Below are 115,343 nucleotides of genomic sequence, written 5' to 3' on the forward strand. Positions count from 1 at the left end.
CGATCGGTTTGACGCGCACCCCGTCGGCCTCGACCCGGTGGCAATTTTCGCATTCCAGCTTTTGCCCGAAATCATAACGCCCGCGGAAACTCGCCGCCATCCGCGCGACCCCGCCGGTTGCCTGAATGTGCTCATCGTGCGGGAATTTCAGCCCATTATAATCGACCGCCCCCTTGCCGGGCGCGGCGCGCGCTAGCTTGGCACCCGGCGCCGCGCGGACGAGCGGGCGGAATTCGGGATGGCCAGTGCCGAAATCGGCGGCGTCGGCCAGCATCGTCGGATGCCCTGCGGTCTTCAGCCTGCCCTGCATTCCATCGTGGCAATCGGCGCAGAATTTTTGCGGTGTCGCGGGCATCGGCCCCGCGCCCTCATGCTCGGTATGGCAATCGACGCAGCGCCCCTGCGGCTTGTTGAACGCCTCGCCGACATTCGCCAGAAATTTGTCGAACCCGCCCCCCGGCGCGCGCGCGGCCAGCAGCATCGCGGTCGGGGCATTGGCATGGGCGGCGCTCATCGTCTTGTGCTCGCCGGTGTGGCAGCTGACGCAGGCCTTGTCGGTCACCGCGACAAACGGTTCGACATGGCACGACTGGCAGTCGTCCTTCAGGCTGGCGTGCGCGCTCGACAGCGGCCCCGACAGCCAACTGCTGTCGGCGTGAAAACCGTCGGGTCGCTCATTGACCTTCTTGTAGCTGTGCCACGCCCAGATCGGCCCGACGAGGAAGGCGAGCAGCATCAGCACGCCGAACGACCACGCCCCCATCCGCTTGCCCAGCAATACGCCCTGCAGCGAGAAGGCCTTGGCCTCATCGACATCCTTCGACGACTGCGACAGCTCATCGATCCGTTCGACGAGCAGGATAATATTCTCCCCCTCGCGCGCGATCGTCAGCCGGTGCCCGCCGAAACGCAGCTCGCCGCCCGCGCCGCTGTCGATGTCGGCGAGGGTCTCGCTGCGACCGTTGAGGTCGAACCCCAGCCCTTCATTCGCCGCGACGCGGACATGGCGGCCGTCAGTGCTGCTGATCGTTGCGTGATGCGGGTTCACCGCGAGGTCGGCGACGTGAATGATATTGCCGCTATCGCGGCCGAGCGTGATCGTATCACCCGGCAGCGGTTGGTCGCGGACGATCTGCTTGCCCGTCTTGGTCGTTGAGATCCGGCGCAGGATGAAGCTCATCGTCCCCACCTCACCAGTAAAAGAAGACACTGATGATGTGCGCCGACAGCGCAGCGATCAGCGCAAAGGTCAGCGGCACATGCACGTAGAGCCAGATTTCGAGCAGCGCGCGAATCCGCAGATGTGCGCGCAATCGTGCCAGCGCTGCGCCCTTCTGCTTGAGCAGCCCGACGACTTTCTCACGCGCCGCCGCATCGCTGCTATGGGACGCCGCCAGCACCCGCAGCGCCGCCGCGGTCGCGCAGTTCGGATAGCGCCCGCTCAGCCGCGCGCCGATGCCGCCCGCGAACGGGTCTTCGTCGAGTGCCGCCAGCACCGGCGCGGTATCCGCAGGGGTCAGCGGCTGCGCGGCGCTATGCAGCTGGCGGTCGAAGGCACGGATCGCCTCCAGCATCTGCATCTGCGTCATCTCGTCGCGATTGTTCGACAGCGCCGCGGGCAAGGTCGCATAGACGATCACGCCATAAAGCCCCGACAGAATCACCAGCATCATCAACGCCCAAGAAAGCGTGTGGACGTTCCAGCCCAGCTGGAACCCGGTGTGCCAGGTGCCAATGACGATCAGGCTGAGCCCCAGATAGACATGCGCCGATGTCCACGCTTTGAGCGACCAGTAATCATTCGTCATCTTGCGCTTGCGATAGCCGAGCGCGGTCAACCACAGGATCAACCCTGCCCCAATCGTGCCGAGCGTATAGCCGTACCAGCTGCCGCCGTTATGCCGCGGCGTCACGTCGACCAAGGCGTAGGACATGATGATCAGCAGGCAAAGCCCGCCCGAAATCTTGGCCCAGCGGAACCCCGCATAGCGCAGGAACCCTTCATGCTTGCGCTCGCGGACGCGCTCGGTCTGCGTCGCCTTGTTGCGACGCCGTTGAAAGAGCGAGGCCATCAGTCGGTCCCCTCTTCCAGCCGCGCGATCGACAGAAACTCTTCCGGCGATACGCGAATCGCGGCGCCAGTGGGACAAGCGCGCACGCACGCCGGGCCGCCCGCTATGCCTTTGCACATATCGCATTTGACCGCGATCTTCTTGGGCTTCTCGTCACCCAATTGCTTCTTGGTCCATTTGGGCGACGGTTCGCCCGGCCCCGGCCCAAAGCCTGTGAGCAACCAGCGTAGCAGGCTGGGCTTTTCGGGCGGCGCCGCTTCCATGCGGATCACCCCGTAAGGGCAGTTACGCATGCAATTGCCGCAGCCGATGCATCCCGGCTCCATAAACACTTCGCCGTCGGGGCCGCGGTGGATGACGTTCGGCGGGCAGTCGGCCATGCAATGCGGATGCTCGCAGTGGCGGCAGCTTGTCGGCACGTGCAGATGGGCAAAGGTCTTGCCTGCCTCGCGGTCGAGCCGCGACAGGCCTTCGTGGCTGTCGGCGCACGCCTTTTCGCAATTGTCGCAGCCGACACACAGATTTTCGTCGATCAACAGCGCATCGGTCGCCTCGCCCAGCCCCTCCTTCATGATGAAGCTCGCGGTGTCCGAATAAAGGTCGACAGCGCTCGAATAGCTGGCTTTGCGCGATTCGATGAAGTCGTTCATCGCTGCGCGCTCGGCGACCGCAGCCTCGGTCGCGGCGCGCACTTGCGGGCGCGAGGCGAGCATCTTACGGAAGCTTTCGCCTGTCAGTTTGATCAATTCGGCGCCGACCGCCGCCTTGACTGTAGCGTTGCGCGGCTGCCCGCTCAGCACCCCCATTTCGCCGAAGAAACTTCCGGCAGGCAAATAGCGCAGGAAGATCGGTTTGCCGCCAATGTCCTTCTCGACCACCATCGATCCCGACCGGATCACATAGACATCATCGCCCTGCTCGCCCTCGGTCAGCACCACCTTGCCCGCAGGAACGCGCTCGACCTCGGCGGTATCAACCACCGGCCCCAGATCCTCGACCGTCAACCCGCCTTTGAAAATCTGGAGCAATTGCCGTTCGAGCGAGATGCGGTTGATCACGCGCTTGGCGCCCGGCACCGCCGCCATCAGTTTCAGTGCCGCAGTGCGCGAAACTTCAACAAAGATGCTGTCCTCGCCCGCGCGGATCGTTGCGCCGCGCTTCCGCCCTGAAATCAGCCCGACCTCGCCAAAGATCGACCCCTGCTCGATCGGCACGGCGAAATCGGGGCCGACCTCGACCACCGCACGACCGTCGGCAATTGCAAACAACGACGACCCCGGCTCGCCCTTTTCGAAAACGACGTCGCCCTTGCGATAGAAAGCAACCTTCGAATCCAGCATGAACTCGCGCATCTGGAGCGGCGAAACATCGGCAAAGATGCTGACCCGCGACCGCAGATATTCCAGCCATTCGCTGACCGACTTCTGTTGCGGCACGTCGGCAAAGATCGCCGCCAGATCTTTTTCATCGGCGGGGGTCAGCGCCGTATTGCCGTTCAGGAACTCGACGACGTCATATCCCTGGTTCATGCAATGCTTGATCAGCGGATAGCCCGCAAGCGCCCCAATGACATAGATACCGGGGACCGTCGTCTCGAACGTCGGCGACAGTTTCGGAAACGCTTCGCGGTCGGGACCGGTGAACTCGATCCCCATTGATTCGACAAAGCCGCGCGGCGCGACCGATCCCAGCCGCGCGACGATCACGTCGCACTCGATTTTCTCGTCGCCGTTCGGGGTTTCGAGCGTCAGCCAGCCGGGTTCGACCAGCTTTGGCTGCGTCTCGGTGCGAATCGACATAAAGCCGTTCTCGCCCGCCTCCATCATGTCAGAGACATTCTTGGCCTTGGCGCGCGCAAAATCCTTTGATCGGTTCAGGATCGTGACGGTATTCTCGAGCGCCTCTTCGGCGACCCCCAGCGCATTTTCGATCCCCGCGTCGCCAGACCCGACGACGGTGATATGCTTGTCCTTGAAATCCTCCGGATCGTCGACCTGATAGATGATGTGCGGCAGGTCGGCGCCCCCGCAGCGCATTCGGTTCGGATTACCCTGCGTCCCGATCGCCAGTACGATATTTTCGGCGTGGTAGACTTCGCCCTTGGCGGTCTTGATCGCGAACGCGCCCTTTGCGCCGGCCACCTCGGCAACCTCGGCGTTATAGGCGACATTCACCTTGTTGTTCGCGGCATCCTCGTCCCAATTGCCCAGGATATATTCGCGCGCGCCCTCGGCGAAACGGCAGTCGGAGCGCAGATCGAGCCGCTCGGGCGTAGCGAGGACGCGCTTGCCCTTTTGGTATTTGAAGATCGTGTCCGACAGATGGTCGGTCTTTTCGAGCAGGACATGGCTGAGCCCCAGCTGCGCCGCGCGCGATGCGGCGCTCAGCCCCGCCGGCCCCGACCCGATGATCGCAACCTTGACCGCCTCGCTCATGCGCGGGCGACCAAGCCGCGCCCAAAACCGCAGTCGCAATCGATGGTCGTGATGCTAACAAACGCGCGCACGGGCATCCTACCCCCCTCTCGCCAGCCCCCCGGCGAATACATAACGGATGCGACCCGGACTAATGTCCTGGACGCAAAGCTATGCCCTTGAAAGCGGGGAAAGGTCAACCGGTGGAGGCAAGAAACTGGCGGTTACGCGCCCGACGGGTCAGGCGAGTTCGAACATCGTCGCAAGTCCGCTCTGCGCAGCGGGTTCGAACCGCGACCAGCCGTCGGGGCCGAGACGCTCGATCGGGCGGAAGCGCGCCTTATACGCCATCCGCGCCGACCCTTCGATCCAGTAGCCCAGGTACACATAGGCCAGCCCGGCGCGCGCGGCGCGCTGGACATGGTCGGCGATGATATAGGTGCCGAGACCCTCGCGCAGGGGATGCGCGGCGTCGAAGAAGCTGTAGATCATCGACAGCCCGTCGCCCTGCCGGTCGGTCAGGCAGCAGCCGATCAGGCGGCCCTTGCTGCCGTCGGTGGTCGGCTCGCGATATTCGATCATGTAGCTGTCGACCGGGGTCTGCTCGACCATGTCAGCGAAATCCTGCTCGTCCATATCGGCCATACCACCATTGGGATGGCGCGCGCCGAGATAGGAGCGCAGCAGGCTATATTGTTCTTCGGTCGCCCACGGCTTGCACGCGGTGGCGACCAGGTCGCTGTTGCGGCGGATGGTGCGTTTCTGCGAACTGCTCGGGACAAATTCGCTCGCGCAGACGCGCACCGAAACACAGGCCGAACAATCGGCGCAACTCGGGCGATAGGCGACCGACTGGCTGCGCCGAAACCCGATGCGGCCCAGCGCGTCGTTCAGCTCGTTCGCTGTATTCCCGCTGAGTTCGGTGAACACCTTGCGCTCGGTCTTGCCTGCCAGATAGGGGCAAGGCGCCGGGCTGGTGACGAAAAAGCGCGGAAAACGGAACGGTGCGGACACGCGGTTTGGACCTCCAGATCGGCGATGCGGAATCCCCCCAACGCGGGTCCGACGCTCACCACCCACCAACTATGCCGCGCGGCGTCAATGGTGCAAAGTCTGTTTACCATTTTTAGTCGTGCCGTTCTGACTCAGGTCGAAAATTATCTGAATCGCGCGGTAAGGATTGTGCCGTTTTGAATCGACTATGGTCTCAATGATCCTCCCTGTGGCGAAGCCATGGGGAGGTGGCATCGGCGAAGCCGCTGACGGAGGGGCGATAGCGCAACTGGTGCGGCCCCTCCACCACTTGCTTCGCAAGCGGTACTCCTCCCCATCGCTGCGCGACAGCGAGGAATCTCCAGTCAGCTATACCCGCGCAGCTCGTCGCCGGTCAGCGTCGCGACGTGCAGGACGTTAGTCGAACCCGGGGTGCCGAACGGCACCCCCGCCATCATCACCAGCTTGGCGCCCGCCTTGCCAATGCCGTGGCGCAGCGCCATGCGCTTGCCCTTGGCGATCATCTCTTCAAAACTGCCGATGTCCTTCGTCGGCACCGCATGCGCGCCCCACAATAGCCCAAGCCGCCGCGCGGCTTCCTTTTTCGGCGTCAGCACCAGCAAAGGTGCGTTAGGCCGCTCACGCGCGACACGACGCGCGGTCGATCCCGATGCGGTGAAACAGATGATCGCGTCGGCGGCGATCGTCGCGATAATGCTGCCCGCCGCTTCGGCCAGCGCGTCGGCGGTGGTCGCGTCGGGCAGCGTTTCGGTAAAGTGCAGGCGGCGGAAATAATCGGGGTCGCTTTCGACCGAGCGCGCGATGCTGTCCATCATCGTCACTGCCTCAATCGGCCAGGCGCCCGCGGCAGTCTCGGCCGACAGCATGATCGCATCGGCGCCGTCGTAGATCGCGGTGGCGACATCGCTCACTTCTGCGCGCGTCGGCGAGGGCGAGACGATCATCGATTCGAGCATCTGGGTCGCGACGACCACCGGCTTGCCCATCCGCCGCGCGGTGGCGACGATGCGTTTCTGCAGCGGCGGCACCGCCTCGGGCGGCAATTCAACTCCCAGGTCGCCGCGCGCGACCATCGCGGCGTCGGCGAGCTCGAGAATTTCCTCGATCCGCTGCACCCCCGATGGCTTTTCGAATTTGACCAGCAGCGCCGCCTTGCCGCCGATCAGCGTGCGCGCCTCGGCGACGTCCTCGGGCCGCTGGACGAACGACAGCGCAATCCAGTCGACATGCTGTTCGAGCGCGAAGGTCAGGTCCTTGCGGTCCTTTTCGGTGAGCGCCGCGAGCGGCACGACGACATCGGGAACATTGACCCCCTTGCGATCCGAAATCTTGCCGCCGACCTCGACCACCGTGTCGATCCGCGTTGGCGACACTGCCTGGACGCGCAGCACCAGCTTGCCGTCGTCGATCAGCAGGCGGGTGCCTGCTTCAAGCGCCGCGAACAATTCAGGGTGCGGCAGGTGAACCCGCGTCGCGTCGCCTGGTGCCGTGTCGGCATCGAGCGCAAAGGTCGCGCCCTTGATCAGCTCGACTGGCCCATCGGCAAACGTCCCGACGCGCAGCTTCGGCCCCTGCAAGTCGACCAGGATCGTCGTCGGGCGCCCAGTTTCCTTCTCCAGCGCGCGGATCGCGGCGATCACCTTGGCGTGCCCGGCGTGATCGCCATGGCTCATATTAACGCGAAAGGCGTCGGCGCCGGCGCGGTGGAGTGCCGCGATCATCTCGGGATTGGCGCTCGCAGGACCAAGCGTCGCCAGGATGCGCACCTTGCGCTGGCGGGGGGTAAAACTCTGGACCACAAATGCTCCGAACCGATAAAAAGCTGGGGCCGCTTGCGTAGGCGCGTTGCCCCCGGCAAGGCAAGCTGCGTATAGCTATTCATGCCATCACCAGAGGAAATCCGCCATGTCCTGCAGCGACGATCAGGCCACTCCGAACGACGCACTCGATGCCCTTGACGACGCGGCCGCCGCCGCCGCCTTTCGCCGCCTCGTCCGGCTGCTCCAGCATCGCAGCGACGCCGCGAATATCGACCTGATGGGGCTTGCCGGTTTCTGCCGCAACTGCCTGGGCGACTGGATCGCGGAAGCGGGCGGCATGGACAAGGAAACCGGCCGGACGATCGTCCACGGCATGCCCACCGCAGACTGGAAAGCCCTGCATCACACCGCCGCGACTCCCGAACAGCTCGCGCGGATGGAAGCGAGCATGGCGAAGAACCCGCATCACTGATCTTGCTCAGACCGCGCTTTGCGGACATGAGGTTGTGAACCGCCGCTGAGGTACGGAAAAATGGGGAGGATTGGGCGATGCGCATGACATTGACGGGAGCGATGCTGGGCGTCTCACTCGTGGCCAGCAGCCCGCTCGCCGCACAACCATCCGCCACCACCTATATCCATGCCGGGCGTGTGCTCGACCAGCCGGGCCGCGAACCGCGAGGGCAATCGACGATCATCGTCCGCGACGGCAAGATTGCCGAAGTGCGCGACGGCTTCGCCACGCCCGAAGACGGCGCAATGGTCGTCGACTTGAAAAACGCCTTTGTCCTACCCGGCCTGATCGACATGCACGTCCATATCTCCAGCGACGACAATCTGCTGCGCAGCCGCCTCGAAAGCTCGGGGCGCGACGTCGAAGATGTGTTCGTCATTGCCCAAGGGAACGCGCGCCGCACCCTCGAAGCGGGCTTTACGACCGTGCGCGACCTGGGCGGCGATGGCCGGACCACGACGACGCTGCGCGATGCGATCAACAATGGTGTGATCGTCGGCCCCACCGTCATCCCCGCGGGAACGATGATTTCGGTGACCGGCGGCCATGGCGGAGTCAACGGCCTCAACCGCACCCTGACCCATGCGGTCGCGGCCGAGCGCACCAACATCTGCGACGGGCCGGATGGCTGCGCCAGCGCGGTCCGCGCACAGATCTCCCTGGGTGCAGAGGTCATCAAGTTTGCCGCGACTGGCGGGGTGCGCTCCAATGTCGCGGGCGGGCTGGGCAAGCAGATGTCCGATGCCGAGATGAAATCGGTCGTCGACACCGCGCACAGCTTCGGCCGCAAGGTCACCGCCCATGCACATGGCAAGGAGGGCATCGACGCCGCGCTGCGCGCCGGGGTCGATTCGATCGAACATGGCAGCTTCATCGATGATGAGACCGTCAAGCTGTTCAAGGCGTCGAACGCGGCGCTGGTGCCAACCGCGGTCGCACCGATCGCCGCGCTCGCGCAGGCGCGCCGCGGCGAAGCGCCGGGTCCGCAGCTGGCCAAGGCCGAGGAAGCGGCGGCATCGCACGCCGCAAGCGTGGCGCGGGCGATCAAGGGCAATGTTCGCATCCTGTTCGGCACCGACTCCGGCGTTGCGCCGCACGGCGACAACGCCAAGGAATTTGCGCTGATGGTCAAGGCCGGGATGACTCCGGAGCAAGCGATCAAGGCTGCGACCAGCGACAATGCGGCCGAACTCGACAGGCCAATCGGGGCGATCCTGCCGGGGCGCGAGGCCGACATCATTGCCGTTGGCGGCGACCCGCTGGCCGACGTCACCGCGCTCGAAAAGGTCGACTTTGTCATGCGGCGCGGCGTCGTCCACAAACTGGACGGCAAGCGCCAGGCCTTTCCGCCCGAGTGACGCGCCGCCACCAAGAAAGCATGGCCAAAATTCCTCCGGGGCTTTAGGGACGCGCCAACCGCGATTCTCGCGCCGCATCATCCCAATCACCGGAGCATAAAATGAGCGAAGCCACCGTATCCGACGAACAACTGCGCCTTTTCATCGAGCGCATCGAACGGATGGAAGAAGAGAAAAAGGGCGTCGCCGACGACATTCGCGACACCTATAACGAAGCAAAATCGCAGGGTTACGACCCGAAAATCATGCGCCAGATCGTTCGCCTGCGCAAATTGCCGGTCAACGACCGCAAGGAAATGGAAGCGATCCTCGACGTCTATAAATCAGCGCTCGGTATCGACTGAGTCCCTACAACGATCAGCACAGGAGAGTGACGATGTTCAGCACCACGACCAATATTGTCGAAGGCCGTCCGGTTCGGGAATATCTGGGCATCGTCACCGGCGAAGTGATCGTCGGCGCGAACCTGTTCCGCGACCTGTTCGCGTCGATCACCGATATCGTCGGCGGCCGCTCGGGCAAATATGAGGATGTCCTCGCCCGCGCCCGCAAGGAAGCAATCAGCGAAATGGAAGCCGAAGCGGCGCGCCTTGGCGGCAACGCCGTGGTCGGCGTCGATCTCGACTATGAAGTGCTCGGCCAGAACGGATCGATGCTGATGGTCAGCGCGTCGGGAACCGCCGTCGTCATCTGACGCGGTTGTCTCTTGGAGGCGCCCGCGGTAGGGCGGCGCCAGCTTATACATTGACCGATGGAGGGTGGCTTGGCCGGCCATAGTAAATTCAAGAACATCATGCACCGCAAGGGTGCGCAGGACAAAAAGCGCAGCACGTTGTTTTCCAAGCTCGCGCGCGAAGTCACCGTGGCGGCGAAAATGGGCCTGCCCGATCCCGACGCGAACGCGCGCCTGCGCGCCGCGGTCAACGCCGCCAAGGCGCAGTCGATGCCCAAGGACAATATCCAGCGCGCAATCGACAAGGCGAGCGGCGGGGACGGCGATAATTACGAAGAAATCCGCTACGAAGGCTATGGCCCCGGCGGCGTGTCGCTGATCGTCGAGGCGCTGACCGACAACCGCAACCGCACCGCCACCAACGTCCGCACCGCCTTTGCCAAGAACGGCGGCAACCTCGGCACATCGGGCAGCGTCGCGCATGGCTTCGATCGCCTGGGACTGATCAGCTATCCCGCCAAGGCGGGCGACGCCGACACGGTGTTCGAAGCGGCGCTCGACGCGGGCGCGAGCGACGTCGAATCGTCCGAGGACGGCCACGACATCTGGACCGAAATCGACGGCCTGCACGAGGTCGCCAAAGCATTGGAAGCCAAGCTGGGCGAAGCCGAAGGTGTGAAGCTGGCATGGCGCCCGACGCTGAAAAGCGAAATCACCGACGAAGCGACTGCGCAGACGCTGTTCAAGCTGATCGATACGCTCGACGACGACGACGATGTGCAGACCGTGTGGGGCAATTACGAAATCCCCGACGCGGTGATGGAAAAGCTTGGCTAGGCGTAAAAGCCCGTTCGCATTGAGCGAAGTCGAGATGCCCATGGGTCGTGCTTGCCTTCGGGGTATCTCGACTACGCCCGACACGAACGGGAACTCATGATCATCCTCGGCCTCGACCCCTCGCTCAGTTGCACCGGCTGGGGCATCGTCCGCGTCGAAGGGAGCCGGATCAGCCACATCGCCAACGGCCAGATCAAGACCGACGCCAAAGCCGCCCTGCCCGACCGCCTCGCGCATCTCGACACCGTGCTGGCGGCGGTGATCGCTGATCATGCGCCGCAATGCGCCGCGGTCGAAGAAGTGTTCCTCAACGACAATCCCCAATCGACGCTGAAGCTCGCGCACGCGCGCGGCGTCGTCCTCCTCGGCTGCGCCCGCGCAGGACTGCCAGTGGGCGAATATGCCCCGCGGCTGGTCAAAAAGGCGATCGTCGGCACCGGCACCGCAGCGAAGGAACAGGTGCAGGCCATGCTGCGCGTGCTGCTGCCCGGCGCGAAGGTTGTTGGGCCGGATGCGGCGGATGCCCTAGCGGTAGCGATCTGCCACGCGAACCACCGCCCGCGCTGAGACAGACCCAGAAAAAGGAGGGGCGCGACCTCCCAATTTTGCAGTCACCCCGGCGCAGCCGGGGGTGACGGTCACGGAGCGACCGCGACCGGCGGCAGGTCGGCTGCGTCGCCGGGGATTGGGTGCGCCTCGATGTCGGCGATCAGCCGCTTCATCTCGTCGATCTCGCGCACCTGTGTCTTGATGATCTGGTCGGCCAGTTCGCGCACGCGCACGTCGCGGATGTGCGCGCGGCTGCTGGTCAGGATAGCGATCGAATGGTGCGGAATCATCGCCTCCATATAGGCGACGTCGCCGACGGTCGCCTGGCTGCGCACCAGCCCGAGCGAACCCGCCCCAACGATCAGCGCCCCCGCGACAATCGCGATCTTTACGCGGCGGCCGTCGTACATGCTCCACATGAACCCGAGCATGATCACTGCCATCGTCGCCCCCATGAGCAGCGCCATCCAGGTCCGCGTCTGGCTGTAGATTTGATGATCGAGCGCATAGCTGTTGAGGTACATGAGGATGAACATCGCTAGCGTCGAAGTCGCAATCATCGCGGCAAAGCGTCGATAACTCATGGGATTTCCTTTCCGTCTGCGTCCGTTCAAACCCGTAAGACGGGCGAAAGGTTCGCCGAAAGGTCGCGCGTCCTTCAAGCTGGCCAAATCTGTTCCCTTTTCATTCCCGCCACGCTACGCACAGGGCCATGATCGCGAAACTCACCGGACGGCTGGACTCCAGCGGCGCAGGCCATGCCGTGATCGACGTCGGCGGCGTTGGTTATCTGGTCGAGGCATCGGCGCGCACCCTCGACGCGCTCGGCGCTACCGGCGGCGAGGTCACCATCCACACCGAAATGCTGGTCGGCGAGGATTTCCTTCGACTGCTCGGCTTTGCCAAGGCCGAGGAACGCGACTGGTTCCGCCTGCTTACCAGCGTTCAGGGCGTCGGTGCCAAGGTCGCGCTCGCGATCCTCTCGGCGCTCGAAATCACCGACTTGCAGCGCGCGCTCGCGAGCGGCGACAGCGCCATGATCGCGCGCGCCAACGGCGTCGGGCCGAAACTGGCACAGCGGATCACGCACGAACTGAAGGACAAGGCCGGCGCGCTGGGAGGAATATCGGGCAGCGGCGCGTCCCACATATCCGCCACTCCCGGCCCCCTCGCCGACGCGGTCACCGCGCTCACCGGCCTCGGCTTCAAACCCGGCGAAGCGAGCGCCGCGGTTGCGGCGGCGAGCGAGGAATTGGGTGTGGATGTCGGTCTTGATGCGCTGGTCCGCGTGGCGCTCAAGAAGGCGGCAAAGTGACCGACCGCGTCCGCAACGCCTTCTGCCGTTGCGGCCAGATCCGCATCGCCTGTACCGGCGAACCCATTCGCGTGTCGGTCTGCCATTGCCGCGAGTGCAAGGCGCGGAGCGGCAGTGCCTTTGCCGCGCAGGTCCGCTTTCCCGCCGGGCAGGTCCGGATCGAGGGCGAGGCCAATGCGCGGGTGTGGCAATATACCGGCGACAGCGGCAACACCGCCGACTTCTTCTTTTGCGGCACCTGCGGTTCGGGCGTCTGGTACCGGGCGCGCCCCTATCATGACGCCTATGCGATACCCCTCGGAAATTTCGAACCTGGCCACGGCGTCGTCCCCGACTATTCGGTGTACGAGGACCGCATGGAGCCTTGGGTTTCGATCACCGGCGATGCAATAGAGCATCATGACTGAACCCACCGCCGCCCGCCCCCCCAAGGCCCTCGCCTTTGACGTGTTCGGCACCGTCGTCGACTGGCGCTCCAGCATCGCCCGTGAATCCGCGACGTTTCTCGCAAAGATCGACCGCAGCGACATCGAACCGCATGACTTCGCCGACCAGTGGCGCCGCCGCTATCTGCCCGCCATGGCAGGCGTCAGCGGCGGCCAGCGCGGCTTCGTCAAGCTCGACATCCTGCACCGCGAGATGCTGGACGCGTTGCTGCACGATCTGGACATCGACCCCGCGGCGCTCGAACCGGCCTTGCTCGCCAACTGGGCCGACGCCTGGCACCGGCTCGCCCCCTGGCCCGATAGCGTCGCGGGCATCGCGCGGCTGCGCACCGCCTTTCCCGTCGTCACGCTGTCAAACGGCAATGTGTCGCTGATGGTCGATATGGCGCGCCGCGCCGGCATCATATGGGACGCCATCCTCGGCGCCGAATATGCCCGCGCGTACAAGCCGCAACCCGCCGCCTATCTCGCGACCGCCGATGCGCTGGGGCTCGCCCCGCAGGAGCTTTGCCTTGTCGCTTCGCACCACAGCGACCTTGCCGCCGCGCGCGGTTGCGGGCTGATGACCGCCCATATCGACCGCCCCATGGAATATGGCGGCGCCCGCGCGCCCGATGCCGACGCGGCGCAGGATTGGGAGTATAGCGCCGACAGCCTGACCGCATTGGCGGCGCAAATGGGATGCTGATTTGACCGACCTCACCACCCCCATCCGCACCCCCGAGGACGCCGACGCCGCCTTGCGCCCCAAGACGCTTGCCGAATTTGTCGGGCAGGCGGCGGCACGCGAGAATCTCCGCATCTTTATCGAGGCCGCCAAATCGCGCTGCGACGCGCTCGACCATGTGCTCTTCTATGGCCCACCCGGCCTCGGGAAGACGACGCTGGCACAGATCGTTGCGCGCGAACTCGGCGTCGGGTTCCGTTCGACCAGCGGCCCGGTGATCGCCAAGGCGGGTGACCTCGCCGCGCTGCTCACCAACCTCGAGGACGGCGACGTGCTGTTCATCGACGAGATCCATCGCCTGTCGCCCGCGGTCGAGGAAATCCTCTATCCCGCGATGGAGGACCGCGCGCTGGACATCATGATCGGCGAAGGGCCGTCGGCGCGCAGCGTCCGCATCGACCTGCCCAAATTCACGCTGGTCGGCGCAACGACGCGGCAGGGGTTGCTGACGACGCCGCTACGCGACCGCTTCGGCATTCCGGTGCGGCTCAATTTCTATACGCATGGTGAGCTGGAACAGGTCATCACCCGCGCCGCGCGGCTGCTTGCGCTGCCGATCGCATCCGATGGCGCGCTGGAGATCGCAAAACGCTCGCGTGGTACCCCGCGCATCGCCGGGCGGCTGCTGCGCCGCGTGCGCGATTTCGCGACCGTCGCGGGCCATGCCATCGTCGATGCCAAAGCCGCCGACGCGGCGCTCAACCGGCTCGAGGTCGACGCGCTGGGGCTCGATGCGATGGACCGGCGTTACCTGACCATGATCGCCGATATTTACCGCGGCGGCCCGGTCGGGGTCGAGACGATGGCGGCGGGACTGTCCGAACCGCGCGACACGATCGAGGATGTGATCGAGCCCTATCTGCTCCAAGTCGGTCTGATCGCGCGCACCGCGCGCGGGCGGATGCTCAATGCGAGCGCGTGGAAGCATCTGGGTCTCAATCCACCGGCGGGATCGCAGGACGGTTTGTTCGACAACGGCAAATAGCCGTGTCCCTGCGAAGGCAGGGGCACGAAACTCTCGGGAATGTAGCGCGTTTCCGCGCTCAACTCGCACCAAACGGCCCCCATCTGCGACGAATCGTTGGTTAGGGGTTTGCGACGAGTCGAAGGCCCGCTATCGATCAACCCCATGGCAAACGCTCCGCCCCCCTTCATCCCCGGCGCCTTCGTCGGGGCGGCGCATCACTACCGGGCCCGAGTCTATTTCGAGGACACCGACCTGTCGGGCATCGTCTATCACGCCAATTACCTTCGCTATATGGAGCGCGCGCGATCGGACATGCTGCGCATCGCAGGCATCGACCAGCGCGCCGCGATGGACGCGGGCGACGGTAGCTGGGCGGTCACCGACCTGACGATCAAATACCGCCGCCCGGCGAAGCTCGACGATGACCTGCTGGTGGTCAGTACGGTAGAAGCGGTGCGCGGCGCCAGCGTGATCATTGCACAGCGCATCCTTCGCGGGACTGACACGTTAAGCGGCGAGACATTGACCGACGGGCAAGTCACCGCCGCCTTCCTGTCGCCCGAGGGTCGACCGCGCCGCCAGCCCGCGGGCTGGGCCGACCGCTTTACCGCCATCATGAATGGAGAGAAAATCCCTTGCTAGACAATATCTCGCTGGCCGCCGACGCGGCGACTTTGTCCCCCGTCGCGCTGTTCCTCCAGGCCGACATCATCGTGAAAGCGGTAATGATTGGGCTGCTGCTGGCATCGATCTATGTCTGGGCGGTAATCTTCACCCATGGGCGGAGCGTCAGCAAATTGATGCGCGCGTCAGAAAATTTCGAACGCGATTTCTGGCGCGCCGACAATATCGACAAATTTTTCGACAAGAACAGTGGGGAGGAATTGCCGAGCGCGAAGGTGCTGGCCGCGGGGATCAGCGAGTGGCGCCGTTCGACCAAGACCAAGAATGTCGATCGTGACGGTACGCGCGAGCGTCTCGGCATCGCGATGAACAGTGCGGTCGCAGGCGAAGTCGACCGGCTCGCCGAAAAGATCGGTACGCTGGCGACCATCGGATCGGTCGCCCCCTTCGTCGGGCTGTTCGGGACCGTCTGGGGCATCATGCGCAGCTTTACCGCGATCGCGGCGAGCAACAACAGCAGCCTGGCGGTCGTCGCACCGGGGATCGCCGAGGCGTTATTCGCGACCGCGATCGGCCTGTTCGCCGCTATTCCCGCGGTCATTGCCTACAATGCCTTTTCCCAACGCCTGAACCGGCTCGAATCGCGCCTCGGGCGCTTCGCCGACGGACTGCACGCGACCTTTAGCCGCGAGCTTGAGGTGGACGCCTGATGGCGATGACCGGTCCTTCCGGCGGTATCGGCGGACGGCGCGGCCGCGGCCATCGCCGCGCGCCGATCGCCGACATCAACGTCACCCCGCTGGTTGATGTCATGCTGGTGCTGCTGATCATCTTCATGATTACCGCGCCGCTGCTCGCCTCCGCCGTGCCGATCGACCTGCCCGAAAGCCGCGCCAAGCCCGTTGAGACCGAAGAGCAGGAACCGGTGCAATTGTCGATCAACGCGGACGACACGCTGTATATCGGCGAAGAGGTGGTGCCGGAGGCTGAGCTGCCGGCGCGGCTCGACGCCATCGCGCGTGAACGACAAGGCGACGACAAACCGCGCCAGATCATGCTGCGAGCCGACAAGGGGCTCGACTATGGCCGGGTCATGCGCGTGATGGGCGAACTCAACCGCGCGGGCCTGACCCGCATTTCGCTGGTGACCACGGGCGCAAGCGGCGACACCCCCGCCGCTGCCGCGGTCACCGACCGTTCAGATACGGGGCAATAGGCTGCACCCATGGCCACCACAATGGCAGCGAGGGGTAAGGAAGGACGCGGCTTTGTTATCGCGGCGGCCGCGCACGTCGTCATCATCGGCCTGCTTTCCGTCCAGTGGACCGCAGGCGAACGCCGTTTCGACAACCCACCCATGGAGGTCGACCTGATCGCCGAAACCGCGGTGCAGTCAACCGCCCCGGTGATCAGCGAAAACCCGCCCGCGGCGCGGCTGGGCGAAGAGGATATGACCGACATCGCCGCGCCCGAACCGACGCCAGCACCGCCGCTGCCTGAACCGATCGTCCGCCCGACGCCAGCGCCGACACCGAAGCAGGGGGCGCGGCCGAAGGCACAGCCCAAACAGACCCCGCCCGCAGCGGCCAAGGCGCAGCCCAAGGCCGCGCCCAAGGCGCCCCCAGCCAAAAACCGCCCAGCGCGCCCGACCGGGCGCCTCGACGGCATCGCCGAGGGGCTATCGAAGTCACAGCCGAAGACTCCCGCGAGCAAGGGCGCCCCCGCCGCCGCGACCGCGGCCGAGGTCAAACGCTCTATCGACGTCAGTATCAAATCGGCGGTCCGCCCGCGCTGGGACAGATGCCAGGTCAGCGGCTTTGATGCCGATAAACTGGAGACCGAAGTCAAGTTTCGCCTTACTACCTCGGGAGCATTGGGCGGATTTACCAGCGTCACAACAACGGGACAGAATGACAGCAACAAGAATCTGGTTCAACGCCATCAGGAATGCGCCAAACGCGCCGTCGAACTCGCCGCACCCTTCGATCTGCCCGAGGACAATTACAGCTTCTGGCAGAATTACACGCTCGATTTCATCAAGAGGTAAGCCAATGTTCCTCCGTCCCATCAGCCTCTCGCTCGCCCTGCTGCTCACTGCCGCACCGGTTGCCGCGCAAACGACGACCGCACCGACGCCGCCTGCGGTCGCGCCGACCGAACCGCGTGAGACGATCGAAGGCACGCTGTCGAACGAGCGCACAGTTATCGCCATCCCCTCGCTCGCAACCTCGTCGGTGCAGACCGTAGCGGGCCTGCGCACCGACAGCCTTGGCCGTCAGATCGCCGAAGTCATTGCCGCCGACCTGGAACGCAGCGGTCTGTACGAACCCGTCGGTCCCGGCGGCGTCCGCGCGATCACCCGCGCCGAAGTGCAGGCTCCGCGCTTTGCCGACTGGCAGGCGCGCAATGCTGAAAATGTCGTGCACGGCTTCGTCGATGCCAGCGGTACCGGTGGGCTGGTCGTCGGTTGTTATCTCTATGACACCGCGCTGGGGAGCGAACTGGTCCGCAAGGGGTTCGAAATCCAGCCGTCGGACTGGCGCCGCGCCGCGCACAAATGCGCCGACGCCATCTATTCGCGCCTGTCGGGCGAGGCGCCCTTCTTTGACAGCCGCGTCGCCTATATCGCCGAGAGCGGCCCCAAGGGGAACCGCATCAAGCGGCTCGCGATCATGGACAGCGACGGCGGCAATCACCGCTTCATCACGAACGGTCAGGCGCTCGCTATTTCGCCGCGATTTTCGCCCGATTACAAAAAGATCGTGTACGTCAGCTATCTGAACAACCGCGTCCGCGTGTTCATCTATGACATCGCGTCGGGGTCGCAGAAGCTGGTGACCGAAAGCGGCAATGCGACCTTCGCGCCGCGCTGGTCACCCGATGGCACCCAGATCCTCTATTCGATGGCGGTCGGCGGCAACACCGACATCTATCGCATTGCAGCGAACGGCGGCACCCCGGTTCGGCTGACCAGCACCCCGGGCATCGACGTCGGCGGCAGCTTCTCGCCCGACGGCCGCAAGATCGTGTTCGAAAGCGACCGCTCGGGCAGCCAGCAAATCTATACGATGAACATCGACGGGTCGAACCAGCAGCGAATCAGCTTTGGCGGCGGCCGCGCCGCGACCCCCGAATGGTCGCCGCGCGGTGACCTGATCGCCTTCACCCGCATGGGCGGCGGCGAATTCCGTATCGGGGTGATGACCCCGTCGGGCGGCGGCACGCGGTTGCTGACCAACAGCTGGCAGGATGAAGCACCGACCTGGTCGCCGAACGGGCGCGTCATCCAGTTTTTCCGGACTACGCCGGGGCGCGAGGGCAAATCGAGCCTGTGGCAAGTCGACCTGACCGGCGTCAATTTGCGCCGCCTGCCGACCCCGCAGGATGGATCGGACCCCAGTTGGGGTCCGGTGCTGCCGTGACGAACAGGAACCAAAATGCCCTACTGGGGTTCCATCATCGGGTTCTGAATGGGCCGTTTCTGGCCGTTGAACGGAAAAATTCAACAACAACAAGAGGACAGACGACATGACGATACGCAAGAGCACCGCGATGATCGCGGCCATCACCATGCTTGCCGTTGGCGCCTGCGCAAAAAAAGCGCCCGAAACGCTGCCCCCTGTCCCGGAAGGGACCGGCACCGACACCGGGACCGATACCGGCACCGGCGTGATCCCGGGATCGCAGGAAGATTTCATCGCCAGCGTTGGCGCCATGGGCGACCGCATTTTCTTTGGCTTCGATCAGTATAATGTCGATTCCGAGGACATGGCGACGCTGCAAACCCAGTCGCAGTGGCTGCAGCGCAACCCCGCGGTCCGCGTCACCCTCGAAGGCCATGCCGACGAGCGCGGCACCCGCGATTACAACATCGCGCTCGGCGAACGCCGCGCCAATGCCGCGAAAAATTACCTCGCCTCGCTGGGCGTTGATCCGTCGCGGATCAGCGTCATCAGCTATGGCAAGGAACGTCCGGCCGAAATCGGTTCGACCGAAGAAGCTTATGCGCGCAATCGCCGCGCGGTAACGGTCATCATCGGCCGCTAAGGAACGGCCAGAGCGGCACCGTCGCGAATGCGGCGGCGCAGGCAAAGACACCAAAGGGGACCGGCCGCTGAGCAAGCGGCTGGTCCCCTTTTTGTTGGACCACGAGCGCCCAGACGATGCCACCGAGGCTGGCGAGCAGCAGCATCAGCGGCAGCGCCTGCCAGCCAATCCAGCACCCGATCGCGGCAACCAGCTTGGGATCGCCGCCCCCCATGCCCTCCCCACCGCGCGCACGCCGATAGGCCCAGGCGATCAGCGCGAGCGCCGCCCCGCCGGAAAGCGCGCCGATCCAGCGATCAAGCAGCGGTGCTCCAAGCAGCGGCCCGGCAAGCAGCAGCCCCATCACCGCAAGCAATGCGCTCAGCCGATCAGGAAGCCAGAAATGCCTCGCGTCGAGGAGCGCGAGCGGCAGCAGCAGCCAGCCGAACAGCGCCCACAGCCATCCCGTCGGTCCGGGCACGAGCGCCAGCGCCGTGCCGCCGATCAGCGCGGCCCCGACTTCGACATGGGTATGAAAGCGGTCAATCGATACACCACAGCGGCGACAGCGCCCGCGCAGCCAAAGGGCCGACATCAGCGGGACGAGGTCCAGTGGCCCCAATGGCCGCTGGCAGCCGTCGCATTGCGACCGCCCGAACACCGAACGCCCCGCGGGCCAGCGCAGCACCAGCGTTGCGATAAAGCTGCCGAGGACCGGTCCGATCAACGCGGCGAACCCGACGCCCATGCCAAAGGGCAAGGCATCGAGGAAGGTCACGTCAGAAGCGGCCCGTGGTCGCCAGCACGAATCCACCCGAACCGGCCTTGAACCCCAGCATGGCCAGCGCCGCCGCCATTGCCGGATCGCGATCGACATTGATCGCGAACTGCGCCCGATACGCGCCGTTGCCGTCGAACGACAAGGTCAACCGCTCCATCCCCGACTGGCTGGCAAGCGCCGCTTGCGCGCGTCCATTTGCGCATTTCAGCGGTCCCGACAACCCGCGCGACAGGTCGAGTCCGGCGATCGGCGCGGTGACGGCGAGCTGGATCCGCCCGCTCGCGCTGGTGCATTTACCGGCGCCATCGAACCGCAGCGTTGCGCCTTCGAAGCGGATCGTATCGACAGGTATCATCCCCAGCCCGCCGGACATCGACGTCGTGCCATTGACGTCGGATACCCCACGCGGGTTGCTGCCATGCAGCCGCCCCGCCAGCGCGCCCAGCCGTTCGTCGGTGCGCGAAAAAGCGAGTTCGGTGTCGCCGCCGAGCAGCGCCAGCGGCGACAGGCTGGCGCGCACCGTGCCGAGCGGCAGGGCGCCCAGCCGCGCCTCGACCAGCTCGCCCGCCCACACCGATCCGCGCACCTCGCGCGCCGACACCCCGGCATCGGTCGCGCCCGACCACGCCAGCGCCAGCCGCATCGGGAACGTCGCGATGATCAGGATCATCGCCAGCAGCAGTGCCGCGATGCCCCAGCGTTGCCGCGTGCTCATTGGCCGCCCTTGCGAAGTTCGGCGGTCAGACCGACGGTGCCGTCGGCGGCAGGGGTGATCGTCAGCTGGTCGATGACAAAGCCCTGCCCCTCTAGCGACGCCAGCCAGTCGGTGAGCACAGGCGCGCGCGCGGTGGCGATCGCGATCGTCGCCTGCCCCGCGCCGCGCGCCTCGTTGCGGTCGAGCGTCAGCCCGATTTCGCTCGCCGACTGCGCCAGATATTGATCGATAGCCACCGCATCGACCGCGGTCGCAAACGATTTCGCGGGCCGCGCCGCCAGCAACTGCACCTTGGCCGCGACCCGACCTTCGCGCTCAATCGCCGCGCGATGCTGGTTTTCGAGATCGACAAACGCTGCATAAGCCGGGCGGCCGAGTCCCCACAGGATGACGCCCAGCGCCAGTGAGCCTGCGATGCCAACCAGCCAGCGTTCGCGCTGCGACAGGCCCAGCCACCAGTTTTTCAATCGCTCAGTCATGGCACCGCCCGGATCGTGATATTCGCCATCTGCTGGCCGTCGCTGCCCGCCATCGGCTGCGCCGTGACGCGGTAACCGCGGGCCTGGAGCGCGAGCAGCACTGCGTTGATGTCCTCAACCCGCGGCGCCGCGAGCGTGGTTGTCAGCGTGCCGTCGGTGCGGTGCGACAGGGTCTTGAGAGCGACGCCCGGTGTGTCGCCCATGGCATCGTAAAGCGCCGATGCAGGAACCGAAAATGCCAGCGGGCCGCCACCCGCCGCCGCGAGCCGGCGATCGAGCTCGGCCTCGGCCGCGGTGGCATCGGGCGCGGTCACCCCAGCCTTTTTGGCCGTTGCGACCACCGCATCGTCGGCTCGGGCGCTGTCGGACGACAGCCGCACGGCATGGATGATCGGGATCAGGAGGCTGACGATAAGCAGCGCGATCGCCAGCCGCTTGGCCAGCCGCAGCAGCGCTGGGTCGAGCGACCAGCTGCGCTTCGGCTTCCAGCCGCCACTGAGCAGGTCGAGCGGCGGCGCAGCCAGCGTCATCAGCAATGCCTCGCGCATCCGGTCGGCATCGAGCGGCGCAATTGTGTGACCGCGCGCGATCAGCGGATCGAGTTCGGGATCGGACACATAGGCATGATCGGCCGCCCGCACGATCTGTTCGCCGCCAACGTCGGCGGACCACAGGCTATCGGGTTCGGGCGGCGGCACCGCAGCAGCAGCCGGGATGATCGCGACCGGCGCCAGGTCGCGCGCCTTCAGCCAGTCAGCCCACGCAGTCATCGCCGCGTGCGTCGTCACCGCCACTGGTACCGCCTGCCCGGCTTCAATCGGCTGACCCGCCACGATATGCAGCAAGGCGCCATCGCCCAGACTGTCCTTCAACGTATCGACCCGCGCCGCCGATGCCGCCTGCGCGGGCGCCGCATCGGGATAATGCCGCCAACGCAAAGGCACGTCGACGGCAGGCGCCAATGCGATCAAGCGGTCGCCGGGGCTATCATCCTGCCGTTTTTCCCATGCATCGACCCAACCGTCGTCCTGCCCCGAATCGACAATGACGCCATCGTCGACGCGCAGCCACGCAGGCAGGGGGGCCTTCTCCTCGCCAAGTGCCGCTACCGGGGGCAACCAAAGAACCAACGTGCGGGACATATCAGTCGCTCTCGCCCCAATCGCGGCGGACAATGACCGGCGCAGCCTGTCCGGCGGATGGCGCGCCTCCGTTGGCGTCGATGAGCGAAACTGCCGTCAAAAACCCGTCCCCCATCGTCACATTCGTCGTCAGCGCCAGCCAGCGGCTGGTAACCCCCGCCTGTTCGGCCACCTCGGTCGGCGGGTCGAACTGCGCGAGCGGACCCGACTGCCAGAATCGCACGCTGCTGCCATAGCCGCCCGCGGGCCGCGCCGCCAGCGCTGCGCGGGCGTCGGCGAGCGTCAATTCGCCCGGCAGCAGCATCGCGACCAGCGGTGCCTGCTCGGGCGCCAGCGTGTTGACGTTCAGCCGCACCGAATCGGTCACCGGCAGCACGCAGATCCAGGGTTTGAGCCGTGCATAGATTTTGGGCGTCATCCCCCGCACCGCGCGCAATTCGCTGATGTCGGCCATCTTTCGGTTGGCGGCCAGATAGGCGCCGGGCAGCGACCGATAGACATTGTCCTCGGCGCCGAGCGGGCCGTCGTTGCTGTCACTGTCGATCCAGTCGGCGGTGGCGCCAGCTATCGCCTGCGCCTGCGCGGCATCGACGCCGAGCAACACCATCAACGCGCCGAACTGGCGCATCGACCCCGATCGCTGGCTGAACCGTCCCGGTACCGTCTCGGCAACCAGGCTGTTGAGGTTGAAGCAATTGTTCGCGTCCGTCAGCCGCGCGCTGCCGGTGCCACCCGGCAGCGGCAGGATAAATTCGCGGCCGAGCCAGTTGCCTGCCAGCGTCAGCTTCGCCGGATCTCGCCCGACCAGGTCGGCAACGCGGCGCAGCGCAATCTGTTCGGCGGCAAAGCTGTAGGCGCGCCCCTGATCGACAGTCGCCGCGCTGCCCGCGATCCGCGTCGCCAACGTCAACCGGTCGAGCGCGGTCGCCGCGATCACCGCCATCACGGCAACGAGCAGCAACACAGTGAGGAGCGCGGCGCCGCGCTCATTGGACAGGCGGCGGCTCATGGCGAGGGATTTTCGGCCGCAGGCGGCGGTGGCGGCAGCGTCGGTGCGGTCAGGAACAACATCGTCAACGCCTCGCGCCCGCTGCGCGACACGCGCACCTCGACCACGCGCGGCAGGCGGTCGCCGGGTTCGGAGCTCCAGCTTTCGCCCCAATTGCCGGTATCGTCGCGGTAGCGCACCGCGACCGCGACGACGTCTCCGAGCAACCGGTCGCCCGCATTCAGCGCGGTGCCGTCGAGCATGGGCTGCGTCGCGCGCCGCCACTCGCTGCCGACGAGCGCATAGGCGACCCGTTCGACGGCAGGACGCGGCGAACCGTCGAGAGCGGCCGCGCCGCCATGGACGAAAGCAAAGCCGGTCGATGACCCGACGAAAGCAGGCACCGCCTCGCCCGCCGGCCCTCGCGTCGATCGCTGGACCGCCTGCGCCAGATCATTCGCCATCACCGCGCGCAGGCGGTTGACTCCGCCCATCGCCTTCAACCGCGTCTGCACCGCATCCTGCGTATCGACGCTGCTGCGCAGCAGGGCGACGCCGATCGCCGCAATCGCCGCGAACAGCGACAGTGCGACGAGCATTTCGATGAGGGTGAAACCGCTTTGCCCCGCCCCGGTCCCCGTTTGTGCTGAGCTTGTCGAAGCACAGTTCTTTTTCTCCGGCGCCGCGAAGGAAGAACGGCCCTTCGACAGGCTCAGGGCGAACGGGTTTAGTAGGTGAGTACCAAATTTCATCGGCTCGGCCGGATAATCGTCAGCGCCGCCTGGCCGCGCCCGCTTTCGGGGCGCACGATCAGGTCGATACGCAGCAGGCTGTCGTCGGCGGTCCGCGCCACCCGCTGTTCGATGCGCCAGTTGCGCCCGGCGTTCGCAATCCCGATCGCGCTATTGCCGATCGTCGGCGGCGCCGGGTCGGTCCACAGTTCAACGGCGCGATTCTGCGCAACGATGCCCGCGATCGTGCTTTCGTCGAGGTCGCCCGCGGTGCGCACCGCAAAAGCATCAAGGCGGACGAGCGTCAGCGCTGCGATGCTGATGACGCTAAGTGCGACTAGCATTTCGAGCAGGGTGAAACCGCGTTCACGCTCATTCGCCACGGCTGACCTCCCCAGTCGCCGACACACGAACAATCTCACGCGCTTCGCCGCCGCTCAGCACGACGACCTGCGGGGTCGGGCTGGTGCCGACACGGTCGAACAATATGCGAGCAGCGCCCTGCCCGCCGTCCGCCGCAAAACGAACGTCGCTGGGCCAATTGCGCTGGGTGAAGGCGCGGCCGGGCAGCGGCTGCCATTCGCCCGCGATCCGGCGTTCAAAGCCATAGCCCGAGGGGGCAAAGTTGACCGCGACGCTGCGCCCCTCGATCACCGCGATATCACGCGCACCGGCCAGCCGCGCCGCGAGCCGGTCGGCCTCACTGCGCACGCTGCGTTCTTCGCCGGGAATGGTCAGTACGACGGCGGTGGCAGCGAGCGCCATGATCGCGAGCACGACCATCAGCTCGACCAGCGTGAAGCCGCTGGTCCCCATCTTGCGATGGCGACGCGCTGATGCCTTAGCTGTCTCCGCCACGAATATCTGCATTGTCGTCGGTCCCGCCCGGCGCACCATCGGCGCCCAGCGACCAGACGTCAAATGCTGCGCCGTTCGGGCCAGGTGCCTGGTAATTATAAGGACGCCCCCACGGATCGGCAGGCAGTTTCTTGATATAGCCGTCGCGACGGTACCGCTCCGGCTGCGCGAGCGACGGCGGCGGTGACGATAGCGCGTTCAACCCGTCGCTCGTCGCCGGATAGGTCAGATTGTCGAGACGATATTGTTCGAGTGCGGTTTCCAGCGTCGCGATGTCGGCCTTGGCCTTGGTCACCATCGCTCGGTCCTGGCTGGGTAGGACGTTGATCATCACGACGGTCGCGAGCAGCCCGATGATGAAGATGACGACCATCAGTTCGGTCAGGGTAAAGCCGCGCTCGTCCTTCTTGCGGCGGCGGGCGGGCGTCGGGCGCGACGGATCGAGCATCAGGCGAATGAAAAGCTGCATCAGCGACATCTATTATATTCCAGCAAGATTCTGCAACTGAAGGATCGGCAGCAGAATGGCGAGGATGATCAGGGCAACACATGACCCCATAAGGACTATTATGACAGGTTCGAGTAACGCCATCGATGCCGCCGTGAAGCGGTCGAATTCGCGCTCCAGATAATCGGCGGCGCGTTCGAGCATGACTTCAAGCCGCCCGGCACTTTCGCCGCTGGCGGTCATGTAAACGAGCAGCGGCGGAAACACCCCGGCGTCGCGGAGAGCCGCCGACAGGCTGCCCCCGGCGCGGACTTGATCGACGATGGCGGCCGTCGCACTTGCGAGCGCGGCGTTGCGGATCGTCGGCAACGTCAGCCGCAGGCCATCGACCAGCGGCAGGCGGCTCGACACCATCGTCGCCAGGGTGCGCGCAAAACGCGCCGCATAGAGGTCGCGAAGCAGGCGCCCGAACAGCGGCAGCCGCAGCAGCCGCGCATCGACTCGCGCCTTGAACACCGGACGGCGCATCGCGGCGACCCATCCAAAACTCGCCGCGGCCATCAGCAATGCGATCAACCACCACCAGTTAGCGGCAAAGCTGGAGATCGCGATCACCGCGCGGGTCAGGAACGGCAGCTGCTGGCCAACATCGGTAAATTGTTCGACGACGCGCGGGACGACAAAGATCATCAGCGCGGCCACGACGCCGATCGCCACGACCGCGAGCACGATCGGATACGCGAGCGCTGCGATCAGTTTACCGCGCACCTCGGCCTGACGTTCGAGCAGATCGGCGAGGCGCGCGAGGATGGTGGTCAGGCTGCCCGTCGTTTCGCCCGCCGCGACCATCGCGCGATAGAGCGGCGGAAAGCTGGCGGGTTGGCGCGCCATCGCATCGGCGAGGCGGCGGCCTTCGAGCAGCCCGGCATGGACTTCACCAATGATCGTGCGGGCGCTTTCGGCCTCGCTCTGGCGGGTCAGCGTGCGCAGCGCCTCTTCAAGTGGCGCGACCTCGGCCAGCGTTGCCAGCTGGCGCGTGAAAAGCGCGAGTTCTTTGCTGCTCAGCCGCGCGCGGCGGAACGCGATGAGCGAGCGGCTGGCGGGTTTGGCTCCCGCGGCCTCGACCGCGACGATATGGAATTTGCGCCGCACGAGATCGGCGCGCGCGGCGTCGTCGTTGGCGGCGGTCAGCCGTCCCTTGCGCTCGCGGCCCTGCGGATCGATCGCCACATAGCGATAATCAGGCATCGATTTCCTCGCGCCGCGCGATGCGGATCGCTTCTTCGGCGGTCGTCAGCCCCTTGGCGACCATCGCGCGCGCCGCCGAGGCGAGCGTCGGCGATTTCAGGAACGCGTGGCGCGTGATCATCGCCTCGTCGCCGCCGTTGTAGATGTAACGACGCACGGTTTCGTCGACCTTGATCGCCTCGAACACGCCGATTCGGCCCTTGTAGCCGGTGCCGCTGCACTGCTCGCAACCCTTGGGACGCCAGATGACGGTGCCGATGTCGAGCCCGAGCATGGCGGCGACGCTGTTGTCGGCCTGCACTGGTTCGCGGCAATGATCGCAAAGTTTGCGCACAAGGCGCTGCGCGATCACTGCGCGCAAGGTCGACGCTAAAAGAAAAGGCTCTACTTTCAGATCTTTAAGCCGGGTGATTGCGCCGACTGCATCATTGGTGTGAACGGTCGAAAGCACAAGGTGGCCAGTCAGCGATGCCTGCACTGCAATATCGGCGGTTTCGCGGTCGCGGATTTCGCCAACCATCACGACATCGGGATCCTGGCGCAGGATGGCGCGCAGCCCGGCGGCGAAGTCGAGCCCGACCTTGCTGTTGACCTGCGTCTGACCGACACCGTCGACGGCATATTCGACCGGATCCTCGACGGTCAGGATATTGCGCTGACCATCGTTCAATTGCTTGAGCGCGGCATAGAGCGTCGTCGTCTTGCCCGAACCGGTCGGGCCGGTGACCAGGATAATGCCATTGGGTTCGGCGAGTGCCTCGCGCAAAATCTGGTCGGAGGTGCCCGACAGGCCGAGCACATCGAAGTCGATCCCCGCGGCATCCTTGTCGAGAATACGCATCACGACGCGCTCGCCGGCGCGGCTGGGCAAGGTCGATACGCGCACGTCGACCGCCTTGCCCGCGAGCGTCAGCCCGATGCGGCCGTCCTGCGGCACGCGGCGTTCGGCGATGTCGAGCCGCGCCATCACCTTGATGCGGCTGACCACCACCGGCGCGACGTGCGGGGGCATCCGCAGATGTTCGCGCAGCACCCCGTCGGTCCGCATCCGGACCACCAGCCCGCTTTCATAGGGTTCGATATGGATGTCGCTGACCCCCTGCCGCACCGCTTCGGCGATGATTGCGTTGATCAGCCGGATCGCGGGGGCATCGTCGGCGCTGTCGAGCAAGTCTTCGGCGCTGGGCAGGCTGAAATCGATGTCATTGTTGCCGACCGATCCCGCCATCGCCGCCGCCGAGCTGTCGACGGCATAATGGTCAGACAGCAGGCGATCGAAATCGGCAACGCTCGCGGTCGCGACGCGCAGCGGCTGCGCGAGATAACGCTTCACCTCGATCAGCACCGCGGGATCGGCATCCTCGCGCAAGGTCGCGAGCCATGCCCCGCCCTCGCCCGGCGCGATGACGACACCGTGCTGGCGCGCAAAGCCATAGGGAATATCGACCGGCGCCGCGGCAGCGACGATCGGTTTGGGATCGCTCACGGAAATTCTCCGGTCGGCGGCGCAGGCGCATTCGAAATCGACGGGGGGACGTCGGTCGAAATCACCCGGCCATCGGGACCGCGCAGTTCGGGCAGGTTGACCGGACCAACGGTGATGTCGGCGGCCGTCGCCTCGGTCGGCACCGGCGGTACCGCGCCCAGATAATCACGCACCAACGTGTCGATCGCGGGCTCCTCATCGGGATTCCGGCGGAGCTGGAAGTCGCGAATATAGCCGTAACGCCGCGCGGTCAGCGCGGCATTGTCTTCGCGGCTACGCAAGATTGTCGGGCGGATGAAGACCATCAGGTTCGTCTTCGACCGTGTCCGGCTGCGCGATTTGAACAATTCGCCGAGCAGCGGAATATCGCTAAGCAGCGGCACCCGCTCGATCGTCCGCCGTTCATCGTCATTGAGCAAGCCGCCGATCGCCAGGATTTCGCCGTCATCGACAGTCAGCACGGTTTCGAACGAACGCTTGTTGATGATCAGGTCGCTGTTGCGCGACGACACCGGCCCCGCGACGCTCGACACTTCCTGACGCAAGAACATCTTGACCTCGCCCGCGGCATTGACCTGCGGCGTCACCTCCAATTTGATGCCGACTTCCTCGCGCTGAACGGTGCGAAAGGCATTTTCGAAATTGTCGCCAAGTTTTTCGCCGGTCGTGATCGGGACATCCTGCCCGACCAGGAACTTTGCCTGTTGGTTGTCGAGCGTCACGATATGCGGCGTTGCGAGCAGGTTCGACGTCGTGTCCGATTTGATCGCGTTGATGATTGCGCCGAAAATCGTATTCTTGCCAATATCGCCCGCAAAACCGGCAAAGCCGCCCGTCGCCGCGAGCAGCGACGCCGCCGCGGCTTCCTGTAAACTGTTGCCCAGCGAGCTGTTCGTTTGCGTTACCGTTGTCGTGCCGTTGACCGTCGTGGTTTCCTGCGACAGCTGATTGGCGGCATAAGCACCGCCCAGCGTCAGGATATTGGGCGATGCATTGCTGTAGCTGGTCGCGACAAACGGAATATTCTTGCCGCCGAGCAGGAACTGGACGCCAAGGCGTTTGGCCGCATCGTCGCCGATTTCGACCACAATCGCCTCGACCAGCACCTGTTCGCGGCGACTGTCGAGCTGGCGGATCAGCTCGCCGAGCATCCGCTGCACCTCGGGATTAGCAGCGACGATAATCGCATTGGCACCTTCATAGCGGGTGACAATCGCGGGGCCGCGCGTCGCGATGCTGCCGCCCCCGCCGCCCGTCGAAACCGGCGTCGCGGCGGGTGCGGGAGACGCAGTCGCGCCGTCGCTGCCCATCGTCGATGCCGAAGGCAGCGCCGCCTTCTGCGCCGGGTCGCTGCCGCCGCCGACCAGTTGCTGTAACGTCGGGAGCAACGTTTCGGCATTGGCGTGCGCGAGCCAATAGACGCGCAGCTCGGTGCCCGATCCGGCACGTTGATCGAGCTCGTTCGCCATCTGGACAAAGCGCGCGACCAGCGCCTGGTCGCCGCGCAGCGCAATCGCGTTGCTGCTGTCGATCGGCACGATCGCGACTGGCGCCGCGGCCCCCTCACCCGCCGACGGAACCAGCGCCTGCAAGGCGGCGGCGATTTCACGCGCGCCGGCATTTTTCAGCGTGACGATCTGGCTGGTCGAACTATCGCGGTCGATGCTCGACGCGAGCGCGCGGATGCGGCGGATGTTGTCGGCGAAGTCGGCGACGACCAGGCTGTTGGCATTGCGGTTGGCGGTCAGTGATCCCTGCGCGCTGACCAGCGGGCGTAGCGTTTCAACTGCGGCAACGGCGTCGATATGGCGCAGGCGGATGATTTCGGTGACGAACTGGTTCTGCGCCGCGCCGCGGCTGCCGATGCGCCCGGGCTGCGCGGCGGCACCGTCGATCGGCTGGACGCGGTAGCTGCCGTTGGGGCCGGGCACGGCAACAAGGCCGTTCGAGCGTAGAGTCGACAGGAAGATCTCGAAATATTCGCTGCGCGACAATGGCCGGTCGGTCACCACCGACACCTTGCCGTTGACGCGCCCGTCGATGACGAAGGTCCGCCCGGTAATCCGCGCCGCATCTTGAATGAAGGCACGGATGTCGGCGTCGCGGACGTTGAGCGTATATTGAGCACCCGCCGGTGCCGGCGTGGCGGAAACCAGTGCGGCGGCAAGCATCAGGGACAGTTTTATACGCATATAACCTATTGCTTCGAGAGGAAAATGGCGACGGGAACGACGCTGGCGCCCCGTTCGACTTCGAGCGATATTCGCGCGCCGGGTGCGATCTGGTTGGCGAGCGCGGCAGCATCGCTCGCCGAGCCGATCGGGCGGCCGTTCACCGAGCGGATGACATCGCCGGGGCGCAGGCCCGCGGCCCGGAATATCGCGCCATCGCCCTGTGGCTGGACGACCAGTCCGGTGACGCGGCTACTTTCGGTCCGCGGCGCAAAGCCGACCCCGGCCTTCAGGCTTTCAGGCGACATTTCGCCGCTCGCATTGGTACCACTGGCCGCGGCCAATCCGACTTCGGAGGTCGGCGCGGGAAGCGGGGTGGAAGCGTTGGCGATTGCAGCCTCGCCGCTCTGGTCGAGGAACAGGCTTTCGCGCGCGCCACCGCGGTCGAGCAGGACATGGTCGAAAGCGACTCCGACCAACCGCACCCCCGGCGCGATTTCGTCGCCGACGGCGTAGCTGGACTGCACCCCGTCCTCACCCGCAATGATCGCCGAGCCGCCGCCGGTCGCTTCGTTGATGTTGATCCCGAACAAGGTCAGGCCGACCGCGGTGACGGTGGCCGAGACCGGACCCTGCGGCGCGCTGCGAAAGAAGGGATCAAAACTGGCAAACAGCGCGCGGCGTTCGGCGGGCGAGGAAATGACCGCGGCCTGCGGCTGCCAGGCGCCGAGCGGCGAGAGCGGGGTGATGATGGTCCAGAGCAGGCGGACGAGCTGCCAGATCAGCAAGGCGCCGAGCACCGCGGCGAGCAGCAACGGCCCAATCTCGCGCGGCGAGCGGCGACCCGCGCGCAGCCACACGGGCAAGCCGCGCGGCAACCTAACGGCCGATCCGGACATCAGCGTCGCCATAACTCTATTCTATCCCCCCGAGGCTGAAGTTGCCGTCGCGAATCGCCTACGGGCGATTGGTGACAATCAGTTGACGGGAAGATTACAGTTTTTTGACGTGCGGGCGAGTCTAGTGGTGGTGCCGGCCGTCATAAAGCCCCTCCCCTGAAGGGGAGGGGTGGAGGACCATCAGAACTTCAGCGAAGCGCTCAGCGAGAAGGTGCGGCCGAGCTTGTAGCGGTTGAGGAAGATGCGATTGTCGCCGCTTTCCTGCACTTCCTGATATTTTCGACCGGTCAAATTGCGCGCCTCGAACTTCAGTTCGATTTCCTTGTTCAGCAGGTTAATCCCCTGCCGCGCGACGAAATCGACCGAAATGCCCGGCTTTTCGCGAATGTCGGGCTGGCCCGATGGACCGCGACTGGTAACGCGCGGACTGGCATAGGTCACGAGGATCGTCTGCTGCGACAATTTGTCCTGATCCTCGAGCCCGATCTGGAAATTGACTAGGTGGTCCGACTGGCCGGTCAGCGGCGAACCGTCGAAGAAGAAGTTACGCGCGTCCTGCACCACGCCGTTGATCACGGTCGTGTCACCGGCGCCGACCTGGATTTCGGACTGGGTGAAGGTGTAGTTACCGATCAGCACCAGTCGGCGGCTGGCCCAGAAGGCACCGTCCGACATCCCGTCGAGCGCGAAATATTTCTGCACCTCGACCTCGCCGCCGTACAGCAGCGCCTTTGGCGCGTTGGCGAAGCTGGTGTTGACCGACGAGTCCGCAATCGAGGTATAAGCCTCGATCGGGCTGTCGATCTTCTTGAAGAAACCCGCCGCGGTCAGGCGCTGATCCTTGGCAAAATACCATTCGTAACGCAGCTCGGCGTTCCACAACTCGCTGTCGATTAGCGACGGGTTGCCGCGGAACAGACGGTTCGATTCGGGATCCTGATAGATTTGCGCGATCAGCTCGCGGAACTGCGGGCGGGCGATCGTGTTCGATGCGTTCATGCGCACCTGCATATCGGGTGCGACTTCCCAGGTCAGCGTGACCGCGGGCAGCCAATAGTCATTCTTGATGTTGGTCTGAACAATCGCGCTGCCGCCCGTGCCGAACAGGTCAATCGGCACCACGGTCTGCTTGCCGTCCTCGTAACGCACGCCGACGTTGACGTTCATACCCGATGCAATCTCGGCCTGCAGCTGGGCGTAGCCAGCGTGAGTGGTGAGCCCTGCATCGAATGCCGCAGTGCCGTCTTGCGCCGATGTTTCGACCAGCGCGATGTTGTAAAGCTGGATGCTGGCGTCGGAAAGCAGATAGTCGGGACGCAGTTGTTGCACCGCAATTGGCAGATTCTGTGCGCGAAACTGGAATGCGCGGCGGACCGCGATGCGACTGGTGTCGGTATAGGCGTAGCCGACCGTGGCGGTGATTTGTGGCGCGAGCTCGTAGGACAGATCGACACCGCCCGACCACAGTTCCTCGTTCAGGTCCGAAAAGGCGATCGTCGCATCGCCGCGGTTGCCGCCCAGATCGTTGACAAATTTGTCGCCGGTCGGATCCTGTTCGGCCGGAAGGTTCGTCCGCACATAAGTGAAGCCGCGCTCATATGGCGCCTCACGTTGCGTTTTGGCATAGGCGCCGCGCAGGTCGATCTGGAACCGATCAAAGTCGAGTTCGGCGACCAGTTGGGTGTTGATCAACTGACGTTCGAACCAGGCGGTATCCTGTTTCAGAATGTCGCGTTCAGACTGGTTGCGGTCGGTGCCGAGCCCCAGCCGCGACTGTTTCAACGAGTCGCGAATATACAGGTTGGTCCAGCGGAACTTGTGATCACCAAGCTCCAGACCGAAACCGAGCAGCCCGTTCACCACGACACGGTTGTCGGTGATGACCCTGTTATAGCTCGTCTGCGGATCACCCGACAGATCCTGGTTAAGCGAGACCTGCTGCAACGTATCGCGCGTCCGCCACTTGTTGCTGATCCCCGCGGTCGCGATTATCCCCAGTTCGCCGTTGGCCAGCGGGATGTTGAGGCCGCCGGTCAGCCCAGCCGACCAGTTGACCGGAATATGATCATTCTGCTGGAGCAAGGATGTTTCGGCGTTGACCAGTTCCATCTGGATCGCTTCCAGATCATCCTGGGTGAAATCGGCGCCCTCCAGGATCGGTTTGCCGCTCGCAAGGGCGGCCTTGAGCAATGGCGGAATGTCGCGGGTGCCGTCGTCAAAGCCAGTCCAGTCGGTGTCGCTGCCATAATAGGTATAGCCGAGCTGGTTGGTCGTCTCGCTATCCCAACCAATGCCGCCCGACACGGTGAGGAAGCTTTCGCGCGGGATAGCTTTGGTCGTCAGGTTGATCACACCGCCGCCGAATTCGCCGGGGAAGTTCGCCGAATAGCTCTTCTGCACCAGCGTCGAATCGATGACGTTCGAGGGGAAGATGTCGAGCGGGACAACGCGCTTTAACGGTTCCGGGCTGGGCAGTGGCGAGCCGTTAAGCAGTGCGAGCGAATAACGGTCGCCAAGGCCGCGAACATAGACGAAGCCGCCGCCGACCACTGAAAGGCCGGTCACGCGTTGCAGCGAGCCCGCGATGTCGCCTTCACCAGTGCGCGCGATGTCGGCCGAGGACAGCACAGACACGACTTCGGGCGTCGCACGGACGATATTGGGAGTGAAACGGCCAGTGACGACGATCTCGGCGTCTGCACCGCCGGGGATCGACACATCGGCTTCGCCTTCTGCGGTGCCGTCATCGGGTTCGGACGCATCGCTGGCCACCGGCGGCGTTTCGGCGGCAGGCTCGCCGCTCGCATCCTGGGCGAGCGCTGCGGGCGCGACGAGCGCCGAACTGAGAAGGAGCAGGCTGGCAAAGATCGGCCGCTTGGTCATGTGGAATGTCCCCAGGAATATGTAGGAAGGGAGCGGGCCAGCCCGTCAGGCGTGCCCGCTCCCCAATTGGATCGCGAGCGATCAGGTCGTCGGAATGGCGGTGCAGCTGCCGCTGCTGGTGCCGAAGTCCGCGGTTGCCGAGTTACAGGTCCAGCTCTGATACCAGGTGTCGTTGGCGTCGCGGACGGCGCCGACATAGGCCGTGGTATCGAAGAAGGCATTGAGCGTCTTCGCATCGAACGGCGTGAAGCCCGTTTCGGTCGCCCCGTTGACGAACAGGTTCGTCAGGCTGGGGAGGTAGTTCGAACGGTTGTTCGTGCCGCCTTCGAAGATCGCCTGGACCTGTGCCGCGGTCACGCCGTTCGAGCCGCGGAACGGCGTCGCGTTGCATTGGAGCGACATCGAGAAGAACTTCGGCGGACCCTGTTCATCGGGGCCGGTCGTCTGCGTCGTCGTAGCGCTGTCGATGCGCAGGCAGCTAATCCCCGGCGCAACGATCAGACCGTTGGCAAAGGTATAGTCGGCGCCGCCACGGATACGGATCGCTGCACCGTTACCCGCCGCATTGTTGCGCTGGATGTACGTGAAGTTCGATAAGTTCACGCGCTGGCGCGGGGTCGTGTCTTCATTGCCGTCCGAGTCGATTTCCATCATCGAGTCGCCAACCGCCCCGCCGGCGCGCTGCACGCCGATGACATACTGGACGTTACCCTGATAACCGACATCGGTGTCGAGACCGTCATCCTCGGCGCCAGTGATCACCAGGTGCTTCATGTTCACCCGGCCACCGAATACTTCGATACCATCGTCCGAGCTGTTATGGATCTGGATATGGTCGAGCTGGGTACCTGAACCCGTGCCCGACGGGGTCAAGCCCTGCAGCTCCTTGTCGGAGCTGAGAATGAAGCCCGAATAGCGGATCTGGACATAGGACATGCGGCCCGAATTGTCAGCCGGCTGTGCGCCGCCATAAAGCGCGTTCGACGTGCCTTCGGTGTCGCGTTCGCACGCCGCGGTGCCGGGGGTCGCGGCGGGAGCAAGGCAGTCAGTGATCGGCGCGCGGCCGAGCAGGACGACGCCGCCCCACAGCTGTGAGGTCTGGTCGGTCGCCGAACCAACGACATTGCCGCGGCCGGTAAAAACGATCGGCTGGGTCGGGGTACCGACGGCATCGATTCGGTTGCCGCGATTGACGACCAGGAAGGACACCCCAGTCGCACCAAAGATGGTGACGCCTGGATCGATCGTCAGCGTCGCAACAGTATTGGTGGTCGTAGCCCCCTGATCGGTGCCGACATCGACGCGGCCCGGAAGCGAATAGATTACGCCGGTGACCTTCGGGATGGCGGTCGATGCGGTGAAGCGCGTCGGGAAGCCGCAGTTGCGCCATTCGCCCCCGGGACCGGTGATCGTACCCAGGTTCGCCAACTGGTCGGGGCCGGCGATGGTCGGGCAGTTCGCGGCGGGGGTCACGCCGGTCGGCGTCGGAGTGGGAGTCGGCGTCGGCGTCGGGGCGGGGGTCGGCGCGGGAATAACGATGACGCCTTCACCCGGCGAAGCAACGCCATCGGCACCGCAAGCGGCCAGAATAGAACAAGCCACGCCGCTGAGCATGACCATACGAACGCGTGCGAAAGCCGCCATGAAAATCTCCGTTCCCGGTGTGCGCCCCCAAGTCGGTCGAGCGGCGCCCCTGATGAAAAATCACCGGTGAACGATGTTTCGCCCCCGGTGACGACGCCACTAGGGTGATTCGATGACGGTCTGACGCCAGAGCCGTGACAGATGCGTGACTCTTTTGAGTCCGGTTGATGACAAGACGGCGCAAAGGCGGTCGCGAGTGGCATTGCGCCTTCGCACTCGCAAAAATAAATGCAGCGAAGCTCGCTTGCATCGCCCCAAAAGCTTTGCTAGGCGCCCGCTCCTACCCGGAGCCGGACCCGTTCGGCCCCATCATGATGTGCGGTCGTGGCGGAACTGGTAGACGCGCAACGTTGAGGTCGTTGTGGCCGAAAGGCCGTGGAAGTTCGAGTCTTCTCGACCGCACCAGTCATCCAGATCGCCGGGTACCGAGCAAGCGCCGCAAGGCCCGGCTCGCTCAGTTGCTCCAGTAGATATAGTCCTGCCCGCTCCGCCACGGCGCATTGAGCGGCACGTCGATCCGCACCGGCCCTTCGATCAGCCCCGGCCAGATCGGTTTCGCCATATCCTTGTTCTGTGCCTCAATCATCGCGCGCAGTGCCGCGACGCGCTGCGGGTCGCTGGCGCCGAGATCCTTTTGTTCGGTCGGGTCGGTCGCGAGATTATAGAGGCGCGCCTTTTCGGGCCGCTTGGTCACCTGCAATTTCCAATCGCCCGCGCGCACGGCGCGATAATCGCCAGAGCGCCAGAACATAGCCGGTCGGCTCGCCGGCCCGGCGAGGATATTCTCGCTGTCGATCGTCCGGTCCGCAGGCACCGCTGCGCCCGCGGCCGCAGCAATCGTCGAGAAGATGTCGAGATGGCCCGTGATGTCGGCGCGCTGTGTCCCGGGTGCGATGCCGCCCGGCCAGCGCATGAACAAGGGCGTGCGGATGCCACCTTCGAAAAAGGTCGCTTTCCAGCCGCGGAACGGCGCGTTCAGTCGCTCGATCCCGTTGTACCACGCCCCGCCATTGTCGCTGGTGAAGATAACGAGCGTATTGTCGTCGATCCCCTGCTCTTTCAACTTGGCCATCAGATCGCCGATGCGGCGGTCCATCTGCGCGATCATCGCGCCATAGACGCGTGTCTTGTGATCCTTGATCTGCGGCAGCACGTCATAATCAGCCTTGGTTGCCTGCAACGGCGTGTGCGGCGCATTGAACGCCAGATACATGAAGAAGGGGCGGTTGCGATTGGCCTCGATCGCCTTGATTGCTTCTTCGGCAAAATAGTCGGTCATATGGCCGCGCGGATAAAAGCGCTGGCTGCCGTTAAAGGTCACCGCATGGCGCAAATTGGCCCACAAGAAGCGGTCGATCGGATCCCATGGCAGCTTCGCATTGACGACGTCCGGATCGTCTTCGCGCATGAACATCGCGCCGCCGGCGAGGATAGCGAGGCTTTCGTCGAAACCCTGCGCATGGGGCTGCAACTCCGGCGCTTCGCCCAGATGCCATTTACCGATGTGCAGCGAGTGGTAGCCCGCCGCCTTGACCGCCTCGGCGATCGTCACCTCGCCGGCGGGGACGCCCATGTCGGGATAGTCGGGGATGTCGGGGGTGATCCGATCCTTGTGGAAGATTGCGCGCAGCGGACCGACGCCCTCGCCATGCGCCATATTTTCGGCGAACTGGACCGGAACCGCAGTAAATTCGAAACCAAAGCGCGTCGGGTAACGCCCGGTCATCATCGCGGCGCGCGAGGGCGAGCAGGTGGCGTTTGCGGCATAGGCGGTGGTGAAATTCACCCCCTCGCGCGCGAGCGCGTCGATGTTCGGCGTTTTGACGATCCCGCCCCCGACGCCGCCACCGTTCAGGCTGATGTCGTTATAGCCAAGGTCGTCAGCGACGATCAGGATGATGTTGGGCGGGCGTTTGCCCTCGGCGGGTGTTGCCGGACCCTGCTGCCAAGCGATGGCCTGGTTGGGCTGCACCGGATCGCGCCAGTCCTGAAGGATGCCCGGCAGGCGGTATTTATTGGCCTGAAACGCCCAATACCCCCCGGCGCCCAGCGCCGCAACGGCTCCCAATGCAATCCATCTTTTCTTCATTACGACCCCCACCCTATCCGAATGTCAGCACGGCGATATGCGTCAGCGCTGCTAGCAACCCCAGCAGCAGGCCGACGGTGACCCGCGGGCTGGCGTAAAAGGCAATCTGCTGCTGGGTCGGGAACGAAAAGGTCGTCGCAATCCCCAGGAGCTTCGCCGGATGTGCCGCGCGAAACGCCGGGTCACTCGCCACGCGGATCAGGTCGCGGCGGCTGCGGTAGCGCATCGTGCCGACCAGTGACCAGCCTGGATCTTCCGGGGTGTTCCAGGCATCGATATAGCCGCCCACCTTGCGCCCGACGAACAGCGGATGCCCACCGCGCGCGATCAGCCCGCGCACAAAAGAGTCGGAATAGCGCCGCAGCCATTCGCCGCCATCGCGCGTCGCGCCGCTCGCGGGATCGGAGACCGGACCCGCGCGGGTGCCGACCAGATTGACCATCACGAACTCGCGGCCGTCATCGGCTTCCAGAAAGGCGCGTAGCCGCGCCGCATCATTGCCCGTTTCGGCCATGCGGGGCCCCAGCGTGGCGAAAAAGGCATCAATCTCATCACGGCGGAGCGGGCGGCGAAACCCGTCGTAAAATAGCAGGAAAGCCAGCCACAACAGCAGCGCGCCCGTCCATACAGCGGCCACCATTGCGCCCTGTTCGGTCATCGCCCCCGCCTCTGCCATTGCTTCGAATATGGCACTATATGTGTCATTTTATTGGTTGCGGCGCAAGGTCGATCGCGACCACACCATTGACCCCGGCGCCAAGCTGGGCCAGCGGAGAAGCCATGACCAAGGCAGCGAGCAAATCGATGGCGACGCAGGCCGATCCCGCGCGGGTCGACGGCCGCCGCGAACGCGGCCGGTCGAGCCACAAGCGGATCGTCGAGGCGATGATGGAGCTGATCGTCGGCGGCGACCTGGCGCCGAGTGCGGCGCGCGTCGCCGAAGAGGCCGGGATCGGGCTGCGCACCGTGTTTCGCCATTTCGACGACATGGACGCGCTGTATGCAGAAATTACCGCGACGATCACCGAGCGGGTCATGCCGATCGTCGCGGCACCCTATCCCGATCAGGATTGGCGCGCCAATGTCCGCGATCTGGTGCGGCGGCGCGTCCGCGTGTTCGAAACAACCCTGCCCTTCCGCCTCGCCGCCAATATCAAGCGTTACCAGTCGCCGTTCCTGATGGGGCAATATGGCAAGGTGGTGATGCTGGAGCGTGAACTGCTGCTGCGTCTGCTCCCCGGCAGAGTGTTGACCGACCGGATCAATGTCGAGGCGCTGTGCGCGTCATTGTCGTTTCAGAACTGGCGCGCACTGCGCCACGATCAAGGGCTGTCGGCGGAAGAAGCCGGGACGGTTACGATGCATATGGCCGAAACGCTGATGGCGACGATCGGGGACACGGCTTGAAACGCCGCGCGGCGGCGGTGCTGTCGATCGTGGCGCTGGGCGCGCTGGCGGCGTGCGGTACCGCGACGGACGAACCGCCGACCAAGACCGCCGCCCGCGAATGCCCGGCCATGTCGACCAAGGATTATGCATGGATCCCCGGCGCGACCTTTACCATGGGTGCCGATGCGCGGCTGCCCGAAGAGGGGCCGCCACGCCAAGTGACAGTCGCGGGCTTTTGGATGGCGACGCACGAGGTGACCAACGCCGAATTCGCAGCCTTCGTCAAGGCGACCGGATACAAAACCGTCGCCGAGCGCGACCCGCCGCCGTTGCCGGGGGCGCCGCCCGACATGCTGGTTCCGGGCGGTGCGGTTTTCACCGCGCCGACCGACGGCAATCCGAACTGGTGGCGCTGGGTCGTCGGGGCGCAGTGGCGTAATCCCGCTGGCCTCGCGTCAAATATCAAGGGCCGCGACCGCGAGCCGGTCGTCCAAATCGGCTATGACGACGCGCTGGCCTATGCCCGCTGGGCCGGCAAGGCACTGCCGAGCGAGGAGCAATGGGAGCTGGCGGCGGCGAGCGGCGGCGCCGACCGCCATGTCCCGATCGATGCTGCGGGAAAGCCGCAGGCCAATTATTATCAGGGCGCCTTCCCCGCGCGCGACCTTGGCACCGACGGCTTCACTGGCCGCGCCCCCGTTGCCTGCTTTCCCGCCGACGAGCACGGGGTCCACGACTTGATCGGCAATGTGTGGGAATGGACGACGAGCAAGGCGGGCGGCGAAAGCAATGTCATCAAGGGCGGCAGCTTCCTGTGTGCCGCCAATTATTGCGCGCGCTACCGCCCCGCGGCGCGCCAGTTTCAGGAGCGCAGCCTAGGCACCGACCATATCGGTTTTCGCCTGATCGATCCTGCGCGCCCGGCGCCGACGGCGCCAGTGCCAGACAAGGGCTGACAGCAGCAGCACGATTCCTCCGACCCCCAGACCCAGCTGGATCAGCCGTTTGCGGCCCTGTTGTTCGAATGCGTAGCGGTTGATCTGTTCGTTGGCGGTGTAGCCCGCGGGCATGTCGAGCACACCGTTCGCTTTGGCATAGGCGCGGTAGTCGGCCAGCATTGCTGCAAAACGATCGGGCATTGCGTTGGCCAGATCGCGCGTTTCGCCGGGATCGGCCTTGATGTCGTAAAGCCGCCATTTGCCATCGCCGGTAGGCGCCAGGTTGCGAACCAACTTGTAATCGCCCCGAAACAGCGCCGCATTGCCCGATAGTTCATAGCCGAGCGGCGCCTCACCATGCACGCTCGCCGACTGGCCCGTCAAAATCGGCACCAGACTACGCCCTGTCACCGGCTCAACCGCTTTGCCTTGCCATGCGCCGCCATGGCCGGGGACGCCTGCCAGTTCGGTCAGCGTCGGCACGATGTCGGTCACATGCGCTAGGCCGTCACTGATACCGCCTGCTCGCAGCGCCTTGTTTCCCGGCCAGGCAATGATCAGCGGCACGCGCAGCCCGCCCTCGGTTGCGCTGAATTTATAGCCCGACAACGGCGACGCCGCCGCGCTCGCCCAGCCGGGGCCGATCGCGCTGAAACTGCCGCGGCGGCCAATATTGGCGGTCGACAGGTCGTACTGCATCCCCAGGAATAGACGGTTGCGCAGGCTGTGAAACGGGTTGGTCGGCTCGGCGCCATTGTCCGACAGGAACACAAAGATCGTATTGCCATAGTCACCGGTCGATTTCAGATGCGCGACCAGCCGGCCGACCTCGCGGTCCATTGCGGTCGCCATCCCGGCATAGGCCTGCATCACGCGGACCGCGGCTGCGCGTTCGTTGGCGTCGAGCTTGGTCCAGTCGGGGGTGGTCGGCATCGCGACAATCGGTACCCCCGCGGGTACGATCCCCAGCGCCGCAGCGCGCTTGGCCCGCGCGGCGCGCAGCGCGGTCCAGCCGTCCTTGTACAATGCGGCATAGCGCGCGATGTCGCTGTCGGGCGCCTGCACCGGGATATGATTGGCGAGGAAGTTGATCGAAGCGAGGAAGGGTTTGCCGTTCGCGCGGCCCTCCTCGATATAATCGATCATCCGCTGCACAACGAAGGTCGATGAATAATAATCCTTCGGCAGCGTCGCAGGCTTGCCATTTTCGGTCCACGCGGCGGTGTCGTACATCCCTTCGATCGGGCGTTGCTCGAAATTGTCGGCGCCCGCATCGGCCAGGCTGAACGCCCGGTCATAGCCGCGCGCTTCAGGAAGCCGTGTCGGATCGCTGCCCAGATGCCATTTTCCGGTCAGGTAGGTGCGATAGCCAGCCGCCTTCAGCAACTGGGCGATCGTCACCACGCGGTGGTTCATCACCGTGTCGTACCCCGGCTTTCCGCGATGTTCGTCGGGGATCGTTTCGGGCATGTTACCGAGACCATTGCGGTGGTTCATCACCCCGGTCTGGAGCATCGCCCGCGTCGGCGAACACGACCCCGCGACATGAAAATTGGAAAAGCGCGTCCCCGCAAAAGCCAGTGCATCGATGTTCGGGGTCGCAAACTCGGCGCCGAACGACCCGACGTCGCTGAACCCCCAATCGTCGGCGAGCAGAATGACGATATGGGGCTGGCGCGGCGCCGCCGGTTTTGGCTGCCCCTGCGCGGGCGCCGCTGCGAGCAGAGCGGCGCAGGCGATGATGGCAGTACGCCGGAACCGGCCCTTGCGACCCGGCACCTTGGTGGTCCTCACGCGCACTGCCATCGCCCCCTCTCCCACGGGATAGTGACACTCACTATGCCGATATATCGGTGAGTCAATATCCGTAGCGAGCGATCTACCGTTCGCGATATTCGGGCGCGCGTTTTTCGAGGAATGCGGTGAGCGCCTCGCGGTGGTCTTCGGTGGCGGACAGAATGACCTGTTGGCGATCCTCGATCGCCATCGCCGCGTCGAGGCTCTGTGCATCGATATTTAGATTCAGCGCCTGCTTCGACAACCGCAGCCCGTGCGGGCTCGTGACCAGCATCTCGTCGGCGAGCGCCAGCCCACGCTCCAGTAACGTCTCTTCATCGACGATCTCGCTAACCAGCCCGGCGCGCAGCGCCCGTTCGGCGTCGATGAACCGCCCGGTCAGGATCATCTCGGCGGCGAGACTGGCACCGACTAGCCGCGGCAAGAAATAGCTCGACGCCATGTCGCAACCGCCGAGGCCGATGCGGATATAGGCGGCATTGGCGCGGAAATCGGGCGTAGCGTAGCGCACGTCCGACGCGAGCAGCAGCGAAAGCCCGCCCCCGCACGCCGCGCCATGGCCTAGCGCGATGATCGGTTGCGGACAGACGCGCATCTTGCGATAGATATTGCCGATGCGCGTCTGGGTGCGCAGCGTCCGCAGCACCGGCGTCTCGTCGCTCGACCGGTCTTCCTGGATGTCGAGCCCGGCGCAGAAACCGCGCCCGGCGCCGCGCAGGATCACGACGCGCACCTCTGGGCGGTCGGCGAGCCCGCCGAAATAGGCATTGAGGTCGTCGACCAGTCCCTCGTTCAGCGCATTGAGCCGCTCGGGGCGGTTGAGCGTCGCGATTTCGACCTGCTCGCGCGCCTCGATCAGCAGTTCGCTCACAGCGTCTGTCCGTCGTCGATGGTAAAGACGCTGCCGGTGATGCCAACCGCCGCGTCGGAGCAAAGCAACAGCAAAGGCGCGTGCAGGTCGGTTGCGGGACGCATGCGCTGGCGCGGAAAACTCTTCACCATCGCGGCGCCGGTGTCGCTGCCGAACAGTTCGGCGGTCATTTCGGATTCGAAATAGCCGGGCTGGATCACATTGACGCAAATCCCGCGCCGCGCCCATTCGCGCGCCAGCGCCTTGCCCAGATGCCGCACCGCCGCCTTGGTCGCGCCATAGACTGAAGTGGCCGGAAAGACCTTCTCGGCCGTGATCGACCCGATCAGCACCATGCGGCCGTGCTGCTTCTCGCGAACCCCCGCCTTGTCGAGCCGCTTGGCGCCCTCGCTCGCGGTCAGGAATACGCCGCGGACATTCGCGGCGAGCAGGAAATCGACGTCGTCCACCGATAGGCTCATCGCCATCTTCTCGGTCGCCACCCCCGCGTTGGCGACAATCGTATCGACCGTGCCGAACGCGGCTTCGGCCGCGTCATAGGCGGCGATGGTCGATGCTTCGTCGGTGACGTCCATGCTGACTGCAATCGCCTGTCCGCCCGCGGCTTCGATCGCGGCAACCTGCTCGGCGAGTTTGTCGGCGCGGCGTGCTGCAAGCACCACCTTCGCACCCGCACCCGCCAGCGCTTTGGCGAAACCGGCGCCCAGCCCCGACGACGCGCCCGTCACCAGCGCGATCCGCCCGGAAAGATCGAAACTCGGTGCTGCCGCCATCACACTCCCTTTCATTGCTCCCCCTGCCTTGGAGCTGATTGACGTTTACGTCAACCGACCGGCCCTGACAGAAAAGAGAGGAAATCGAGTTGACAGATAGAATCTGTTCTCTTATTGTTCTTTCTGTCGACGCCAAACCTCATCCCCCGTCGCGGCCGCCAAGCGCGGCGGACGGGGGATAAAGGTTTCTCCGTTTGCTCAGTCGGTTTTTGGCGACACTTTGCTATCGCGCGCGCAGCGGCATCCTGGAACATAAAGCCAATGTGCCGATCAGCCAGCTCGACCGCACGGGCGTGCCGCTCGTGCCAGGCGGGGCCCAGCGTGTTCGGTCAGCTTCGCTACCGGCGGAAGCTACACCACGACCAGGGACACGACCCGATCGGAGACTTTTGCCAACATCTTTTCGGGTTCCTTTATCAGGACCGTCCCGACTTGCGCACTTTGCGCGCGGCGTACCGCGCATCTCGCGCTGATTTCAGTTCAGCTTCATCAAGGACGCGCGGCGATGCGGCAAGTGCGGCTTCAGCGGCCAGACGAGCCGCTTCACGCTGAGCCATTTGCTCATCTTCTTTCGCCGCCTGAGCGGTTTTCCTCGCCTCTTGAGCAGCGGCGCGTTTGATCTGCTGCGCTTCATCCTTGGCAGCTTGGCTCGCGATACGGCGAGCTCGTTCGGCGGGGTCAATTGCAGTCCTGCTGTTCAATTGTGTGAGCGCTTTGTTTTTCGCGCTTTGCGCGACCGCCATGCGGTCCTGGAAACTCGGTTCTTTGTAACCTTGCATAAAATTACCTTTTCGTTTGTTATCGCACTCAGTCGACCATTGCGGCGACGAGACGGCGAAGGACTTCCGTAGCCAACTGGCCTTCGCCAATATGTTGAGCAGAGGCGCAACGGCCCGAGCTATCGTTGGGGAGAATTTGGGTCATGGGGAAGATGTGGCCGCCCCCGTCTGAGTTATGCATATCGTCCCCGATAGGCGGCCTTGGCCACGATATAATTGCACCTGGAATTGTTGCGCCGTTTTACCGACCTGGCCTCCCGGGCACGCGCTCACGAAAGACATTCCGACCCTTGGTGAGATCGTAGGCGTCATTTCGGGGTGCACTCGGTCACCCACGACCGAGCGAATGGGAAATTTGCGCACCTTGCCCACCGTTTATGTGATATTTTGCGCCCGACATCGAGCCGGATGGCGAATTACCCGCGTATGGCGGACTTCCGGCCATAACACGCCGACGTAACGGCGGACATTGCTGACGCACATTAAAATGGCGGCGGGTGCTAAAGCAACCCGCCGCCAGTCGATCATGCAGCCTGGAGATTCACTGCAGAGGTTTTGCCTCGCTGATCGGTCTCCAGCTCATAAGATACGCTCTGATCTTTTTGGAGGGTATGCATGCCGGCACGTTCGACGGCCGAGATGTGCACGAATGCATCGGTGCCGCCGTCGTTCGGCGCGATAAAGCCATAGCCCTTATCGGCGTTAAAAAATTTCACAGTTCCGGTAGTCATATGGGTATCCTTTATCCCAAGTATGACGGGCATGCGCCAACAGCGACGCATCCCGGCTTCAATAGTGCTAGAAAGGGATAAAGGGATGGCATAAAGCTGCCGATTATCCGTCGCATGCGACGTAAGCAGAACCCTAATACCTACTTACTCAGAAATTGAAAGCCAATTCCGGTTGTCCACCGAACGGCCATCCGCGTTGTTATGCGAGAGGCGGTCGATACCCCTGGGTGACAGGATTGGCCCGACATGGTAGATCATTTTAGCCCATCGCGCTAAACACATCCATTATTTCTCGGATGCGAACTGGCAAGATCATGTCGTATTTTGAAGAGGCTTTGAGGCGTGGCCACAGATGGCAATTGCCGCGAATGCGGTTGACCGCCGTGAGAAAGGATTGCGCCATAACTTGTGCAGTAAAGGCATTTACGCCCAAGCTATGGTGCGATCCGGAATACGATCATTTGCGCAATCGCGGCTATCAGCGCGACCCAGCTGGCTGGCGCCTTGCCCCCGCTTATGAACTCAACCCGATGCCGGTCGACGTCAAGCCGCGCCACCATGCACTGACGCTCAATGAGACCGACGATGCAAGTTCGATGGACACAGCGAGCTCCAACCGCCTAGGTGTCGACGGCGTTAAAAATCGACCCGCGCGCCGACGGTGACATATGTGCCGACGACATCGTACAAGGTGCTGTTGACGGTGATGAGTGGCGGCTTGCGGTCGAAAACATTGTTGACGTTGCCGAACAGCATGAAGCGATCGTCGACCTTGAACCGTGCCCCGATATCCACATAAGTCCGCGAAGCAATCTTGTTGTTGATCAGGGTCGCGCGCGTCCGGTCAAAATTGCCGCCGTCTATATAGCGGGCACGGATGTCGAAGCCGAAGTTGGCATCCTCATAGGTTGCGCTGAGCGTTCCGCGCCATTTGGGTGTGGCGCGCAGGACCGAGTCCCCGACGTCGCCCGCCGTTTCGACGCGACTGAGCCCCGTATCGAACACCAGTTTGTTAACGTAGGTCGCCAGAGCACGAATGCGGATGCTGCCCGGCAGGCCCGCGCCAACATTCGACAGACTGGTGACATATGATGCCTCCATGTCGAGCCCGCTGGTCTCGAAGCTCGCAATATTCTGCTGGTTGGCGGCGACCTGCACGACCGTTCCCGTCGCATCGCGTGTGATCCGATCACACGCTGCGGTACTGCCACGAGCACAAGCGAGCGTCAGGTTCGATCCGTTCAGCGCCGTGATCGCACCGTCGATCTTGATCTTGTAATAATCGACCGAGGCACTGAAGCCGCGCAGATAAGACGGCGAATAGGTCGCGCCGATTGACGTCGTATAGCTCACTTCGGGCACCAGATCGGGGTTGCCGCCGGTGAAGGTCGTGACGGTGGACGGCGTCGGATTATAGGCCGGGTTAGCTGCGGCACGACCATCCCTGTCCTGATCGTTGAGCGGTCCGATATTGATCGAGCGGACGGCGAATAGTTCGCCGACGCTTGGCGAACGGATGTCCCGCGAACGCGTTGCGCGCAGCAACAGATCGTTGAACAGGCGGGCGGTGCCGCCAGCTTTCCATGTCCAGATGCCGCCGCTGGTGCTGTAGTCCGAATAGCGCGCCGCGCCGCTGAGGTCGATTTCGACCGCATTTTCAAGTTTGAGCAGCGGTAGCAGGAGTTCGCCGAACGCTTCCTTGACGTTGAACCCGCCTGAAGTCGGCGTCGAAAAGACGAGAATGCCGAAGTTGCTGGCGTTTGCCACCGTGAAGTCGTCGCGCGACGAGATCTGTTCTTCCCAGCGCGCCTCTGCACCAAGCGCCAAGGTCACCGGGCCAGCCCACAAGGAAAAGAGATCACCCTGAATTTCGGCCCCGGCAGAATCGAGCTTGGTCGTCCCGAAGGCCTGCTGCGTTCCGGTGAAATAGGCGCGCGCTTCGGGCGACGCGTTCAATGCCCCAAAGGGATTGAGCGGCCGACACGCGGTATCGTCGTTCGCCGGGTTGGCGTCGGCATTGATGCCGCAGACAATTTGCCCGCCGCTCGACACCGCATTGACCGAATTATTGAATTGCCGGACCAGGCGCGAGTTGCCCATGGCCTGTTCGCTGTCGACCTCGCCATGGCTGTACCAGGCTTTGTAACGGAAGCCGCTGCCGAACGTCCCGTCGACGCCAATTGCGGCTTCCTTGCTCACGCGCAGGCCGCGGAACTGCAATTGTAGAATGTCGTTGAAATAGCGTCCGAAGGTGAAGCTGGTCTCGCCCGCGGCGGCGAGCTGATCGCGGATCGCGGTGGACAAATAGGGGTTGTTCGCCTGGATCGTCAAATAGGGCAGACCGAGCGCGCCACCGACCGTATAGTCACCGAAGAACGGGGCGTTCGACAGCGCGCGGGCATAGCTGCCATCGACCCAGAAGGTCGCATCGCCCACTTCATAGCTTAGCCGGGCATAGGTGCTCAGCCGTTCGAAAGGCGACGAGGCGGGGATAGTGTCGTATAGATTGATGCCGTCCTCGCCGCCCACCATCCGCAGCGGGAAGGCGCCTGCACCGACACTCGTGCCGCGACGGAAGGCGCGCAGCGTCCCGTCGGAATTGAAGGTCTGTCCGGCCAGAACGCCGCTAGTGATCAGACCGCCCAGCGTGACGTTCCCGAAGTTCACGTCGTTCACCAGTTCCGAACCCGTGCCCGACGGAATGAAATCGGGGCTGTTGAGGTTGGGACGGGTGCTCCGGTCGATCACGCCGGCGTCTTTGACAAATTCCCCGCCGACGATGAATTGACCGCGTCCGTCGGCGAAGCTGGTGCCGAATTTTGCGTCAAAGCCATAGCGGAACCCGTCGCCACGCGACGATATGCCGACATTTCCGCCGATCGACAGACCGTCATAATCCTTGTCGAGAATGATGTTGACGACGCCCGCGACCGCGCCCGAACCCCAGGCCGCCGAAGCGCCCCCCGTCACGACTTCGACGCGCTCGACCAGGTTCGTCGGAATGAAATTCAGATTTCCCTCGCCCACGAAGCGCCGGCCATCGAGTAGCACCAGCGTCCGGTTGGACCCTAGGCCACGCATGTCGACAGGCGCGGTGCCGGTCGACGTATTGCCATTCGATACGCTCGGCGTGGTCGTCGGACGGATTTGGGGAAGGTCGTTCAGAACCTGCTGGATGTTCGGACGCGCGCCCAGGCGTAACTCATCCTCGCCGACCACGGTGGTTGGCGTCGGCTGATCGAACCCGGCGCGTGCGATGCGCGATCCCGTGACAAGGATCTCTTCGTCTGCCGAAGCCGCCGTCTCGGACGGCGTCTGCGCCGCTGCCGGCATTGCGAGCATCAAACCGATGGCGAGCGCCGCGCTGCTGCTACCCCGAGCGAACCGGAATCCGGCCTTGTCACTATCTTTACGCATCTCATCCGCCCCTTGTGCTTGGCCGCTCGTTGGCGGCCGGCCTTATGCCTGTTTCAAGAAACTGCCATAATGTCCTGTTCAGGACAACATATTTCTCTAGTGAGAAATTCAGCCCATAATTGACAAGGTGCGGGCGTTGCGGTCTTTAAAGCCTTCGGTGTCGAATCGGACCCGAAAACCGGGATGACGGAGTTGCTGATGTCGCGCTTGGGCTCGCCGCTGATTTTGTGTGTCGCCGCTGCCGTGGCGCAGCCAGCGTCCGCGCAGGATCTGTCGAAATATACCCCGCAGGCCTTGGAGAGCGAGCTCACCGCAACCGCCGATTCGCGGATCGCGGTAATGGTGCCGATGCGCGACGGGGTTCGGCTATCGACCAACATCTACACACCCAAGAACGCTTCCGGTCGCCTGCCCGTGATCCTGTGGAAGACGCCTTACAACGAGCACAAGCTGCGCGGATCGACGCAGCGCTATGCGATTGAGGCGGTGCGGCGGGGCTATATCTTCATCGTCCAAAACGAACGCGGGCGGTATTTTTCCGAAGGCAAATACGAGATTCTCGGCAAGCCCCAGACTGACGGTTACGATACGCTGAGCTGGATCGCGGCACAGGACTGGTCAAACGGCAAGATCGGCACACTCGGCTGCTCGTCCTCGGCCGAATGGCAACTCGCGCTCGCCGCGCAGAACCATCCCGCGCATGCGGCGATGGTGCCGATGGCGGCGGGCGCCGGGATCGGCAAGGTCGGGCGGTTTCAGGAGCAGGGCAATTGGTACACCGGCGGCGTACCGCGCAGCCTGTTCTTCGTCTGGCTCTATGGCGTCGACAATCCGGTCCGCGCCCAGCTGCCCGCCGACATCGACGAGCCAACACGCGCACGGGCGACGCTCAACAATGACCTCGCCGCGACCAAGCCCTCGGTCGATTGGGCCAGGCACATCAAATCGCTGCCCGTCGCGAACCTGCTTTCCAGCCTGGGTGAACCGCCGCAGACGTTCGACACGCTGATCGCCCGCACACCCGCTGATCCCGCATGGCGCGAAGGCGGACTTTATCATGATGACATGGGCTGGGGCGTCCCCGCGCTGTGGTTCAACAGCTGGTATGACGTGTCGATCGGGCCTAATCTCGAGCTGTTCACTCACGCACGCGCAAGCACCGAGGATGCGGAGGCGGCCGCCAATCAATATGCGGTCATCGCGCCCGTTACCCACTGCGGCTATGCGCGGTTGGGGAAGGATACAGTCGTCGGCGAGCGTTCGATGGGCGACACCAGCTTCGACGTCGACGGCGCGGTCTTCGGTTGGTTCGATCGCTGGCTGAAGGGTATTAAAAGGGCCTTCCCCGACGCGACACCGCATGTCCGCTATTTCGCGATGGGCGCAAACCAGTGGAAAAACAGCGAGAGCTGGCCACCGAAAAATGTCCGCCCGCTTCGCTTCTACCTCAGCAGTAACGGCGATGCGAACAGCCTCTATGGCGGGGGCAAATTGGTTGCGGAAGCGCCGACCACCGGGACCGCCGATCGTTTCCGATACGATCCGATGAACCCCGTGCCCACGGTCGGCGGCGGCGATTGCTGCAACGGCGGTATCGTGATTCCCGGCGCGTTCGATCAGCGCGGCGTCGAGGCGCGCAACGATGTGCTCGTCTATTCGAGCGAACCGCTGGAAAATGCAGTGGAGGTCAGCGGTTTTGTCGATGCGGTGCTCCAGGTGTCCTCCAGTGCCCCCGACACGGATTTTGCGGTAAAGCTGGTCGATGTCGCACCCGATGGTACCGCCTGGATCATCGGCGATACGATCTTTCGGGTGCGCTACCGGAACGGTTTTGACAAACCGGCGATGATGCAGCCGGGCCAGGTTTACACGATCAAACCGTCGCCGATCGCGACCAGCATCCGCTTCGGCAAGGGACATCGCATCCGCATCGAAGTGACATCGTCGAACTTTCCCAAGTTCGTGCGCAACCTCAATACCGGCGGCACCAACGAGACCGAGAGCAAGGGGCAGATCGCCGACAACATCGTCCACCACGGGCCGGGACGCCTGTCCTATGTCGAGTTACCGGTGGTGCGGTGAATCAATCTGCTTGATGTTTCTGATTAGGATTATATGATCCTAATTTGAAAACACCACAGGGGGGAGCTTCCATGCAATTGTCTCGTCGTCAGGCGCTGTGCGCCGTCGCTGGTGCGGCGCTCGCCGCCCCCCATATTGCGCGGGCCGCATTTCAGGTCAGCCCCTTCAGCGGCAAAACCTATTCAAAACGCGCGGTCGAACTCGTCAAAAGCTCGGTGATCGTCGACATGCTCGCGCCGATCAAAATCGATTTCGATCCGTCCTTTTACGCCAAGCCGATGAGCGAGCAGATGGCCGCCGATTTTCGCGCCAGCGGCCTTAGTGCGATTCACCATGCCGTCGGCATCGGAGGCCCGACGGCGAAGGAGCAGGCGCTGAGCTTTTTCGCCATCTGGGGCAATTATGTCGCGCGCAACAGCGACGTACTGACCGGTGTCGATACGTTCGCCGACATCCTCGACGCCAAAAAGGATGGCAAGGTCGCGGTGATCATGGGACTGCAGAATGCCGATCATTTCCTGCGCCCCGCCGATGTCAAAAGTTTCTATGAGTTGGGGCAACGCTGTGCGCAGCTCACCTATAATTCGCAGAACCGCATCGGGTCGGGATCAACCGACCGCGTCGATGGCGGGGTCAGCGACTTTGGGGTGTCGATCATTGAGGCGATGAATGCGGTCGGCATGCTGGTCGATGTCTCGCACAGCGGCGACCGCACGACGCTCGATGCCATCGAAATTTCGAAAAAACCCATTTCGATCACGCACAGCAACTGCCGTGCCCTGATCGATCACCCCCGCGTCAAAACCGACGCGGCGATCAAGGCGATGGCGGCGAAGGGCGGGGTGATGGGAATCACCGGGGTTCGCAATTTCGTGAGCAAGACTGATCCGACGACGATCGTGAATTACGCCGACCATATCGAACATGTCATCAAGCTGGTCGGTATCGACCATGTCGGTATCGGGACCGATGCCGACCTCTATGGCTATGACGACACGTCGCCCGAGATGAACAAGATGCTGCGCGGCGCCTATAAGGACAGCTACGCGTTTCGCGAAAAAATCGACATCGACGGCTTCGATCATCCTCTCAAGATGTTCGATCTGACCGAAGAACTGATCCGCCGCGGCTATTCCGACGCCAATATCCGCGCTGTCCTCGGCGGCAATTTCCAGCGGCTGCTGACCGCGACATGGGGCGGCTGATGAACGCGCCAGCGGAACGTATGATGGGCACTTTATTGCTACCGCAGCCCTATGTCCTCTTTCTGGGCGACGTGACGGTCGCGGGCTATGCCAAGACCGCGTTCGGGCTACGCGACTGGGCAGCCGAAAAATGTGTCGGCGAAATCCGGCTCGATGGCGCCACGGTCACCACTGGTCTGGACGAAATGACCGCGGCGGAAGCGCAAGCGCGCGGCGCGCGCGCCCTGCTGATCGGCGTCGCCAATCCGGGCGGCGTTATTCCGGCAAGCTGGCGCGCTTCGCTGGTCGAAGCGCTGGAGGCTGGCCTCGATCTGATCGCCGGCATGCATATGCGCCTTTCCGACATCCCGGAACTGGCCACTGCCGCGCAGCGACTCGGCCGCCAGCTCATCGACGTGCGGGTGCCGCCCGCACAAATCCCGATCGCCAATGGGCGCAAGCGCAGCGGGAAGCGACTGCTCACGGTCGGTACCGATTGCGCGCTCGGAAAAAAATACACGGCACTGGCGCTCGCCGGTGCCTTCGCGCGGCGCGGCCTCGATGTCGATTTCCGCGCGACGGGGCAAACCGGCATCATGATCGCGGGCGGCGGCATCCCCATGGACGCGGTCATCTCCGACTTCGAGGCCGGCGCGGCAGAGATCTTGTCACCCGATGCGGCGACCGGCCATTGGGACGTGGTCGAGGGGCAAGGCGCGATCACCCACCCCGCTTACGCCGGCGTGTCGGTGGGCCTCCTACACGGTAGCCAGCCCGACGTCTTCGTCGTCTGTCATGAGCCCGGCCGAACCGAGATGATTGGCACCGCCGGCTATGAGCTGACGAGCATTGAAGAGATTGTCGAACTCACCCTGGTGCTCGGTCGGCGGACCAATGCCGCGATCCGTTGCGGCGGCTTTTCGTTTAACACGTCGGCGATGGGGGCGGCCGAGGCAGCCGCGCTGATGGCTGCCGAAACCCTTCGGCTCGGGATGCCCGTAGCGGACCCGATGCGGGGTGGTGCCGCCTTCGACGCGCTTGTCGAAAGCTGCCTCGCATGACCCGCGCGCCATTCAACGATTTTACGGAGACTTGCATGACCCGTTTTCCGGCCCTGCGCCGTACCGCCCTTGCCGCCGCGCTGCTTGGCTCGATCGCCCTGACTTCCGCCGCCATGGCGCAGGCCGCAGCGGAACCCTCCTACAGTATTCCGCAGGACCGGATCGGAGGGCTTGCCGATTTCGTCGATGGCGTGATGGCGCAACAGATCGCGACGCGCGAAGTCGCCGGCGCCGTCGTCACTGTCGTTTACCGCGATAAGGTTCTTTTCTCGCGCGGTTACGGATTTGCCGATGTCGACAAGGGGATTGCAGTGGACGGAGAGCAGACGCTGTTCCGGCCGGGATCGGTCTCCAAAATGTTCACCTGGACAGCCTTGCTGCAACAGGTCGAGGCAGGTCGCGTCGATCTCGACGCCGATGTGAACCGCTATCTGGATTTCAAGATCCCCGCGTTTGAAGGCAAGCCGATCCGCGTGCGCGACCTGTTGTCGCACACCCCCGGGATGAGCGACGTCGGCGGGCTGACGGCCCCGACACCCGACAAGATCACGCCCTATGTCGAATGGATGAAGACGCATATACCGACGCGCCATTGGCCGGCGGGGACCGAGACGTCCTACTCGAATTACGGCTCGGTGCTTGCTGGCTATATCGTCGAGCGCGTGTCGGGCGAGGCCTTTCCCGACTATGTCGAAAAGCATATCTTCGCGCCGCTTGGCATGAATTCCACGACGTTTCGCGAACCGCTGCCCGCCGCGCTCGCGCCTCGGATGGCAACCGGTTATCAGTTCAAGGACGGCCGGCTGGTTGCCGATCCGTTCGAGCTGTTCAGCCCTGTGATGCCAGCGGGATCGGGAACGAGCAGCGGGTCCGACATGGCGCGCTTCATGATCGCAATGATGAACGGCGGCGCGCTGGGCAAGGCGCGCATCCTGAAGCCCGCATCGGTCAAATTGCTGATGACCGATTCGGTCGCCAACGCCCCCGGCTTCCCGGGCATGGCGCACGGTTTTTTCGTCGTTCGCGAAAAAGGCCCGCGCATGGTCGGTCATGGCGGCAACACCGGCGATTTCCATTCGAATATGATCCTGGCGCCAGAAGCCGGACTGGGCTTTTTCATTTCTGAAACCGGTGGTCAGGGCAGCTATGGCGGGCGCACCGAGCTGACCGAAGCGCTGATCGGCCGGTTGTTCCCGGTCACGCCCTCACCACGCATTGCCGCCTCCGCCGACGAAACATTGCCGCTCGGCGCCTATCGCGGCAACCGGCGCGACTATACGCGCCCGGCCAACCCCGAACGTGACCTGAAGATCGCCGCGGCAGGCGCGAATGCGGTCACGATCACAAACGACGGCAAGACGACCTATTGGGAACGCGTCGGGCCGATGCGGTTCGAGCAGGTGACCGGCGCGCGGGCGGGCGGTCCATATGAGCAATTGCTGTTCCACGGTGCCAAAGGGCGTTGGCGCCTGTCTTTCACATCGCAGCCGCATGTCCTTTACCATTTCGTCCAGCCTTGAGGAGAACCCACTATGAAGCTCTTGATCGCCCTTGCGCTTTCCTGCGCCCCCGTCGCGGCTCTCGCGCAAACGGTGGCCTCCGATACCCCCGGCCAGTTCGCCAGCGGCGTGCAATATGTCCAGCCCAAGGACTGGACGGCGTCGAGGCAGGGCTCCGCGCTCATCTTCACCTCGCCCGAGGGTGATCTTCGCATCATGGTCGCCGAAATCGGCGCCGCCACCGACGCCACGGACGCAGCAGCAAAGGCCTGGGCCGTCATCCGCCCTGGCGCGGCACCGACGCTGCGCACCAGCACCGCCGCGCCCCCAGCAGACGGCTGGGACGAACGAGTCGGTCTTGCTTACGACACCTTGCCGACCGAGCGCGCCGCGCGCTCGGCGACGGCGCTGCGCAAGGGCTCTGCCTGGACGGTGCTGGTTATCGATGGTTCGGCGGGTACCGCTGCCAAACGCTCGGCCGCCATGTCAGTGGTCGCTCAGGGCCTGCGTCCGGCGGGCTTCCAGAAGGAAAGCTTTGCCGGCAAGACCGCGCACGAACTCACTCCCGAGCGCATCAAGCTGCTCACTGACTTCATCGAGCAGAGCCGTCAGGAACTCGAAGTCCCCGGCGTCGGCTTCGCGCTGATCGATGACGGCAAGGTGCTATGGCAAGGCGGCTTCGGCGTCCGCGCACTCGGCTCGCCCGAAAAGGTCGACGAGCACACCAAGTTCATGATCGCATCGAACACCAAGGGGATGACCACCCTCCTCCTCTCGACACTCGCCGACGAGGGCAAGCTGCGCTGGGACGAGAAGGTCGTCGACCTTTATCCCGACTTCCGGCTCGGCAATGACGAGGTAACCAATTCGGTACTGGTCAAGCATCTGATCTGCGCCTGCACCGGGCTGCCGCGCAAGGACTTCGGCTTCATCCTCGCCGACAAGGGCCAGCCCGCCGCGGACACCTTTACCCAGCTTGCCGCGACGATGCCGACCAGCAAGTTCGGCGACCTGTTCCAGTATAACAACCAACTCGCCTCGGCGGCCGGTTATGTCGGCGGGCATATCCTCTATCCGACGATGGAATTCGGCGCCGCCTATGACCGCGCGATGGAAGAAAAGGTCTTCGGGCCGCTCGGCATGAAGGACAGCACCTTTGACTATGCCGAGGGCATGGCCGGCAACTGGGCGGCACCGCACGGCCTCGACATCGACGGCAAGGTGACGCTGATGTCGAACGACTTCAACTGGTCGCCTTACCCCTATCGGCCCGCGGGCGCGGCCTTCTCGACCACTGCCGACATGGTCCGGTACGTCCAGCTCGAACTCGGCAAGGGCATGCTTGACGGCAAGCGCGTGGTAAGCGAGGCCAATTTGCTCGCGCGTCGCGAAAAGGGTGTCCAGGTCGGACCCGACAGCTGGTACGGCATGGGGCTGTTCCAGCGCGACGCCTCGGGCGTGCAGGTCGTCACCCACGGCGGCACGCTGGTAGGCTATCACAGCAACTGGTTTGCACTTCCCGAGTCTGGCGTCGGCCTCGTGATCCTGGTCAACAGCGATCCGGGCGCGTCGATGCTGGCGCCGACGCTCCGCCGCCTGCTCGAAATACTCTACGACGGCCAGCCCGAGGCCGCGCGCGACGTCACCGCGGCTGCGACGCGGATCGCCGCGCAGGCCAAGGCGAAGCGCGAGCGGCTGACCTTTCCGGGCGACGCTGCCGTACTGGCGGGCCTGGCTGGTCATTACAGCGATCCGACGGTGGGCCAGATCACGATCACGGAGAAGAACGGCCAGAAATGGATCAAGGCCGGCTTCGTCGAGGGGCCGCTTGCTACCCGCAAGAATGCCGACGGCAGCGTCTCGATCGTCTCGGTCGGTCCCGGCAGCATCGGCGTCGATGCACTGGTCGGCACGAAGGACGGCAAGCGCACGCTCGCAATCAACGACGGCCAGCAGACCCAATATTTGTACGTCGAGAACTGAAGATTAGGGAGATTTCCACATGACCCGGCCGTTCGCACTTGCCTTTGCCGCATTGCTGCTGGGGGGCGCGGCGGCGCCGCCGCCAGCAGCGTATGACATCGTCATTCGCGGCGGGCGCGTGCTCGACGGTGCGGGCAATCCCTGGATCAACGCCGATGTCGCGATCAAGGACGGACGCATCGCGCAGGTCGGCGTGATCGCTGGCGAAGGCAAGCAGGAGATTGATGCGCGTGGGCGCTATGTCTCGCCGGGCTTCATCGACATGCTCGACCAGTCGGGGCGAACCTTGCTGCGCGACGGATCAGCGGTGAACAAGCTCAACATGGGAGTGACTACGCTGATCGCGGGCGAAGGCGGCACGGCTGTGCCTGCGGGCGAGCTGGCGGGATATTTCGCGACGCTTGAGAAACAGGGAATCGCGGTCAATTTCGGTACCTATTATGGCGCAGTCCAGGCGCGGGTGAAGGTCATGGGTGACAGCGCGGGTGCGCCGAGCGAAGCGCAGCTCAGCGCGATGGAGGAAGAAGTGCGTGCCGCGATGCAAGCGGGCGCTTTCGGCATTTCGTCGGCGCTCATTTATTCGCCCGCGAGTTTTCAGGCGACGGGCGATCTGGTGCGGCTGGCGGCGATCCCCGCCAAGTGCGGCGGCTTCTATGCGACCCATATGCGCGACGAGAGCGACAAGCTGCTCACCGCGATCGACGAGGCCGTCGAGATCGGCGAGCGCAGCGGCGCCAAGGTCGAGATCTTTCACATCAAGGCGGCTTACGCGCCGCTCTGGGGCAAGCTGATGCCGCAGGCGATCGCCCGGATCGAGGCGGCGCGGACGCGCGGCCTCGACATCGGCGCCAACATCTACCCCTATCGCGCCGGGGGCACCGGGCTCGACGTGACCATACCGACGCATATCTTCGCCAAGGGCCGCGAAGCCGCGCACGCGGCGCTTCGCGACCCCGCGGTGCGCGAACAGCTCAAACAGGAGCTCGCGGCTGGACCGCAAGCCGACTGGTCGAACCTCGTCCACGCCTCGGGGGGATGGAAGAATGTCGTGCTCGGGAACGCGCATAGCGATCAATATAAGCGCTTCCACGGCCAGAATTTTGCCGACATTGGCAAGACGCTGGGCAAGGATCCCGCCGACGCCGCCTGGGACATCTGGCTCGCCGCGCTTCCCGCGCGCGCCTCGGCGCTCTATTTCATGATGGACGACAAGGACATCGACCTTGCGATGAAACAGCCCTGGGTCAGCGTCGGCACCGACGCCGCCGCCGCCGACAGCACGGCAGATCCGCAAACTGCCGGGCGGCCGCACCCGCGCTCCTACGGCACCTTTCCGCGCATCATCGCCGAATATGTCAAAGCGCGCCCGGTGCTGACGCTGCCCGACGCTATCCGCAAGATGACCGGCTGGCCCGCGCAGCGGCTGGGCCTTCCCGATCGTGGATTGCTGCGCGCCGGCATGCGGGCCGATGTCGTTGTCTTCGATCTGGCGTCCATCAAGGATCATGCGACGTTTGATGCCCCGACCGCGGCGCCCGACGGCATCGGCGATGTGATCGTCAACGGCGTCGTCGCGCTCGCCAAGGGACAGCCGACCGGATCGCGGAGCGGCACCATATTGCGCCACGCATGCCCCAACGTCTGACGCGCATACAGGGCGAAAACTTTATGGTAGATACCGCACCGGCTTAGCCGACAAGCCCGCATGATATATTCGCAATCGTACAAGCGGAGCAAGATCGCCGTGCCGGTCCAAATCGATCCCTTCCACGCCATCTCCATCAGTCGCCTCGCGCATCGGCTTCGGGCCGAGGGCGGGTCGGTGATCCATATGGAGTTCGGTCAACCCTCGACCGGCGCCCCTGCAGCAGCGATCGACGCCGCACACCGCATCCTTGATGCCGATGGCATGGGCTATTGGGAGAGTCCGGGGCTCAAAGCACGGATCGCAGCGCACTATGACGAAGCCTATGGGGTGGCGGTTGATCCCGAACGAGTCATCCTCACGTGCGGCGCGTCACCCGCATTCGTCCTCGCGCTCTCGTGTCTGTTCGCGCCCGGGGCCCGGGTCGCCCTCGCGCGTCCAGGCTATGTTGCCTATCGCAACACGCTCAAGGCGCTTCATCTCGTCCCGCTCGAGTTCGCTTGCGGCGAAGCTGAACGGTTCCAGATCACGAGTGCCGCGGTCGAACGCCTTGACCCGGCACCGGACGGGCTGATTATTGCCAGCCCCGCCAACCCGACGGGCACGATCATTCCGCCAGAGGAACTCCGGGCGCTGGCGGAGGTCTGCAAGCGCCGCGGCATCGCGCTCGTTTCTGACGAGATATATCACGGGCTGAGCTATACGCGTCCCGCAGAAACCATGCTCCAGCACGCGCCCGGCGCGTTGGTCGTCAACAGTTTCTCCAAATATTTCAGCATGGCGGGTTGGCGCCTTGGCTGGCTCATCGTCCCCGAAACGCTGATCGACGCGGCGCGCGCGCGCATGGGCAATCTGTTTCTGACGCCGCCCTCCCTCGCCCAACATGCCGGGCTGATAGCGTTCGACTGCCGCGAAGAGCTGGAAGGCCATTTGAAAACCTATGCGCGCAACCGCGAACTGCTGCTCAAGGCACTTCCCCAAATGGGCTTGCGGCGGATCGCGCCACCGGATGGGGCATTCTATATCTACGCGGACGTCGGGCATCTCACAAACGACAGCCTCGCCTTCTGCGAGGCGCTGTTGCGCGACACGGGTGTGGCTGTGGCTCCCGGGCTGGATTTCGATCCGGTCGACGGCAACGGCTTCATCCGCTTCAGCTTCGCCGTCTCTACCGGCTTGGTTGAAGAGGCGATCCGGCGCATGGAGCCATGGTTTGCGGCCAGAACGTTGGTTGCGGCGGGCGCGCCTGTCCGCGGACAGAGGACATCTACCATCTCAAGTCGTCCGTCAGTCGAATAGGAAAGCGAAATTTCCCGCGGCCTGTGAATGGGAAGCCTGGCCGATGACAGACAGTCAGCTCTGGTGATGCCGCTAAACAAAGGCCGGCGGCCGCATCACATGCTGGATCACGCCAAAGTCACATAGTCGGCAACCGTACAGCGCTGCCCTAGGGGTAACGCGAGCCCTGCAGCAAGATAAGGATCGTCGTGCAACGCGACGATGGTCTCGAGGAGAGCGGCATCCCAGGATGGCCAATGCGAAAGCTCTGCCGGCACGCGAAGCCTTTTCTTCAGCCGAGCGGGCATTTTGAACGCTTTGGCCAGCATGGGCCTTCGCAACGGAACATTTGTTGCGCAGGTCCGTAGTCTCAAACGGCGGGAAGTTCGCGCTCGCCGTGGGAGAAAGACAATGAAAAGGCTTCTGACAATTTTCGTACTGGGCAGCTCGATGCTGGCACTGTCTGCTTGCAACACAGTTGATGGCGCCGCGAAAGATGTCGAATCCGTTGGCGACTGTGCCGATGGAGTTCAGGGCAACTGCTAGGACGGGGCGGACTCATGAGCGTCAACTGACATTCGGTTCAACCGAACGTCGCTGAACCGAAGCTGTCTGGTTTCAGGCCGGTAGGGGAGAAGCGAACGAGCGAGCGAAAGCCGCCGCCAGGAAATCCCGGCCGAGGCGAAGTCCGACAGGATCCACGGTGTGCACCACGCCGTAAGAGACGTGCGTCGTGACCTCAACGCCGAGGCGTTTGAGTTCACTCTCCGACATGTGTAGCGCAGCGATCGGGACGACCGGATCGGCCGTGCCGTGCACCAAGAGCACGGGCGGCTTCGGGAAGTCTCCGTGATTCAGCCCCAGCGTCCCTGCCAACATGCCGGAATAGCCAACGACGGCAGCCACCGCCTGCGGTCGCCGTAGCGCGACATGCAGTGCCATCATCGTCCCCTGACTGAAGCCGACGATGGCCAGGTCAGCCTCGCTCAGACCATATTGCTCGAGCTTGCGGTCGATGAAGGCGTCGATCGCTGGCGCAGCCGAGGCGGCGCCAGCGGCGAGCGCGGACGGCGCAAAGCCGGAAAGTCCCCACCATTGATAACCCCTCTCCATCATGCCGCAGCGCTGCGGCGCGTGCGGGGCCAGAAACAGCGTGTCCGGAAGCGCCTCCTGCCACGCTGGTGCGAGCGCGATCATGTCTGTTCCGCTCGACCCGAAGCCGTGCAGTAGCAGGACGATTTTCTTGGGCGGCTCTCCGGAGCGCGGCTTGAGGCTGGCTCCGTTTACGATCTTGGACAGGGTCATGCACCCCATATGGGTATCGCTGGCCATTTGTCAGCCGGGCGTCTGCGCCCCCACTTCGATTGGCGGCAGCCGTCCAAAGCGGATGCCGGATCATCGCGCGCCCAAAAAAGAAACAATTACACCCAAATTGAGACAGTCAGCTTCTAAGTTGTAGGTTGCGGCGATCGAAAGCGGTCGTTCCCGGATAGTGGCTTGGTCACGCCCCGCTCACATTTCCGACATTCAATGCTTTGCTTTGCTGTGTCAAAGCCTGCGCGTAACCGTTTCTTCATTAAGGAAGATGCCGACGACGTCGGTGCTCCGCTTGATCTCGCCATTGAGGCGCTCGATCGGATTATTTGATGCAGCTTGGTGCGATGCTGCGCTGGGAAGGCCATGTAACGGCGGAAGCTACCCCACGACCAGGGATCCGAACCGCCGGTGCGCGAAGTCTATTCTGGAGATTGGTGTTTTAGAGCGCGCGCGATTAGGCGCGTGAAAAGGTGATGAGATGGTCGTAATCGCCAGCATCGGCGGATTTGAGCGCAGCAATATACTCCTTTCGCGTCTCAGATGGATCGACCAGGTTGACCCGGCCCCATGTGAAGCGTGACTGGCCGAGCTGAACAGCGAGCAAATCAGCTATCAGGCGCGAGAAACGCCCGTTGCCGTTCGGATAGGGATGAATAGCCACAACGCGGTGGCTGAACCGCACCGCGATTTCGTCGGGCGGGAACGTGGCGTGCTCGACCCAATATTTGGCGTCGTCGATCACCTGATGCAGTTCGACCGAGATGCGATAGGCATCGATCCCGATGTTCCGCGGCGTCGTCCGGTACCTGCCGGCCCATTTCCAGACTTCGCCAAACATGCGCTTGTGCAGCGTGTTCAGAAAGTCTCGATCGAGAATGTCCCGTTTGCGCGAGCCTAGCCAACGAATCGCGTCGGCAATGTTCGCAAGTTCGGCTTCATTCAGTTCGGCGCGGGTCGTGATATAGGACGGAATGAGCTGTTCGCGTTCTTCCGCTTCGAGCGGTGTGTTCGCGCCGTCATCTCCTTCGAAAGGAGGATCGCTCATTCCGAGTCCCACAAGCGACGATTGAGCGTCGTCAGATACACGCCGATCAGCCGTCGCTCTTCATCGTTGAGATCGTCTGGCGTCACCGCCTGATTTTCGAGGCGCATCGTATGATTGAGATGCACCAGCTCGTTGCGAACCTTGCGGGCCGCCTGATCGTGGAGAAGCTCGTCGAGCGGCTTGGTCGGAACGAAGGCATAGACCAGCTCGCAGTCGAGGGCGGCTGCGGTATCCCGAAGGGTCTTCATCGTGATGGCGCCGGTGGTTTCAGCTTTCTCGATCGCGCTCACACGGCTGGGAGCCACATTCATCCGCGCGGCGAGCTGGCGCGTGGTCATGCCGAGTGATTCCCGAATCGCTTTCGTCCAGCCGCGTGGCGGCGTGACGATCCGCTCATCGCGGAGCGGGTTTAGTTTTTTATCGAGGCTTTTCCGGGCGAGTTTGGCTTGACTGTCGCTCATATATATGTCCATTTCGGAAGAAATTTAACATATATATATGAGCATATCAATAATGAACCGACACTCAAGTATGAGCAAATATTTGGATCTTGCTTATACATGAGTGAGCGAATTTTGGTGGCAGCGCGCGGGGTGCCTCAAAAAGCGGCTTGAGGGACCGACTTGAAAAGGGGCGCAACCGAAGCGCCCCTCGCCTTTCCCTCCGCATAATATTTCGCTGCCGGCGCTTATCAGATCGCCTTGGAGCATCGGTGCAGCGAAGGCCGTCGTAACACCTCGCTCGGGGGCGCCTTTTTTGGAGGGAAAGGCATATTTCAAGCCGTGCATAATGAATTCGAGCATATTACGCCGGTTCGGCTTGATCCGCCCGTGGCTGCGGATCGCCAGTCCGGCGTCAACGCTTCGATCGAGAGATTCGCTGATTTCCGTTTTGCTGATGTAGAGTGCCAGGCCCAGTTCGCGCACCGAAAAAGGATCGAACGAGACGGCAACGCTCGGTCGGGCTCTGTCGAGCGCGCCCAGCTCCTGCGACTCCAAGCTCACCCATTTGAGCAACACGAGAATATCCTGGCTCTCCATCTTCTATCTCCAGGCGTCCGCTGTCCGCGGACAGAGGACATCTGCTGTTTTTCCTTTGTGTGTCAATTATCCGATCATTCGCCACGCAGCCGCTGATCTGGCTCACGAACCTCATCTGAGAGCGCTGTCGCATCCAAGCTGACGGTACTGTGCTGGCACCTGCTCACCAAAGACGCCGACTATCGCTGAGCGAGACCTGCGCACATCGCGAATAAGCGCAGGACCATGGAATTCAAGGCTGGCAGACCGCAGGCAAAGGGGAACAAGCCTGGCCCGGCTACGCCTATAACATCAAGGCTCTGCGCTATCAGGAAATGGAAATCGCCCGTCGCGCCGAGCAGGCCTATGAACAGTTCGTCGCCCGGTGGGAGACCCGTCCAAAAGAAAAGGTGCGCGGACGCTCCAAACCGGCAGGGCTGTGAAAAGGCGGCCTGACGGACCTTGCAGCCGGAGTTCCGTTCTTAGCCACGGAGTCGCCCGCGCACAAGGGCTATAGCACAATTTTGCACGGAAAGCTCTTGTCCATTTCATCCGTGGGTGCAACTTGGTGCGATGCTGTGCGGGGAAGGTCATGTAGGCTAGGACGTCTTCTTCGGCGCTGTCCATAAGGACCACCAGCTTGGGCACTGTCGGCCTGAGCTGATCGGCAACGCTGCGCCACTGCGCCTTGGCCGCCATGGCAGCATGATCAACCCGGCTTGGCCGGAGATCGCTAAGGCTGCGCCGGCGAACCTACACCATCAAATGGGACACGATCAGCGCAACGGCGAACATACTCGACGGCGGCTTTTGGGATCGCATTTCAAGCGACCGAACGAATACCATGAGGCGCGTTGAAGTTGGAGTGCTTATCGGCTCGATTTGGCCGATACCGTTGAAAAAGTCGGGCTCTGTAATTTTCTGTCGTCGCGATGAATCATTGGGCCAAATCTATCGGCGGTGATGAATCGATGCTGCTCGGCAGCGTCTAACTGCGCACCATTGGTTCAAGCCGTTTCCGAAGGCCGTCTTTTTCAACAACATCCGCCAATCTCGGTCAATCCGCCGTTACGTGAGAAGTTCAGGATGCAGTCGCGACCACCTTGTAGGGAACGGCGCATAAGCCAGAATATATGGCCAAAAAAACGAGGCCGGTGCGACTAAAGTCGCCCCGGCCTCTGCTGCAAGAATCGCTTCTGATTGGGTCGCGTATCAGAAGGCGATGCGGGCAGTCACGCGTGCGCCATGGGTGTTGCGATCCGATGCCAGGGTGCCGCTATAGGCAGCGCCAAGACGAACCGAGCCCGTGGTAAATTCGAAACCGGCTTCGACTTCGGCAGAGTTTTTCGGCAGCGCCGTACCCAACAGCCCATACCCGGTGGTTCCGGAGACGAAGCGCGAAGCGATCACCGCGCTGCGGTCATCGAAGGCGCGGTTCCAAGCCGCCGAGGCGTAAGGCTGGAAGCCGGGTTTGCCGAGATTGAACTGCACCCGTCCGCCCAGGCTGAGGAAGGTCGCCTTCTGATCGGCCTTGCTGACTGCCAGCGCCGCGGTGCCGCCCGTTTCGGTAAAGGCATCGCTGCCGGTGTCGACATGCGCCAATCGGGCAAAGGGTGTAACCGCGGCGTTGCCGGTGACAATCGCATAGCCAAGCTCACCGAAGATTTGCAGCGTATCGGCGTCGCGGTTCGACGTCAGCGTCTGCGCCAGCGGCGCTATGGTGATGGCACGCGAAGTGTCGATATCGTGCCAGGCGTAGCTGACCCCCACGGTACCGCGCAGACCGGTTTCGGCTCCGTAGGTCGCGTGCGCCGCAAGATATTTGCTGTCGACTTCGGCGCGGTCGCTGCGGCCGTCCAATTGGAATTCGGAACTGCCGATACCCGCCGACAGAGCAGCGGCGAAACCATTGCCGCCGATGCCGACGCCGGCGACCAGGCCCTTGTGATCGGTGTTCATCGCCGCGCTGCCGCGGTTGGCGTCAAAATCGCCCCATCCGCCAAAGGCCGAGCCCCAGACAAAGGCGCCGCTGTCCTGCGGTGCAGTCATGCCCATCAACGCATTACGCAGATGGCGGCTGTCGTCGGTCAGGCCGCTGATCGAGCTGGCGAGGATTTCGCCCGAAAGATCGGTGAAGCTTGTCTGCGCCGTAGCGGCATTCTGCACCAGTACTGCTTCGAACAGCGGATTGTTGATGCCCAGCGCCTGAACCGCGCCGGCGACACCGACCTGATTGACGCCAATCGCGACATCGGCAAAATCAATGTCGTTGCGGTACAGCGACAGCGTGACGGCATTGGGGCTGTAGCGAAGCAGCGGATTGAGGAAGGCAAGATCGCTGGTCACCGACCCGAAGGTGCCGCTGACGCCCGTTGCACCGGTCAGGATCACATAGTCGGTGCGCGGGTTGTAATTGCCATTCTCGGCCAGCACCGCGACGCGAGCGGTGTTGGCGATGGTCACCGTGCCGGTGGCATCGATCCGGTCGGCAGCGCCAGCCGCATTGACTTCGACTTCATAGATCGCGCCCGCCCCGAAGGCGAGATCGCCGTTCACCGTGAGCTGTCCGATCGAGTTGCCAGGAGCGATCACCCCGCCGCCGTCAACAGTCGTCGGACCGACGCTGCCGTTTCCGCCGAGCGTACCACCTTCATTGACAGTGACCGGCGAGACGATCGAGCCGTTGACCGCCAGCGTGCCGCCATTGACCGACGTCGGGCCGGTGTAGCTGCTGTCGCCGGTCAGGTTAAGCGTGCCGTCGCCTTCTTTGACCAGGCTGCCGTCGCCCGTGATGTCGCCGCCGAACGCGCTGTCGCCTGCCTGATTGACGGTCAGTTCGCTGTCGCCGATGACAACCGTCGATCCTTCGTCGCCTTCAAGCCCCGCGATCGTCTGGTCCTTGCCCGTGATATCGAGCGTGCCGCCTTCGCCGAGGTCGAACTCGGTTTCGGGGTCAATGGCACCGCCGATACGGACCGCGCCGCCGAGGATGTTGGTCACCCCCTGAAACGCATAGTCGCCCATAAAGGTCAGCGTGCCGTCGCCGAGCTTGTCGAGAATGCCGCTGCCCGAGAAGCCGCCGAGGAAATCATAATTGTCCGAGCGGTTGAAGACAAAGCGGCCGTCGTTAACAATATTGCCCGAAAAACTGCCCTCGGTGCCGCCGGCACCGAGCTCGAAGAAGCCATCGCCTTCGGTCCGCACGTCGCCTTGGAGCAAGCCGGTGAGTTTCAGGCCACCATTCGAGATGATCGTCCCGCCGCTATGCGCGATATTCGCGGTGTCGACAGTGAATACGGCGTCGCCAATCAGTTGCAGACGACCGGTCCCTTCGATCGTCAGTTCATCGAGGTCCGACACAACTTCATTCGTTCCGAAGTTCAGAACGAGCAGGCCGTTGGTCCGCACCACCGGCGTTTCGATCGGTGAGGTGCCGCCTGCTTCGCCCAGGTCGACCTCATTGACTTGCAGCGTGCTGTCTTCGGCGATCGTGACGCTGTCGAAAGCGCCTATGACACCCGACGTCGACCAATAGCCCGCGGCCACGTCGAGGGTTTCGAAACCATTTGCCGCGGTGAGCTGCTGCGCTTCGGTAAGTTCGAGCACGTCGCCATCGAGCGTCAGGCCGTCATCGCCGTCGCCCGCATCGACCGATCCCGTGATTGCGCTGCCCGTCCGCAACGTCACGCTGTCGTCAAAGCTGCTGAGCGTCACCGCAACGCCCGCCCCGCCGATGAGCACGCCAGCATTGTCGAGGCTGGTCTGGGTGAGCGAGGTGAAGGCTGCGCCGGTCGTGCCGATGATGCTGCCAGTGTTGACCAGCGTTACGGCGCCGCCTGCTTCGCTCGCCACGCCGGTCTGGCCGCTGATGCTGCCGCTGTTGGTCAGCGTCATCGCACCATCTGTGCCATGCGCGACGCCAGCGGTGGCACCGCTGATCGTACCGCTGTTGTCGATATCAACCGTTTCGAGTCCGGCGTTGAACTGCGCCCCGACCCCATTGGCGCTGGTTATGGTCCCGCTGTTGACCAGCGTGCCCGTCAGCCCGGCATCTTCGCCGTTGAACTGGCTCTGGATAACGACGCCGCCCATATCGCCCGAGATCGACCCGGCGTTTTCGAGTCCGCCGCCGCCCGACAGGATGACACCGAACCGGTCGCCGGCAATCGTGCCACCGCCTGCGTTCGTTACGGCCGCGGCATAGTCCTCCGCCGGCTGCCCATCGGCACGAAATATCGATATACCATCGGCGCCCAGCGCGCCGCTGCCCGAAATCGCGCCGCTGTTGCTGACGCTGCCGCCGCCGATCAGCCGGACGCCGTCATTGCTTTCACCCGCGATCGTCCCGCTGTTGGTGACCGCGGTGCCGTCAGCGAGAAAAACGAGCTGATTCGTCGCATTGTCGAATAGATAGACCGTGGTGATGCCCGCGCCGGCGCCACTGATCGTGCCGCTGTTGGTTACGCTCGAATTGGCGGTGCCAATCGTAATGCCGGCATCGGGCACCGCGTCAAAACCGTCATAGGTGCCTTCGCCGCGGATCGTCCCGGCATTGTTGACGACCAAGGTGCCGCCGGCGGAGCCGTAGACGCCCGAGGTGCCGCCGGTAATGACACCTCCTTCGCGGTTCGTGATCGTCAGGTCGGCCAAAGACCCATGGAGGACGCCAACCGACTGCTCGCTGGCGATCGTGCCGCTGTTGTCCAGCGTGGCGGAAGACATATCGCTGCCAAAGCCGAGTCCATAGCCATTGCCGTTCTGGCCGAGCGACTGTTGCGGGCCAGTGCCGGTGATCGTCCCAGTGTTGACGACGCTGGCGGTCAGCCCGCTGCGATCCTCGTCGGGATCGGTGTTGATCGCGGTCCCCTGAATGAACACGCCGCCGACAACGCCCGTGATCTCGCCCGCGTTGGCGAGGTCGCCGCCGCCGGAGAGAATGACACCAAAGCGCGTACCGCTGATTTCGCCGCCATCAGCATTTGTGACCGACGCACCATAATCTTCGTTGGCTTGCGCAGTATAGGCGAACATTGAAATGCCGTCGGTGAAGTCGCCCGCCAGGCCGCGGATTTCGCCGCTATTCTCAATGCTGCCGCCGCCGATCAGGCGCACTCCGTCGTCATTCTCACCGATGATCGTGCCGCTGTTGACCACCTGGGTATCGATCGCCCTCCCTTCGACCTGACCGGTCGCGGCGTTGAAATGACTCGCCGTGGTGATGCCCAGACGATTGCCCGAAATGGTCCCGCTGTTCGTGACCGAGCTGCCGCCATCGGTAATTGTGACGCCTGCATCGGGGGCCGCGTTGATGCCCTGGTTGGTGCCATTGCCGCGGATCGTCCCGGCGTTGGTCAGGGTGAGCGAACCGAGCACCGTTTCGATCCCCGACCGCGCGCCGGTGATCGTGCCGCCTTCGGCATTGTCAATCGTGATCGCCGTGTCGCTGGTGGCGTTGACATGCACGCCGTCGCTGGCGCCGCCGCTGATTGCTCCGCTGTTTGTGACCGAGAAGCTATCGAACTGCCCAAAACCGACCACGCCGTCGCCAAACACCCCGCCGCCGCCATTGCCGCCCATGATCGAACCGCTGTTCGTGACAGCGCCGCTGACCGGCGTACCGCCAAGCCCGTTCTGAATGATGATGCCCGCGCCGCCGCCCGCAATTTCACCGGCATTTTCAACCGTGCCGCCCGAAGACAATGTGACCCCTGAGCGCACCCCGGCAATCGTTCCCTCGGCGCTATTGGTCACCAGCGCGGAAAATGTTGCCAGATCCTGCGTCGCCAACGCAAACATCGATACGCCGTCGGCCTGCGCGTTCAATTGCCCGCTGATCGTGCCGCTGTTGATGACACTGCCGCCGCCCTGCAGCCGGACACCGTCGTTGTTGAGCCCAATGATCGAGCCGCTGTTGGTGACCGTGGTGTCGACCGACCGGTCCTCGAACACACCCGGGCTGACCTGGAACGGGTTGGTGGTGATCCCGAAAGTGCCGCCTTGGATAGTGCCGCTGTTGGCGATCACCGCGCCGGAGGTCGTGATATTGATCGCAGCTTGGGTGTTGCTGCGAATCAGACCGCTGTTGTCGACCGTCAGTGTCCCGGCGTTCGACGTGATCGCGGGTCCGTTACCCGTAATCTGGCCGCCGACCGCATTGTTGATAATCAGCTCGCCGCTGTTGAGCCCGATGAGACCGCTCTGTTGTCCGGAGATCACACCGCTGTTGTTGATGATCGCGGTCGCAAGCTGCTGGTTGGCGAGTAAGCCAAGGAATCCTGTGACCGTCCCGCTGTTGTTGAGTGTCGCGATCCGGTCGGGCTGGCTGGCATTGGCGGTCAAAATGATGCCGAAGGGCGAAACGTTGGGCGTCGCCGGATTAAACGTCCCGGTACTGCGGATCGTACCTGAATTGTCGATGGTACCACCACCGGACAAGAGCACGCCGAACAGCTCCCCTTCGATCAGCCCGGTCTGGCTGTTGGTGAGCGATCCGATCCCGGAAACGCCTTCCGCGACCGCCTCGGGGTACTCAGCGAGGACCACGCCGATGCCCTGCGCGCCGTTGCCGATATTGCCGTTCAATCCTTGAATGATGCCGCTGTTGACGAGGTCGCCGCCACCGATCAACGCGACGCCGCTCCCCGCCTCGCCGCGGATCAGGCCCGAATTGGTAACCGTCGTGTTCGTAGTCAGCGCTTCGGGGGACAAGTTGTTGCCCTCTTCGTCTTCGCTGAAGAAATAGGATGTGCTTACACCATTGGCGGCACCGGTGATCTGGCCGCTGTTGGTGACTGTCGAGCCCGGCTGGGCAATCACGACCCCGCCGCTGGGCCGGTCGTCAATGCTGCCATAGCTCTGGCCGTTGCCGCGAATGGTTCCGGCGTTGTCGATGACGACTGGGCCATTGTCGGCATAAACGCCAATATCGTCACCTTCGACCGTCTCGCCCTCTGCGACATCAACCTCCAGCAGTTCGGGTGTATCATTGTGAATGCCAAATACTTGCTGCGCATTTGCGGGCGATGCCAGATTGGCGATCGACAGGCCGACAATGGCACTGGTGGCCAACAAACGAGATTTCGACATACGCGACATAATAAATGCACTCCCCAAGGCGTTGCGGGTACGGCGAGACCGTTCGCTGAAGGGCACCAAAGCCCCGCAGCGTTCTCGCTTGCTCCAAATTTTGCGACCCCCTGCCGAACGGCCAATCAACACCTTCGGCTTCGTGCCCGCTGCCTAGGTGCTGGCGCCCGCAAGCGTCTACCCAATGTTTTTTAGGGTAAATTTGCGACGAAGCGTTTTCACAACGCTTGCGCGCGGACGCGCCGCGCCGTTACGGCAAGCCGATCGCCGGGGGGCGGATTGCCGGCGACGGAGGGTGAATGGGCAGGACCCCGTCAGCCGAACGCCAGCCTATGCGACGTCCCTCATCAGATAACGAGGGCCGCTGATGAGATTGTTGCTAGTGCTACTGACTCTCGCGCTGATGACAGCGTTCGGGCGACAGGACGCCGTTGCTGCCGAACTTCCCGTCCTGGACCTGCGCGCCGGCGAAGATGCGGCAGCGCTGGCGCCCTTCGTCCGGTTCACAAAACAATCAGTTGGGACCGAAGCGCCTGTGCTGGCGTCGATTCTTCGTCGGCCGTTGGAGCAGATTCAAGGGTCGACCATCCATTTCGGTCCGCCGGGAACCAAGACCGTTGTGCTTTTAAAACTGCGCAATAGCAGTCCAGCGCAGGGTAGCTGGATCCTCACGACAGGCCGCGGCTCGCTCAAGCATTTTCGGCTGTTCGAGGCGGAACGTGACCGCCTCAAATTGCTAATCGATGGCACCAACTCGCGAGATGCCCAGCAGAACCTTGGAACTTATCAGGCATTCAGCGCCGAGCTGGTGCTCGATCCCGCGCAGGAAAAGCTGATCCTGATCGAGTTTCTGTCCGAAAATTCGACGTATATGCCGCTCAGGATCGAAACCTACGGCACCTTCTTTAAGGACCGGCGCGCGAATATCTCGATGGTATCGGCGGTCGTGGTCGGCGCGCTGACACTGCTGCTCTTGAACTTTCTGTTCTTCTCGATCACCGGCTTCAAGGAGTTTCTGTGGCTGGCCGTTGCAGAGTTGTTCTTCGCACTGAACACGGTGCATTCAGAAGGCTATATCACGATCTTCTTGCTTTACGACAAGCCGCTTACCGGCGTTGCGGTCGAGGATTTCATCAAATGCGGGTTTGCCGCCGCGATGGCGCAGTTTGGCCGCAGTTTCGTCAATACATCGTCGCTTTTTCCACGGCGTGACGCCGCCTTGAGAGCACTGATCGTATCGGCGGTGATTATCATGGCGCTGCAACCGGGGCTCTCCTTATATTCGCCCGAATTTCGCTTCTTCCTGCATCTGGCGAGCTGGATCGTCGCGGTGGCGGTCGCGTTGTTCCTGCCCTTCGTCGGTTATGCGGCGATGAAGCAGCTCGGCTTTCAGCTTTGGCCGCTATTCGTCGGCTGGGCCAGTCTGGCGCTGTTCATTGTCTACGCCGCTGTCGCCTCAATGGGCATATTCAGCTGGCTGCCGATCAACTGGCATCTGGCCGGACCGGTCGGTTTATTCGAATCGGTGATGGTAACCCTCGCGCTCGGACTGAACCTCAAGAAGATCCAGTACGACAAGCTGGCGGCCGACGCCAACTATGCACGCTCGCTTGCCGAGCAGTTGGCCACCAGCGAACGCGCCAAGCGCCTGGCCGAGGAGAAAGCCTTCGCGCTGGAAACGGTCAACAGTCAGAATGCGCTGCTCCACGCCTCGGGCCATGACAGCCGGCAAGTCATCCTGGCGCTGAACAGTGCCGTCGCAGTCTTGAAACGCGACGATCGGCAGGATGCTGATGAGGCCTTGGTCGACATGCTGCAAAGCTCCGCCGATTATCTAAGCGAGATCATCTCCACGACGATCTCGGGCGCAAATATCGCGGCAAGCGCCTCCGATTTCGTCGCACTCAGCAGTTTTCGAGCCCAAACACTCCTCGAGCCGCTGTCAATGATGTTCAAAACGCTGTTCGCGAACAAAAAGCTGTCGCTCGATGTCCACATCGAGGGCCCGGTGACGCTGATCTCCGACAAACCGCTCCTCATGCGCGCGCTTGCCAATTTGTTGAGCAACAGTTGCAAATATACTGATGTCGGCGGTGTCACGATAAGCGTCGCGTTGGAAGGGGCGCGCGCCGTCATAACGGTTCGCGATAGCGGCAGAGGCATACCTCCCGACGTCGCCGCTGCCCTCAACAAAGGCAGCGCGACGCGGATTCGCGGGGACGACATGGGTTCAGGAACCGGGTCGGGGTTCGGCTCGGCCAAGCGCATCATCGAAGCGCTGTGCGGCTCGCTCGAAATCATCTGCTCAAATCCGGAAGGCACCGAAATCCGCATCATCCTCCCCGTTGCGACCCGAACGATTGTTCCCCTATCCCCCCAGGAACTCACGGTAGCGCTGGACGGATGGCACATCCTCGATTTTGATCAGCGCGAGGCGTTCGAAAACGGACTGCGTGCCCCGGACGCAGCAAAGGATCGGGTGATCGCACTCACCTATGATGACACGACCGTGACGCGCGGCCGTCTCAGCAGCATTGTCGCAATGGTGGTGATCAAGCCGGCATGCCGCGAACTGCTTCGCCACCCCCTGCTCTCACCGCCGTCAAAGCAAATTTAGCTCGTTCGCTCGTTCGACAATCTTGCGATTGTGCGTGACGTCGAGTTTTCGTCGAAGTTCGGCGATATGGAAGGACACGGTCGGCGGCGCGATCGCCAGACGGTACGCGATTTCTTTGTTGGTTTCACCCTGCGCCAGATAGTGCAAGATAGCCATTTGGCGCGACGTAAGTGCAACCGGCGGCTGCTGAAACTTTCCAAGTGCCTCGCTGATATGCGGAGAAAGATAGACGTCCCCCGCCAAGGCGGCATCGCAAGCAGCGACGATATGATCGAGCGGGTCCGCCTTTGCCACGATAGCGCGCGCCCCGAGCTTCAACGCCGAATGAATTTCGGCAATATTGGTTTCACCGGTCAGCACGATGACGGTCATATCGCGCGAGCCGACAATCTCGGCCAACACATTGACCCCGCGCACGTCGGGCAGGTTGAGGTCGAGGATGACGAGGTCCACCGGTTGCGACTGAACAAAGGCATTCACGGTCGCGCCGTGGTCCAGCGTGCCGACAACGGCGTAGCGCTCCAAAGAAGCGAACAGGTATCGCAGCCCGCTCTGGGTGATGCGGTGATCGTCAACGATCAAAATGTCATGCCTCGTCGTCATATTGGATCACTGCCCCCGGCCCATCTTGTCCGCACATTTCCCTTCGCGCCGCAACCCGAATTAATATGGGGCAGCTTCGCGCCTCAGGCCGAAGCCGGAGCACCGAGTTACAGACTCGAATCATGCCGCGCTGAAAATCGTAACAAGAAAGGCTCCGCCGCAATTGGCAGATCCTTTCCGGCCAAGCGCCAGAATTTACGCCGTCGAACAACTGATCCTCCCGCTTTTCCGGGGTAGTGCAAAGCAGGAAAGGACCGTTTGACGACGCTGGTTCAGGCAATGCGCGCTGTGCCCGCGGTTCATAAGCGTAACGCTGACCCGGACGCAGACCTCATGCAGGGCTCGGCTCGATCAACCACGTCCCCACGCCGTCGCGAGCGAGCGTCAACAGCAGAATTGGAGTGCATTTCGGCCAACCTGTGGATCAGCGTCAGAGTGAAACCCCACTCTGACGGAGGCTATAACTTTGATTTTTATTCCTTAACTGGCGCAAGGGGTGCCGATAGGCGCCGTTCGAGCCCTAACCACACCCGATTGTTACGCCAATTCAAAAGGATCGATCATAAAGCGGGACGGGCCAGATCCAACGCCGATCCACACGCGCAGAAAATCACCATCGGCGCTCTTCCCAACCAGCGCATTCAAGTCCATCTGATCATTGGTCATCGGTGTTCTCCGTAAGTTGAGTTTTGCAACACAAGCTTACCGAAGGTCGCCGATGACCACCCGCGAAACTGACCGGACGCTACAGCGCTTTTTCGATTAGCGCGTGTCCGGTCAGCTTCGCTACCGGCAGAACCTACACCAAGGCCCGGGGCACGACCTCGATAGACCGATGCCTTACGTATCGTCCCCAAGCTCCGTACCGATCCGAAGTAAATTAACATAGGCTGCGTAGGCAAAGCTGCGATCTCGACGTCTGCCGGTTGTTTCCATCAAAACCCCCACAGACATTAGCGCCTCGATTGCCCGGATCGCGGTTGGCTTACTAATGCCAAGCAAGGTCATGGCTGATGCAACCGTGACGATCGGATGGCGGGGCAGCTCTTCAAACAACCTGACGGCTGAAACGGAAGCCGTATCGCTCGCCAGCAACCCGGCTCGATCTTCGCCTACGATTGCAAAGATATCCCGCGCCGAAGTCACCGCCTCGTCCGCGATGGTTGCTACCCCGTCGAGGAAGAAGTCAGTCCAGCCCTCCCAGTCGCCCTGCGTCCGCACGGCATCCAGTCGCCGGTAATATTCGGCACGATGACGCTTGAAGAACAGGCTCAGATAGAGCGACGGCGCGCGGAGTAGACCCCAGTGCTGGAGCAGCAACGACATTAGCAAGCGGCCTATGCGCCCGTTGCCGTCGAGGTAAGGATGAATGGTCTCAAATTGGACATGGACCAGCCCGGCTCGAATGAGCGGCGGCAAGTCGTCATCCGCATGAATATATTTTTCGAGAGCGCTCAATAATTCTGGCACGCGTGTGGGCGAGGGCGGTACGAATACCGCATTGCCCGGCCTGCTGCCTCCAATCCAATTTTGGCTGCGCCGAATTTCGCCGGGCTGTTTCGTCGCGCCCCGCACACCGCTCATCAATCGTCGATGTGCATCATTGAGGAGGCGCATGGAAATCGGAATGCCCGATGGGTTTGACAGCTCCTTTTGGACGTGATTCAAGGCGTCGAGATAATTGCAGACCTCTTCCACATCGGCATCTGGCAGTTTCAAATCGTCTGCCTCGAAGCTCAAAAGATCGAGGAGTGTCGCCTGCGTCCCCTCTATCTGTGACGAAATCACGGCTTCTTTCCGGACGAACCCATAGAGAAACCAGTCAAGCGACGGAACCATGTCGGTTGCGAGATCTAGCCGCACTAAGGCTTGCTCGGCGGCCCGCAGACGCCCATTAATTTTCTCGGATATTGCAAAGGCAGGATCGCGTGGCGGCAGGGCGTAAGGCAGGAATGCAGGAACATCCTCCCCGCCCGCGATTACGTTTTCATATGCGCCCGTTGTTCGCTTCGTCATGGTAGCCTGCAATTCCATATGAAGATAGGAACGACACTATGTCTTTCTCCGAGTACTAATAACGATATCGTGACTTATTGCACACGAAAGTCAACCATTCGTTACTAACGCTCGCCGGTGTGACCGAAAGGTCTGGCCGACATAGGTGTGGCTCGGCATTGGAGCTGGCCTCTGCCACTTTACGATCCATCCTCTTGAATTGGCGTAACAAATCATGTTTGGTCGGGGCCCCGAACGGCGCCTATCGCAACCCCTTTCATGCGCCAATTTAGGGTTAATAATCAAAGTTACAGATTCCGTAAGAGTGGGGTTCCACTCTGACGCTGACCCACATTCTTTGCTACGCTTCTCAATGGCGACCATCGTGGAGAACGCGAACGTGAACGCCCAGATGATCGTGGATTTCAAATTGGCAACATTCCGCCAGCCAAGTTCAGAAGGCCCTTAAACGCAGAGCGCGCTGTAGGCGGTCGCAGTGCCGAACACTGCAATCAGCTTGGCTGGAGCAGGGCTTTGACGATGCGGATCATTCCGCCGCCGAATCCGGAAAAAGCGGATGCCGGCGAATAGCGCAATCGCGATCCAAGTGACCGTCGCCCACTCACGCGGGTTTAGAACATCCAGCCAGTCCGTCATGCTTCGATCTGCGCAAGTGAATAAGATGTGCTGCGCCCCCCGGCCTCATCGCGAACCAAGATACCTTTAGCGACCAAATCGGTGATGTCGCGCGCAGCGGTGTCTTGCGATGTCTTGGCGATCTTCGCCCATTTGGAGCTGGTGAGCTTGCCTTCAAAGCCGTTTAGCAGGCGGTTGAGCATGTCGCGCTGGCGATCGTTCAATGCGGTTCCCGCTTGGTGTTCCCAGAAGCGCGCCTTCTGCATAACCGATGCGAGGATATCGTCGGCGCCGTCGAACGCTCGATCCAAACAGTCGAGGAACCACGATAGCCAGGACGTGATATCCAGCGTCCCTTTCTGCGTCGTCTCCAGCATTCGGTAGTAGGCCGCTCGCTCCCCGCGAATTTGCGCCGACATGGAATAGAAGCGTCGATTGCTTCCTTCGGACCGCGCCAGCGCCATGTCGGCGATGGCGCGCGCTGTCCGGCCATTGCCATCATCGAGCGGGTGGATGGTGACAAACCAGAGATGCGCGATTGCCGCCTTCAAAACGGGATCGATGCCCTGATCGGCTTCAAACCATTTTAGAAAGGCGTTCATTTCACGCTTGAGCGCTTTGGCGGGCGGCGCTTCATAGTGAACGCGTTCACGACCATACGGGCCGGAAACGACTTGCATCGGCCCTGTAGAATCGTCGCGCCAATCGCCAACGGTGATCTTGTTCATGCCGCTTCGCCCGGTTGGAAACAGAGCCGCATGCCATCCGAACAGGCGTTCGTCGGTGAGAGGTTCTTGAAAACGCTGCGTTGCGTCGAGCATCATTTCCACAACGCCTTCGACATTGCGGTCAGAGGGAATTAAGCCCGCAATGTTGAGGCCGAGACGACGCGCGATCGATGAACGCACCTGATCCTTGTCGAGTTTTTCGCCCTCAATCTCGGATGATTTCAGAACGTCTTCGGTGAGCGTATGCAGGACCGCTTCTTCTTGAAGCGGGAAACCGAGCGCTTCCATGCGACCCAAAAGACGGCCCTGACGATGACGGACCTCGCCCAGCTTCTGGGCAAGGGCTTCAACGCGCCATTGGAAATTTGGCCAGTCTTTCAGCTCATAGATGTAAGTCATAATCTCCGCACCTTATGCGGAGATTGTATCGCATAATCTCCGCATGAGGAAGGGTTAATCTCTGCATCCTATGCGGAGATTAGGGCGGCTATTCTCCGCGTTCGAAACTAGGGTGTGAATCGGCGTCCAAAGCAGCCCCCCATGTTGTCCCCGCTAAGAGACTGACGTGATTGGAGAAAGTCGGTCCCTGGTGGGGTCCCAAGCGGCACCGATCTCCTGGAGTTAGCGGTCACAAATTACGCCATACCAATGCCTTGGAAAAAATGAACAGGTTCCCGCTTTGGACGCCGATGCACAAGCCAGCGGCACGGCTACGCGGGCAACGTGCGGGCCTGACGCCACTCAACCAGGTCATCGCCGTCGAGCCGCTGGGCGGCCTGTACGCGTTCGTCGTGCGGCAGTGCTGGTCGGCCGAACATGGCGGTGCGCTCTGTGCGACGATCGGCGCCGTGCTCATAATCGACGGCACCTTTGCGTTGCGCGCGGCGGCCGAGGCATGCCGCGAACGGATGATCGCCGCCGATCCGGAAGCAAATCGCGACCATGTTGGTAGTTAATTCAATCTTTCCCTGCCCGGTATAACCCGTTATTTGGCGCCCCCGCGCCGATAGTGGCGTATCGTGGGGGGACATTTCATGAAAGCATATCTTTGCGCGGCGATTGTCGCGATCGGCATGGCCGCACCGGCGCAAGCCCAGCAGGGAGATTTTCCTAATTTGTGGATCGCGGCGACCGCCGGGTTCGACAGCACCCGCGCCAAGGTCAGCTATGAAGACAGCGGCGATCCGACGAATGATTTCGCGATCGACGAGTCCACCAGCGGCGTCACCTTTGGCGGCGCGCTCGGTTACGATATCCCGATCGCGCCGAGCTGGTACCTGGGAATCGAAGGCAGCGCCGATTTCGCCGACAACAAGCGGTGCGAGGAAGTGTTCGGCAGCGATGCCGCCTGTTTCTCGCTGAAGCGCAACTTGGCCGCCGGCGTGCGCGTCGGCACCGCGGTGGGCAAGTCGACGTTGTTTTATGTCGGCGGCGCCTATGTCAACGGCAAGGCCCGCGCCAGCTACACCGACCAGGTCGACCCGACCAACAACATCGCCGCGTCGGACACGCGCGACGGTTATCGACTTAGCACCGGGATCGAGCAGCGCCTCGGCGGAAATTTCTTTGCCAAGGCCGAATATCGGTACAGCGATTACAAGGATTACAGCGTGAGCGACGGCGTCGAGAGCGTGTCGCTGGGCTTTGACCGCCACCAAGCCGTCGTCGGCTTGGGCGTCCGCTTTTAACCGCAGCCGAAACTAATCTGGCGCTGGGCATGCCGCGCGCGATCCGTGCGCCTTCGCTCGGCGTCAGATCCGCGCCACCGCGGCGCAGCCCCAATCGCCCCACGCCTCGATCGCACTATCATATTCGGCGGCGGCGTTGCTGTCGGTCAGCACCGCCGGGATGATCGCGGGCTCGGCCTCGCCCAGCCATGGATATCTATCGGAAAACTCTAGACCCGCGTGGTCCAAGGTTGGGTAGCCGTGCAAACGCGGCTCGACTCTAACCCCAGCTGGAGCAAAGCAGGGGGCCACGTCATCGAGTCAATTATCGAAAACAGCTTAGCACTAAGCAACCGAAATATAATGATAAACACCGGCTGGCTGGGGCGGCAGGAGCCTTAGCCAGATTTCCGCGCCCCAGCAAAACCGCCAGTTCCAGCCTCTCAAGCGGCGCCGCTTGATGCTTCTCTGTAGCAGTCCTCTGTAGCAGTTCGTCAATGGGTTTTCGCTCGACCGATTGTGCAGGGTCGAGGTCGAGCACGATCGGGGAAGGTCGGCGGCTCACAGAGATCGAAACACATCGAAGCTCAGGCAACCTTCTCGCGCAATTTGCGCCATTCAACCTGCCGCCCGGTGACCAAGTCGGTGTTCGCGTTTGCCTTCCAAAATGCAAATATGTCGGCGTCACCATCAAGGCGTTCGAGATGGGAAACTTGAGTGGTCGCCTCCTCCTTCATTGGAGCCTCGAGTCCCGCGGCGCTTGAGGCGTCCCCCTCGATAACATAGTCGAAGCTCTTAAGCTGGCCGGCTTCAGCTGTGACGCCGCCGTCGATGAAGAGCAGTTTGTTGCCCGGGGTTACCGCAACGCGAACTATCTCAGGTCCGACTACCTCATAGTAGGCTGGATTGTGCGCGATGGCTGGATGGCACAGCAGATGTGGCGGAGCGATTAGTGCCGTTGGCACCGCGAAGCTCAGAGTTGTGTCTCGAGCTGCAAGTTCGCCTTTATATACGGGAAGTTCCAATGTGCCTTCCACCCGGCGATCCGACGTCGTTTGATATGATATCGAGCCAAACGAACTCATCGCAACCCGCCGTAGGTCATTCTCGTCTCGGATGCTGGGCAGCGTCGTAAAGTACACGCATGCTACATTCTCGAGTTCGCCAGTGCCCGCCAGGTTGCAGGAACTGGACCAGAGTTCGCCGGAATTCATGATCGATTTTGCATTTGTGGACCGGGTGTGATGGAACAGGTCCAGCGCAAAGTCCCCATCGGCCAGCTGAGTGCAACTGCCCCCTACCTCCGGAGCCAGGGGCACGTTTTGGGGCCCAGCGTATTCGCAGCGGTACAGCTGCGCCCCACCGGCAAAGGAGCGTAAGTGACCGTCGGACCGAATTGTTACCATAACACGGACAGCATTCCGGGCCCGGGGTGCAGCCACGTCCACGCTGAACGTAGCCTCGTGGTACCCGCGCGCTAAGGGCGAACCGAAGCTAAGTTGAGGAGGGCCAAAGAAGCTGGGTAGGAAGAATTTGGACCCACCGAAGCCTATGAGAACCTCGGGAATGAAGTAGGATCGGCCACGAGCATGGCAGAGCCGTATTTTGATCACCCCCTTATGTTTCTTATTGCCGACGATCCCGGTCGAAGGAGAGAAGCGGACTGGCGGGCCGGCTAGATTGCCCCAAATGTCTGGTCGCGCGTCCAAACCATTACCTCCTGTTCGCCGCAGGCGAGGAAAATATCGCTCCCGCTGGTGTTGCGAGGCCCTCGAAAACCCTAAGCTGGGTCCATCGCGGCTGCAGATGTCTGGCTCGTCGCCTCCCCATCCAGCCGTCAAGCGCCCGCTGTCAAGCGTTCGGGTGCGCCCTCGATCGGAAATGCTGCGCTTCCCGGAGTCCAGAAGTCTGTGTGATCGAAGTGGTTTGAATAGAATTCGCGCGACAGTGTGGCGCGGCGCCGGTGTCGGGAAATTGGCTCCTCAACTGCAAAGTCATCGCCATCGAGGCGCTGCAACTCATAACCGTTTGGCAGGAGACGCGGTTGTTCGACGATTGCCTTCAAGTCCTCGAGGGAGAGCGCTGGGCGTCCCATCTCGGGCATGTCACCGAGATCGTCGACGTCGTCGATGTCCACCGTTGGGGTGTCAATCGCGCTGATTGTCGAGGCAACCATTGCATCGACGTCGACATGCGCGCCCGCGAGAGCAAGCGATCCGATTTCCCGGCTGATCGCCGAAAGGATCGGCTGGAGTCCACCCACCATGTCCTCGAACAGTTTGATGCGGCCAGATAGCGCGAGGTAAACTTCGGTTTCGACGGTATCGTGATAATGCAGGTTGACGATCTTGATGCTCTCGAACTTCTGGCCCAGCCGGTCGATGCGGCCAATCCGCTGCTCCACGCGCATTGGGTTCCAAGGCATGTCGTAGTTGATCAGCGAACCACAAAACTGGAAGTTCAGGCCTTCAGCGGCCGCGTCGGTACAGAGCAGGATGTCCCCTCTTCCCTCGCGGAACCGCTTCTTAATTTCCGCGCGCGACACCAGCTTCCACGCCCCGTCGGGAAGTCGTATCTCGCCTCCGCGGCCCGAAAAGCAGATGACCTCACGCCCCGTTTGATCGGCGAGCCAGCCGCGCAGGCCGTCCATTGTGTCAGTGTAACCGGTGAAAACCATCGTCTGCTGGTAGCCTTCGGCGGCCAGCCGAGTGAGTTCGTCCCTGAGCGCCTGCGCCTTGGTGTCGATTGGCAGGGTTTCCAGGTCAACGAGGATGTCGCGGATCGCGGCGCCCTCAAGCAGCCGACGGGCCACATCTTCATTGCCCCTAACTTCGTCCGAATCTACTTCTTCGCCGCTTTCCTCCAAGTCGAACTGATCGTCGTCTACCTGACGGTCCAGCCGCCCCTGAAGGCTACGCGCCAGCGCTGCGAAGCTCGACGATAGGCGCTTGCGATAGATCGTCAGTACGAAACCAATCGCGGTCCGCTTTGCCTGGTCGGCGTTCTGATAGGCCGACCGGATGAAGTCCTCGACTCTCTCGTAGATGTCGCGCTCGGCTGGCAGCATGTTGATGAAGCGATCTTGCACGTCGCGGACGGCTATGCGGGCTTGGAGCTTGCCTTCGGCCTGATAGCGACGGAGCAGTGAGCGAGTATGGCGTGACATCAGCGCCGCTACGGGGGTCCACCGCTTCATAATACGGACGGCAGCCGCCCGATCTTCCCCGTTCAGCTGTCGCCGCGGGATCGAAGCTGCGCCGCGGAGCGCGCCCAGGATCCTCCGCGTGCGGATGGTAGAAAGTGGTTGCCCGGCAGTTCCACCGCTCCGAGCTGCGCGCTCTGGCGGGAGCTCGCCGAAGAATGCTTCTGTGGCGCGGTATAGCCCCGCACAGTCTTCCATCTTCTCAACTGAGAAATGGGGAGCGGCAAGTGCCTCGAAATAGCGCTCATATGCCACGGCATCCCACTCGGGCGGAAGGCCGAGCAGCGAAAGGAGGTCGTACAGCTCCATCGCGTGTGTCTGGAGCGGCGTGGCAGAGAGGAGGATCAGGCCAGACGCGCGGTGGCGAAGATCCCGGAGCAAGCGCATCAGCATATTAGGATCGACCCGGCCGCCAGTGCGTTTCTGGCGGGCATGGTGAGCCTCGTCTACGATAACCAGGTCATACGGCTCGGCCTCGATCAGCTCCGGCCGCCGATCGCGGCGCCGTGCCAGATGGCTCGACATGATGACGAAGGGCTCGGCTGACCAGGCGTCCCTTGTTACCGGCGTGTCCACGATCGACTGTGTGACAGGATCGTACCGGCGGAAGCACCTGCCGTCGTAAATCGGCCAGTCCAGTGCGAATTTCTCGCGCAATTCGGCCTGCCATTGCGTGCAGACGTTTGCCGGGGCCAGAATCATCCCGCGCCGCAGGCGTCCCGCGAGCCACGCCTGGCGGATTAGCAGGCCGGCCTGCACCGTCTTACCGAGGCCGACTTCGTCCGCGATAAGCAGTCGGGGTGCATGATCCGCGCGGTCGCCGTACAAGCGGAGGAACGCCCGGCGCTGATGCGGCCAAGCCTCGACCGGCGAGGTTGCCTCGCCGACCCAAATGCCCCCCTCCACATCGCGAGCTGCGGTCCGCACCCGGTGCCAAAGATCGCTGCGTACATGATCCCAGTCTGGCGCAGGAATGACCGGCACTTCCGGCTCTGGCAGGATAACAGGTTCTGGCTGGGGCTTTTCACGAAGGCGTGTGGGCAGTTGGTCGTCTGGTGGAAGGAATTTCAGCAGGTCCAGCCGCACTGCCGTTGGCACGTCGTACGTTCGGATCCTGTCCGCCCGGTCAGCCCAGTAGATCGCGAATGAGCGGTCTTCTTCATCGACGTACTCGACATTGGGTGTCCACGATTTGAAAACGGTGAAGGTCTCACCGTTGTTCATCCACCCCTGTACCGTCTCGTTGATCGAGCCAGTGAAGGCGATGCGATCTCCCGTCTTGTCTTCGATGATCCCGGTTTTCTCGTGAAAGATCGCGCTGCCGCTGACCGGCTCGCGCGTGACGAGATTGCAAGGAAGTGCAACGCGCACCTCCAGCATCCCACGAGAAACCAGCCAAGCGAGCAACTCTAGTGCTTCCCGCTCGCTACTCGAAACCGTTTCGGGCGGACTCAGGTCCGCCTTGGCGGCGACCACGTCGGCCAACGCCATGCCGCGTTCGATCGCCTCTACCTCGCCATCGTCCAGGGTGCAGCCGACCAGCAGCCGCATCTTGCCATTGTTGAGGGCGAGATGCTCGATCCCGCGTGCGGCAAGCGCCAGGCTGCCCGCCCGGAAATATCCGGTCGTACGATCGTAGCGGATCGCCGAGGACAGCGCCGGGATCCAGAACCGCGACACCAGATCGCCGTCCTCGCGGCTGTACTTCAGCTTCCATGTGCGATCCTGCAGCAGCATCTCACTCTTCCGCCATCAGCTCGCGGTAGAGTTCCAGCTGTTGCGGTTCGCCTATCTCACCTTCATAGGCGATGCGGCGCAGCTTCTCGAGCGCGTCAAAGTCGTCCGCTGCCGGCTTCACCGCCTTGTCGGCGTCGATGCCGGAGAAGGTCTTGGACGGCGGCAGAACTTCGAGCAACGCCTCAAGCGCCACCTTGAACTCGTCCTCCTGCGCTACGCCGGCGTCTTTCAGCATTTCCTGCGCTGCTTCTGCGCCGCGCGTCCGCATGACGTGGGCGGCGTGATGGAGCGCGTCGATCATCCCGCGTGAGCCGTCTGCCGCACCGATCGCGCCCTTGGCGATGCGTGTAGCGGAGTCCCAAAGTTTGATTTCGGCGGCCTTTTTCTCGCCCAGCCTGCCGATGACCTGCGTTTCCAGATCGACACCGACGGCGCGGGCCAGGCGAAGGGCTTCATCATAAGGGAAGCTCACCGCCTTGAATGCATCCCAGGCGAGCACGTAGAATGCTGTCGGTCCATCCATGTCGGCTTGCGCCTTGGCCGAAGCGAGCTGAGCAAGGCGCCAAGCCTTCACCTCGCGCCGCGCCGCGTTGAGCGCATCTTCGGGCCTCACAGCGTAGGGATCGAATACCTCGAACAGGTCGCCCTGAGTGCGCCGCTTCTTCTTCGGCTCGGGCGCAGGGGTGCCGCGGGTGAGCGGCCAGTGGCGTGAGAAAGCCTCGAGCGCAGGGCCGAAACTGGCGAGATACAGATCAACGCCTTGGATGCCCGCTGCCTGGAATTCACCGACCCGCGCACGGACGGCCTGGGCAACTTCTGGTTCCACATCTTCCCAATACATCGTCTCGCCTTGGGCCTCTGCACGCGGGCGGCAGACGAGGAAGATGGTCGAGTTGGCTGCAGCCTTGTCCTTGATGTGCAGCGATCCAGAAGCCTCGGTGTTGACTGGCCAAGACGCTGTGATGACAAAACCAGCGTCCATCAGCGACATCGCCAGCGCGTCCCAAGCCCCGGTATCCTTGTGGGTGAACATGACGGTCATGATGCCATCGTCCTTCAGCACTCGCCGACATTCGGCGAAGATGCCTTCCATCTTCATGCGGTAATCGTCATCGGCCAGCCGAGCCGAACCTTTTTGGCCCTTGAAGTGCGCCTTGTTGGCGACCGCCTCTGCATCCTTGTCAGCCAGTCGGCGGGTGAACAGTTCAGGCACCACTAGGCCAGCAGTACGCTTCAGCCAGACATAGAAAAAATCGGATAGCTCAGCGTACATGACGTTGGCGCCGTAGGGAGGGTCCATGACGACGGCATCAATAGATTTGTCCGCGATGTGCGGCATTGAGGCACCGGACCCATTGCTTATCTCGATGGAACCTCGTTCATCGGTTGTCGAATCCAGCATGTCGCCGCGTTTGTTGGCCGCGACCATGTCGATCAGCTCTCTCAGAGCTTTACTTGTTGCTCCGCACGCCCAATCCGCGCTCATGTCCTCTGTGAGAAGCGACATCTCGACATGTGACCAGCAGAAAGCAAAATCGTGCCGATTAAATGTGTTAGCAGTGACTTCCCTGGTAGGCATCCAAACCGACATGCGGCTGTTATAGTTCAGCATTTTGTCAAGCGAAATGGCAAGGTAAACGTATGCAGCAGATCTCACATCACTTAGCTGGTTCACCTTGCGATCTGCTTCAACCATCTCTCGAAAGATTTCCGAGCTAATGCCGTGGACTAGGAGCTGGCGAGGCGAGAACATGTCTCGCCATAGTGGCATGCCATATTGGCGTGGGCGATCATCGTTTGTGTTTTCGGGATATGCTTCCGTTGGGACTGCATCTAATGTGTCCCATTCAGGCAACTTTTCGGCGAGTTTTTCAGCGATTGTCGCCCCATTGTCGTCAGTTTCACCCGGCGACCGATAACCGCGTATCCATTTTATTTTGTTCTTGCCTGACTTAGATTTCGTAATCACTTTTCGTTTGTACGCGACGGCAAAAAGTTGTTCCCCCATCTGTCCTGCTTGAGCCTGTCGTTTAATGTCATCACCGTTGATCGCTCGACCGCAGTCCGGATATGGACATAGACCATCTCCGCCAGCCACAGTGCCGCCCGACTGCTTTTCGAGCTGGTCCACGATATCAAAAGAGCAGTAACGGCCTTGGTCACCGATACCGCCACCCGTATGCGGAATAATGCGCGCGCCCGTACCACCAGGAGTCAACCTCCAGTTTGGGGCAAGCGGTACTTTTCCGGCGCAATAGGGACATTGAATGGTGCGGGCCCAGAGATAGTTCGTGGCAATGGCCATTTTATCGGGCTCGACTGGAAAAAACGGCGCAATGCTCTCGTTCCGCAGAAGCACGAATTTTGCTGATAAAGTATCGAACTCTTCACGCAGCTTGGTGCCGAAACGGCGAGGAAGGTCTATCGTCGCCCGTTGAAGCAGCGAAGCTACCGGGTTAAGATCGTTTGCGTAAACGGACAATCCAAGTCGAACTGCTTCAAGGGGAATCGCGCCCCCGCCAGCTGTCGGATCAACGATGCGGATTGTTTCGGACAGCTCAAAATTGTCATGAAGGAATTCTGCTGTCGGATTAAAACCGAAGGCTCGGGGATAGGAATATGCTGCTCCTTCGAAGCGGACTCCCCGTTGCCGAGCAGCATCGATCTTACGTCGACTTGCGACGGGATCACCATGAATGCCGAGCGCATGCTTGAAGGCCTCGCGATCTGCATCTTCGGGCAAGATCGACGCCAGAACTGCGGCCCGCGACGCCACTAGCGGCCGTCGCGCCCACCAGACATGAAGCCGGTTCGGCGCCGGAAATGGAGTCATAGGAGTGCGCTCACGGACGCTCTCAATGCCGATCTCCGCGATAGGCAGCCAGCGTTCGATAAGTCTAGTGGTCTTCATACTATTTCCGATCAGCGCGAAGGCGCAGTGAGGAGGATGCGGAGCGCAGTCAGCACGCGACGCGGATTCTTGCGGTGAACAGCCATACCCAGCCAGTAGGCGGCCTCCTGCCGAGCCATGGCCTCGATGCCTTCTGCCACCACGACCATCGCGACGCGCGAGCGCATCGGGGCGAGTACGCGGAACAGCAGGGCCAGCCGCAGAGCTGCATCTTCGCGGATCGACGTGCGCAGCCCATCAACCGGCATTACCTCGAGCCGGATGCCCGCCTCTTTCAGCTTCTTGAGGATGCGGATCTGGTTGATCTCCAGGTTACGGCCAGCCAGGCCTGCAACGCGGACCGGGATGTGAATATGAGGCGATGCTGGCGAGGGCAGTTGCCAGATTTCAACTTGTAGCTCGTTGCCGGCGATCCGACGCGCGCGAACCTCGTAAGATGGTTCGATTGTGGGGAGCGTCACGCGCTCAGCCCTTGCTGTTCTGGATGCCATATTCTCATGCCTCTGCGGTGACTTCGACGAAGGCGGCGGAGGCGCCAAACTTCGTCAGTCGTTCTATAATCTTTTCCGGCTCGTCCCCCCCCAGCGCGAGGCCGTCGGCAAAGTCGAGCTGGATCGTGGCGGACACGTTCTTTTCAGTCGCGGCCCGCAGTTGTGGCTCGACATATTCGCGGGTCTGCTTCGCATCGCTGATCGCGCCTTCGATCGTCATGGTGATGATCGATTTGGCCACTGTTTCGAACTCGATGGTCGCGTTCGCCGACTTCGTTGCTCCTGGTACACTCTCCACGACGTTGAGGAGCATAAAAAAGTGTCCGACCTCGAAAGGTGTCAGCGCGAGGCGTGAAACCTTCTCGATCTTGGCAGCACGGGCGCGCTGGAAAACTGTCGAAAGTGCGTCCTTTAGCACGCCCTCCCCCGAGAAGGTCTGGGCCGTAGTCGTCGGCGCGACTAAGCTGTCACCGGGTTGACCGACAAACGGCCTGGCCACGTCGGTTACGGTGTTTCCGCCGGCAGGCGCTGGCGCAGCGCCGTGGTCCCCCTGACCGAAGCCAGGATCAGCTGGGTCGCCAGGGGCCGGATCTTTCGGCTCAGAAGACTTGGCTGGCCGCGGGAAGATGCCGTGGTCGCGGGCATAGTCGGCTGTGGATATGATGGAACTGCCGTCAATGACGATGGACGGCACGGGGTCACCCTTGCCTGCGGTCAGGCCTTCGCGCTGATAGACGAAGATGCCATCGTTGATGCCCTTGATGACGAGCTTCTTGAACGGATCGTCGCCCACATGCATCGGCAGCGACGGATCGCGGCGAAATTCGGCGCGCAAATCGGCGGCGGTCATCTGCCCGGTCCGCTTTAGCGGGGTGCGGTCACGCACAAACTGGGGCAAATCGGGCTGGTCCTCAGGCGTACGCAGCTTGCCAATTTCCGTCAGCTGGCGGACAATCTGAGTCTGACCGGACCCGGGACGTTCCGACGCGGAATGCTGATCGATTGTTGCAAGGTCGAGTGAGACGCTGCCCCCGCCAAGCGCTGTGCGCGACGGATAGAAGAGGTGGCGGTAGCATTGCTGAATGGCAACGGCGATGTCCGTTTGTGACCGTTGCGCCAGCTCGATAACCTGGGCCTTCTGATGGTCGGCAAGTTCGCTCAGACGATCCGGCCGCTTCAGTTCCTGAAGCGCAAGGTGGCGGGAAATGGTCGCAGTCAGATGCCGCACGTGTCGCTCATCCGCGACAAGGAACACGAGGTTGTTGCGCAGTTGGCGCAAGCCGCCTCCGTCCTGGCCTTTGCGCTGATAAATCGTCGAAATCAGTTCCGGCACTTCATCGACCACGTTGCCGATGCCGAGCGCCTGATGGTGGATGATCGCGAGGCGGGGCTTCCCGTCGCCAATGTCGTCGGGAACGTCGAACGCTCCCGCCGGGAACGGGATCGACTCGAACGATCCGTTACCACCGAAGATCTCCTTGATCCGGCTGTCTGCTTCAACCCGCATCGCCTCTGTATCGACACCGCGCTCCTCGCGCGCGATGATCTGGGTGAGGTTCGCCTCCGCGTTGAACCGGAGGGGCGCACCTGGGCGGTCATCAAGATAGGCGGAACCCTGTATGAACGCCGCCTCAGCGTCGGCCACGAAGCTAAGATCGGCTGCCGGCGACAAGATCGAGTAGCGCAGTTGCGCGGGCGTGAGGCCGCGAAGTTCGTTGTTGTACGCAATAGTGTGGATGAAGACCGTGCGCGCGACATAGCTGGCATAGGGGAGCAGGCCACTAAACCGATCGGCGTCGATGCTGGCCGCCAGGGCTGCACGCCCCGCCTTGCCGTCAATGTCATTCAGGATCGCGGAATCGTAGGCGCTCTGGTTGAGGCGCGTGGTGAACTCGCGGCGGATGCCTTCGTCGCCAAGATCGACATGATGGGTATGGATCAGCGCGGCGTCTTTGGGGCGTGCGGCCCATACGTTGGCGACGGTCTTGGCGAGGATGCGCAGCATGCCGCGCACGCGCTGAAAGTCAGCTAGCGTGGCCGTCTTGCCGGTCAATGTGTCAAGAAGGTCTGGGTGGAATGGATAACTCGCTTCAAGCCCAGTGCGCGCCTCCACGCCTTGATGGCCGGCATCGATGCGGTCGCGATACTGCGTCCACAGCTGGCAGTACTCGTCCACCGTGGACTTTGGCACATCGACGCGCTCGAATAGGCGACGCTTTAGCACCGCCGCCGTCTCGTCGTCACTTGTCGGATTGAGGATAGTAGCCTTGCGACCGGAGACGCTCTCCAACTCGCCGACGATGCGGGAAATTTCCTCATTTTCGCGTGCGAACGCGTCGGTAGCCTTACCGTCCGGCCGAACGGCGAGCGTAAAGACGACGGCGGCGCGAGGGCGGCTTTCGACGGCGGCGAACAGCGCCTTAAGGAAAGCGGAGATTTGATCGCGCCCATGCGCGTCGGGGCACTTGCGCAGATATTCCCCGAGTTCATCGAGGACGACAAGGACGCTTCGATCACCGAAGACTTCGGCCAGCGTATCCGCCCCAGGAGCGCGCCGCATCTCATCGGACTTGCGAACAATCTCGTATCCCGCCGCACCGCCGATTTGGTAAGCAATCTCACCCCAGGGCGTGAAGGCCCGGATGCCATCGCCCATGATGCGCCCGTTGGAGGGATCCGACGCTTCACCATCGAATGCAGCAACCGACGTGCCAGCAGGCATGTCCGGCAGCGATACGAATTCGTCCATATTGGGTACTGACGCGCCCTCACGCGCACCGTGAATCAGCGCAATCAGCCCGTGCGTTTTGCCGCCGCCGAAACTGGTATCGAGCCGAAACACTGCCGAAGACGATCCAAGTCCAGACAGTCGGCCCAAGACTTGGCCGAGCAGTTCCTTCAATCCCGCGGTGGGGTAGGTGTTGGCGAAGAACCGGCGTGCATCGACGTAGTCGGGAGGTCCCTGTCCCGAAAGTACAGGGCCAAGGCGGGCCGCAAACTCAGCCTCAGACATCGTGCCGTTTAGGATGTCCTGCCGAGGCTGACAGTTGTCGAATATCGTCGTCGATGCCATATAATTACCTATTCTGAAGGCGCTCGGCGAGCGCGATGACATGTGCAAGGTGCTCCACACGGGCGCAGAGCACAGAAATAATGCGGGCCGCGATGTCCGCCTGCCGGCTCCCGCCACCTACCCAGTTCCTGATTGTCCGGTCGGTCACGCCGAGATCGCGAGACTGCGGCACCTGCCAACGCCGTCCGTAGAGAGCCTCTCCGGCCGTCCTTAAGATGTCCCTCCCCGCCCATGTTTCCGGATTGTAGGAAACCTGTGAAACTTAGGCAAGTCGGTGGGCTGTCACGGTTTTTGGCGAACCTGGCACACACTGCCAGGTTGATAGCGACGGGGCCAAGTAAGGCATTCGTCGAAAGCCGCCGCGTTCGCAAGCTAGCAAACGAAACAAGGCTGCAACTCTGTTCGTCGCAATTGAACCGCCGCTCAGCTTCTCCTAGGCCCGGTTGTCAATCGACGTGCCAGCGGGGGGCCCTGACGCAATTTTGACAATCCTGGGCGTCATAGCGTGCCGATCAGTCTCGCCTCGCGGCGGTCCAGTTTTACGCGCCTGTACATCTGTCGTTTGATGAGCTTGAGTTTGGTAATTTGTCCTCCAGTTTAGCCGCACTGACTTACTTGAACAACGTCATGGTGAGTGCGTAAAACTTTTGACTGTCGAAACCGGATTCCTTGGTCTCTTCCGTCACAATGAGGCGACCGTCCGGGTTTGAAGCGCTCCATACGCTAATCCCCATGACCTTCTCATACCATTCGAGCTTGGCGCGCCACCGCTCAACATACTGAGCGTTGTCCATCATGCCGCAGTGTTCCCAGTACCAGGTCTCCTGCCCCTTCTCGATCGTGAAATCCGGTAGCCGGTACCCACCTTTGGCATCAGTTAGCGGCCGTTCGAAAACGTAGCGGATCTTTCCTTCCTGCTCGAGTTCGTGCAGCGCATCAGCAATGATTATCTCCGACTTCGAACTCACGAGGTCGCCGCGCCGAGTGGTGTGAACGAGCTTTTGGGCTAGCCATCCCCAACGTACTCCCTTGGCATCTTGCACGGACAGATGGCGCATGTCCGGCTCGCCAAAGAGGTTGGTGCAGCGGCGAGCGGTTTCCGAAAAGAAGTCCGAGCGCAGTTTGAGGTAATGGTTGAAAAGACCTTGGTGCAGGATCCAGACACGGTTCTTCTGCCGGGTCAGGGCCGTGTACAACATCTCGCGGGTCATAAGATTACTGCTCTTCGGCAGCACAAGAATCACCGATCCAAATTCCGAGCCTTGCGCCTTGTGGACGGTGACAGCGTAGGCAAGCTCGAGGATAGGTGAACCCTCCTCTGCAAAGTCGCCAGGCTTGAAGCTGTAGCTCTCGCCGCTTTGCGACGCGAACTCGACTTTGGTCCAGTATTGCTTCCCGAAGCCGCTGTCCCCATTCACAACGCCGACCTCGCCGTTGGCAAGATATCCGGTCCCCTTCTCGCGTTCATTCCAGTTCCATCGCGGCCGCGAGTGATTGCGAAGGCACATAACCTTGTCGCCGTAGGTGATCTGTTCGGGCCCACGCGGCGAGATCATCTTCCATCCGCCTCCGCGCCGCCGTGCCGCGGCAAGGCGTGCAGAGCGTGCGGAGTTCTTGATCAAGCGATTGATCTCTGCCGAGCCGCTAGCCATGTTGCGATGCGCCGAAAGAATCTGCCAGGCCTCGGCTTTCTGGCCGCAGCCGTTGTTGAAAAAGATGTAGCCATCCTCTTTTTGGAACCCGCCAAGTGAAAGCTCGACGCGTTGCTCCAGTTCCGATCGGTCGCCCCCCAGCTCTTCGGAAAGCACTTCGAGAATTCGCTCGCGCAAATCGGCCGGCGTGTCCCACGGCCTGAACTTCAACCGGTCAGAATCGCCTGGTGTCTGACCGGCTCCGATGATCGCATCTTCGCCTGGAGGAAGCGGTTTGCCGGAAAAGAGGTTCGCGAGTTGTACGTCGGGCAGGGAGAGAGCCGGCACAAGAACGCCGCCGGCCTCGCCTTCACTCTGCTCGCCTCCCGACTGACGACGGCTGACGGTCAGCCGTGCCATGCCATTTCCGTCTTGCTCGTCGAGGAAGGCGATGATGTCCACGAACGGGCGCCCTGCACCGATTGGCGGCAGCTGCTGGGGGTCTCCGACAAGAATCAGCCGGGCCGATGTGGGCAGTACGCTGCACAGCGAAGCCAACTGCTCCTCGGTAAGCATGGAGCATTCGTCGACCACACAAGTGGTGACAGCCGCGGTTTCACCGCTAGTACAAACGAGATAGCGACCGGTCTTACCATCATAGCGGCCGAACTCGTTGAGAAACTGTGCGAGAGTGCGAGCTTGTTCGGGTCGGCCTGTTTGCTGCCCCAGACGCACGCGTGCTTTGCCCGTTGGGGCGAGGAGCAGGATATCCCGGCCCGCGATCTCGGTCTGATCAAGAAAGATCTGCAGCAGGGTGGTCTTGCCGGTACCGGCAGAGCCAGTAAGGACGGCAAGTTTGGAGGCCTCGAGAACCTTGAGTGCCGCAGCTTTCTCCAGCTGTGCTGACACCTCATCAGCGCCCTGCTTTTCAGGTGCACCAAACTTACCCATAACCAGCTGCTTCCAGTCGACTTGGCTGTCACCGGTCGGTTTGAGTCTGGCCGCAACATGCGCGTTGATCACCTCGCGGGTTGAGGTGAAGCGATGCAGCTGCGCGTATAATTCACCGTCATACTCAAGGACGTTGACCTCGCCGGAAAACTCCTCGCGACATATCTTGAGGGTCATCGCATCGATGGCGACTGCGCGCGACAGCGGCAACTCGTTGATGGCCGCCGCGAGAATATCTGCCCGTAGGAGCGTGTGGCCTTGCGTCGCTGCGCGCTCGAGCACTTCGATGACGATGGCGCGCAAACGCAGCGCGTCATCTGGTTCGTCAAGTTCGATGTCGCACTCGCGGGGTAGTTCCGGCGGTGTCGCAGAGGCCTCGGATGGAAATAGGCAGCGGTCGACGGTGGTCAGGAAGATGGGATCCTCGCCGAGACGGCTTTGCTCGAAAATGAGATAGGGGTTGGCGAGAACTGCTGCTGGATCGTTGCTGGCGAATGCCTTGCGCGCTTGCTCTTTGGAAAGCTCGAAACAGGCGAGTAGCCGCATCAGATCGTATAAATCCGGGCTTTCCTCTTTAAGAAGGTTGAAACGCCCTCGTTGCTGCCGTGTGATCTTGGGCGCGTTGTCCGGAGCTTTCCTGGTCTCATTAAAGATGCCCTCGACGACGTTCCAGACGTCTTCGCCTTCATCAAGTTCGGAAGCCAGAGCGAGTGCAAAGAGTGTGCCGTTAAATTTGGGGTCAAAGCACGACAACGCGCTGCCAAGACCGGGCGCGGCGCCTTGCATGTTCCACAACCGGCTCAGCTCATTGTCGATCCAGCCGAGGTAGTTGTCCCATGGCCCCGGTAGCACCTTGGCTGCTGCCTCGACAGATGTGCGGACAGCCTGAAGTGCAGTGATTGCACTGCCGTGGGTAACATGCTCGGTCGCGTAGCGAAACTGCGCGTAAGCTTCGTCGGGCACTTCCGCGACGAAGTCGGCGAGGTCAATGTCGTCTGATCCAGCGCTTCGAGCAATCAACTCATGATAAGGGAGGACGACGCCATCCAGCCAGAATCCTTCATGTTCGGGGTCGGGGCGCAGTGAATGCTGGAAGGGCCGCTCCCAGACCATCGACCGTATTCGGCTGGCGGCACTGCCGCCTTCGTAAGGGTACTCACCCACCTTGCCCGTGCTGGTCAAACGCGCCACCGCGATGATCTGCCGCGCCTGAGTTTCAGCCATCGGAGTCTGGCGCGCGTAAAAGAAGATCAGAGATTGCTCAGGCTCGAGCAAAGAATGAAAGCCATCGAGGAGGGCCCTCTGATTTTCGCAGTCCTGAACCCAAGCGGAATTGACCAGGAAGTCTGGCGCCTTGCCCTCCTGAGGCTCGCGCGATTCCTGCGAATCCAAACCAAGTTCTTTGGCAATTTCCCAAGCGCTTTCGCGAAGCATCCAGCGATACGGTGTGAGCACCCCACCGAAGGCCGGAATGTGAACTGGGGCCGGCAGGATGTGGCTGTGCTCTGCGCCGTTGTATTGCAGACGGCTGGTGTGGACTAAGGGGAACCGCGACAAGAATGTGCCCCGCTCTGACAGGCAAGGAGGCATTACGTCGAGCTTATCAAAAGCTTCGCCCTTATGGCCGTCTTCGTATTCGTCGTCGCGATTTTCAGCATTACGCTTCACCGCAAGGCAAGCCGAATTGCCCTTCGGATCCTTGCAGATGCGGCCATTCCAGCCGCTATCGTGCCATGGAGCGCGGACGGAAATGTGGCGAAGCGCAGACTTGCTCATTTAGGCACCTTTGCTAGTTGGATGCCGATACAAATATCGACCGGAGTGAAAACAGCTAAATCTTTGTTTGAAATTGGATCGTATTCGAGATGCCGCCGATGTCACATCATATTCGGCCTAATTATTGTTGGCCCGAGACGGCCCAGTGGTTGATGCTCGGAATCTGCAAGAGTAGACTTAAGCTCCAGAAATTCCGGCACATCGCGCGTCCAACCGCAGGCGGGATGGAGATCGGACTACACAGCCTCCGCATGTAACCAAGCGAGCGTATTCACAAGCCTGAGATGTTCGACAGTGGTGGCATCTAGCTCAAGTAACTTCGGATTTGCGAGAACGATGGCGAGCGTCCGGGCGCGGCTGACCGCTACATTCAGGCGGTTCTTCGAATAGAAGAAATCGACATGCCGGGGCAGGTCGTCGGGGGACGATGTCGTCATGCTGACGATCACCACCTCTGCTTCCTGGCCCTGGAACTTGTCGACCGTGCCGACCCGGGCGCCGTCGGGCAGCGCCGCCCTGAGTGCGTTCACCTGGATGTTGAAGGGTGCGACGACGAGAATGTTCTCGAGGCCAAGAATCCCGATGTTTCCGTGGCGGTCAATGTACCCTGTGCCAACGAGCCGCGCGACCAGTTCGGCCGTGACCGTGACCTCCTCGTCGCTTACCTGGCGGCAACCCTCGTGCGCCATCGCGACCAGCCGAATCCCTTGCGGGCGGATGATTGTATCGGCCTCATCTTCGGCGAGGAGTCGCTGGCCTGCACAGTCCGGATGGGCCTTCAGGCGTCCGTCGTAGACCGCCTCGGAGATGAAGGACTGGATCGAGGGATGCATTCGCCAGCTGGTATCGAGAAGAATGCCGCGGTCCGGTGCGATGGTGGCCGCGCCTTGTAGCAGATAGTCGAGGGCCGAGAGGCCGCTTTCTCCGGGGTGTGCGCCCTGGATGGGTTGGCCCAGCTGCATCTGATCACCGACGAGTATGATGTTGCGGGCGGCGGCGCCCATGGCCAGCAGATGGCCCAGCGAGACCTGCCCGGCTTCGTCGACGAACAGGTAGTCGAGCGACTGATCAAATGCGGGCCGAGCGAACAGCCATGCGGTTCCGCCGATCAGGTCGTAGCCTCCAACCTCGACCTCGTTGTTGTCATCGAGGTCAGAGATAATGCGACCGTTGAGAAAGGTGTCGGGATCACTGAGGGTGACCTTCTTGGCGCCCGAAAAGACAGTGCCCGTGGCCTCGGCCACCTCCTCGATCTTGGCGAGGAGGTTGTTGATCGCCTTGTGGCTGTTCGACGAGACGCCGACGCGCTTGCCTGCGGCAATCAATGCCAGGATCATGTGGGCACTTGTGTGCGTCTTGCCGGTTCCGGGAGGTCCCTGAATGAAAAGCGCCGAGCGATCGAGCGCCAGGCTTCGCAGCGTCGCCGCCTCGATCAGGCTTTCGCCGTCGAGGACGAGCGGACCGCCTGGCCAATCAAGCAGTCTCGGTTTGGCGCGCTCAATCAGATCGGCGAGCGCCTGGTAACGATCCGGACCACGGGCTGCACCAGACCATTCGCGCGTGATCTCGTTTTCGCCAGTTGCCCAGAATTCGACGACACGCTCGACCGCTTTTTCGAGAACGGATGTGTCGAGCGGCCAGCCGGGGATGATCGCGCCTTCCAATGGGAAGTCGCCTCCTGCCTTTGAGCCGCGCTTGACTTCGACAATGCCCGCGTCGCGATCGATGCTGAAGATGGTCCCCAGCTTCGCGCGGGTCGGAGCATGCAGGACATCCTTGCCCTCGCGCAGCTTGGTGTCCTGCGGGGAAAAGCGATAGGTCGCAACAATCGAACGCTTCTCGGTCCGCAGCCAATCTTCGCCGATGGGCGTGATCCCGCCAATGCATTCGCCATCATCGACGAGTTCGTCCTCGTCGCGTTCGCAGCGATCGAAGATCGCCCATTGTTCGGGCTTCTTGGCGCGCGTGTGGAAGTCGAGAACGTGGGCGGCGAGTTCGCGGCTGCGCTCGGAGAGGATTTCGCCATTCTCCCGTATGGCCTTTCGCAGAGCTTCGAGGCGCGCTTCGCGCCTGGCTGCCTCCTCGGATTTTTCCGGATCTGGTGCTGGCTCGGCTTTGGTCCACCAGGACAGATCAGGCCGAAGCGAGAGCAGCCAGTTGCGCAAGCCTTCGGTGTTCTCGCAATCGACCTTGTTATAGTCGAGGATCCCATCGAGCAGGGCCTGATCGCCGGACTCCCGCCAGCGATGGTAGTGCACGATCGACTGGTCCGCCTTGGTGACATCCTGCGCGCGCTTTTCGGCGAAGAATATCTCGAGCGTCTTGAGACTGAGATCGGGCTCGGAAGTTCGAATGGCGCCGCGCACGATTGAATAGAGATCGACGAGCTTTTCCGCGCGCAGTAGCTGATCCACGGCAACTTCGCGGCTGGCGAATGCGGTTGAAAGCCGGCGCAGCACGGTCACCTCATAGGGTGCGTAGTGATAGATATGGGCGTCTGGATATCGGGCGAGATGCTCGGTGAAGAAGTCGACCATGCCCTCGAAAGCGGTGCGTTCAGCTTCGCGATTGTGGCTCCATGAGAAGCGGAACGCGGATTCACCCTGCTTATCGCGATAGTGCACACCCCAGAGATATTCGAGTCCATCGGGATGGAGGGGATCGCCCTCGAGATCGAAGAAGAGGTCGTGCGGGCTTGGTGCGGGCATCCGCGTGAAGCCGCGTCCATTCTCGATGGGCAAGTGCTCTACGCGCGGTTCGCCGCCCCGCCTGGCCAGCTGCATCGCGGCCTGGGCCTGCAGGCGCTCGAAGGTGCGCGAAGCCAACTTAGGAATATGGGTCTCTGGGGGTAGCGCGCCAAGCGCTGCAACGGTTGTGATCCCGGCGTCGCGCAGCTTCTTGATCTGCGGCGCCTGCATGCCGGCCACCTGATAAAGGTGGTCTTCAGCTTTCCACTGGGCTGCGCAGTGGTCGCGCCAGCCGCACAGGCTGCAGGCACTGCACGGTTCGGGACTGGAACCTGTCGCGCCGTCCTCGATGAAGCCCAGGTAACGGTTCTGCGCCGCTTTGATGAAATGCTCGAATTCAACCCGCCTAAAACTTGCTTCGTCGCCGCTGCCCAGGACAAGATGCATGGCGTGCGGAAGCTGGCCCTGCACCTTTCCGATCAGCTGAGAATAAAGCGCGAGCTGAAGGACGTGCTTCGGGCTGGGAGTCCGGGCGAGCTTGGTGTCGATGACCTCGTAACCGTGTACGCCGAGGCTGGTCCTGCCGTCCACCTTGCGCAAGAAATCGGCAAAGCCGTGCCACGGTGCGTCGAGAAAAGTGGCCTGATAGATATGGTCCGCGCCCGCGCGCATCGCGGCCTCGGTCAGCGCGGCGCGCTCTTCCAGCGAGCCATGTGTGGGGATTTCAGCGACTGGGCCTGCCTCACGAAGCTGTTCGAGGTAGCGCGCTTCGTGTGAGTGCCCGGCGTCTTGGATCAGCACTGCGGTCTCGTCGTCTACCGCGCGTTCGGGAAGCGACGCCGGATCGCGCACCTTCTGCAGATTGAGGGCCGCTGCATGGCTGCACCCCAGGAAGGCATTGAGGTCGGATGCCGAATGCAGGAAGGAGTCATTGTAAAGGCGCATGGGGTAAGAAAATCCTTCGGCATCCAGCTATTTGTTGCGCCCGGCGGGTGTCGGCCAAGCGGTTCATAGATCGCGGATTGAAAGCAATGGGTTAATGAGGCTCTCTCACCAGTCCATTGCGGGGAGGCGGCGATGCGGCATCTCAGAACTTGAGGCGCCTGAGCCGGTGCGCGGCGGTAATCAGGCTGCCGTCGTCGGCCAGTACCAGATAGCTGTCGAGCGCCTTCTCGATACGGCAATAGCGCGGACGGCCCAGCGCAGCCTCGGCGCGGCACCGCGCCCGCTTGTCGAGATAGTAGACGTCGGCGCCGTCGTGCCGCCTGGCGTTGCCATAGGCGAGGATGGCCTCGACAGCTTCGGGCGAGATTCCGCGCTGCTGGCAGCGCAGCTGGGCGTGGCGAGTGTACATGCGAGCATCCTTTCCTGTTTGACAAAACCCGCTATGACGGGCCTCGGCGACAAAAACTGTCACCCAGGAGGATCCGATGTCGTTTTCGAAGGGGGTTGATCTGTTGCGGCTGGCGATGATGGCTGCGTCCCGGCAGGGCATTTGCCTTGCGGACGTCGAAGCCGAATTCGCCTGTGTCCGACGCACCGCGCAACGCATGATCGAAGCGCTGCAGTCAGCCTTTCCGGCCGTGGAACACCGGATCGACGATGACCGGCGGCACTACTGGCGCTTGCCGGCGCGCGCGATTGCGCAGTTGCTCTCCCCCTCGGCTGACGAGCTTGCGGCGATGAGTTCGGCGATCGTGGAGCTCAAGCGTGCAGGTATGTCGTCTGAGGCGGATCGGCTGCTTGGGCTAAATCGGAAAGTCCGGGCGCTGATTCCCGCCGAGAGCGGTGCCCGGCTGGCGGTAGACGAGGAGGCGCTTCTCGAGGCCATGGGTTATGCGGCGAGACCAGGGCCGCAGCCCGCAACTTCGCCGGAAGTGGATGAGGCTATTTCCCAGGCGATTAAGGGGCCGTTTCGTCTCACGCTCGAATATCAAAGTCGCGGAGACGCGGAGCCCAGCTGGCGAACGATCGAGCCTCTTGGTCTGTTGCTAGGCGCGAGACGCTATCTTGTCGGAATAGATTTGGCAAAACGGGATGGCCGGTATCGGCACTACCGGGTGGAAGATATCAGCCAGGCGGAGGTTCTGGACGCTAGCTTCGACTATCCCGAGGACTTCGACTTTCGCGCCTATGCCAGCCGTGCCTTCGGCTCATTCCACAATGACGCAGAATATGGGGAGGTTGTCTGGCGGTTCGCACCTGAAGCTGCCGGGCGAGCCCGCCGGTTCTTGTTTCACCCTTCGCAGTCATCCGAGTGTTGCGAAGACGGATCGTTGCTGGTGCGGTTCAAGGCAAGTGGCCATGTGGAGATGGCCTGGCACCTCTATGCGTGGGGCTCGACCGTCGAGGTTGTGGAACCTGCGGGGCTGGCCGCCATGGTGCACCCCTATCGCAGGGCGGATTTTCCAGCTCTTCCTTGATCTTTGAGCGATGGCCAGAGATGGGCACACATGGGTCAGAGGTCCCGCGCATCGCCCATTCGGCACTGCGCGCGGTTGGGACAATTGGCTGAGCCAGACGGAGTCCAGCTGCACTAGGGTGTGGTGATGTCACTTCGCCCGATGAAATATACTCGCCTATATTTTTCAGCAATCTCGGTGATGATTACCGCGCTGGAATTGATCGAAATGGTCGGTCGGTGTTCCGTGATCTTTTCGATTGCTTTGGAGAGGTCTCGAAATATTACCCGCGCAGCCCTGTAAGGAACCACATCGGAGACCTTTGGAGGCCGAGGCGCCATAAGATCGATCTTGTGCCAGCCGCTGCTCCCGCTCTCGTCCATCCTTGGCCGGAGAGTTATATCGCCATCCTCTTCGACCACGGTGAGATCGATCTCGCTTTTATCTCCGGCAATCACGTTGAATACGCCCCAAATGTGCTGCAGGTCGTCCAACCCAGTGGTCCAGGTTGAATTCTCACATTGTTGAACTTGCGCGTCCCGGTCGATTGCAGGGGGCGATGGCGGGGCAATAGGAAAGGCGCAGCGCAGATGGCCGTCGTCGATCAGCGCCTGGTTTTCGATAATGGCAATCCGTGCGGGATCGCGCAGACGCCCGAGCATCGTTGCCAATTTGAGCGGGGTGTTGAGCGGCATTGCCAGTTCGAGCCCCGCGATCTCTACGGATTCAAAGATGGCGGCGCGGCTTCTGAACAGCGCAGTACATTGCCCGTCCTTGATCACGGCAATTGGCGTGTGTTTTTGCGATGTGGCACCGGATTTGACATATGCGGCGCATCGTAGCGCTTGTGCAAGCGCGCTGATCGATGGGAGCGATACTGCGGTTTCAGGATCAACTTTCGGCAATGCCGCGGATGGGGTTGCCGTCTCGACTTTCAAGCCAAGACGCATGCTCTTCAGCGCAAGAACGAGCACGCCCTCATCAACGAGATATTCGAACATGTCGAACGCTCTGCTGGTATCTCGACGCTTGGAAATGCGGCGCTCTTCACCGTGCCGTATGACGGAGGTTTGACTGAAGAACGGATCGAACCGGCTGGGTTTGATCAGGAACGCCAAGCCTCCTTTCGGAAGACCGCTGACGGGCTCCTTGAGCGGCAGCCCGGCCTCGAAGGTGATGTAGGGTGACTGCGAACGCATTCTGATTTCGTTTTCAAAGACCGCGACCTCGATCTTGCTATTTCGCCCTTCTGCGGTTGTTGAGAGCCCTGGAAGCCTGACGCATTCCAGTGCAGAGAGAAACAGTTCCGGATCAAATCGGATGACAAGCCCCCCGTTTTCGCCAGCCGCGTTCCAGACGAAGGGCTTCCGACTGACCAGGTCGCGCAAATTGAGAGCGCTCCTCATGGTGAGCTGATTCTCGTCAATTTCCTGAAGTTCATTGAACTCCAGATCCCGCTCATCTGCTTTCTGCTGTGTCATGATGAGATCCTTTTTCTGGTCCGAAGAACGCCGACGCGGGGGTGCATTCTTGCCAATTGAGATTGAAAGGGGCTTAACTCGTCGTCGATGTTCTGACGGCAATATAGAGAAACGCATGGGCTTCGGTCGGTGGCGGGTTTCAAGGATATAGGATGCACGTTCTATCTTGGGCGGAGAAATACCGGCCGACCAAGTTCTCGGACGTTGTTGGCCAGGCTTCTGCCGTCAAGCAACTAAAGGAGCGGGTCAGTTCGAGCAAAAAGATCGCCTCGGTGATCCTTGAGGGCCCAAGCGGCTCAGGCAAAACCACGCTTGCGCGAATTTTCGCGAAAACCATGCAATGCAGCGCACCGCAGGACTCAGGCGAAGCGTGCGGCGGATGCCATGCTTGCGACCTATTTGAAGCGAACCACCAACCGAGCTTCCACCGAATAAACGCTGGTCTCGACGGGACGATGGCGGGCATTCGTGAACTGCTTGAAGAAGATCTGGTGACCCGGCCGCATAGCGCTGCGCTGCACGTCGTGTTCTTCGACGAAGCCGACAATCTGACAGAAAAAGCACAGCGGGCCCTCTTGGCCCCGCTCGAGGACGGTTCGCTGTTCGCGCTCTACATTTTTTCGCTCATTGATGCTGATGAACTGCTGCCGCCTTTGCGTGCGAGGTGCACTCGCATCGAATTGGTACCGCCGACGTGGCCCGAAGCGCTTGCCTATCTGGAGAAGATCGTCGCCGCGGAGAGATTGACGGTCGAACCAGGCGCGCTTGAGATCATTGCTCGCCTGGTTCCCTCGTTCCGTGAGCTTGCCAACACGCTGGAATCTGTTTTCGCGGCGGCGGCGGGCGGCAAGATCACTCCAGCGCTGGCGCGTACCGAAGTGCGCAAAAGGGGGACTGAAGAGATTGTTGGCTATCTCGTTGCGGCGCTTGATGGCGACGCCGAAGGTCAGCTTGACGCGATGAGGTCCCTACGCCTGTCGGCGAAGGAGAAGGCTGACGCGGTTCTTGAACTGTTGACGTATCTCAAGCTGAGATACGTAGGGCCGGCGCGGACGACGCGAGAGCATATGCTCGACTTGTTGCTAGATGAAGCGGAATGCCAGAGGATTGTTGCCGGGATCGGGTGGCGTGCCGAGAAGCTTGGCATCGAGCTTGAAGTGCTGCTGGATGAAGTGTTGGAATTCTGGACGTTTCAGCCGCTACGCATGGACGAGGCTGCGCTTGGCGCCCACATGGCGCGGTTCAACGACCTTTTTCTGATGGATCGTCCGTTCCCGCGAGACAGGACGGGCATTGCGCTGCGACTGGCGACGGCGCGAGATGCCGCTGAATTTCGTTCCAGCCGAGGACGCCGCCGGCCGCCAGCATGGCGCACCGGCGATACGGCCGAGGCCACAGATCCGGCGGAATATTTGAGCGAGCGTCAGGTGCGCGAGCTATACGAGGCGGCAACGTTCATGGTGCAGCGCCACCGGAGGACCTTCAACGCATGCCTGACCCTCGATCACAATGCCCTTGGCATTGTTGAAGACAAGAAGGCCGCCGACCTGGTCTCCGATCTGCTGCGCGAACTGGGTCTGAGGCTGCAGGATTGGGCGCGTAGTTCTGGTGCGCCGGAGCAGGCCGACCTTCATCGGATTTCGTTTCTTGAACGGGGGCGCGAAGGAGGGCTCCGCTCCACGGTCCTGCTCCATCTGCCGGGCTTCGCAGCAGATCCTGCACGGCATTGGATATTCGAGCGGTTCCTCGCCCGCCGATGCACGGTTGGGGAAACATGGCACAGCGAGTGGCTTCGAGTTCAGCATGTGGACGAAGCACGCGGCGCCCTCGCCGTTCATTGGGCGCTCTTGCGAACCCTGTGGCGCGGGACCGATCCAGGTATCGTGGTCGAGGGAGAGCCGTTGGTCGAACGGCTGAAAGTGGCGCGAAGGGAGCGCCGTCCGGCTGGGAAAATCACGCAGCGGCGGTTCGGCCTGTCGCAGGGACTGAGCAAGGCTGCACGGACAGGCGAAGCAGAGCTATTGGGGGCTCACCTCTCGGCTTATACGGACGGGGCGTGGAGCTGGCTCTTCTCTCGCTGGGAGTGGGCCGAAGCTGAAAAACGGAAAAAGGCCCGTATGCGACTGGCGGAGCTGGGACGTGCTTCTGATCGTGAAGGTTCAGCTACGTGCGATCCGTTGTCTGTACGAAAACTGACGTTTGAAGTGCGCCTTGCGGCTGACGAAGGGAGAAAAGTCATGGAAATTCGCCAAAAACCTTGGGATCCTCCTGCTTCCACCTAGTGAAAAAGATGATAGTTATTCTCACTCTGGATGAGAGTTAAAGATTTATTTGAAATCATCCTCAACCTTGGTCGTGCAAAGAACGGCGGAAGTTCTCGTGCTGACCGGGTGAAAGGTTGCGCGCAAACCGGTTCCGATTGTCTCGGTCCAGGGCTAGATGCGGTAGGAATGCACTCCGCGCCCGCGCGACCCACCCAGTTCGTGCCAGATACAAAAGATACCCTCGCTTATGCGCAAATGACTGTGGCTGCGGCACGGCCCGAGCGCGCACGCCGATCACGGCGACGACGTTTCCGTTTGAGCGAGGAAATCCGCAGCCTCCTGTGCTTTGCTGGCGGCGGTAAAAATCGCGCGGGAGTCGTCGCGAAGCGCCTTGAGCCATGACGCTATGTAGGGAGCATGGTCTCGTCGGGGTTCCGTCTGCAGACCCAGCCTCGCGCAGGTGAACGCTGCGCCCAATTCGGCGATCAGCTCCTCCATAGCGTAATCCGCTGAACCGAACCGGTTTCTGAGATTGCGATCCAGCCGGTGCTTGGCCCCCGACCAGTGGGTCAGTTCATGCGCGAGCGTAGAATAATATGCCGCGCCAGACTTGAACTGCCCGAATTCCGGCATTTGCACCTGATCGGGGCCAGGAGCGTAATATGCGCGATCGCCTCCGTGCAGGATTGTCGCACCAACCTTCCGAACGAAGGCGTCGGCCTGAGCATTGCGCTCGTCGTCGGACAGCACGGGCGGCACTTCGAACAGCGCGCCGTCGACCTGGTCGGCGTTGAACACCGTGAAGGCCCTGGCGACGAAGCCGAGGCGGCGCCGATCGTCGCCCTCATCATGTTCAGTGTGGCGGCTGTCACGCTTCTGCCAAAAGAACACCGGCGCCCCTCGCTCGCCTTTGCGCACCTGCGCCCCGTGTTCGCTCCACTGCCGATAGGTTGCCCATTTGCCTGTCGAAAAGCCGGCGCTTTCTCCATCGATCCACAGGGTGAGGACATTGAGACCGCGATAGGCACGTCCTGTGATCGCGTTAGTCGGGCAGTCAAGCATCGTGCCGGTTCGGTGCCAAGGCATGATGTAATCACTGGCTCCCGCGTCGATGGCCGCGATGATCTGGTTCGTAATCCGATCGAAGATGGTCTGCTGCAATGAACCCTCCAGCCGATGTGGCGGATGATGGTTCACGTAAGGCGGGGTGAAATTGTCTGGATAAATGTTCGCTTAGCACTTGGCCGTTAGCAGGATGAATCGCGGATCGACCAAGCGAAACCTTCCTATTTGTGTTCAAACAAGGCACAGATAGGAACTACGCTCAAAGACGAGGAATGTGCATGTCGAGTAATGACCTGACCAGGGACGTGGAACAGTGGGCAGAAGAGGTAGCCAATCGCGCTAAAGCGCTGGTGCCGTGCGACCGTCATATGCATGTCCTTCTCCGCCGCGGCGGCGAAGAGGCAGAGCGGCGCGCATACGCATTTGCCCAGACCGATGTTGGGGATGGGGTTGTATCGTTTCCGCAATCATTGGTGTCGCCGGCTGTTAAGTCCGCCCTCGAGCAGGGCGTCGTCTCCTGCGATCCTTGCGCCAGTGATCGTTCTTAAGCCGTTTTGGACAGGATGTCAGATTGGGGCACCGAAACGTCGCAGGGCGAACATGAAGCGAGAAATTCTCTAGGTTTGAACCAGTTCTCCCAGCGTGCGGCGTCAACGCCTAGCGATGAGGTCGATGGTGGTGCGTAGGTGACAAGTTTTGTCATCCCCAGCGCTGCATACAGAACCAACTGATATGGAGACTGATTCGTGGCAACGCTGAAGATCATCCACACCGCAGACTGGCAGCTGGGAAAGCCCTTTGGCCGTTTCGCTCCAAACGTACGCGCGGCGCTGACTGAAGCCCGGCTGGATGCAATCGACCAAATTGGCAAAGTCGCGATAGCTGACGGCGCTGGCCACGTCTTGGTGGCGGGCGACGTGTTTGACAATGTTGATCCTGGCGACCGGATTGTCATGCAGGCTATGTCCCGGATGGAACGGGCGCCGGTCACCTGGTGGCTGATGCCGGGCAATCACGACCATGCCCGGGCGGGAGGCCTGTGGAGCCGGGCCCGCGCGCGCGCGCCGTCGAATGTCCGGATTGTGGATACGCCGGAACCGGTTGAGATGGCAGAAAATGCCTGGCTGCTCCCGGCGCCGCTTGAGCACCGCACGACGGTGGCCGATCCCACCTCTGCGATGGTCAACATGATTACGCCGCCCGGTGCGCTCCGAATTGGACTGGCGCACGGATCAATCACCGAATTCGGGGCGACGGGTGAAAGCTCCAACCTCATTCCGCCAGATCGCGCTCGTTCGGCTGGCCTTGATTATCTTGCCTTGGGTGACTGGCACGGGTTCCTGACGGTGGGTGATCGGACCGCGTATAGCGGAACGCCGGAAGTGGATCGCTTTGGCCGGGAGGAAGCCGGCGCATGTATTTCGGCGAGTGTGCGGTCCGGAGATGCACCTGTACTGCAGCGCACTGAAACGGGCCGTTACCGCTGGCTGTCGCGGCAATGGGACCTTGAAAACACTGGCGATCTCGAGCGCGAGACAGCGGCTTTGCGCGCTGAGGCACGGCTCTCCGATGTTCTGCTATCGCTTCGGCTGTCCGGCGTCGTAAGCCTGTCTGACCGTGTGGCAATGACGTCGGCCATTGAGGATCGTCTGGCCCACGAGCTACGGCATCTCGATCTCGATGCCCAAGGTCTCAGCGCAAGGCCTACTCCAGAGGACATTGCCCGGATCGACGTCCAGGGCGCCCTTGCTAGTGCGACAGATTCTCTGCGCGTCCGAGCCGAGGCTGGTGGTCCCGATGCAGAACTGGCCGGAGCAGCGCTTGAGCGTCTCTATGTCGAAGCAATGCGGCTCGATGCGGAGATGGCACGATGATCCTGAAGTCTCTCGAGGTCGCGAACTTCCGAAAATTCCGTGACCAGCTGCGGATTGATGGATTTACCCCTGGCCTGAACATTGTTGTCGAGCCGAACGAAACAGGCAAATCGACATTGCTCGAGGCGCTGCGTGCAGCCCTATTCATTCGCTATTCGGCCAAGACCGAGCTTGTCCGCTCCTATGTTCCGATTGGCGATGACGTCGCGCCGCGCGTCAATGTCGAGTTCGAAGTCCAAGGTCAGAGCTGGAGCCTCGAGAAGCAGTTCATGAAGGCGCCTTACGTGAGGCTTACGGGTGCTGGGAGCCGATCCGAGAGCGATGCGGCTGAAGAGGCACTGCAGGAACTGCTTGGGTTCGAACGCGGTAACAACCGGGGAAGTGACGCGGAGGCGCGCGGGCCGCTTGGGATGCTTTGGGTGGAGCAGGCCTCCGCACTTGCGGTCGAAGGTCCAAATCGCATCGTACGCGACACTGTGCGCGGGGTATTGGAAGCGGAGGTCGGCGCGGTCACAGGTGGGCGCCGGTTCGACGCCATCAGGGCAAACATTGAGACCGCCTATTCTGCGCTGCGCACATCAAAAACCGGTCAATCGCGCGGGGAGCTTGCTACAGCGGAGCTGCGGGTTGGTGCAGCAACCAGCGCACTTCAGCAGGCTGAAGTGACGCTTCGCCATTATGAGCAAGCCCTAACGGATCTTGAATCGGCAAAATCCAGGCTGAGGATTGTCGAGCGTGATCTTGCCGATCCGGAGGTCACAGAGCAGCGCAAGCAGCTTGAAGGCGACAAAAAGGTCGCCGAGACGATCACCCTGCGAACAACCGCTGCTGAAGCGCAGTATGCGCAGTTCGAGGAGCGCGCTGCGGCCGCGGGATTGCGGCTCAAGCGTCTTGATGACGCCGAGGCCCGGGATCTGGATGCCCGATCGCAGCTGGAAGCCAACGAAGCTACGCGCAATGAAGCAAAGCAGAAATCGGACGCAGCAGCCGATGAGGAGAAGTCGCTGCGCGGAGCGCTGGAAGCGGCCCGTGCTGAACGGGAGAGATGCGAAGCTATTTTGACCACGGCGCGTGAACGCGTGGGCGCCTTTGCCAAGGCTGCGGCGGGGCGGCGGGCAATTGTTGCACTGAAAGCCCTATCGGATCTCGAGGAACGTGAGCGGGCTCTGCTCAGTGATGCTGGTGCAACTATCGATGCGGAAACTCTCGATCATTTGGGGCAGCTCGAGCGCGCTGCCATCACGGCGCGCGCGCGCTTTGAGGCGGGGGCGGTCAAGGTTGACTTCACGCTTGCCGATGGCACGGCGCTGCGGATCGACGGAAAGTCGAGCGATGCGTCGAGCATCGACATACTTGCTGCCACGAGAATTGAGATCGGAGATATCGGCAGCCTTGTGATTCGTCCGCCTGAAGGATCTGGGCGCTCCATCGAGGCAGATAGGGCATCAGCGGAGGATGCACTTGCGGCTGCGCTGCGAGCCCTGGACATCAGCTCCTATTCTGCGGCCCTCTCCCGGAACGAACGCGCCGGTGCCGCAAACCGTGAACTCATGGCATTGCGAAAGCAGATCGCAGCCGCCTGCCCAGGGGATCCAACAGTCGGCCTCGCTGCGGGCTCGGATGCGCTTCATGCCTTCGTCTCCACGCTTGATGAAAGCGTCACTGAGAGCGTCGCACCAACCGAGGATATCGACGAGTTGGAACGTGCGGCTGGTCAGGCAAAGCCCCACGAAGCAGCAGCATTGGCAAGGCACGAGGTGGCTCGCCAGTCTCTCGCAAAGATGGAGAAGACACTCGCAACGGCAGCTGCGGATCTAGCGGCAGCGACCAAGGAAGCAAGCGGGGCAGCCAATGATCTGGAGGTCGTCCTGGCTGACGGAGACCGGCCAGCTCTCGAGTCAACGCGGAGCGAAGCGCTTCGTGAGCGGGCCGCAAAATTCGAGGGACTCGAAGCGGCGCGTGAAAGTGCAAAGGCCTTTGACATTGAGTCGATCCAGCGGCGTATCGAGAATCTAGAACGTGCAACGGTCCGCGCCAACGAGGATCGCGTTGACCTAACCGGCAAGATTGCCACGCTCGAAGCGATGCTGGCGAGCGAAGGCACTTCTGGACCCGGTGGGCAGGTTGCGGAGGCACAGGATGAGGAGCAAGCTGCGATTGCTGCTGGTGACCGCCTGCGCCGAGAGGCTGACACCTTAGAAATGCTAAGAAAAGCACTGGCAGAAGCTGCCAGTGAGGCATCCCGCACGTTTCTCGCCCCAGTGACAAAGCGCGCCGCGCGATACGTCCAGCGGCTTCTCCCTGGATGCGAACTTTCGTTCGATGAAGAACTTGGCCCCTCCACTGTCGTCCGGGCTGGGATTGACGAGTCTTGCGGTGACCTCAGTCGCGGAACGCAGGAGCAGCTCGCGATCCTGACACGCCTGGCTTTTGCCGACCTTCTCCTGGAGGACGGTGCCCCGATCTCGTTGATTCTCGACGACCCCCTTGTCTATTCCGACGACGCCCGTCTCGAGACCATGACCGACATACTGCAGGATGCATCACAGCGGATGCAGGTGATCCTGCTAACCTGCCGATCGAAGGCGTTCCGCCATGTAGACGCTAACCGCATTCTTCTGCCGTAGACCGACCAACGCTGTCGAATGGACGCGCCACTAGCGACATCGGCATCATTTCCGTTTGGCGGCACGGTCACCCGCCGTCCTGACATTCGACGCTCTTTTAGAAACTTTGAGGAATCCAGATGACGGCTCTCAAAACCACTGCGCAATCGGTTGTGCTGGATATCCAGAGGCTCCTTAGCGAAAGCTATGGATCGGGTTTCACGATATTCAAGGAATTGGTCCAGAACGCCGATGACGTGGGGGCATCCAAATTGCTGCTGGCGGGCCATGAAGGCTACCCAAGCGCAGAAAATGCGTTGTTGCGGGCACCGGGTATCTTCGTCGCCAACGACGGGACAGTAAGCAGCAGCAATTGGGAAGCACTGCAACTGGCGAGCGGAGGCGGAAAGGCGGGGGAAGAACACGCCGTGGGTCGCTTCGGCCTCGGGCAAAAGGCACTTTATCATCTGTGCGACGCCTATGTCGTGTTCGCCCGCCTCGACGGTGCGCCCACGCCGACAACCATGGTTCTCAACCCCTTCGAGAATATCGCGCAGGCAGACGTGGCTTTCGAGTGGAAAGACCTGTCGGCTGCCGACAACGCGCTGCTGACACAATGGGCTGATGCGCGTGACTTCGGACAGGGGCTGGTACTCTATATCCCCCTTCGCACCCCCGCTTTGCGTCCCTGTGCGGGCCACGACTTCAGTTTGACCAAGGCCCAATGGACCCCGAGCGAAGCGCTGCGCGACATCGTCGACAGCGAACAGCTGCATGTTACGCTGAGCTGCCTTAGGCACCTCCAACAAATCGCTATCGAGTGTCCCGGCGAACGACCGTGGAATTTTCTGGCTGGCCCGGGTTTTCGCCGTCTGGCGGGGCCGGGCAAGGCTGCGCAGGCGGTGATGCAGCCCGAAATCGATGGGACTTTCAGCATCGACGGCCAGACAGCGCAAGTCCATGGCTGGCAAACGCACAACCCGAATGGCCGCGCGGCTGCATTGCGCAAGTTAGACGACTGGCCGCTAATCTGGGAGCTGGGCGGCCAGGTCAAGGAAAGCAAGGCCACGCCACATGGTGGCGCGATCGTCTGCCGGCATCCGGCAATCGCCGGCGCCGGCGCCGGCGCGCGTCTGCGGATCTGGCAAGCCGTGTACCTGCCGCTAGGTGATCCTACGAACGTCAGGACCGAGCGTAACAGGGTCCTACTGGCCGAAGCTCCGTTATCGGGCAGCGACCATGTCGAAATCATCGTTCATGGCGATTTCTTCGTTTCGAGCGATCGCGTCGATATTCGCCGTGATATCAGCATCGAGACACGTTGGAACGAAGCCTTGCTTGCCGAAGCGGCCTTGCCCTGCGTTCTCGATGCGATCACTCGGGCTATTGCAGCAATGCCAGCGGACAAGGATCGCGTCGAACTGTTGCGCACGCTCGCACAGACCGCATGGTGGCCCGGAGAGGCGCAGAACATCTGCGGCGACAGGGTGCTGGCCAGAGTCCGCGACAAAGCAAATGCCACGTGGCGTATCACAAGTGCCACCGGCCTGCGGCCGCTGCCTGAAGGTGAAACGACCCGGCCGCGGCGCCTTGCGGCGGCGTGGAGCAAGTTTGACGATTGGTGTCAGTCCAACGACTTTACCCTAGCCTATGGCACCACCCTAGGGTCGGCAGCTCCGACATGGGCCGATCACGAACTGTCGGAACTGATAACGGGTTTCAGCCCGACTGCCTTCAGCGACAAGGATGCGGCGACCACGCTGGCCGATATCCTGGATGAGGCCTCGCCCGGTCCACTGGCACGTGCAGCGCTGGCTGAAGGATTGCGCCAAGCTGTGGCCGCCGAAGCGAAGCTGGCACCATTTGCCCAGATCAAGCGATTGACACGCCACCTGCCGACCGAGCGACTCCTGGTCCTGCAAAGGAGCGTAACCGAACCCGCCCTGCTGGCTAGGCTGGCCGGGTTGGAACACACGCTTTGCGTGCGCGAAGATTGGATGGCCGAAGAGCTGGCGGCAACCGTTCGCCGGCTCAACCGGGACGAAGCGGTCGCAATGCTGGTCTTGCTCGAACCGATTTTGACGCATCCTGGCAGGCAGGCCGATCAGGCGTTGACGGTGATCAACCTGATCATGCTTCGCGGCCCTGGTTTCGCCGAACTGGCGCGCGACCAGGTCGCGCAAGCGCTGAAAGTCATTCCCGTGGTCAGCCTCGATAACGGCGCCACGATCCTCCTTTCCCCAAATAGAATCCATGAGCTGGTGCAGGAAGGTCAGCTGTTCCAGCATGGCCCCAAGATGCATCTTGAAGGATTGGCCTCGGCGATCGCCGAACCGGTGATCTATCAGGCCCGGCAGAACTTCCCTCTTCCTGCAGACATGGCGCTGGCATCGGGCAACAGCGAAAAGGACAAGTGCCGGATAGTGGGCCAGGTCCGTCGTTTCGGCCCAATCGAGGCGCGCATCGCTCTGCTGGAGGACCTGAGAAAACTGCTGGACGCACAAGCGCTGCGCCGCATCGTTTCAGGTGAACCGGACCTGCCCAAGACCGCCGTGCTGGCGCGCATAAAGGGTCTTGATGCGGCCTTGCTGCCGGTTGTCCAGAGGTTGGCCAGCGCTGATGAAAATACACGTCTTCTCGACCCACGCATTGCCGATGTGGTGAACCCCCAGAAGGCTCGCGAGGCCGAGATCGAGGACCGTGACAATACATGGCTGGGCGAGCAATTGGCACGCCGCCACGCGTTCGTCGAACCGTTCAACGATGGACAAGCAATCGCTCTTCTGAAGTCTGGGATCGCCAACGACGTCCTGGTGAAATTGGCACTCCACAAAGCGATGGGTGCGACAGGGTTATATCGTGCGGCGACCTTATTGAGGGGGCGGCTCGATGCGGTGCCGGCGGCAATGCGGTCCCTGGTGCAGATCGTCGACCCCTGGCCCGACCGCGAGGCAGAAGCGGTCCAGCGACAACTGATCGCTGCCTGGGGACCGGAGCGCCAGATCGAACTGGCGCTAGAATCCGCGACGCCGCACACATTCGCCGATGAGATCACGCAAGCTCTGGCTGAGGTGGGCAAACTGGAAGACCACTTGGTCACCCAACTGCGGCAGATGCACTGGCTGCCGGTTGGCAAGGACGGGACTGCGCCCTGCGATGTGCGCGACCTGCTACCCTGCGCCCGCGAATTCTACGCGCAAAAGACCGGAAATCCGGCTCCTGTAGCACGTGGTGATCTCCCCGAAGCCATCGTGCAAGGTCTCGCACGTCACGAAATGCTGGACGACCGCCTCGCCTCGTACAAGACGACCCTGCGCGAAATGGCGGAAATAGGTGTATCCGGTTTGGTCGTTGATCCGCTCCAGCATCAGGACGACCTGCGCAAGCTGGCCCATGCGAAGAGCGTTCTAGGCGACGGAATCTGGATGCTGGTGGCTAGCGCGATGCGTGCTTTTCCCGAGGCGGAGAGCCTGCGGCAGGCGCTCATTGGCATCGATTTCGAACAGCCCGATATCGACGAGATCATCGACCAGCTGAATGCGCTGGCAGCGCTGGCGAATAACGACGGTCAGGTTGGCGATGCCGCGCGCAGACTCTACGTGCCAGCATTCGAGGCGCGCAAAGAGCAGTTGCTGAAGGGCACCGGCTTCTTGGCGCCCGATCTTCTGGCCCCCAGCGAGGCGGGAACGTTTGCCCGCGCGGATCAGCTGGGACTGCAGGCGGCTGGCATTGCATCCACTTCACGCCTGGACCCTGCGCTGAAATTTGACCTGCCTGAAGGTTTCGTCGCCCCGGCGCCGCTGTCGAGAGAACAGGTTCGTAACGTAGATGCAGTTATCGGCGAACTGCTAGAACCCTTCGTGCTGTTTCAGGAATTGTACCCGGCAGTGCTGATGGTCCTGGCAATGCTGGGTCGCAGCCCAGCGATAAAAAAGGTGGCTGCCCGCTTTGCCGGAGTCACCCCATTTGAAAGAATATGTGAAGATCTGGACGAGGCAGCTCAGAAAACTCTGTCTGTCGGCGACAGCATCACCGGCCAGCTCAGCCGAATTACCTTCACCGTTCAGCAAGTCGAGAATGGTCAGGCGCCGGTGCTCTCCGCAGCCGGAACGCTATGTGCAGTGCAAGCCATGGCGGGTTCGGAACTGCTTTACGATTGCATCAAGGTGGGGCGGCACCTCGGGCCGCAGGGAGAAGCCACCGAATGGCGGCTGACAGTTGCGCCGGTGCAACTCGCCGATCTTGAGGAGGCCACACGCTACCTGCGCAATTTTGTCTATCGTCTAGATGCGCCCCTGCGGATGACCATGCAGAACCAGCGCCACGCGTTAGGGCATCTATTCAATGGTTATCTGGCGTCGGACCAAGCTACGCTCGAGGAAGCGATAGCTGATATCCGAGACGGACTAGCCGAGCGGATCAAGAAGCTTACCCGCAGTCCCTATTTGCGCGCAGCGCTCGAACGCTACGACGACGATTCGCGCCGGCGCGGGCAAAATGAGGGCGAACGCCGGGCTACTGCCAAGGAGCAGTTATGGAAGGCAATCCGCGAACCAGGGGCAGCCGACGAGTTGCTGAATGCGGTCCGCGAGAAGATGAACCGCCGAAACTACGATGCGTCGCGCGCACTGTTTGAACTGTTCCAGAACGCCGTCGATGCAGCCCGGCAGGGATCGGGAGAATCGGACGTCCGCGTCGAGGCCCAGCGTGACGAAACCGGCCAGATCTGCAATCTGCGGTTTATCCATTGGGGGCGGCCGATCAACCATCCCGGGCCGAACGCTCCGCTACGGTTTGCGCGCGATCTCGACAACATGTTAGACATGGACTCCTCCGAAAAAGAAGGAATGCACGGTCGACACGGGCTGGGCTTCAAGACTGTCCACATGCTCAGCAACGACGCGCGGGTCGCCAGCGGGCGGCTTCGGTTTCGCATTCTGGGCGGAATGATCCCTGAGCCCTGGGAGGAAGGCCGGGCGCTGCAGCAGATTCACGATCGCAAACTCGCGTTCTCGACGGTGATCGACCTGCCGGTTCCACCCGAACTGGCCGAGGGCGCGGGGATGGCGTGGGATACCTTCAATTTGGTCGCGCCGTTCCTGCCGGTTACCGCACCGGAGATCGGCCAGATCATTCTTTGCGATGGCGGTGACCTATCGTCGGGTGAGACAAAGCCGCAGGATATTGGACCGGGTTTGGCGATGGTCGATTACGGACGCGGGCGGCGCGCACTGAGGCTCGATCTCGACAGTGGTTACCGGATGTTCGTTCAGATCGTCGAAGGCATGCCGGTGGCCTTTCCCAATAGCTGGAGCAGGCTATGGAACCTCGTTCCGATGGACGGCGAAGTGGTGCACGCCGCGTGGCTGCTGAATGGTCCGTTCGAGATGGATCAGGGCCGGCGAAGTCTGCACGGCAAAGCCAATGACAAGGTGGAGGAGTTCCGTAAGCGAGGCGGCCCACTGGGAGATCGCCTGACAACTCTCTATGAAGGATGGGCTGAAGTGGCAGCCGCCGCGGGGCTGCTACCTGAAGGTCGTGACACGTTCTTCGACCGATTGATCGATCTGATGTACCCTGATGTCGCCGCTGACCTTACCGCGGCGCTTCATGTTCTGGAGGGACGGTCGTCCGGCAGGCCAACGAGCGGACGGGGGTTGACCACCCTACTGGCGCAATGCCCAGTGATCCCGTTGGCCTCAGGCGGGCGAGCCTGTGTCGGTGATGTTGACAGCGTTTACGAACATTCACTTTCAGATCCGGTGATTCTGCAACGCGTCTCGACGTGGCTCGGCGAGTTCGGTCTGGGCACAAATGCTGTAGACACCAAGTGGGCAAGCCGACTGACAGAATTAGGTTTCACCCGGCCAGTGTCCTGCGACCTTGGGGTTCTCGCCGAACGGTTATTTCTCACCCCTGACGTATCGCCATCCCAGGCGGCTCTGCTCGGCGGAGTGTTCAACCCCAGTGCCCGCCAAGACTGGCCGGTGGAAGAGCGTAAGCGCGTCGATCGAGCTATCCGTGCCGTCCGCTTGAAATCTGAAGACGGCAAGTTCGTGTCGTCCACGCAGCTACTCTTCCCCCAGGATGCGCGCGAGACACAGGAAGGGCAGGTCGAGCGCCTGCGGGCCGGCTTTGCCCCGACGTCAGGCCGATTGCACGCAGATTACTCTCGCGATGCGGTGGAGTTCGCCCAGCTAGTGCGCGCCTCGGCGGGCTACGTTCCACCTGCGACCATGAAATACTGGCTGGACACTGCCTCTGGCGACGCCCGTCGCGAATTGGCTGCCTTGCAATACCTGGCAAATCGGCCCAACGAAATCGGCAGCATCCCCTGGTTGCAGTCCGCCGAGGCTGCACGCGCACTATCTGCTTTTGCGAAGTTATCGCCCGCTGAACAGCGCGTGCTCATCGCCTGGCTGGGCGACGATGGAGGTAGTGATCTGATCCCGCCGTATGTCCCTTTCTTCGAACCTAACCGGCCCCCCCCCGAGGACATTCTCGCGGGTGTGGTCGAATGGTGGGATGAAAACCGAGAAGACTTGGTGAGCCGCTACGAACAGGCCACTTATGGGGATTTGTGCGATCCCGAACTGATGCGTGAAGATGACGACGAAGCTTGGTTCACCCTGCTTTCGCTCGGGTCATTCCAGACACTGGGAAGGATAAAACCCGAGCATTCGCGCAGGTTCGTCGAGCGCGGTCGGACAGAAAAGTGGTGGAACGAGCTCGCCCATGTCGATGACGACGATCCCGAACTGCAGGGATATGTCGCCCGGTTGATCGCATGGAGCGAACCTGACGCTCCCGAGGATTATCTGATGTGGCGGCGTTGCCTGGGCGACATGTGCATGATCGCTCGCCATCTCGACACATATCGTTCGATCTTCAAGAAATTGCCCGCCATAATACGGCAGGAAGGCGGCAAGGTGGCACTGAGCAGCCTGCTCCGTCCCTCGAGTGACGCTCACGTAGGTCGAATGAACCTAGAAGGCGCACCCATTGCCCGTTCGCTGGGTATGGGCGCCAACTGGATCGTGCGGGAACTGGCGCGGCGGGAAATCTACACCGGCGAGGAGGCCCAGATCGTCCAGCCCTTTGCCTGGAGCACGCGCCTACGCATCCGCAGCTTCGTCGAGGAGATCGGCCTTGGTGCAATTGAATCCGGTATGGACACGGGCCGCAAACTGCATC

The 115,343-nt window shown here is 62.3% G+C and carries 85 protein-coding genes, 1 tRNA gene and 3 pseudogenes (2 of these 89 cut by a window edge); 34 read left to right on the forward strand and 55 right to left on the reverse strand.

The window, feature by feature from the left end; genetic code table 11:
* The 5 genes from CDQ92_RS10235 to pyk all read right to left on the reverse strand — a co-directional run.
* A protein-coding gene (locus CDQ92_RS10235; RefSeq protein ID WP_229667030.1) for a cytochrome c3 family protein crosses the window boundary here: on the reverse strand, nt 1-1,210 show its 5' portion. Its footprint begins 755 nt before the window's first position; the window shows 1,210 of its 1,965 coding nt (coding positions 1-1,210); the start codon lies at nt 1,208-1,210; the stop codon falls past the left edge of the window.
* Complete coding sequence (locus CDQ92_RS10240; RefSeq protein WP_088441249.1) at nt 1,191-2,072, reverse strand: hypothetical protein; 882 nt, start codon at nt 2,070-2,072, stop codon at nt 1,191-1,193. The genes CDQ92_RS10235 and CDQ92_RS10240 overlap by 20 nt, the downstream gene beginning before the upstream one ends.
* Nucleotides 2,072-4,507: a cyclic nucleotide-binding domain-containing protein gene (locus tag CDQ92_RS10245; RefSeq protein WP_088441250.1), complete on the reverse strand. Its 2,436-nt coding sequence runs from the start codon at nt 4,505-4,507 to the stop codon at nt 2,072-2,074. Before CDQ92_RS10245 ends, CDQ92_RS10240 begins: the two co-directional genes overlap by 1 nt.
* Nucleotides 4,508-4,726: 219 nt before the next feature.
* The gene (locus CDQ92_RS10250) at nt 4,727-5,500 is read right to left on the reverse strand and encodes an arginyltransferase (RefSeq protein ID WP_088441251.1); all 774 of its coding nucleotides are present in this window, start codon (nt 5,498-5,500) and stop codon (nt 4,727-4,729) included.
* A 344-nt stretch (nt 5,501-5,844) separates the two neighbouring features.
* Complete coding sequence (pyk, locus tag CDQ92_RS10255) at nt 5,845-7,299, reverse strand: pyruvate kinase (RefSeq protein WP_088441252.1); 1,455 nt, start codon at nt 7,297-7,299, stop codon at nt 5,845-5,847.
* 106 nt (nt 7,300-7,405) lie between these two features.
* Between pyk and CDQ92_RS10260 the strand changes: the two genes are divergently transcribed.
* From CDQ92_RS10260 to ruvC, 6 genes are all read left to right on the forward strand, one after another.
* Nucleotides 7,406-7,732 (forward strand): DUF1244 domain-containing protein, encoded by a 327-nt coding sequence (locus CDQ92_RS10260; protein ID WP_088441253.1) that lies wholly within the window; start codon nt 7,406-7,408, stop codon nt 7,730-7,732.
* 83 nt (nt 7,733-7,815) lie between these two features.
* Nucleotides 7,816-9,132, forward strand: coding sequence for a metal-dependent hydrolase family protein (locus CDQ92_RS10265; protein ID WP_088441530.1), 1,317 nt, complete (start codon nt 7,816-7,818; stop codon nt 9,130-9,132).
* Nucleotides 9,133-9,233: 101 nt separating this feature from the next.
* Nucleotides 9,234-9,476 (forward strand): DUF2312 domain-containing protein, encoded by a 243-nt coding sequence (locus CDQ92_RS10270; protein ID WP_088441254.1) that lies wholly within the window; start codon nt 9,234-9,236, stop codon nt 9,474-9,476.
* 32 nt (nt 9,477-9,508) lie between these two features.
* Nucleotides 9,509-9,826: a YbjQ family protein gene (locus CDQ92_RS10275; protein WP_088441531.1), complete on the forward strand. Its 318-nt coding sequence runs from the start codon at nt 9,509-9,511 to the stop codon at nt 9,824-9,826.
* A gap of 69 nt (nt 9,827-9,895) precedes the next feature.
* Complete coding sequence (locus CDQ92_RS10280; RefSeq protein WP_088441532.1) at nt 9,896-10,642, forward strand: YebC/PmpR family DNA-binding transcriptional regulator; 747 nt, start codon at nt 9,896-9,898, stop codon at nt 10,640-10,642.
* 96 nt (nt 10,643-10,738) lie between these two features.
* Nucleotides 10,739-11,209, forward strand: a complete 471-nt coding sequence (gene ruvC / locus CDQ92_RS10285; RefSeq protein ID WP_088441255.1) for a crossover junction endodeoxyribonuclease RuvC — start codon at nt 10,739-10,741, stop codon at nt 11,207-11,209.
* A gap of 71 nt (nt 11,210-11,280) precedes the next feature.
* Here the strand turns inward: ruvC and CDQ92_RS10290 are convergent, their stop codons facing one another.
* Nucleotides 11,281-11,775: a DUF305 domain-containing protein gene (locus CDQ92_RS10290; protein WP_088441256.1), complete on the reverse strand. Its 495-nt coding sequence runs from the start codon at nt 11,773-11,775 to the stop codon at nt 11,281-11,283.
* Nucleotides 11,776-11,903: 128 nt separating this feature from the next.
* Here CDQ92_RS10290 and ruvA point away from each other — a divergent pair, with 128 nt between their 5' ends.
* The 10 genes from ruvA (at nt 11,904) to pal (ending at nt 19,317) form a co-directional block, all read left to right on the forward strand.
* Complete coding sequence (gene ruvA / locus CDQ92_RS10295) at nt 11,904-12,506, forward strand: Holliday junction branch migration protein RuvA (protein WP_088441257.1); 603 nt, start codon at nt 11,904-11,906, stop codon at nt 12,504-12,506.
* On the forward strand, nt 12,503-12,913 hold the full coding sequence (locus CDQ92_RS10300) for a GFA family protein (protein WP_088441258.1): 411 nt from the start codon (nt 12,503-12,505) through the stop codon (nt 12,911-12,913). Before ruvA ends, CDQ92_RS10300 begins: the two co-directional genes overlap by 4 nt.
* Nucleotides 12,906-13,640, forward strand: coding sequence for a haloacid dehalogenase type II (locus tag CDQ92_RS10305; protein WP_088441259.1), 735 nt, complete (start codon nt 12,906-12,908; stop codon nt 13,638-13,640). The genes CDQ92_RS10300 and CDQ92_RS10305 overlap by 8 nt, the downstream gene beginning before the upstream one ends.
* A gap of 1 nt (nt 13,641) precedes the next feature.
* Nucleotides 13,642-14,664 (forward strand): Holliday junction branch migration DNA helicase RuvB, encoded by a 1,023-nt coding sequence (gene ruvB, locus CDQ92_RS10310; protein WP_088441260.1) that lies wholly within the window; start codon nt 13,642-13,644, stop codon nt 14,662-14,664.
* 144 nt (nt 14,665-14,808) lie between these two features.
* On the forward strand, nt 14,809-15,288 hold the full coding sequence (locus tag CDQ92_RS10315) for a YbgC/FadM family acyl-CoA thioesterase (RefSeq protein WP_088441261.1): 480 nt from the start codon (nt 14,809-14,811) through the stop codon (nt 15,286-15,288).
* Nucleotides 15,282-15,980 carry a protein TolQ gene (tolQ, locus tag CDQ92_RS10320; protein ID WP_088441262.1) on the forward strand — a complete coding sequence of 233 codons (699 nt, stop codon included), beginning with the start codon at nt 15,282-15,284 and terminating at the stop codon, nt 15,978-15,980. The genes CDQ92_RS10315 and tolQ overlap by 7 nt, the downstream gene beginning before the upstream one ends.
* Nucleotides 15,980-16,486: a protein TolR gene (gene tolR / locus CDQ92_RS10325; RefSeq protein WP_088441263.1), complete on the forward strand. Its 507-nt coding sequence runs from the start codon at nt 15,980-15,982 to the stop codon at nt 16,484-16,486. Before tolQ ends, tolR begins: the two co-directional genes overlap by 1 nt.
* Before the next feature lie 9 nt (nt 16,487-16,495).
* Nucleotides 16,496-17,317, forward strand: coding sequence for a hypothetical protein (locus CDQ92_RS10330; RefSeq protein ID WP_088441264.1), 822 nt, complete (start codon nt 16,496-16,498; stop codon nt 17,315-17,317).
* A gap of 4 nt (nt 17,318-17,321) precedes the next feature.
* Nucleotides 17,322-18,692, forward strand: coding sequence for a Tol-Pal system beta propeller repeat protein TolB (gene tolB / locus CDQ92_RS10335; protein ID WP_088441265.1), 1,371 nt, complete (start codon nt 17,322-17,324; stop codon nt 18,690-18,692).
* A gap of 106 nt (nt 18,693-18,798) precedes the next feature.
* Nucleotides 18,799-19,317, forward strand: coding sequence for a peptidoglycan-associated lipoprotein Pal (gene pal / locus CDQ92_RS10340; protein WP_188682228.1), 519 nt, complete (start codon nt 18,799-18,801; stop codon nt 19,315-19,317).
* Here the strand turns inward: pal and CDQ92_RS10345 are convergent.
* The 15 genes from CDQ92_RS10345 to CDQ92_RS10415 all read right to left on the reverse strand — a co-directional run bounded on the left by CDQ92_RS10345 (nt 19,304) and on the right by CDQ92_RS10415 (nt 35,769).
* A complete protein-coding gene (locus CDQ92_RS10345; RefSeq protein ID WP_373289588.1) occupies nt 19,304-20,044 on the reverse strand; it encodes a prepilin peptidase in 741 nt (246 codons plus the stop codon). The two genes, pal and CDQ92_RS10345, sit on opposite strands and share 14 nt — an antisense overlap.
* Before the next feature lie 31 nt (nt 20,045-20,075).
* A complete protein-coding gene (gene gspN / locus CDQ92_RS10350) occupies nt 20,076-20,792 on the reverse strand; it encodes a type II secretion system protein N (RefSeq protein ID WP_088441267.1) in 717 nt (238 codons plus the stop codon).
* Nucleotides 20,789-21,271 carry a type II secretion system protein GspM gene (gene gspM / locus CDQ92_RS10355; RefSeq protein ID WP_088441268.1) on the reverse strand — a complete coding sequence of 161 codons (483 nt, stop codon included), beginning with the start codon at nt 21,269-21,271 and terminating at the stop codon, nt 20,789-20,791. Before gspM ends, gspN begins: the two co-directional genes overlap by 4 nt.
* Entirely contained in the window at nt 21,268-22,413 is a 1,146-nt protein-coding gene (gspL, locus tag CDQ92_RS10360) for a type II secretion system protein GspL (protein WP_088441269.1), read from the reverse strand. The genes gspM and gspL overlap by 4 nt, the downstream gene beginning before the upstream one ends.
* Before the next feature lies 1 nt (nt 22,414).
* Nucleotides 22,415-23,422, reverse strand: a complete 1,008-nt coding sequence (gene gspK, locus CDQ92_RS10365; protein ID WP_088441270.1) for a type II secretion system minor pseudopilin GspK — start codon at nt 23,420-23,422, stop codon at nt 22,415-22,417.
* Complete coding sequence (gene gspJ / locus CDQ92_RS10370) at nt 23,419-24,153, reverse strand: type II secretion system minor pseudopilin GspJ (RefSeq protein ID WP_088441271.1); 735 nt, start codon at nt 24,151-24,153, stop codon at nt 23,419-23,421. The genes gspK and gspJ overlap by 4 nt, the downstream gene beginning before the upstream one ends.
* Nucleotides 24,150-24,515 carry a type II secretion system minor pseudopilin GspI gene (gene gspI / locus CDQ92_RS10375; RefSeq protein WP_268239132.1) on the reverse strand — a complete coding sequence of 122 codons (366 nt, stop codon included), beginning with the start codon at nt 24,513-24,515 and terminating at the stop codon, nt 24,150-24,152. The genes gspJ and gspI overlap by 4 nt, the downstream gene beginning before the upstream one ends.
* Nucleotides 24,505-24,990, reverse strand: a complete 486-nt coding sequence (locus CDQ92_RS10380) for a GspH/FimT family pseudopilin (RefSeq protein WP_237246120.1) — start codon at nt 24,988-24,990, stop codon at nt 24,505-24,507. The genes gspI and CDQ92_RS10380 overlap by 11 nt, the downstream gene beginning before the upstream one ends.
* Nucleotides 24,974-25,459 (reverse strand): type II secretion system major pseudopilin GspG, encoded by a 486-nt coding sequence (gene gspG, locus CDQ92_RS10385; RefSeq protein WP_272897558.1) that lies wholly within the window; start codon nt 25,457-25,459, stop codon nt 24,974-24,976. Before gspG ends, CDQ92_RS10380 begins: the two co-directional genes overlap by 17 nt.
* A 12-nt stretch (nt 25,460-25,471) precedes the next feature.
* Nucleotides 25,472-26,686: a type II secretion system inner membrane protein GspF gene (gspF, locus tag CDQ92_RS10390; protein ID WP_088441274.1), complete on the reverse strand. Its 1,215-nt coding sequence runs from the start codon at nt 26,684-26,686 to the stop codon at nt 25,472-25,474.
* Nucleotides 26,679-28,172, reverse strand: coding sequence for a type II secretion system ATPase GspE (gene gspE, locus CDQ92_RS10395; RefSeq protein WP_088441275.1), 1,494 nt, complete (start codon nt 28,170-28,172; stop codon nt 26,679-26,681). Before gspE ends, gspF begins: the two co-directional genes overlap by 8 nt.
* Nucleotides 28,169-30,364 (reverse strand): type II secretion system secretin GspD, encoded by a 2,196-nt coding sequence (gspD, locus tag CDQ92_RS10400; RefSeq protein WP_088441276.1) that lies wholly within the window; start codon nt 30,362-30,364, stop codon nt 28,169-28,171. Before gspD ends, gspE begins: the two co-directional genes overlap by 4 nt.
* A gap of 5 nt (nt 30,365-30,369) precedes the next feature.
* On the reverse strand, nt 30,370-31,242 hold the full coding sequence (locus CDQ92_RS10405; RefSeq protein ID WP_229667027.1) for a type II secretion system protein N: 873 nt from the start codon (nt 31,240-31,242) through the stop codon (nt 30,370-30,372).
* A gap of 180 nt (nt 31,243-31,422) precedes the next feature.
* Complete coding sequence (locus CDQ92_RS10410; protein WP_088441278.1) at nt 31,423-34,125, reverse strand: TonB-dependent receptor domain-containing protein; 2,703 nt, start codon at nt 34,123-34,125, stop codon at nt 31,423-31,425.
* A gap of 81 nt (nt 34,126-34,206) precedes the next feature.
* Nucleotides 34,207-35,769 (reverse strand): hypothetical protein, encoded by a 1,563-nt coding sequence (locus CDQ92_RS10415; protein ID WP_088441279.1) that lies wholly within the window; start codon nt 35,767-35,769, stop codon nt 34,207-34,209.
* Between the two features lie 318 nt (nt 35,770-36,087).
* Between CDQ92_RS10415 and CDQ92_RS10420 the strand changes: the two genes are divergently transcribed.
* Nucleotides 36,088-36,174: transfer RNA gene (locus tag CDQ92_RS10420), tRNA-Leu, on the forward strand.
* Between the two features lie 49 nt (nt 36,175-36,223).
* On the opposite strand, the gene CDQ92_RS10425 is transcribed toward CDQ92_RS10420, so the two are convergent.
* Both CDQ92_RS10425 and CDQ92_RS10430 read right to left on the reverse strand, forming a co-directional pair.
* On the reverse strand, nt 36,224-37,858 hold the full coding sequence (locus CDQ92_RS10425; protein ID WP_088441280.1) for a sulfatase-like hydrolase/transferase: 1,635 nt from the start codon (nt 37,856-37,858) through the stop codon (nt 36,224-36,226).
* A 13-nt stretch (nt 37,859-37,871) separates the two neighbouring features.
* Nucleotides 37,872-38,516 (reverse strand): hypothetical protein, encoded by a 645-nt coding sequence (locus CDQ92_RS10430; protein ID WP_144035741.1) that lies wholly within the window; start codon nt 38,514-38,516, stop codon nt 37,872-37,874.
* Between the two features lie 122 nt (nt 38,517-38,638).
* Between CDQ92_RS10430 and CDQ92_RS10435 the strand changes: the two genes are divergently transcribed.
* Together CDQ92_RS10435 and CDQ92_RS10440 are read left to right on the forward strand one after the other, a co-directional pair.
* A complete protein-coding gene (locus CDQ92_RS10435) occupies nt 38,639-39,265 on the forward strand; it encodes a TetR/AcrR family transcriptional regulator (RefSeq protein ID WP_088441282.1) in 627 nt (208 codons plus the stop codon).
* Nucleotides 39,262-40,203 (forward strand): formylglycine-generating enzyme family protein, encoded by a 942-nt coding sequence (locus CDQ92_RS10440; RefSeq protein ID WP_088441283.1) that lies wholly within the window; start codon nt 39,262-39,264, stop codon nt 40,201-40,203. The genes CDQ92_RS10435 and CDQ92_RS10440 overlap by 4 nt, the downstream gene beginning before the upstream one ends.
* Here the strand turns inward: CDQ92_RS10440 and CDQ92_RS10445 are convergent.
* The 8 genes and pseudogenes from CDQ92_RS10445 to CDQ92_RS10475 all read right to left on the reverse strand — a co-directional run bounded on the left by CDQ92_RS10445 (nt 40,123) and on the right by CDQ92_RS10475 (nt 48,553).
* On the reverse strand, nt 40,123-41,979 hold the full coding sequence (locus tag CDQ92_RS10445; RefSeq protein ID WP_229667025.1) for an arylsulfatase: 1,857 nt from the start codon (nt 41,977-41,979) through the stop codon (nt 40,123-40,125). The genes CDQ92_RS10440 and CDQ92_RS10445 overlap by 81 nt on opposite strands.
* A gap of 85 nt (nt 41,980-42,064) precedes the next feature.
* Nucleotides 42,065-42,853 carry an enoyl-CoA hydratase/isomerase family protein gene (locus tag CDQ92_RS10450; RefSeq protein WP_088441285.1) on the reverse strand — a complete coding sequence of 263 codons (789 nt, stop codon included), beginning with the start codon at nt 42,851-42,853 and terminating at the stop codon, nt 42,065-42,067.
* A complete protein-coding gene (locus CDQ92_RS10455; RefSeq protein ID WP_088441286.1) occupies nt 42,850-43,626 on the reverse strand; it encodes an SDR family NAD(P)-dependent oxidoreductase in 777 nt (258 codons plus the stop codon). The genes CDQ92_RS10450 and CDQ92_RS10455 overlap by 4 nt, the downstream gene beginning before the upstream one ends.
* A 416-nt stretch (nt 43,627-44,042) precedes the next feature.
* A complete protein-coding gene (locus tag CDQ92_RS10460) occupies nt 44,043-44,495 on the reverse strand; it encodes a DUF6481 family protein (protein WP_229667023.1) in 453 nt (150 codons plus the stop codon).
* Between the two features lie 151 nt (nt 44,496-44,646).
* Nucleotides 44,647-44,780 (reverse strand): annotated as a pseudogene (locus tag CDQ92_RS21660) (S1 domain-containing protein); the annotation flags it as partial.
* A gap of 149 nt (nt 44,781-44,929) precedes the next feature.
* Nucleotides 44,930-45,136 carry a cold-shock protein gene (locus CDQ92_RS10465; RefSeq protein WP_088441288.1) on the reverse strand — a complete coding sequence of 69 codons (207 nt, stop codon included), beginning with the start codon at nt 45,134-45,136 and terminating at the stop codon, nt 44,930-44,932.
* Nucleotides 45,137-45,395: 259 nt separating this feature from the next.
* On the reverse strand, nt 45,396-45,569 hold the full coding sequence (locus CDQ92_RS21135; RefSeq protein WP_158213819.1) for a hypothetical protein: 174 nt from the start codon (nt 45,567-45,569) through the stop codon (nt 45,396-45,398).
* A gap of 203 nt (nt 45,570-45,772) precedes the next feature.
* Nucleotides 45,773-48,553 (reverse strand): TonB-dependent receptor plug domain-containing protein, encoded by a 2,781-nt coding sequence (locus tag CDQ92_RS10475; RefSeq protein WP_088441290.1) that lies wholly within the window; start codon nt 48,551-48,553, stop codon nt 45,773-45,775.
* 198 nt (nt 48,554-48,751) lie between these two features.
* Between CDQ92_RS10475 and CDQ92_RS10480 the strand changes: the two genes are divergently transcribed.
* From CDQ92_RS10480 to CDQ92_RS10510, 7 genes are all read left to right on the forward strand, one after another.
* Complete coding sequence (locus CDQ92_RS10480; RefSeq protein WP_088441535.1) at nt 48,752-50,635, forward strand: CocE/NonD family hydrolase; 1,884 nt, start codon at nt 48,752-48,754, stop codon at nt 50,633-50,635.
* A gap of 71 nt (nt 50,636-50,706) precedes the next feature.
* Nucleotides 50,707-51,840, forward strand: a complete 1,134-nt coding sequence (locus tag CDQ92_RS10485; protein ID WP_088441291.1) for a dipeptidase — start codon at nt 50,707-50,709, stop codon at nt 51,838-51,840.
* Complete coding sequence (locus tag CDQ92_RS10490) at nt 51,840-52,880, forward strand: N-acetyltransferase DgcN family protein (protein WP_088441536.1); 1,041 nt, start codon at nt 51,840-51,842, stop codon at nt 52,878-52,880. Before CDQ92_RS10485 ends, CDQ92_RS10490 begins: the two co-directional genes overlap by 1 nt.
* 35 nt (nt 52,881-52,915) lie before the next feature.
* A complete protein-coding gene (locus CDQ92_RS10495; RefSeq protein ID WP_158213820.1) occupies nt 52,916-54,400 on the forward strand; it encodes a serine hydrolase domain-containing protein in 1,485 nt (494 codons plus the stop codon).
* A 12-nt stretch (nt 54,401-54,412) separates the two neighbouring features.
* Nucleotides 54,413-56,362, forward strand: coding sequence for a serine hydrolase domain-containing protein (locus CDQ92_RS10500; RefSeq protein WP_088441293.1), 1,950 nt, complete (start codon nt 54,413-54,415; stop codon nt 56,360-56,362).
* Between the two features lie 19 nt (nt 56,363-56,381).
* Complete coding sequence (locus CDQ92_RS10505) at nt 56,382-58,007, forward strand: N-acyl-D-amino-acid deacylase family protein (protein ID WP_088441294.1); 1,626 nt, start codon at nt 56,382-56,384, stop codon at nt 58,005-58,007.
* 60 nt (nt 58,008-58,067) lie between these two features.
* Complete coding sequence (locus CDQ92_RS10510) at nt 58,068-59,306, forward strand: aminotransferase class I/II-fold pyridoxal phosphate-dependent enzyme (RefSeq protein ID WP_373289580.1); 1,239 nt, start codon at nt 58,068-58,070, stop codon at nt 59,304-59,306.
* A 107-nt stretch (nt 59,307-59,413) separates the two neighbouring features.
* Here the strand turns inward: CDQ92_RS10510 and CDQ92_RS10515 are convergent, their stop codons facing one another.
* The 8 genes and pseudogenes from CDQ92_RS10515 to CDQ92_RS10545 form a co-directional block, all read right to left on the reverse strand.
* Nucleotides 59,414-59,614 (reverse strand): hypothetical protein, encoded by a 201-nt coding sequence (locus CDQ92_RS10515; RefSeq protein WP_088441295.1) that lies wholly within the window; start codon nt 59,612-59,614, stop codon nt 59,414-59,416.
* 289 nt (nt 59,615-59,903) lie between these two features.
* Nucleotides 59,904-60,590 (reverse strand): alpha/beta hydrolase, encoded by a 687-nt coding sequence (locus tag CDQ92_RS10520; protein ID WP_088441538.1) that lies wholly within the window; start codon nt 60,588-60,590, stop codon nt 59,904-59,906.
* A 252-nt stretch (nt 60,591-60,842) separates the two neighbouring features.
* Nucleotides 60,843-60,970 (reverse strand): annotated as a pseudogene (locus CDQ92_RS20845) (transposase); the annotation flags it as partial.
* Between the two features lie 86 nt (nt 60,971-61,056).
* Entirely contained in the window at nt 61,057-61,647 is a 591-nt protein-coding gene (locus tag CDQ92_RS10525) for a mobile mystery protein B (RefSeq protein ID WP_088441296.1), read from the reverse strand.
* A complete protein-coding gene (locus tag CDQ92_RS10530; protein ID WP_088441539.1) occupies nt 61,644-62,108 on the reverse strand; it encodes a mobile mystery protein A in 465 nt (154 codons plus the stop codon). Before CDQ92_RS10530 ends, CDQ92_RS10525 begins: the two co-directional genes overlap by 4 nt.
* A 93-nt stretch (nt 62,109-62,201) precedes the next feature.
* The gene (locus CDQ92_RS10535; RefSeq protein WP_088441297.1) at nt 62,202-62,687 is read right to left on the reverse strand and encodes a hypothetical protein; all 486 of its coding nucleotides are present in this window, start codon (nt 62,685-62,687) and stop codon (nt 62,202-62,204) included.
* 537 nt (nt 62,688-63,224) lie between these two features.
* Nucleotides 63,225-63,377: pseudogene (locus CDQ92_RS20850) on the reverse strand (transposase); the annotation flags it as partial.
* A gap of 501 nt (nt 63,378-63,878) precedes the next feature.
* Nucleotides 63,879-69,734 carry an autotransporter domain-containing protein gene (locus tag CDQ92_RS10545; RefSeq protein WP_158213821.1) on the reverse strand — a complete coding sequence of 1,952 codons (5,856 nt, stop codon included), beginning with the start codon at nt 69,732-69,734 and terminating at the stop codon, nt 63,879-63,881.
* A 385-nt stretch (nt 69,735-70,119) separates the two neighbouring features.
* On the opposite strand from CDQ92_RS10545, the gene CDQ92_RS10550 reads away from it, so the two are divergent.
* Complete coding sequence (locus CDQ92_RS10550; RefSeq protein WP_088441299.1) at nt 70,120-72,369, forward strand: sensor histidine kinase; 2,250 nt, start codon at nt 70,120-70,122, stop codon at nt 72,367-72,369.
* On the opposite strand, the gene CDQ92_RS10555 is transcribed toward CDQ92_RS10550, so the two are convergent.
* The 5 genes from CDQ92_RS10555 to CDQ92_RS10570 form a co-directional block, all read right to left on the reverse strand.
* Complete coding sequence (locus CDQ92_RS10555; protein ID WP_088441300.1) at nt 72,355-72,972, reverse strand: response regulator; 618 nt, start codon at nt 72,970-72,972, stop codon at nt 72,355-72,357. The two genes, CDQ92_RS10550 and CDQ92_RS10555, sit on opposite strands and share 15 nt — an antisense overlap.
* Nucleotides 72,973-73,509: 537 nt before the next feature.
* Nucleotides 73,510-73,638, reverse strand: a complete 129-nt coding sequence (locus tag CDQ92_RS21825; protein WP_268239131.1) for a hypothetical protein — start codon at nt 73,636-73,638, stop codon at nt 73,510-73,512.
* A 174-nt stretch (nt 73,639-73,812) separates the two neighbouring features.
* Nucleotides 73,813-75,006: a Fic family protein gene (locus tag CDQ92_RS10560; RefSeq protein WP_237246121.1), complete on the reverse strand. Its 1,194-nt coding sequence runs from the start codon at nt 75,004-75,006 to the stop codon at nt 73,813-73,815.
* 426 nt (nt 75,007-75,432) lie between these two features.
* Nucleotides 75,433-75,624: a hypothetical protein gene (locus tag CDQ92_RS10565; RefSeq protein ID WP_088441301.1), complete on the reverse strand. Its 192-nt coding sequence runs from the start codon at nt 75,622-75,624 to the stop codon at nt 75,433-75,435.
* Nucleotides 75,621-76,730 carry a Fic family protein gene (locus CDQ92_RS10570; protein WP_088441302.1) on the reverse strand — a complete coding sequence of 370 codons (1,110 nt, stop codon included), beginning with the start codon at nt 76,728-76,730 and terminating at the stop codon, nt 75,621-75,623. The genes CDQ92_RS10565 and CDQ92_RS10570 overlap by 4 nt, the downstream gene beginning before the upstream one ends.
* Nucleotides 76,731-77,020: 290 nt before the next feature.
* On the opposite strand from CDQ92_RS10570, the gene CDQ92_RS10575 reads away from it, so the two are divergent.
* Both CDQ92_RS10575 and CDQ92_RS10580 read left to right on the forward strand, forming a co-directional pair.
* A complete protein-coding gene (locus CDQ92_RS10575; protein WP_144035743.1) occupies nt 77,021-77,287 on the forward strand; it encodes a hypothetical protein in 267 nt (88 codons plus the stop codon).
* A 78-nt stretch (nt 77,288-77,365) separates the two neighbouring features.
* Entirely contained in the window at nt 77,366-78,019 is a 654-nt protein-coding gene (locus tag CDQ92_RS10580; protein ID WP_088441304.1) for an outer membrane protein, read from the forward strand.
* 63 nt (nt 78,020-78,082) lie between these two features.
* Here CDQ92_RS10580 and CDQ92_RS21140 read toward each other — a convergent pair whose 3' ends face one another.
* The 9 genes from CDQ92_RS21140 to CDQ92_RS10620 all read right to left on the reverse strand — a co-directional run bounded on the left by CDQ92_RS21140 (nt 78,083) and on the right by CDQ92_RS10620 (nt 97,811).
* Complete coding sequence (locus CDQ92_RS21140; protein WP_158213822.1) at nt 78,083-78,247, reverse strand: hypothetical protein; 165 nt, start codon at nt 78,245-78,247, stop codon at nt 78,083-78,085.
* A gap of 338 nt (nt 78,248-78,585) precedes the next feature.
* Complete coding sequence (locus tag CDQ92_RS10585; RefSeq protein ID WP_144035744.1) at nt 78,586-79,212, reverse strand: hypothetical protein; 627 nt, start codon at nt 79,210-79,212, stop codon at nt 78,586-78,588.
* 623 nt (nt 79,213-79,835) lie between these two features.
* A complete protein-coding gene (locus tag CDQ92_RS10590) occupies nt 79,836-82,937 on the reverse strand; it encodes a helicase-related protein (protein ID WP_088441306.1) in 3,102 nt (1,033 codons plus the stop codon).
* Nucleotide 82,938: 1 nt separating this feature from the next.
* Nucleotides 82,939-85,848 (reverse strand): DUF1156 domain-containing protein, encoded by a 2,910-nt coding sequence (locus CDQ92_RS10595; RefSeq protein WP_088441307.1) that lies wholly within the window; start codon nt 85,846-85,848, stop codon nt 82,939-82,941.
* 11 nt (nt 85,849-85,859) lie between these two features.
* Entirely contained in the window at nt 85,860-86,339 is a 480-nt protein-coding gene (locus tag CDQ92_RS10600) for a DUF7680 family protein (protein WP_088441308.1), read from the reverse strand.
* Between the two features lie 4 nt (nt 86,340-86,343).
* Nucleotides 86,344-89,412 (reverse strand): ATP-binding protein, encoded by a 3,069-nt coding sequence (locus tag CDQ92_RS10605; protein WP_088441309.1) that lies wholly within the window; start codon nt 89,410-89,412, stop codon nt 86,344-86,346.
* A gap of 611 nt (nt 89,413-90,023) precedes the next feature.
* Nucleotides 90,024-93,770: an ATP-dependent DNA helicase gene (locus tag CDQ92_RS10610; RefSeq protein ID WP_088441310.1), complete on the reverse strand. Its 3,747-nt coding sequence runs from the start codon at nt 93,768-93,770 to the stop codon at nt 90,024-90,026.
* Between the two features lie 236 nt (nt 93,771-94,006).
* Entirely contained in the window at nt 94,007-97,402 is a 3,396-nt protein-coding gene (locus CDQ92_RS10615) for a TM0106 family RecB-like putative nuclease (RefSeq protein ID WP_088441311.1), read from the reverse strand.
* A 142-nt stretch (nt 97,403-97,544) separates the two neighbouring features.
* Nucleotides 97,545-97,811 (reverse strand): DUF4258 domain-containing protein, encoded by a 267-nt coding sequence (locus tag CDQ92_RS10620; RefSeq protein ID WP_088441312.1) that lies wholly within the window; start codon nt 97,809-97,811, stop codon nt 97,545-97,547.
* Between the two features lie 76 nt (nt 97,812-97,887).
* Between CDQ92_RS10620 and CDQ92_RS10625 the strand changes: the two genes are divergently transcribed.
* On the forward strand, nt 97,888-98,880 hold the full coding sequence (locus CDQ92_RS10625) for a helix-turn-helix transcriptional regulator (protein ID WP_088441313.1): 993 nt from the start codon (nt 97,888-97,890) through the stop codon (nt 98,878-98,880).
* A 113-nt stretch (nt 98,881-98,993) separates the two neighbouring features.
* Here the strand turns inward: CDQ92_RS10625 and CDQ92_RS10630 are convergent, their stop codons facing one another.
* Nucleotides 98,994-100,340 (reverse strand): hypothetical protein, encoded by a 1,347-nt coding sequence (locus CDQ92_RS10630; protein WP_088441314.1) that lies wholly within the window; start codon nt 100,338-100,340, stop codon nt 98,994-98,996.
* Between the two features lie 152 nt (nt 100,341-100,492).
* Between CDQ92_RS10630 and CDQ92_RS10635 the strand changes: the two genes are divergently transcribed.
* Complete coding sequence (locus CDQ92_RS10635; RefSeq protein WP_088441315.1) at nt 100,493-102,622, forward strand: AAA family ATPase; 2,130 nt, start codon at nt 100,493-100,495, stop codon at nt 102,620-102,622.
* Nucleotides 102,623-102,898: 276 nt separating this feature from the next.
* Here the strand turns inward: CDQ92_RS10635 and CDQ92_RS10640 are convergent, their stop codons facing one another.
* Nucleotides 102,899-103,765, reverse strand: a complete 867-nt coding sequence (locus CDQ92_RS10640) for an ArdC family protein (RefSeq protein ID WP_229667020.1) — start codon at nt 103,763-103,765, stop codon at nt 102,899-102,901.
* A gap of 650 nt (nt 103,766-104,415) precedes the next feature.
* Here CDQ92_RS10640 and CDQ92_RS10645 point away from each other — a divergent pair.
* The 3 genes from CDQ92_RS10645 to CDQ92_RS10655 form a co-directional block, all read left to right on the forward strand.
* On the forward strand, nt 104,416-105,543 hold the full coding sequence (locus CDQ92_RS10645) for a metallophosphoesterase family protein (protein WP_308423578.1): 1,128 nt from the start codon (nt 104,416-104,418) through the stop codon (nt 105,541-105,543).
* Entirely contained in the window at nt 105,540-108,170 is a 2,631-nt protein-coding gene (locus tag CDQ92_RS10650) for an AAA family ATPase (protein ID WP_088441316.1), read from the forward strand. The genes CDQ92_RS10645 and CDQ92_RS10650 overlap by 4 nt, the downstream gene beginning before the upstream one ends.
* Before the next feature lie 119 nt (nt 108,171-108,289).
* Nucleotides 108,290-115,343: the 5' portion of a sacsin N-terminal ATP-binding-like domain-containing protein gene (locus tag CDQ92_RS10655; protein ID WP_088441317.1), read on the forward strand. Its footprint extends 161 nt past the window's final position; 7,054 of the gene's 7,215 nt are visible here — the first part of the coding sequence; the start codon lies at nt 108,290-108,292; the stop codon falls past the right edge of the window.

Source organism: Sphingopyxis bauzanensis (genome assembly GCF_002205675.1).
In the GTDB taxonomy this organism is placed as follows: Bacteria; Pseudomonadota; Alphaproteobacteria; order Sphingomonadales; family Sphingomonadaceae; genus Sphingopyxis; species Sphingopyxis bauzanensis.

Excerpts from the sequence above, each read along its gene's own strand:
- CDQ92_RS10435 (WP_088441282.1), top strand. The coding sequence starts at position 38,639 with ATGACCAAGGCAGCGAGCAAATCGATGGCGACGCAGGCCGATCCCGCG.
- tolB (WP_088441265.1), top strand. The coding sequence starts at position 17,322 with ATGTTCCTCCGTCCCATCAGCCTCTCGCTCGCCCTGCTGCTCACTGCC.
- CDQ92_RS10620 (WP_088441312.1), bottom strand. The coding sequence starts at position 97,811 with ATGTACACTCGCCACGCCCAGCTGCGCTGCCAGCAGCGCGGAATCTCG.
- gspD (WP_088441276.1), bottom strand. The coding sequence starts at position 30,364 with ATGCGTATAAAACTGTCCCTGATGCTTGCCGCCGCACTGGTTTCCGCC.
- CDQ92_RS10265 (WP_088441530.1), top strand. The coding sequence starts at position 7,816 with ATGACATTGACGGGAGCGATGCTGGGCGTCTCACTCGTGGCCAGCAGC.
- CDQ92_RS10625 (WP_088441313.1), top strand. The coding sequence starts at position 97,888 with ATGTCGTTTTCGAAGGGGGTTGATCTGTTGCGGCTGGCGATGATGGCT.
- CDQ92_RS10275 (WP_088441531.1), top strand. The coding sequence starts at position 9,509 with ATGTTCAGCACCACGACCAATATTGTCGAAGGCCGTCCGGTTCGGGAA.
- CDQ92_RS10505 (WP_088441294.1), top strand. The coding sequence starts at position 56,382 with ATGACCCGGCCGTTCGCACTTGCCTTTGCCGCATTGCTGCTGGGGGGC.
- CDQ92_RS10580 (WP_088441304.1), top strand. The coding sequence starts at position 77,366 with ATGAAAGCATATCTTTGCGCGGCGATTGTCGCGATCGGCATGGCCGCA.
- CDQ92_RS10495 (WP_158213820.1), top strand. The coding sequence starts at position 52,916 with ATGACCCGTTTTCCGGCCCTGCGCCGTACCGCCCTTGCCGCCGCGCTG.
- CDQ92_RS10410 (WP_088441278.1), bottom strand. The coding sequence starts at position 34,125 with ATGACCAAGCGGCCGATCTTTGCCAGCCTGCTCCTTCTCAGTTCGGCG.
- gspG (WP_272897558.1), bottom strand. The coding sequence starts at position 25,459 with ATGCAGCTTTTCATTCGCCTGATGCTCGATCCGTCGCGCCCGACGCCC.
- CDQ92_RS10525 (WP_088441296.1), bottom strand. The coding sequence starts at position 61,647 with ATGAGCGATCCTCCTTTCGAAGGAGATGACGGCGCGAACACACCGCTC.
- gspN (WP_088441267.1), bottom strand. The coding sequence starts at position 20,792 with ATGAGCACGCGGCAACGCTGGGGCATCGCGGCACTGCTGCTGGCGATG.
- CDQ92_RS10650 (WP_088441316.1), top strand. The coding sequence starts at position 105,540 with ATGATCCTGAAGTCTCTCGAGGTCGCGAACTTCCGAAAATTCCGTGAC.
- CDQ92_RS10415 (WP_088441279.1), bottom strand. The coding sequence starts at position 35,769 with ATGGCGGCTTTCGCACGCGTTCGTATGGTCATGCTCAGCGGCGTGGCT.
- ruvC (WP_088441255.1), top strand. The coding sequence starts at position 10,739 with ATGATCATCCTCGGCCTCGACCCCTCGCTCAGTTGCACCGGCTGGGGC.
- CDQ92_RS10590 (WP_088441306.1), bottom strand. The coding sequence starts at position 82,937 with ATGCTGCTGCAGGATCGCACATGGAAGCTGAAGTACAGCCGCGAGGAC.
- CDQ92_RS10510 (WP_373289580.1), top strand. The coding sequence starts at position 58,068 with ATGATATATTCGCAATCGTACAAGCGGAGCAAGATCGCCGTGCCGGTC.
- CDQ92_RS10520 (WP_088441538.1), bottom strand. The coding sequence starts at position 60,590 with ATGACCCTGTCCAAGATCGTAAACGGAGCCAGCCTCAAGCCGCGCTCC.
- CDQ92_RS10315 (WP_088441261.1), top strand. The coding sequence starts at position 14,809 with ATGGCAAACGCTCCGCCCCCCTTCATCCCCGGCGCCTTCGTCGGGGCG.
- CDQ92_RS10245 (WP_088441250.1), bottom strand. The coding sequence starts at position 4,507 with ATGAGCGAGGCGGTCAAGGTTGCGATCATCGGGTCGGGGCCGGCGGGG.
- gspL (WP_088441269.1), bottom strand. The coding sequence starts at position 22,413 with ATGTCCCGCACGTTGGTTCTTTGGTTGCCCCCGGTAGCGGCACTTGGC.
- CDQ92_RS10500 (WP_088441293.1), top strand. The coding sequence starts at position 54,413 with ATGAAGCTCTTGATCGCCCTTGCGCTTTCCTGCGCCCCCGTCGCGGCT.
- CDQ92_RS10515 (WP_088441295.1), bottom strand. The coding sequence starts at position 59,614 with ATGCTGGCCAAAGCGTTCAAAATGCCCGCTCGGCTGAAGAAAAGGCTT.
- CDQ92_RS10535 (WP_088441297.1), bottom strand. The coding sequence starts at position 62,687 with ATGGAGAGCCAGGATATTCTCGTGTTGCTCAAATGGGTGAGCTTGGAG.
- CDQ92_RS10455 (WP_088441286.1), bottom strand. The coding sequence starts at position 43,626 with ATGGCGGCAGCACCGAGTTTCGATCTTTCCGGGCGGATCGCGCTGGTG.
- CDQ92_RS10635 (WP_088441315.1), top strand. The coding sequence starts at position 100,493 with ATGCACGTTCTATCTTGGGCGGAGAAATACCGGCCGACCAAGTTCTCG.
- CDQ92_RS10600 (WP_088441308.1), bottom strand. The coding sequence starts at position 86,339 with ATGGCATCCAGAACAGCAAGGGCTGAGCGCGTGACGCTCCCCACAATC.
- CDQ92_RS10605 (WP_088441309.1), bottom strand. The coding sequence starts at position 89,412 with ATGGCATCGACGACGATATTCGACAACTGTCAGCCTCGGCAGGACATC.
- CDQ92_RS10290 (WP_088441256.1), bottom strand. The coding sequence starts at position 11,775 with ATGAGTTATCGACGCTTTGCCGCGATGATTGCGACTTCGACGCTAGCG.
- CDQ92_RS10595 (WP_088441307.1), bottom strand. The coding sequence starts at position 85,848 with ATGAAGACCACTAGACTTATCGAACGCTGGCTGCCTATCGCGGAGATC.
- CDQ92_RS10585 (WP_144035744.1), bottom strand. The coding sequence starts at position 79,212 with ATGAATTCCGGCGAACTCTGGTCCAGTTCCTGCAACCTGGCGGGCACT.
- CDQ92_RS10240 (WP_088441249.1), bottom strand. The coding sequence starts at position 2,072 with ATGGCCTCGCTCTTTCAACGGCGTCGCAACAAGGCGACGCAGACCGAG.
- CDQ92_RS10405 (WP_229667027.1), bottom strand. The coding sequence starts at position 31,242 with ATGTCCGGATCGGCCGTTAGGTTGCCGCGCGGCTTGCCCGTGTGGCTG.
- CDQ92_RS21825 (WP_268239131.1), bottom strand. The coding sequence starts at position 73,638 with ATGACCAATGATCAGATGGACTTGAATGCGCTGGTTGGGAAGAGCGCC.
- CDQ92_RS10570 (WP_088441302.1), bottom strand. The coding sequence starts at position 76,730 with ATGACTTACATCTATGAGCTGAAAGACTGGCCAAATTTCCAATGGCGC.
- gspK (WP_088441270.1), bottom strand. The coding sequence starts at position 23,422 with ATGAGCCGCCGCCTGTCCAATGAGCGCGGCGCCGCGCTCCTCACTGTG.
- CDQ92_RS10270 (WP_088441254.1), top strand. The coding sequence starts at position 9,234 with ATGAGCGAAGCCACCGTATCCGACGAACAACTGCGCCTTTTCATCGAG.
- CDQ92_RS10305 (WP_088441259.1), top strand. The coding sequence starts at position 12,906 with ATGACTGAACCCACCGCCGCCCGCCCCCCCAAGGCCCTCGCCTTTGAC.
- CDQ92_RS10575 (WP_144035743.1), top strand. The coding sequence starts at position 77,021 with ATGCACAAGCCAGCGGCACGGCTACGCGGGCAACGTGCGGGCCTGACG.
- CDQ92_RS10330 (WP_088441264.1), top strand. The coding sequence starts at position 16,496 with ATGGCCACCACAATGGCAGCGAGGGGTAAGGAAGGACGCGGCTTTGTT.
- CDQ92_RS10260 (WP_088441253.1), top strand. The coding sequence starts at position 7,406 with ATGTCCTGCAGCGACGATCAGGCCACTCCGAACGACGCACTCGATGCC.
- CDQ92_RS10475 (WP_088441290.1), bottom strand. The coding sequence starts at position 48,553 with ATGCGTAAAGATAGTGACAAGGCCGGATTCCGGTTCGCTCGGGGTAGC.
- CDQ92_RS10530 (WP_088441539.1), bottom strand. The coding sequence starts at position 62,108 with ATGAGCGACAGTCAAGCCAAACTCGCCCGGAAAAGCCTCGATAAAAAA.
- gspM (WP_088441268.1), bottom strand. The coding sequence starts at position 21,271 with ATGACTGAGCGATTGAAAAACTGGTGGCTGGGCCTGTCGCAGCGCGAA.
- pal (WP_188682228.1), top strand. The coding sequence starts at position 18,799 with ATGACGATACGCAAGAGCACCGCGATGATCGCGGCCATCACCATGCTT.
- CDQ92_RS10430 (WP_144035741.1), bottom strand. The coding sequence starts at position 38,516 with ATGACCGAACAGGGCGCAATGGTGGCCGCTGTATGGACGGGCGCGCTG.
- gspF (WP_088441274.1), bottom strand. The coding sequence starts at position 26,686 with ATGCCTGATTATCGCTATGTGGCGATCGATCCGCAGGGCCGCGAGCGC.
- tolR (WP_088441263.1), top strand. The coding sequence starts at position 15,980 with ATGGCGATGACCGGTCCTTCCGGCGGTATCGGCGGACGGCGCGGCCGC.
- CDQ92_RS10485 (WP_088441291.1), top strand. The coding sequence starts at position 50,707 with ATGCAATTGTCTCGTCGTCAGGCGCTGTGCGCCGTCGCTGGTGCGGCG.
- CDQ92_RS10550 (WP_088441299.1), top strand. The coding sequence starts at position 70,120 with ATGAGATTGTTGCTAGTGCTACTGACTCTCGCGCTGATGACAGCGTTC.
- CDQ92_RS10480 (WP_088441535.1), top strand. The coding sequence starts at position 48,752 with ATGTCGCGCTTGGGCTCGCCGCTGATTTTGTGTGTCGCCGCTGCCGTG.
- CDQ92_RS10490 (WP_088441536.1), top strand. The coding sequence starts at position 51,840 with ATGAACGCGCCAGCGGAACGTATGATGGGCACTTTATTGCTACCGCAG.
- gspJ (WP_088441271.1), bottom strand. The coding sequence starts at position 24,153 with ATGAAATTTGGTACTCACCTACTAAACCCGTTCGCCCTGAGCCTGTCG.
- CDQ92_RS10565 (WP_088441301.1), bottom strand. The coding sequence starts at position 75,624 with ATGACGGACTGGCTGGATGTTCTAAACCCGCGTGAGTGGGCGACGGTC.
- ruvA (WP_088441257.1), top strand. The coding sequence starts at position 11,904 with ATGATCGCGAAACTCACCGGACGGCTGGACTCCAGCGGCGCAGGCCAT.
- CDQ92_RS10465 (WP_088441288.1), bottom strand. The coding sequence starts at position 45,136 with ATGACTACCGGAACTGTGAAATTTTTTAACGCCGATAAGGGCTATGGC.
- CDQ92_RS10345 (WP_373289588.1), bottom strand. The coding sequence starts at position 20,044 with ATGGGCGTCGGGTTCGCCGCGTTGATCGGACCGGTCCTCGGCAGCTTT.
- CDQ92_RS10615 (WP_088441311.1), bottom strand. The coding sequence starts at position 97,402 with ATGCGCCTTTACAATGACTCCTTCCTGCATTCGGCATCCGACCTCAAT.
- CDQ92_RS10630 (WP_088441314.1), bottom strand. The coding sequence starts at position 100,340 with ATGACACAGCAGAAAGCAGATGAGCGGGATCTGGAGTTCAATGAACTT.
- CDQ92_RS10555 (WP_088441300.1), bottom strand. The coding sequence starts at position 72,972 with ATGACGACGAGGCATGACATTTTGATCGTTGACGATCACCGCATCACC.
- CDQ92_RS10560 (WP_237246121.1), bottom strand. The coding sequence starts at position 75,006 with ATGGAATTGCAGGCTACCATGACGAAGCGAACAACGGGCGCATATGAA.
- CDQ92_RS10425 (WP_088441280.1), bottom strand. The coding sequence starts at position 37,858 with ATGAAGAAAAGATGGATTGCATTGGGAGCCGTTGCGGCGCTGGGCGCC.
- CDQ92_RS10610 (WP_088441310.1), bottom strand. The coding sequence starts at position 93,770 with ATGAGCAAGTCTGCGCTTCGCCACATTTCCGTCCGCGCTCCATGGCAC.